This window comes from Micromonospora sp. NPDC007230 (genome assembly GCF_042869115.1).
GTDB lineage: Bacteria > Actinomycetota > Actinomycetes > Mycobacteriales > Micromonosporaceae > Micromonospora.
Genome location: NZ_JBIAFE010000011.1, coordinates 169,901 through 264,893, shown reverse-complemented (window position 1 = coordinate 264,893; position 94,993 = coordinate 169,901). Strand labels below are relative to the sequence as shown.

The window sequence follows — 94,993 nt, the reverse complement described above, 5'->3', positions numbered from 1 at the left end:
TCAGCCCACGCCGAATCGGCGACATCGTCGCCGCCGCGCTACACCTGACCCACTTCGAGTACAAATACCTACCGGAAAGTCGCTGAGATCACTTCAGTCAGCCCGGTTTCACCAGCAGGGCACCTGACCCCCCGCGTGCGCGTCAAGCATCGGGTGGGACGCGACGGCATGACCGGTGCTACGTGTCGAGCAACTGTGTGCAGTAGGCGGCAGTCGCATCGTCGTGGGTCTTGCCACGGGGCCAGCGGGTGCCGTGTGGGTCGGAGTCTTCGGCGGCACGAACGCGGTGGATCAGCTCGGCTGGGCCGTGGTCGTGCAGGATCTCCAGGAGGCCGGCCCAGTCGGTGAGGTCGAAGCGGTCGGCAAGCCGGCTGGCTCCGTCGCTGAGCAGCGCTGCGGCTGTCACGTCCTTGATCAGGCGGGTTCCGATGATGGCCTCGTCAGCGGCGCGCGGGTCGGCGGCGGCGACCCAGAATCCCCCGGGCTTGTTGCGGTGAGCGCGGAGGGCCTGGACGTAGCCGCGGAGCGGCCGGTGCTCACACTCACCCAGGTCTTCAGGCTGGCCGAAATCGTGCCGCCCCGGTACCGCGCCCTGGTCCTAGTCACCACCTTCGGCTGCCTGCGCTGGGGTGAGGTCGCCGCGCTGCAACGGCAGGACATAGACACCGCAGCCGGCACTATCCGGGTACGGCAGGCGTACACCGAGCAGCGCGGGGTCGGCCTGGTGCTCGGCCCGCCGAAGTCTCGGGCTGGCCGGCGCATGGTCAGCCTGCCGCCGACTGTCGTCGAGGTCGTCCGCGACCACTTGGCTGCAGAGGTCGACGACAACCCGGAGGCGTTCGTGTTCACCACCGAGAGCGGGCGCCCGATCTGGCGGGGCAACCTGAACAAGCTCATCGGCTGGAAGGCCAACGTTGCGCGGATCGGGCAGCCGGACCTGCACTTCCATGACCTACGGCACACGGGCAACACGCTGGCGGCCCGTACCGGGGCGAGCACTCGGGACCTGATGGCCCGGATGGGACACGACTCGACGCAGGCCGCGCTGATCTACCAGCACGCCACGGCGGAAGCTGACCGGGCCATCGCCCAGGCGCTGCACGATGCGGTGCGCGCGGACCAGAAGAAGGCCAAGAAGACGACTGGCGGCGGCAAGGACAAGGGCGACAAGAAGTCCGGCGGCAAGAAAGGGCAAGAAGCGGTCGGCCGACCGGGACGAAGCCAACGGCGAGCAGGGCCAATGGCACGCTAATGGCACGCCGCATGATCCTCGGCCTTGGAGTATCGAAGGCCCTGACCGGGACTCGCGTCCTGATCAGGGCCTTCGCGCTGGAGCGGGTGACGGGAATCGAACCCGCACTGTCAGCTTGGGAAGCTGATGTTCTGCCATTGAACTACACCCGCAGGCGGCACCACTGTACCTGAGGTCACCGCCTCCGTGCACGCAGGTACCCCGTGGCGACCCTCACCCGCCACAAAACCGGCTGGAGGCGTTCTTGCCACGCCGACCCGTATCGGGCCTGCCGAAAATTTCACTGCGGCAACATACCGCCGTTCTCAAATCGATCGATCGGTTGTAACGTCTCCCCAACGTTTCAGCCACGGCGTGACACACCCCCTGTCACGCCGCCAGAAAGAGGTGGGCCCATGGGACTTCGTCCCAACTTGCTGACCCGGCGTACCGCCGGTGTCGCGTCGACGACGCTCGCGCTGCTGCTCAGCACCGCCGCGGTGGGCGTCGTCCCGGCCGCTTCGGCCTTCTCGGCCGCCCCGGCGGGCGGCTGCGTCGAGCCGGCCGACGTCCACTCGGACGCCCGGGTCAAGGCCGGCGCGCACGCCAAGCACGAGCCGAACGAGCTGACCGCCGCCCAGGTCCGTCAGCGCGAGGCGGACCTCGCCTCCGCCCTGGCGGAGCGGGCCCGGTTCCGGGCCGGCGCCGGGGCCGCCCCCCTGGCGACCGTGACCATTCCGGTCGTGGTGCACGTCATCCAGCGGGACAGCACCCGGGCCGGCGGCAACATCCCGGACTCGATGATCTCTCAGCAGATCAGCGTGCTCAACCAGGCCTACAGCGGCGCCACCGGCGGCGCCCCCACCGCCTTCAGTTTCCAGCTCCAGAAGATCAACCGGGTCACCAACCCGTCCTGGTACCCGATCGTCTCAGGCTCCTCGGCCGAGCGGTCGATGAAGACCACTCTGCGCGAGGGCGGCAAGAACACCCTGAACATGTATCTCGGTGAGCTGAGCGACAACCTGCTCGGCTGGGCCACCTTCCCGAAGCGGTCGCTGGACAAGATGGACGGCGTAGTCGTGCTGAACGAGTCGCTGCCGAGCGGCACTGCCACGAACTACAACCAGGGCGACACCGGCACCCACGAGATCGGCCACTGGCTGAACCTCTACCACACCTTCCAGGGCGGCTGCTCGGGCTCGGGCGACAGCGTCAGCGACACCCCGGCCGAGGCCTCGCCGGCATACCAGTGCCCGACCGGTCGGGACACCTGCACGGCGCCGGGCCTGGACCCGATCACCAACTTCATGGACTACACCTACGACTCGTGCATGTACCAGTTCACCTCCGGCCAGGCGAGCCGGATGCTGACCGCGTGGAACGCCTACCGCGCGGCGTAACCGCCGAGCACAGCGAACCGGTGCCGGCCTCGTCCTCGGACGGGGCCGGCACCGGTGTTCATACGGTCAGGCGGCCGGGCGGCGGGTGTCGAAGCCGTGGCGGCCGCGCCGCCCCTCGGGGACGGCCGGGGCACGCCGCGCGGCAGCGGTCGCCTGCGGGTCGAGCCAGACCCGCACCTGCGGCCGGCCCGCGCCGAGGTGGGCCGCCTGGTCGCGCCGGGTCAGCATCGCCACGTCGACGGTGAACTCGAACAGCCGCCAGTCGACGTGCGGCGCGGCCCGGCCGATCCCGGCCACTCGGGCCATGGTCGCCGGGTCGGTCACCGGGTGGGCCCGACCGGCGACGTACGCCTCGTCGTCGCTCTCCTCCGGCGGGAAGGAGTGCAGCGCGTAGCGGCCGTCGCGTTCGAGGTCGCGGCGCTTGGGCGAGTCGATGACGAAGCAGTAGAGCCCGTCGTCGGTGATGACCGGGGAGACCGGGTGGACCCGGGGGCCCCCGTCGGCGCGGACCGTGGCGAGGTAGCCGAAGCCCGGCCCGTACTGCTGCAGGAGAAGGCGGATCTCGTCGGCGAGTCGGGGCTCGTCGGCGGCGAATTCGGACCAGGAAGCCATGCGGACATTCTATCGAACACGTGTACGAAGATGTAGTCCGACACGCAGGTCGCCCGTACCGGTCGCTATGGTGTTCCGATGCTGCTCTCCGACCGCGACCTGGTCTCCGAGATCAAGGCGGGCGCACTCGCGCTGGAGCCCTTCGAGCCTACGCTGGTGCAGCCGTCCAGCATCGACGTACGCCTGGACCGGCTCTTCCGGGTCTTCAACAACCACCTCTACACGCACATCGACCCGTCCCAGCAGCAGGACGACCTGACCTCGATGGTGGAGGTACCCGAGGGCGAGCCGTTCGTGCTGCACCCGGGCGAGTTCGTGCTCGCCTCGACGCTCGAGGTGATCTCGCTGGGCGACCAGCTCGCCGGCCGGCTCGAGGGCAAGTCCAGCCTGGGCCGGCTCGGGCTGCTCACCCACTCCACCGCCGGCTTCATCGACCCGGGCTTCTCCGGGCACGTCACGCTGGAACTCTCCAACGTGGCCAACCTGCCGATCACGCTCTGGCCCGGCATGAAGATCGGCCAGCTCTGCATCTTCCGGCTCTCGTCGCCGGCCGAGCACCCGTACGGCTCGGCGGTCTACGGCTCGCGCTACCAGGGGCAGCGCGGGCCGACCCAGAGCCGGTCCTGGCAGAACTGGCGTACCTGGCCGACCCGCTGAGCACGACGCAGGGGCTCCCGCGACGCGGAAGCCCCTGCGTACCCGTCAGCCCGGGCGGCCGTAGCTGTTGATCTGGCCGTCGTCGACGCGTTTCATCGTGATCGGCTTGCCGGACTGGGAGGCGTGCACCACCCAGCCGCCGCCGACGTACATCCCGACGTGGTGCAGGTCGCTGTAGTAGAAGACCAGGTCACCGGGGCGTAGCTCGCCGCGGCTCACCCGCCGGGTGACGTCGTGCTGCTCGCGGGCGTTGTGCGGCAGGGAGACCCCGGCCTTGGCCCAGGCCGCCATGGTCAGGCCGGAGCAGTCGTAGTGGTCCGGGCCGGCGGCACCCCAGACGTAGATCTTGCCGATCTGGGCGCAGGCGAACTTGACCGCGACACCGGCCGGGCCGCCCGGGTAGCCGGCGGGGCAGGGCGCGGGACGCAGTGGTCCGCCGCCGCCGTTGCCGTACACCTTGAGCCGGAGCTTCTGGAGCCGGGCGATCTCGGCGTCGATCTGCTTCTTCTGGGCCGCGAGCTGAGCTTCGGTACGGGCCAGCTGGGCGACCATCGCGTCCAACGGCTTCTTCTTCGCGGCCAGCTCGTCGCGCAGCTCCATGACGGCCTGCACCTGCTCGTGCTGGTGGTGCGCGAAGCGGTCGAGCAGTTCGAGGCTGTTGACCACCTCGCTCGGCGACCGGCTGCCCAGCAGGGCGTTGACGGTGGAGAGGTTGTTGCCCTTGTACGCGTCGGCGGCCAGCCCGCTGACCTGCCCGAGGGCGGCGTCGACCTGGGCCTCGAGCGGGGCGATCTGCTTCGCCAGCGCGTCGGCCTGCTTGCGCCGGACGGCGAGCTTTCCGCGGGTGGAGTTGACCTGTTCGATGATCGGTTCGAGCTTGTTCCAGTCCTGGTCGATCTGGCGCTCGATCTCGGTGACCGACGGTTCGGCGTGGGCCGCCGTGGCGCCGCCGGTCAGGACGACGGCGGTGCCGACCAGGGCGGCGAGGGCAATGGTGAAGCGGGACCAGCGTGAACGCGGCGCAGCCGTCGACCGGTCGACCGACCGGTCCGACGGTGGCCGCGGGGCATGGTGTGCCACCGGGCTCCGTACTCCTTCTTCCTGACCGCCTACCGGGTTAGCTGACGGGTTCGGACGGGAAGGGAGCCGCCCTACCGCAGTGGCTGCGGATTCACCCCAGGTACCTGGGTCCCCGGCTCGCCTGGCGGCGACTCGGCGGTGTCGGACCGTCACCACCCGGGATGGACGGTGAACCTACCGGTCGACGACTGACCAGAGTAGGGACCGTCGTTATCAATCCGCAACCCGATCCGCCGTGACACTCCGTACGCAGATTCGGAAACCACCCGACGGTGAAGGTTTTTTACGCCCATCATCACCACCTGGAAAGGTATTGACCTGGGGCCATCTGCGGAGTGAGGGTGGGGACGCAGTCACCCCCATCCCTATCTGGAGGTTCGATGCACCTCTCAGCACTGCCACCGCGCAGACGGATACTGCTGGCCGCCGCCGTCGCGGCGGCCACCGCTCTCGCGACCAGCGGTCCCACCGCGGCGGCGCCCCTCACCGTCGCCGGCACCACCGACAGCCCGGACCGGCAGCAGCAGTACGCCGCCGCGGCGGCGGAGTACGGCGTGCCGCAGAGCGTCCTGCTCGGCGTCTCCTACCTGGAGTCCCGCTGGGACACCCACTCCGGCCGGCCCAGCACCAGCGGCGGCTACGGCCCGATGCACCTCACCGACGCGCAGCAGGTCGCCTCGACCCCGTCCAGCGCGCACGTGGACGAGAACGAGGACCCCCGCGGCGACGAGTCCCGTCCGCTCACCGTCGACCTGACCGCCGCCGCCGCGCCTTCCGGGGACACCCTGCCCGTGGCGTCGCTGCAGACCCTGGACACCGCCGCCGACCTCACCGGCGTGTCGAAGGAGACGCTGCGCGACGACGCGGCGGCCAACATCCGCGGCGGCGCGGCCCTGCTGGCGTCGTACCAGCAGAAACTGGGCGGGCCGGTCGGCGCCGGCAGCGACCCGGCGGCCTGGTACGGCGCGGTGGCCCGGTACTCCGGCGCGGACACCGAGGACGCGGCGGCGGCCTTCGCCGACGAGGTGTACGACCAGATCGGCCAGGGCGCCAGCCGGACCACCGACGACGGCCAGCGGGTGACCCTCGCCGCCGCCGCGGTGACGCCGGACCAGTCCGGGCTGCACAAGCTCGGCCTGCGCCGCGCCGAGCGGCCGGACGGCCTGGAGTGCCCGGTCCGCCTCGCCTGCGAGTGGATCCCCGCACCGTACGGGGAGTACACGATCCCCGAGACGACCATCGTGGACTACGGCAACTACGACATCGGCAACCGGCCGGCTCAGCAGAAGCTCGAATACATCATCATCCACGACACCGAGGGCTACTTCGGCCCGAGCGTACGGCTGGTCCAGGACGTGACCTACCTGGGCTGGCACTACACGCTGCGCTCGGTGGACGGCTACGTCGCCCAGCACATCAAGGCCAAGGACGTCGGCTGGCAGGCCGGCAACTGGTACGTCAACGCCAAGTCCATCGGCATCGAGCACGAGGGCTTCGCCGGCCACGGCACCTGGTACACCGAGGCCATGTACCGGGCCTCGGCAAAGCTGGTCCGGCACCTGGCGCTGCGGTTCCAGATCCCGCTGGACCGGCAGCACATCCTCGGCCACGACAACGTCCCCGGCATCACCGCCGGGAACGTCGCCGGGATGCACTGGGACCCGGGTCCGTACTGGGACTGGTCGCACTACTTCGACCTGATGAAGGCGCCGTTCCACTCGACCGGCACCCCGAGCACCGGCCTGGTCACCATCGACCCGGACTTCGCGACGAACAAGCCGGCCTTCTACGCCTGCAACCAGCAGCCGCCGGGCGTCCCGAAGCCGCCGCCGCCGGCCGAGCCGTGCCCGCTGCGCGGCTCCTCCTCGGTCATCCTGCGCACCGGCCCGAGCCCGACCGCGCCACTGGTCAACGACCTGGGGCTGCGCCCGAACGGCACCCCGAACACCATGCACATCAAGGATCACGGCGCCCGCGCCTCGGCCGGTCAGACGTACGCCCTCGCGGGCATTCAGGGCGACTGGACCGCGATCTGGTACCTCGGCCAGAAGGCCTGGTTCTACAACCCGGCCTCGGCGCCGACGGCGAAGTGGGCGAACGGCTTCGTGGTGACCCCGAAGCCGGGCAAGACCACCATCCCGGTGTACGGGCGGGCCTACCCCGAACGGGCCGCCTACCCGGCCACCATCCCGTACCAGGCCATCTCGCCGCTGCAGTACACCTTCCCGGCCGGTCAGCGGTACGCGGTCGGCGGCGTCCTGCCGGGCGAGTACTACCGGGCCGTCTCCTTCGACGGCTCCGCCCCGGATGACCGGACGGTGGTCCGCGGCGAGAACAAGTACGTCCAGGTGCAGTTCGGCCACCGGGTGATGTACGTGAACCTCGACGACGTGCAGATCACGCCGGCGTCGGTCGGCTCCCCCAGCTGACCCTCGGCGAAAACGAAGGCCCCCGGTCCACCCGGACCGGGGGCCTTCGTGCTGCTCGAGAGGGTCAGCTGACGCGGCGGAAGCCGGCGACCGGCATGTAGCTGATCTTGGTTACCTGGACCGGTTTGCCGGTCCGTGGCGCGTGCACCATCATGCCGTTGCCGAGATACAGGCCGACATGATGCAGGTCGCTGTAGAAGAAGACCAGGTCACCAGGGCGCGCGTCGCTGCGGGACACGGCCCGGCCCTCGTTCCACTGTGCTCCAGTGAAGTGGGTGAGGGAGATGCCCGCGGCCTTGTAGGCGTACTGGGTGAGGCCGGAGCAGTCGAAGGCGTTCGGGCCGGTGGCGCCCCACACGTACGGGTCGCCGACCTGGGCACAGGCGGTCTTGATCGCGGTCCGCGCGGCGCTGCTCACCACGCCGTCGATGGCCGGGCAGCCCGCCGGACGGATCGAGGTCACCGGCAGCATCGCGGTCAGCCGCTTGATCTCGCTGTCGATCTTCTTCTTCTTCGCCGCCAGCTCGTTGCTCTGCTTAGTCTGAGTGGCGATCAGCTCGTCCAGCTTCCGCTTCTGCCGGTTGTACTTGTCCCGGACGGCGAGCACGCTGGCGACCTGCTTCTTCTGCTCAGCGGCCAGGTGATCGAGGATGACGAGCTGCTCACCGAGGGTGCCCGGCTTGGTACTCGTCAGCAGGGCGCCGATCTCCTGCGAGGGCCCGCGCATGTAGTAGCGGGCCGCCATGTCGCCAACCTGGTTCATCGCCAGGTCCGACTGCAGCTGCAGCGGCACCATCTTCTTCTCGAGGTCGTCCGACTTCTTCTTGTTGACCTTGAGCTGGGCACGGACCTTGTTGTAGTTCTCGATGGTGGGCTCGAGCTGTTCCCACTGCTTGTCGATCTGCGCGTCGATCTCATCCACGGACGGCGCCGCGTGCGCCGGAGCCGCCAGCAGCCCGGCACCGACCGCGACGGCCGCGACCAGGGTGAGGAGACGGCGTACGACCCGGCGCGCTCCGACCGGTGGGGCGGGTGGCTGGCTCGGGGCGTGACGATGAGGGGGCATGGTTGCCACCGGCACGGACTCCTTTGCAACCGACCGCCGGGCGCCTCGCGAGAGGGGAAGTCGAGGCAGACGACCACAGCGGTCGGTGCCCCACATTAGGGAAGGCGACGGGGTGGAATCAAGGCGGCGTATCGCTATATCACGTATGCGCAACCGCTTGCACACAAACGGTGTTCAATCACTTCCCAACGATTGCCGTCAACACATCGTCGAGCGTCACCACACCCAGAGGTCGACGTCCGTCACTCACCAGGACCATGTGCCGCCGCTCGCGCCGCATCGAGAGCAACAGGTCGGCCAGCGTACGGTCGGGTGGCACCACCGCCAACGGCCGGTAGACCTCGGCGGGCACCGGCGCGCGGCGACTCGCGCCCGCGTACCCGAGCACGTCCTTCACGTGGACGAAGCCGAGCACCCGCCGGGTGGACCGTTGCACCACCGGGAACCGGGACCGGCCGGTACGGGTCGCCAGCACCTCCAGCGAGGCCGGTGACACGTCCTCGGCCACCGTGGTCACCGTCGACCAGGGTTGCAGCGCGTCCGCCGCGGTACGGCTGTGCAGGGCCAGCGCGCCGGTGATCCGGGCATGCTCCTCGGCGTCCAGCAGCCCCTCGGTCCGCGCCTGGGAGACCAGCCCGGCCAGTTCCTCCGCCGTGAACACGGTCTTCACGGCGTCCGTCGCCTCGACCCGCCACCACCGCAGCACCTGCCGGGCCGACCACTTCATGGCCAGCAGCAGCGGCTTGGTGGCCAGGCAGAACGCCAGCATCGCCGGGCCGAGCCAGAGCGCCGACGGCTCCGGACCGGCCAGGGTGATGTTCTTCGGCACCATCTCGCCGACCACGGTGTGCAGGTAGACCACCACGCCCAGGGCGATCACGAAGGCCACCGGGTGCACCCCGGAGGCGGGCAGCCCGAGCGCCTCGAACGGCGCCTCCAGCAGGTGGGCCAGCGCCGGCTCGGCGATCGCGCCGAGGCCGAGCGAGCAAACCGTGATGCCGAGCTGCGCTCCGGCGATCATCAGCGGGATCTGGTTCATCGCGGCGAGCGCCCACCGCGCGCGTTTCGAGGTCGCCGCGAGCGGCTCGATCACCGTACGGCGGGAGGCGATCAGCGCGAACTCGCTACCCACGAAGAAGGCGTTGCCGAACAGCAGCAGGACGGCGACGGCCAGCTCACTCATCGTCGTCCGGCTCCTCGGGGCGGACCACCCGGACCTGCTCGATCCGGTGCCGCTCGACCTCGACCACGGTGAACTCGTACCCGCCCGCCTCGACGGTCTCCCCGGGTACGGGGATGTGCCCGAGGCGGGCCATCAGGAAGCCGGCGAGGGTCTCGTACGGGCCCTCCGGCAGCCGGAACCCGGTCTGCTCGGCCAACTCGTCCGCGCGCAGCACGCCGTCCACCAGGACGGTCCGCTCCCCACCCGGCACGGTCAGCTCCACCGGCCCGAGCTCGTCCACCGCGTCCGGGTCGAACTCGTCGGCGATCTCCCCGACCAGCTCCTCGACCAGGTCCTCCACGGTCACCACACCGTCGGTGCCGCCGTACTCGTCGACCACGATGGCCAGGTCGGCGCCGGCCGACTTGAGGGCGGCGAGCACGCCGTCCAGGTCGAGGCTCTCCGGCACGTACACCGGTTCGCGGGCGACCGCGGCGACGGTCGTCCTCGTCCGCTGCGCCAGCGGTACGCCGAGCGCGTCCGGCACCCCGGCGACGCCGGTGACGAGGTCCAGCGTCTCCTCGTAGACGGGGAATCGGGTCCGGCCGGTCTCCCGGGACAGGTCCAGCAGCTCGGCGACGGTCGCGGTGGCCCGCAGCGCGATCACGTCCACCCGGGGCGTCATCGCCTCCGCGGCCCGCTTGTCGCCGAAGCGGATGGTGCGGCGCAGCAGCATCGCGGTGTCGGGCGGGAGTGCACCGGCCCGGGCCGAGATCGCGGCGAGCAGGCCCAGTTCCTCCGGCGACCGGGCGCTGGCCAGCTCCTCCTGCGGCTCCACCCCGAGCCGGCGGACCAGCCGGTTCGCCGAGTCGTTCAGCAACCGGATCAGCCAGCCGAAGGTCCGGGAGAAGGTCCGCATCGGCCCGGCGGTGGCGAGCGCGGCTGGCATCGGCCGGGCCAGCGCCAGGTTCTTCGGCACCAGCTCGCCGAAGAGCATCGAGATCAGCGTGGCCAGCGCGAGGGCGAGCAGCGTGCTGAACCGCTCCGCCCCGTTGAACGGGCGCAGCAGCGGGGCGAAGAGCCGGGCCAGGGCGGGTTCGGCCAGGTAGCCGGTGAGCAGCGCGGTGATGGTGATGCCGAGCTGCGCGCCGGAGAGCTGGAAGGAGAGCTCGCGCAGCGCCCGGCGTACCGTGGCGGCCCGGCCGTCGCCTTCGCCGGCCCGCCGGTCGATCTCCGCGCGGTCCACCGTGACCAGGGCGAACTCGGCCGCGACGAAGAACGCGTTGCCGGCGGTCAGCAGGACGAAGCCGACCAGGGGCAACAGCGTGGTGACCAACAGGGCATCGATGATCGGCTCACCTCGGCGCGATTCTTCCACGGCCCCGCCCGCGGCACGAGTGGGCGCGAGCCCGGGGTGGCCGGGCAGCTCTCCGACCGGGTGTTGGCCGGGCTGGTCGAGGCCGGCGTGCTCCGACGCGAGTCAGACCGGGTGCTCGGGCTCTTCCCGCGTACCCGCTATCCCTCGCCCACCGGCGGCGAGCCGGTGCCGGAGACGGAGGCCCGGCGGCGGATGCATGCCGCAGTCGTGTCCGACGGGCCGGTCGACGCGCGGACCGGCGCGCTGATCGCGCTGAGCCGGTCGGTCGGGCTGGACCGCAAACTCTTCCCGGACCTGCCGAAGGACCGGGTCAAGGCCCGGCTGGCCGAGATCACGGCCGGCGACTGGGCGTCCGCGGCGACCCGGAAGGCGATCGAGGAGACCCAGGCGGCGGTCCTCACGGCCATCACGACCGCCGTCATCGTCACCACCGCCGCCACCTAGACACGACGGCGGTGGCACCACCGGGGGCCACCGCCGTCGAGTGCCGGGCCGTCCCGGCGTACGCCTCAGCCGGCGACCGGCTCGGCTTCCTTGTCGCCCCGGGTGCCCTCCGGCTTGACCGAGCGGAGCAGCACGCTGGCGACGTCGATCACCTCGACCTGCTCCCCGGCGCCCTTGCCGTTGACCCCGTCGTTGAGCATCGTCGAGCAGAACGGGCAGCCGACCGCGATGGTCCTCGCCCCGGTGGACATGGCCTCCTCGACCCGGTCCACGTTGATCCGCTTGCCGATCTTCTCCTCCATCCACATCCGGGCACCGCCGGCACCGCAGCAGAAGGAGCGCTCGCTGTTCCGCGGCATCTCGATCAGGCCGCTGTCGCGGCCCGCACCGGAAGCGCCGGCTGCGCCACCCTGGCCGCCGCCGAGGGCAGCGCCCAACACCTCGCGCGGCGGGGTGAAGACCCGGTTGTGCCGGCCCAGGTAGCAGGGGTCGTGGTAGGTGAGGCCGCCATCCACGGGCTGCACCGGGGTGAGCTTGCCGGTGGCGACCAGGTGGGCCAGGAGCTGGGTGTGGTGAACCACCTCGAACTCGCCGCCGAGCTGGCCGTACTCGTTGCCCAGGGTGTTGAAGCAGTGCGGGCAGGTGGCGACGATCTTGCGCTTGCTCCGCTCCCGGCCCTCGAACGCCTCGTTCAGCGTCTCGACGTTCTGCTGGGCGAGCATCTGGAAGACGAACTCGTTGCCGATCCGGCGCGCCGGGTCACCGGTGCAGGTCTCGCCCTCACCGAGGATGGCGAAGGAGACGCCGGCCTCGTGCAGCAGCGTGGCGACCGCGCGGGTGGTCTTCTTGGCCCGGTCCTCGAACGCGCCGGCACAGCCGACCCAGAACAGGTACTCGAAGTCCTCGACCTCGCCGACCCGGGGCACCTCGAAGCCGAGGCCCTTGGTCCAGTCCTCCCGGGTGTTCTGCGGGGCGCCCCACGGGTTGCCCTTGTTCTCCAGGTTGCGGAGCATGACGCCGGCCTCGGACGGGAAGCTCGACTCGATCAGCACCTGGTAGCGGCGCATGTCGACGATGTGGTCGACGTGCTCGATGTCCACCGGGCACTGCTCGACGCAGGCGCCGCAGGTGGTGCAGGACCAGAGCACGTCCGGATCGATGACGCCACCGTCGGCGGCGGTGCCGATCAGCGGCCGGTCGGCCTCGGCCAGGGCCAGCACGTCGACGTTCGCCAGTTGCTCCTGGGTGGCCTTCTCCTCACCGGCCAGGTCCTTTCCGCCGCCGGCCAGCAGGTACGGCGCCTTGGCGTACGCGTGGTCGCGCAGGCTCAGCACCAGCAGCTTCGGCGACAGCGGCTTGCCGGTGTTCCACGCCGGGCACTGCGACTGGCAGCGGCCGCACTCGGTGCAGGTGCTGAAGTCCAGCAGGCCCTTCCAGGTGAACTGCTCGACCTGGGCGACGCCGAACTGGTCCTTCTCCGGGTCGGCCTCCTCGAAGTCGAGCGGCTTGCCGTCGCTCGTCATCGGCCGCAGCGGGCCGAGGCCGGAGCCGGCCGGCTTCTCCGGGTCGCGCTTGAAGAAGATGTTGGGGAACGCCAGGAAGCGGTGCCAGGCGACGCCCATGGTGACGTTCAGCGAGATCACGATGAGCCAGGTCATCGAGATGACGATCTTGACGAGCGCGGCGATGCTCACGCCGGCCGTCCAAGCCGGGAGCGCCGCGCCGACCGCGTGGCTGAGCGGGGTGGCCCAGACCGGGAACTCGAAGTGGTCGGTGGCGACCTTGAAGCCCCGGATCACGAAGCCGAAGATCAGGACCAGCAGGACGACCCACTCCACGAAGTAGCCCTGCCACATGGTGGAGCCGGTGAACCGGGACCGGTTGCCGGGCCGGTTCGGCCGGTTGCGCAGCCGGATCGCCATCAGCACCAGGATGCCGAGCAGGCCGAAGATGCCGATCAGCTCGGTGACCAGCCCGAAGATCGTCCAGTGCCCGATGATCGGCAGGCCGCCGCCGGGCGTGACCACCTCGAAGTACGCCTCGAGCACCAGCAGCGACAGCACGATGAACCCGACCATCACGAACCAGTGCGCCGCGCCCACCACGCTCCACTTGAGCATGCGGGTGTGACCGGCGGTCTCCACCAGCATCTTCGTCGTGCGGGCGCCCTTGTCGGCGAACCGCTCCGGGGCCGGTTGCCCGAGCCGGATGACGGCCACCATCTGCATGACCGCGCGCACCGCAAGCCCCACCGCCACGGCGGTGACGGCGGCCGCGAGGATCGTGGTGACGATCTGGACGCTGCCCATCGAGTTGGCCTCCCGGTCTGCTGCCTGTCGAGCGGCTCGGCAACCGCGCGGGGCTCAGGACTGGGTCGGCGTTGTGCCGCTCCCATCACCCGGACCCGACCGGTCGATGACCTCGCTCCGCTCGGTCATGCAGTGCAGCCTACGCGCAAGGTTACCCAGCAGTAACGTGAGTCATCTCGCATCCGGCCACGCCGCCCTGCCGACACCTTAGGGGGACCGGGCGCCGCCCGCCGGTCAGGGGCGTCGCGGCGTGACGTAGCCCGATGGAGCGGGTGGTGGAACCGGTCAGCGGCGGCCGCCCGGGGCAGGACTGGGCCGACGGCCCGCCCCGGTACGACGGCTTCAGGTCGCTGTGCGGCGTCAGACGCGCCGAGCTGAAGGGTCGCGGGGGGCGGGCCGGACGTCGACCGGTCAGCGCCAGCGGGAGAGCAGGATCAGCGAGGCGACCATCGCGCCGAAGCCCACCGCGAGGTTCCAGTAACCCCACGTAGCGACCGGGTACGCCTGCTCGGAGAGGTAGTACACGACCAGCCAGCCGATGCCGACGACGATCAGCGTCACGGCCGTGATCGGCAGCCAGATGGGGCTCGGCTTGCGCGTCGCAGCCGTTGCCGTGGGACGAACGTCCGTCGGCGGGGTGTACACCTTCTTCTTGCGGACCTGAGACTTGGGCACGACGCTCTCCAGAGGGGGGTACGACCTCGTCCGGCCTGACAACCGGGCGCGGGGGCGACGGTCCATGGCCAATAATGGTTCGACAGCTAGCGTAGTCCCGACGGACCGTCCAGGCCACGAATGGGGTCAGGCCAGTGCGCGGAGTGACCGAAAAGGCGGGACTTTTCGGGTCGAACACACCGGTCCGGGTCGACGCGGACCGGAACGAGACGACGGGAAAGGGAACGCCCGGTGGAGTACACGTCCGGCGCCGCCTCCTGGCAGAAGGTCCTCCGGCGGGCGGTCGCCGGCCTGCTGCCCCGACGGCCGCGGCAGCGCCGCCCGGGCTGGTCGATCGGCGTACCCCTGATCGCCGCCGCGGCGGGGCTGCTGTTCACCACGACCGCGACCACCGCCGGCGGCACGGCGCTGCGGGAGGACCGCCGCCCCCAGCTCACCCAGTTGATCGAGGATCGGCGGGAAGAGGTTGCGGCGAGCGAGAAGCAGGCCGCCGCGCTACGCGCCGAGGTCGAGGAGCAGACCGCCACGCTGGCCGACACCGACGGCCCGATCAAGGCCCAGCGCGACCGGGCCGCCGCCAGCCGGCAGGCCGCCGGGTTCACCGCGCTCACCGGCACCGGGGTCACCATCGAGCTGGACGACGCGCCCCGGCGGGCCGACCAGGCCCTGCCCAAAGGTGCCAGCAATGACGACCTGGTCGTCCACCAGGGCGATGTCCAGGCGGTCGTGAACGCGCTCTGGGCGGGTGGAGCCGAGGCGATGTCAATCATGGACGTCCGCGTCCTCAGCACCAGCGCGGTACGCTGCGTCGGTAACACCCTGCTACTGCACGGCCGGGTGTACTCCCCTCCGTTCAAGATCGTGGCAATCGGCGACCCCGCCGCTCTCCAGCGCGCGCTCGCCGCCTCCGAGGGAGTCCGGTTGTTCAGGGAAGCGGTCGACCACTACCAGCTCGGGTACAAGGAGACCGCCTCCACGGTCACCGTGCCGGCGTTCGAGGACTCGACCGCGCTCCAGTCCGCGAAGGTGCTGCAGTGAGGCCAGAGGACGCGCGGGAGCGCCACGACGACCGCGAGGGGCCGACCGCGTTCATCCCGAAGGTCGACCGGCCCGCACCGCCCCCGGCCCGACCCGCGCTCGACCTGCCCTGGCCGGAGGCGGAGGCGCCCGATGCGTCGGGCGGCCGGCCGGCCGCCCGGTTCCCGTCCCCGCCCCCGCCCTGGACCGGTGACCCACAGGCCCGCCCGCCGGCGCCCGCCGCCGGCCCGGAGCGCCGCCACCACGACCCCCGCCAGCCGGCCTCGGGCAGCTGGGCGGACACCCAGCCGGCCGGCGGCCCCGCCGAGCAGGCCAGCCGCTGGCCGGCGGACCCGGCCACCGCGGGCCCACGCACCAACACAGCCGACGACCGGTTCGACCGCCGGCCGGCGCCGCCGGACCCGTGGGGCACCGCGCCGGGCCGCTGGAGTGGCGACGACCCCACCGCCCGGCCAGGGCTCAGCACCCACACGCCCGGCCGCCGGGCCGCCGACGAGCCGAGCGCACGCCGGCCGGAGGGCCGCCCCGCCGCGCCTGGAGCCCCCGGGCCCGGCCACCGCGCGCCCGATGGCCCCGGCACCCGTCGAGCGGACGGCCCCACCGCCGCGCCCGGCCACCGCGCCTCCGACGGCCCCGACACCCGCCGGGCAGAGGGCCCCACCGGCGCGTCCGGGCTCCCTACGCACGTACCGGGCCACCGCGCCCCCGACGAGCCAGTCGCCCGCGGGTTCGACACCGCGGCGGTACGACCGGCCGCGCCGGGCGACGGGCCGACCGCGTTCATCCCCCCGGTCGGCGACCGACCCGCGCGCCGCTCCGCCGGGCACCCGTACGAGGGCCATGGCGTTCCGCCGGCCGGACGGCCCGGTCGAGACCCGGCCGGCGCCGCCCTTCGGGGCGGGTCATCGGCCGCCGGCGTACCCCGGGCGGCGGGTCCGACCGGGAGCGGCCCGGGTGGACCGGCCGGCGACGCGGCGGACCCGGCCGCGACCGCCCTGATCCCCGCTGTCCAGAACCGGCCGGCCCGGAACCCGGCCCTGGACTCGACCGCGCTGATGGGTGCGGTGCCCCCCGTCCAGGACTCCGGCGACGAGCCCGACACCCCCGCCGCGCCGCCCACGCCCCGTCGGGGCGAGCGGGTGGTGCAGCTACGCCCCGAGCAGACCGGCGAGGGCTACAAGAGCGTCTACTCGGAGCTGACCCGGCCCACCGTCGGTTCCCGCCTGCGTACCGTCGTGCGGGGCACCGGGGAACTGCTGATCACCTTCGGCCTGGTGGTGCTGCTCTTCGCCGGGTACGAGATCTGGGGCAAGACGGTGATCGTCGACGCCCACCAGAACGACCTGAACAGCCAGCTCGCCCAGGAGTGGGGGCCGACCGGGGACCCGACGGTCAGCCCGAGCGCGCCCGCCGCGAAGCCCACGCCACCGGCGGAGGGCAAGCCGGTCGCCGGGCTCTACATCCCGAAGTTCGACAAGCACTGGGTGGTGGTCGAGGGGGTCAGCCCGGCCGACATCCGGTACGCCCCCGGCCACTATCCGAAGAGCGCCATGCCGGGCCAGGTGGGCAACTTCTCCGTGGCCGGGCACCGCATCCGGGCCACCTTCTGGCGGCTGGACGAGCTCCGCACCGGTGACAACATCGTGGTGGAGTCCAAGACCGACTGGTTCGTCTACAAGGTCTACGAGCAGCGCATCGTCCGGCCGAACCAGGTCGAGGTGGTGGCCCCGGTGCCCGGCAAACCGGGCGCGAAGCCGACCGAAAAGTTGCTCACCCTGACCACCTGCAACCCCAAGTTCGACAACTACCAGCGGCTGATCATCCATGCCCGGCTGGACCGCGTGCAGGCGAAGTCGGCGGGCCGCCCGGCCGAGCTGGAAGGTTGACGATGTACGGGTGGATCTGGCGCAAACTCCCCTTCGGGCTGGCGGGCAAGCTGGCCGGCTCGGTGCTGCTCACCGCGGCGGCGGTCGCCCTGCTCTGGTTCGTGGTCTTCCCGTGGGCGGAGCCCCTGCTCCCCTTCGACGACGTGCAGGTCACCCAGGAGTCCGGCGTACCGGGTGAGGATTCGGGCGGCGAGCTCAACGACCCGGGGGTGACCCCGAGCCACGAGGAGATCCCGTACAGCACGGAGACGAACAACGCCCCGCCCACCACCCCGAACAGGTGACCCCGATGCACGTCCTGGTGATCGACAACTACGACTCGTTCGTCTTCAATCTGGTGCAGTACCTCGGCCAGCTCGGCGTGGACTGCGAAGTCCGGCGCAACGACGAGATCGACGTCGCCGAGGTGGGCCGGGTGGGCGCGGCCGGCGTGCTGCTTTCGCCCGGCCCGGGGAGCCCGGACCGGGCCGGCATCTGCCTCGACGTCATCAAGGAGTACGCCGGTGAGCTGCCCCTCTTCGGGGTCTGCCTCGGCCACCAGGCCATCGGTGAGGCGTTCGGCGCGACCGTGACCCGGGCGCCGGAGCTGCTGCACGGCAAGACCTCCGAGGTGAGCCATCACGGGGTCGGGGTGCTCGCCGGCCTGCCCGACCCGTTCACCGCCACCCGCTACCACTCCCTCGCCGTGCTGCCCGAGACCCTGCCGGAGGAGCTGGAGGTCACCGGCTGGACCGGCTCCGGCGTGGTCATGGCGATGCGGCACCGGACCCTGCCGATCGAGGGGGTCCAGTTCCACCCCGAGTCGGTGCTGACCGAGGGCGGGCACCTCATGCTGGCGAACTGGCTGGCCGCGTGCGGCTACCCGGAGGCGCTGGAGCGGGCTCCGGAACTCGCCGCCGAGGTGGACGCCCGCCGCCGGGCCGCTTTCGCCGCCGCCTGACCGTCAGCTCCCCGGCCCGGGTGCCGCCGCCCGGCTTGATCCACTCCGCTTACGCGACATCGCGGTGTCGCATGCACTCGGACGCCGCCATGTCGGCGACATTGAGTCGATCATGATGGGCCAGGGCCCGACCGAATCCGAGGCCCCGACGCACGTCGGGGCCCCGATTCGTCACTGCCTGGTGTCGCGCGCCGTCGGCGGGGTCGGGAAGGGGAACCCACCGCCGCCCCCGGTCGGCGAGCCGCTGGGGTCCGGCGTCGCGGTCGCCGAGTCGGACGGCTCCGGCTCGGGGATGTCGACATCGATGGTAACCGTGCTGCCCTTGGGGAGCTTCGTGCCCGATTTCGGGTTCTGTCGGCTCACCTTGCCGGCCTGGTCCGGCGGCACCAGATCGCCATCCCGGGTGCGTACCTCGTAGCCGGCGTCCTTCAGGCGCTTGATGGCCTGTTCCTTGGTGTAGCCACGGACATCCGGCACCTCGTTGACGTTCCCCTTGGAGACCTGCACCTTGACGGTGGAGCCCACCGGCACGCTGGTGCCCTCCTTGGGATCGACGTTTACGACGATGCCCTTGGGCAGGCCGCTGTCGACGTTCTCGGAGTCGACTTTGAGTTCAAGTTTCTTGAGCTGCTGCTCAACATTGGCGAACTGGGAGTTCTCCAACCCGGCCGGGATGGTGACCGTCTCCGGGCCGCCGCAGATCTGGAGTGTCACGACGTCACTCTTGGCCGCCTCGGCGCCCGCGCCCGGGCTCTGGCCGGCCACAGTGCCCTTCTCGCAGGAGTTGTTCTTCACCGCGTCGCCGATCACCGGGCGGAGCCCCGCCTGCTCGACCTGAGCGAACGCGATCTCCTGGCTCTTGCCCTGCAGGTCCGGGACCCGGACCGTGTCGGCGCCGGCCTGGCTGAGCCAGAGGGCGGCGGCCAGGGCGATCACCGCGAGTACGCCGAGCGCGGCGAAGGTGGCGATCACCCAGGCGGAGCTCTTGCGCTTGCGCGGGTCGCCGACCCGGGCCGGGACCTGCTGCCGGGTCTGCGGCCCCATCACCTGCGTCTGGTAGCCCCCCGCCCCGGCCGGGGCCATCGGGGCGGTCTCGTCGGCGGGCATGACCGGGGTGGCCAGCACCGGCCGGCCGGCGGCGGCACGGAGCAGGTCCGCCCGCATCTCGCCGGCGCTCTGGTAGCGGTTGAGCGGGTTCTTGGACAGCGCCTTGAGCACGATGGCGTCGACTGCGGGGTTGACGTCCGGGTTGATGCTGCTCGGCGTCGGCGGGGTCTCCCGCACGTGCTGGTACGCGACGCTGACCGGGCTGTCCCCGACGAACGGCGGGTGCCCGCAGAGCAACTCGAACAGCACGCAGCCGGCCGCGTAGACGTCGGAGCGCGCGTCGACCGCCTCACCGCGGGCCTGCTCCGGGGAGAGGTACTGCGCGGTGCCGATGACGGCGCTGGTCTGCGTCATCGTGGTGGCCCCGCTGGCCAGCGCCCGGGCGATGCCGAAGTCCATCACCTTGACCTGGCCGGTCTGGGTGAGCATGACGTTGCCGGGCTTGATGTCCCGGTGGATGATCCCGTGGCGGTGGCTGAACTCCAGCGCCGCGCACATGTCGGCGCAGATCTCCAGCGCCCGCCGCGGCTGCAGCCGGCCCTCGGCGCCCAGCACCTCCTTGAGGGTCCGCCCGTTGACGAACTCCATCACGATGAAGGGCAGCGTCTCGCCGGTCGGCGCGGTCTCCTCGCCGGTGTCGTACACGGCCACGATGGCCGGGTGGTTGAGCGAGGCGGCGTTCTGCGCCTCACGCCGGAACCGCATCTGGAAAGTGGCGTCCCGAGCCAGGTCCGCCCGGAGCATCTTGATCGCGACATCCCGACCGAGCCGGAGATCGCGACCGCGGTGCACCTCCGCCATGCCGCCGTAGCCGAGCAGCTCGCCGACCTGGTACCTGCCACCGAGCAGGCGGGCCTGCGCTGTCATCGCGTCTCTCGTCCTTCGCTCGTCGTCGTGTCGCCGCCAGCCGGCTGGAGCCGTACCTCACGACGGTACGACGTCCGGACCAGATCGTCCCCTCCGTGGGCCCGCACCGCGCCGGAGGTCACGCTCACCGGGGCAAGCCCGCCGGGATCCCCGGCCAACGTGCCCTTCTTGTACTTGTACGAAATCACGCCCGAGCAGAGCACGACCAGTATGGCCACCACGATCGCGATCACCCACCGCCCGGATCGGGACCTGCGGGGAGCCGGAGCGGCCGGCGGGCTGGCGTACCCGAGGGGGTTGGGCTGTCGGGGCGGCGGAACGGTCGCCGCGCCGCGTGGGGCCAGCGGCGGGCGGGGCTGCGGGGCGGGCGGCGCCACCGCGGCCGGCCGGGCGGCGACCGGCGGGCGGCCGGCCACCGTGGGCGGGTGGGGCTGCGGTCGCGGCGCGGCCGGGACCTGCGCCCGGGCCGCCGGCGCCGCCGACGAGGCGGGTACGGCGGAGACGGGCCCCGGACGTCCGCCGGCGCGTGCCTGCTGCGACAGGGCGAGCTTGGCCTGCCGGGCCACGCTGGCCAGGGCTGCGGCGCTGGGCCAGCGGGCCGAGGGGTCCTTTGCCAAGGCCCGCTCGACGATGGCGCGGACCTGGGGCGGGATGTCGGCGGGGAGCGGCCGGGGAGCCTCTCGGACGTGCTTCATGGCGATTTCGAGGGGATTGTCCCCCTCGAACGGCCGCCGGCCGGCGAGACACTGGTACGCGACCACGCCGAGCGCGTACACGTCGGAGGCGGGGGTGGCGACGGCGCCGGTGGCCTGCTCCGGGGAAATGTACGAGGCCGTGCCGAGCACCGAGCCGGCGGCGGTGAGCTGGCCGACCAGGTCGGAACGGGCGATCCCGAAGTCGGTGAGCACCAGCGTGCCGTTCGGCCGGACCAGCAGGTTGCCCGGCTTCACGTCGCGGTGCACGATGCCCTTCTCGTGGGCCGCGTGGAGCGCGTCGGCGGCCTGCGCCAGCAGGGCCATCGTCCGGGCGGGGGTGAGCCGCCCGACCCGGCTGAGCGTGGAGGAGAGCGCGTCGCCCTCGACGTACTCCATGACCAGGAAGGCGATCTGCTGGTCGCTGCCGAAGTCGTAGACGTCCACCACACCGGGGTGGTTGATGGTGGCCATGGTCCGCGCCTCGCCGCGGAACCGCTCGGCGAAGCCGGGCTCGTCCAGCAGGGCGGGGAGCAGGCTCTTCACGGCGACCGTACGACCCAGCACCTGGTCGGTGCCGCGCCAGACGTCGCCCATGCCACCGCTGGCGATCCGCTCGTCGAGGCGGTAGCGGTTGCCGAGCTGCACCCCTGGGCTGAGCATGTCAGCGGCCTCCGGAGCCGGCGATGGCCGCCTCCATGATCTGGCCGGCGATCCGGGCCGCCTCGGCGCTGCCGCCCTTGCCGGCCCGCTCCAGCTCCACACAGACGGCGGAGATCGGGGTGCCGTTCTTGTCCAGCGCGAAGCCGATGAACCAGCCGTGGTCGGGCGTGTCCGGGCCGGACTGGGCGGTACCGGTCTTGCCGCCGACCGTGTAGCCCTTGATGGCGGCGTTCTCGCCGGTGCCCTTCTTGACGACGCTGACCATCATGTCCTGCAGATCGGCAGCCACCTGGCCGCTCACCGGCCGGCGCAGCTCACGCGGCTTGGCGGTGTAGTAGCTGGTGGTGCGGTCCGGGGCGAGCAGCTGCTTGACCAGATACGGCCGCATCTGGCTGCCGCCGTTGGCGACCGAGGCGGCGATCAGCGCGCCCTGCAGCGGCGTCATCCGCACGTTGTTCTGCCCGATCGAGGACTGGGCCAGCGCGGCCGGGTCGGTGCCCCCGTCCGGGTTCTGCATGTCACCGGTCCGGCTGGCCGCCACCGGCAGGCCGCCCTCGTTGAGCTGCCCGACGGTGAGGTCGTCCTGCTCGAAGCCGAACTGGCGGGCCTTCTCCTTGACCTTGTCGGCCCCGAGCTTCACGCCGAGTTGGGCGAAGCCGGTGTTGCAGGAGTAGGTGACGGCGTCCTTGAGGGTCACCGGGGTGCCGGTCGGCCCGGGGCAGATGGACGCGGCGGCGTTCTTGATCGGCGAGCCTGAGGTCGGCGGGGTGTAGCTCGACCCGGCCGGGATCTCGGTCTGCGGGCCGATGCCACTCTCCAGGGCCGCCGCGGCCATCACGATCTTGAAGGTGGAGCCGGGGGGCAGGGTTTCGGACAGGGCCCGGTTGGCCAGCGGGCGGTCCGGATCCTTGTTGAGCTTGTTGTACGCCGCCTGGGCCGCCTCGGTGTCGTGGCTGACCAGCGGGTTCGGGTCGAAGCTCGGCATGGAGACCAGCGCCTGCACCGCCCCGGTACGCGGGTCGATCGCGATCGCCGCGCCCCGGGTGGCCCCGACCCGGTTGTTCTGCAGCTCCTTGAAGGCCGTCGCCTGTGCCCCCTTGGAGAGGGTCAGCAGCACGTTGCCGCCACCGGTCTTGTTCCCGGTGAACATGTCCTTCACCCGGTCGCCGATGAGCTGGTCGCTGGTGCCGGCGAGGAAATCGTTCTCGAGCTGCTCAATGCCGACGTCGCCGAGGTTGACCGGCTTGTAGCCGAGCACGTGCGCGTACATCTCGCCGTCCGGGTAGCTGCGCTGGAACTTCAGCTTCCCGCCGGTCTCCTTGCTGAGGGCGTACGCGGTGCCGCCGACCTCGATGTTGCCGCGCTTACGCTCGTACTCGGCGACCTGGACCCGACCGTTGTAGTCGCTGTTGCGGTATTCGTCGGCCTTGTAGGCCTGAATCCAGTTCAGGTTCGCGAAGAGCAGCCCGAAAAGGATCATCACGACCACGCCGACGCGGCGCAGGGGTGCGTTCACGGCCGGATCACCTCCGTGGGAGCACCGTGCAGCTGCTCGGGCGGGCCGCCGGACGGTCGCACCGCCGGGCCACCGGGCGCCACCGGTCGGCGAGCGCCGTCGGAGACCCGGAGCAGGACCGCGATGAGCAGCCAGTTCGCCATCAGCGACGAGCCACCGGCGGAGAGGAACGGGGTGGTCTGACCGGTCAGCGGGATGAGCTTGCTGATCCCGCCGACGATGACGAAGACCTGCAGGCCCAGGGTGAAGGCCAGGCCGCCGGCGAGCAGCTTGCCGAACGAGTCCCGCACCGCGAGGGCGGCCCGCAGCCCCCGCTCGACGATCAGCAGGTAGACCACGAGCAGCGCGGAGAGGCCGAAGAGCCCGATCTCCTCGCCGATGCCGGCGAAGATGAAGTCCGTCTGCACCTCGGGCAGCAGGGTCGGCTGGCCACCGCCCGGTCCGGCGCCGAAGAGGCCGCCGGTGCCGAGCGTGAGCAGACCCTGGACGAGCTGATAACCCTTGTCGTACGGGTCACCGAACGGGTCCAGCCAGATCTCCGCCCGGAGGTAGAAGTTGGCGAACGGACCGCCCACCGTGCCGCCCAGCAGGTAGGCCAGGTAGGCGCCGCCGAAGAACAGGATCAGACCGATGAGCAGCCAACTGACCCGTTCGGTGGCGATGTAGAGCGTCACCACGAACATGCCGAAGTAGAGCAGCGAGGTGCCCAGGTCCTTCTCGAAGACCAGGACCAGCAGGCTGATGATCCAGACCACCAGGACCGGCCCGAGGTCCCGCCCGCGCGGGAAGTCGATGCCGAGCACGCGCCGGCTGGCCAGCGACAGCACCTCCCGCTTGCGGACCAGGTAGTAGGCGAAGAAGGCGAGCAGGGCGAGCTTGGCGAACTCACCCGGCTGGATCGAGAACCCGCCGATCCGGATCCACAGCTTGGCGTTGTTGATCTCGGAGAACCGGGCCGGCAGCACCGCCGGGATCATCACCAGCACGATGCCGGCCAGCCCCAGGGTGTACGCGTACCGGGAGAGCGACCGGTGGTCCCGCATGATCGCCAGCAGGGCGGCGGCGAGGATCACCGCGGCGAGCGTCCAGGCAAGCTGCCGGCCGCCCGTACCGGCGAAGATGGCGAGGTGCTCCCGGTCGGCCGGGGCGGCCTGGGCCAGGTCGTAACGGCGCAGGAAGCCCACGCCGATGCCGTTGAGCAGGGCGACCGCCGGCAGCAACGCCGGGTCGGCGAAGGGCGCCAGCCAGCGGATGATCAGGTGCAGGCCGAGGAAGACCAGCCCCAGCGCGGCGGCCGGGATCCAGAAGTCCGGGGTGACCGTGTCCAGCACGGTCGCCTCGACCGTCGCCGAGTATGCCGCCACCAGCACCATGGCGAGCAGGAGCAGGGACAGCTCGGCGTTACGCCGGGACCGGGCCAGGCGCACACCAGGCTGCTCGCCCGTCGAGACGGGCGAGGTTGCCGGTACGGCGGCTGCGGTCACGGATGAGTCCTCGGGCTCGAGCCGACGGTCACTCCGGCGACCGGCAGCCTGCCGGGTCGACCGGCGGGACCGTGTCGGAGGGAGCGACGTCGGGCGTGGTGGTGGGCGCGGTCGGGGCGGTGGCCGGCGCGCTGGCGGTGGCGCTGACGGCCGGAGCCAGCGGGCTGGCCGTCCCGGTCGGGACAGCGGTCGGGGAGACGGTCGGCGTCGGGCTGGCCGCGGCCGCCGTCGGGCTGGGCGGGCAGGTCGGCTTGAGGTTCGGGTTGGCCGGGTCGTCGCTGGTCAACTCGGCCAGCCGGCGCTCGGCGTCCGGCTCGCTCTTCGCCTGGATGCCCTGCTTCACCTGCTCCTGCGCGGCCAGGGTGAGGTCGTCCAGCTTGGCCGGGCTGGTGGCGTGCACGCTCGACAGGTCGAGCCCGGCGATCTGGCCCGGCACCCCGCGGAAGACCGCGAGCTTGCCGTCCTCGGTGGCGCCGACGTAGTACTGGCGCTGGGTGTAGCTCCACCCGCCGAAGAGGCCACCGCCGAGGATGACCAGCAGCGCCAGCAGCATCGCCGCGGTACGCACCGGGCGGTACCGACGGCGTTCCGGCTCGTCCTCGCGGTCCACCGGATCCTCCGGCACGGCCGGCCGCGGCGCGGACAGGGCCGAGGCGCGGGCCGCCGGGGTGGACCCGTCCGCGGAGGTCGCCATGCCCCGGTCCCGGGCGGCGGCGCCGCCGACGATCGGGGATGCCTCGACGATGTCCTGGTCGGTGGCGTCGGCGATGATCACCGTGATGTTGTCCGGGCCGCCGCCGCGCAGGGCGAGCTGCACCAGGCGCTCGACGCACTGCTGCGGATCGGCGTACTCCCGCATCGTGTCGGCGATGGTGTCCGCGCTGACCACGCCGGACAGTCCGTCGGAGCAGATCAGGTAGCGGTCGCCGGGGAGCACCTGGCGGACGCTGTACTCCGGGTCGATGTCGCGGCCGTCCAGCGCCCGGGTGAGCAGCGACCGCTGGGGGTGGCTGCTCGCCTCCTCCGCGCTGATCCGGCCCTCGTCGACGAGCATCTGGACGTACGTGTCGTCCTTGGTGATCTGCGCGAACTCGCCGTTCCGCAGGAGATAGGCCCGCGAGTCGCCGATGTGGACCATGCCGAGCTTGCTGCCCGAGAAGAGGGTGGCGGTGAGCGTGGTGCCCATCCCCTCCAGCTGCGGGTTGGCGTCCACGGTGTCGCGGAGCTGTTGGTTGGCGGTGCCCACGGCGGAACGCAGCGCGTCGACGAGGGCGTCCCCGGGGACGTCCTCGTCGAGCGGCGCCATGGCACCGATGACGATGTTGCTGGCGACGTCACCGGCGGCCATGCCGCCCATGCCGTCGGCGACGGCGAGCAGCCGCGGCCCGGCGTAGACGGAGTCCTGGTTTCCGTCTCGGATCAGACCGCGGTCGCTGTGGGCCGCATAGCGCAGGGTCAAAGTCATGGCCGTAATTCGAGGGAGGTGCGGCCGATCCGGATCGGCACGCCGAGGGGGACGGGGGTCGGTCCGGTGACCTTAGCGCGATCCAGGTAGGTGCCGTTAGTCGATCCGAGGTCCTCGACGAACCACTGCCCGTCGCGCGGCACCAGCCGGGCGTGTCGCGCCGACGCGTAGTCGTCGGTGATGACCAGTGTCGAATCCTCGGCCCGGCCGATGGTGATCTGCGACTCGCCGAGGGTGATCCGGGTGCCGGCCAGCTGGCCGGCGGTGACCACCAGCTGGTGCGCGGCTCTGCCCCGCTTCACCTTCGCCGGCCTCGCCGCCTGCCCGGTCGAGGCCCCGACCGCGCGTGGCGCGGCCACCAGCCGACCCGACCGGGCCCCCGCGAAGAGATCTCGGCGGATCACCCCGACCACCGTGAACACGAAGATCCACAGCAGGATGAGGAACCCGAACCGGGCGACGGTGATGACGAGTTCCGGCAAGGCGGATCAGCCGTCCACGCGGAAGGTCAGGGTGGTCGTGCCCAACTGGATCATGTCGCCCGGGTTGAGGGCGACCGCGGAGACGCGCTGGCCGTTGACCATCGTGCCGTTGGTGGAGCCGAGGTCGGTCAGCACGACCTGGCCGCCGTCGAAGTCGAGCCGGGCGTGCCGCCGCGAGATGCCGACGTCGGGCAGGCGCAGGTTGGCCTGGTCGCCGCGGCCGATCACGGTCGAGCCCATCTGGAGCGGGTACGTGCGGCCGTCACCGGAGACCAGCCGGACGTTGCGGCCGCCGCCGTGCCCCGGCGGCGGGCCGTAGCCGCCACCCTGGTCGTACGACGGGTAGGCCGGGCCGGCGTCGTAGCCGCCGGGCGCGGAGACCGGCGCGACGTCGCCGCCGGTGTAGACCTCCGCGGTGACCCGGAACATCCCGGTGTCCAGCCCTTCGCCACGCTCGACCTCGACGATCACGTCGCCGTAGACCGTCCAGGCCTGCTCGCCGATGAACTCCGCCTGCGACTGGGCCAGCTCCTGGGCCAGCGCGGCGGCGTACGGCGCCAGCCGACTGTGGTCGTACGGCGAGAGATCGATCACGTAGCGGTTGGGCACCAACGTGCGCCCACCGGCCAGGATCGCCTTGTGCGCCTCGGCCTCCCGCTGCATGGCGTTGAGGATCTCCACGGGGTGGACCACCCCTTTGAAGACCTTGGCGAAGGCCCCCTCGACCAGGCCTTCCAGACGCTTCTCGAAGCGTTGCAGCACGCTCACCGGCTCCTCCTCGGGTTCCGAGGCAATGATGGTATCCGGACACCGCCTCCGCAGCTCACACGCCGCTCGGCCGGCTGCCGGCGGCCCGTTCGTGGCCGGCCCTGCGGTCGTGCTACAGTTTCGTCCGCCACGAACGGTGATCGCTCGTGGCGATGACCGGGAACAGCGTAATATGTCTCGGCACCTGCCGCAGATGGTGGGACCGGGATGAGTTACGGTGTTCCAGGTCAAGGCCACGGGGAAGTGGCGGAATGGCAGACGCGCACGGTTCAGGTCCGTGTGCCCGAAAGGGCGTGGGGGTTCAACTCCCCCCTTCCCCACCATCACGAGGGCTCCGCACATAGCGGGGCCCTCGCGCCATATCGGGGCATGCCGGACGTCACGCTATGCTCCGATGGTTTCCTTGCCCCCTATCGATCAGGAGTGGCGTGTGACTGTCGCATTGGTGACCGGTTCCGGCGGTCTGATCGGCTCTGAGGCGGCCCGGCACTTCGCGGGCCTCGGTCTCGATGTGGTCGGTATCGACAACGACATGCGGCGGTACTTCTTCGGCGAGGACGGCTCGACATCCTGGAGCCTGGACCGGCTCGCCGCCGAACTGGGCAGCGCCTACACCCACTACGCCGTGGACATCCGGGACCGGGACGGCCTGGAGCAGGTCTTCAAGAAATACGGCTCGGACATCGGCGTCGTGATCCACAGCGCCGCGCAGCCGAGCCACGACTGGGCCGCCAAGGAGCCGTACACCGACTTCGACGTGAACGCCGGCGGCACCCTCAATGTGCTGGAGAACACCCGCCGGCACGCCATCGAGGCGCCCTTCATCCACTGCTCGACCAACAAGGTCTACGGCGACCGCCCGAACAGCCTGCCCCTGGTCGAGCTGGAGACCCGGTACGAACTTCCCGAGGACCACCCCTACCACCAGGGCATCACCGAGGACATGTCGATCGACGAGTCGCTGCACTCGGTCTTCGGCGCCTCCAAGGTCGCCGCCGACGTGATGGTCCAGGAGTACGGCCGGTACTTCGACATGAGGACCGCCTGCTTCCGGGGCGGCACGCTGACCGGCCCGGCCCACTCGGCGGCCGAGCTGCACGGCTTCCTGGCCTACCTGATGCGCTGCGTCATGGAGGGCCGGACGTACAACCTCTTCGGCTACAAGGGCAAGATGGTCCGGGACGCGATCCACTCCCGAGACGTGCTGACCGCCTTCGAGGCGTTCTTCCGCGAGCCACGGTCGGCCCAGGTCTACAACCTGGGTGGCGGCCGGCATTCGAACACCTCGCACATCGAGGCGTTCCGGATCGCCGAGGAGATCACCGGCCACGAGGCGAAGATCAACTATGTCGAACAGGCCCGCACCGGCGATCACCAGTGGTACGTCAGCAGCATGGCCCGGTTCGAGGAGCACTACCCGAACTGGAAGATCACCTACGACGTACCGATGATCCTCCGCGAGATCTACGACGCGAACGTCGACAAGTGGGTGCCGAAGGCATGACCACCGGCAGCACCAAGCGGAACGTGCTCGGCGTACTCGTCGACGCGACCGACTACGCCCGGGCGACCGAGGCGGTGGTCGCGGCGGCGCAGGAGCGTCGTCCGCTGGCGCTGACCGCGCTGGCCGTGCACGGCGTGATGACCGGGGTGCTCGACCCGGCGCACAACGCCCGGCTCAACGCGTTCGACGTGGTCACCCCGGACGGGCAGCCGGTCCGCTGGGCGCTCAACCTGCTGCACGGCGCCGGGCTCACCGACCGGGTCTACGGCCCGGAGCTCACCCTCCGGGTGCTCGCCCGGTTCGCCGACGAGGGACTGCCGGTCTACCTGTACGGCTCCACGGAGGCAACCCTGTCCCGGCTGGTCCCGGCCCTCGAGCGGAAGTTTCCGGCGCTGAAGATCGCCGGAGTCGAGCCGTCCAAGTTCCGGTCCCTACAGCCGGGCGAGGATGTCGAGATCGCCGACCGGATCAAGGCCAGCGGCGCCCGGCTGGTCCTGGTCGGGCTGGGCTGCCCGCGCCAGGAGGTCTTCACGTACGCCATGCGCCCGCTGCTGGACATGCCGCTGATGGCGGTCGGCGCGGCGTTCGACTACCACGCCGGCCTGCTGCGCAACCCGCCGCCGTGGATGCAGCGGGCCGGGCTGGAGTGGTTCTGGCGGCTCGGGCTGGAGCCGAAGCGGCTCTGGCGCCGGTACGTGATCCTCAACCCGGCCTACCTGGCCCGGCTGACCGCGCAGAAGACCGGCCTGTGGAAGGCGGCCCCGCCGGCACCGGCCACCCAGCGCCCCGCCGGCTTCGACGTCTGACGCCGGAATCGGTCCGCCGGCACCTCGAAGCAGGAGCCGGCAACGACGTCCGGCGGCCACCGCGAGGTGACCGCCGGACGCCGGTGGGAAGGTTGGCTCAGGAGACGTTGACCGCGGTGTCGTCGATCACGAAGGACGTCTGCAGGGAGATGTCCTCGCTGCCGGTGAACTTCAGCGTGACGGTCTGCCCGGCGTACGCGGCCAGGGAGAACGACTTCTGGCTGTACCCGGCGGCCTTGTTCAGGTTCGAGTAGGTCGCCAGGGTCGCCAGCACCGTGCCGGAGGAGTTGAGCACCTGCACCCGCAGCGTGTCGTACGCCGTGGTGGTGGTCGACTCGGCGCTGTCGATGTGCAGCCAGAAGGAGAAGTTGTACGACGAGCAGCCGGCCGGCAGGCTCACCGCCTGCGACAGCGTGTCGGTGTGGGTGGTGCCGTAACCGTCCAGCCAGGCGTTCCAGGTGCCGCCGTGGGTCGGCTGACCGCTGCCGCCGTACTGGCCGATGACACCCGACGAGGCCGCCCAGACCGTGTTACCCGACTCGAAACCGGGGTTACCCAGCTTCTGCCCGGCACCCGTGCAGCCGCCACCGCTGCCCACGGTGAGCGTGTAGGTCGCCGTCTTCGTGCCCGACGCGGCCGTACCGCTGATCGTCACCGGGTAGCTGCCGGCCGGGGTGCTGGTCGAGGTGGTGATGGTGAGGGTGGACGAGCCGCCGGAGGTCACCGTGGCCGGGTTGAACGAGGCGCTGGCGCCGGTCGGCAGGCCGCTCGCGGAGAGGCTGACCGACTGGGCCGAGCCGCTGGTGGTGGCGGTGCTGACGGTGGCCGTCACCGAGCCGCCCGGTGCGGTGGAGCCGGACGTCGGCGACACCGAGACGGAGAAGTCGTTGGTCGGCGTGCCGTTGACCACGTAGAGCAGCTTGTTGGGTGAGCCGGTCCCCGGGTTGGTCACCACGCCACTGGTGGCGTTGTTCACCAGGTAGTCGCGGACCTGCTGGGGCGTCCAGGACGGGTTGGCGCTGGCCACCAGCGCCGCCGCGCCGACCACGTGCGGGGTCGCCATCGACGTGCCGCTGATCGTGTTGCTGGCGGTGTCGCTGGTGTTCCAGGCGGAGGTGATCGACGAGCCTGGCGCGAAGATGTCCAGGCAGGTGCCGATGTTGGAGAACGACGAGCGGGCGTCGGTGTTGGTCGTCGAGCCGACCGTGATCGCCTCGGTGACCCGGGCCGGCGAGGTGTTGCAGGCGTTCGCACCGGTGTCGTTGCCGGCCGCCAGGCCGTAGGTGATGCCGGCGTTGACCGAGTTGCGCACCGCCGTGTCGAGGGTCGTGTCCACGCCGCCGCCGAGGCTCATGTTGGCCACCGCGGGCTTGACCGCGTTCTGAGTCACCCAGTTGACACCGGAGACGACCCCGGCGGTGGTGCCGCTGCCGGCGCAGTTGAGCACCTTGACCGCGATCAGCTGCACGCCCTTGGCCACCCCGTAGGACGAACCGCCGACGGTGCCCGCGACGTGGGTGCCGTGGCCGTTGCAGTCGGTGTTGTTGGTGTCGACGGTGTTGGTGCCCCAGCTGGCCCGGCCGCCGAAGTCGCTGTGCGTGGTCCGGATGCCGGTGTCGATGATGTACGCCCGGACGTTGGTGGCCGTGTTCGGGTAGGTGTAGGAGCTGTTCAGCGGCAGGTTCCGCTGGTCGATCCGGTCCAGGCCCCAGGACGGCGGGTTGGTCTGGGTGCCGGCGATCGAGATGACGTGGTTCTGTTCCACGTACGCGACCGCGGGATCGGCGGCGATCCGCGCGGCGGCCGGTGCACCGACCCGGATCTCGAAGCCGCGCAGCGCGGCCGTCCAGGTCCGCGCGACGGTGCCGCCGTGCCGGGCGGTCAGCCGCTGCGCGGTGTCGCCGACGCCCGTGGCGGCGACGGCGCTGTCCTTGAAAACGACGAGGTAGCTGTCGGCCACCGCGGTGGCACCGCCAGCGTTCCGGATCACTCCGCGGGATTCGGCGGCCAGTGCGGGCGTGGCCGCCGTGATCATTGCCAAGGCGGTTACGCCGACGAGTACGGACCTGTGTGGGAGACCCATCTCCCTACCTCCCTCCGACCGGCGCAGGTCGGCCCGCCGGGGACAGGCAGATCGACGTCGACCGATCGAGAAGAGGGTAGATCGAGGAGCCGGCAATGTGAAGATGTCGAATTCTCAATAACGCCGATGGGATGGCCCCTACGGGGCGAGGTACGGGGCCAACCGGGGTCGTGCCCCGATTCGATGCCGACCGAACTGGGCAAGGCTGAGAGACATGGACAACCATCTCGCCGTGCTGCTCCCCGTCGCCGCCGTCTGGCTGGCCGCCGGGGTCGTCGCGGACGGACTGCCCCGGCTGGACCGCGCCCGCGCCCTGCGCCGGCGTACCGGATGGTTGTCCGGGCTGACCCTGGCCGGCCTGGTGCTGACGGCGGCGGTGCTGGTCCTGGGCCTGCAGAGCGCCGGGACGACGCCGATCGACCGGGCCGCCGGCGGCCTCACCCTCGCCGCGGCCCCGGCGCTGGTCGTCGCGGTCTGCACGGTCCGGCGGGTACGGCGGCTACGGGCCGGCGCGGGTGCCTTCAGCGCCGCACCGGACACCCCGGCCCCGCACGGGCTGCGCGCCGCCGCGGCGCACCCGCTGATCGGGCTTCCGCTCCAGGTGACCGCGCTCGCCGTCGTCCCGGCCGTGGTCTCGGCGGCGGGCGTCGACCTGCTCGCGACCCCCGCCGTGGCCGGCCCGGCGATCACCGTCGGCGTGCTCGGCGTCCTCGCGATCGGGGTACGCCACGCGTTGCGGCACAACCGGCTCGCCGAGCGGGCGCAGCCGCCGGCCACGATGCCGGCAGCCCCGGTGTCAGCGCGAGCGGCTGGCCCCCTGCACGTATAGCAGTTCGAGGATCGCCCGGGTCGCCTCGAACCAGCGGTCCAGCCAGCCGGGCGGCGGCACGCTGCCCCGCGGGGGCAGTTCCATCAGCAGGCCGCGCAGCAGCGGGTGGTCCGCCAGGGACTCGGCCGGCTCCAACGGCCAGCCGGTCGGCGGGAACGACGGTTCGGTGAGCGGGTTCGGATCCAGCGACGGCAGGGAGAGCGGCGGGGAGCTCTGCTCCGGGGCGTCTCCTTCCCGGCCCCCGATCTCGGCGTCGGTGGAGACCACCTCGGTGAGGACGGTGTCCCGACGCGCCCCGCGGTACTTGCCACCGAACCGCTCCGGCTTGCCCGGGCCGTTGGTGAGGTTCTCTGAACCGATCGTCGTCATCCGTCTCGCCTGCCTCGTTCGGTTGCCGATCCGTGCGGTTCAACGAGGCGGAACGGAACTGGCGACGGGTGGCCGGAGCGGGCCGGCCGGGAACACGGAATGGTCCCGCCCGGCGACGCTGCCGGGCGGGACCATGCACGCGGTCCGGATCGCCGGATCAGTCCCGGACGAACACACCGTCCCTGGCGCCGGCGACGAAGGCGTGCCAGTCGCCCGGGGCGAAGACCAGGGCGGGGCCCGTCTTGTCCTTCGAGTCCCGGACGCCGATCGCCCCGGTCACGTACGCGACCTCCACGCAGTTGTCACAGTTCGGCCCGCTCTTGGAGCTCTTGAACCAGGTCGCCTGCGTCAGGTCCACGGGGAACTCCTTGGTCGCCATTTCCACAGTGGCTCCTCTGCCAGTTTTGCGATGTGTGCGATGGATTCCTCCGGGCGAATGGCTGCTGCTCGGATGTGATCGAAGATGAAGCTGTACTTCTGCAGTTCGTCGCTCTTCTCCAGGAAGAGCCCACCCGTGGCGTTCTCCGCGTACACGACATCGGGATCACTCGGTTCGGGGAAGCTGAGGATCGTGAAGGTCCCGTCCATGCCGGCGTGTGCGCCCGCCTCGAAGGGCAGGACCTGCAACGTCACGTTCGGCAGTTCGGCCACCTCCACCAGCCGGGCCAGCTGGCCACGCATCACCGCGTCGCCGCCGACCGGCCGGCTCAGCACCGCCTCATCGAGCACCACCCACAGATCGACCGGATCGTCCTGAGTCAGCAACGACTGACGACCGAGGCGGACACGGACACGTTGTGCGACCTCCTCGGCGGTGAAGTCGGGCCGGGCGGCCCGGATCATCGCCGAGGCGTACTCCTCGGTCTCCAGCAGGCCCGGCACGACCTGCTGCTCATACGCCCGGATCGAGCTGGCCGCCGCCTCCAGCCCCACGTACGCCCCGACCAGCACCGTGCTGTACGGGTGCCACCACCCCTTCTGCCGCGCCTCGCGAGCGATCTGCACCAGCTCGTCGCTCTCGGCGCCGACCACCCCGTAGATGCGGAGCATGTCCCGCACGTCGCGGGGGGTGGCCGTGGTGTGGCCGGTCTCGATCCGGGAGATCTTGGAGGCCGAGCACTCCAACTGCTCGGCGACCACCTCGATGGTGATGCCGGCGGCCTCCCGCTGGCGGCGGAGTTCCGCCCCCAGCCGTCGGCGCCGGATGGTCGGGCTGCGCCGCTCGCTCACGACGCCGCTCCGCGGCCCGCTGAACGGGGATGCTGACTGCTCGTGCTCACGCTGCCGCCTCGCTCCACCCTGCGGCGTCGCGACGCACCGCGCCGCCGAGCGTCACACTTCGCTCGATCCGCTCGCTCACCCGACCACCTCCGGTCGATCGCGCCCGGTGCGACACCCGCTTGGGCGCGGCCGTCGTACGGCGGGCGGTCGTTCGCGGCAGGGGGTGATGCCGGTCGTCGACCGGCCGCGACGGGCGAAACCGGCGTCCAGTGTGCCGTTTGGATGGCACGCGCTTCAAGCGTCCCGTTCACGTGTCCTGCTCGCGTATCGGCAAATCTCGACGTGCAACTTGCATGAAGCACGCCGCTGGTGCAGTCTGTCGATATGGCACGGGTTACTCACCGTCTTCGCATGATCTCCCGGCGTGGTGATCCCACGAGGGGTGGGACGGCGGGAGGGGAGCCGTCCCGCGCCTCGCGACCTGCCCCGGGATGAAGACCCCGCCGCTGCACGCCAGCTTGGCTGCGGCGGTGGGAGCGGTAACCGGGAGCAGCCGGGTGATGGTCGGGCGTCGGCCCGTGACCGCGGGTACGACCCGACCAACACCGACCACCTGATCAGCCGGCCCACGCGGCAGGACCCCGTCACCGGGCCGGACTTGTCCCCCAGATCAGCTTCCCCACCGGCTCCCCGCCGGCCAATCCTCCCAGGAGCCCATGTGCTTCCCCGCTCCGGTGACGTACTGCAGGTGACTCGCGCGGCGAGTGTCCAGTTCCTCCGACCGATCATGTTCCGGGTGATCCGAGTGCTCGACTGGCCGACCTACGACGGTTGGCTCTGGCTCGACGGCTACGAGTTGAACGCGGCGGGGGACGCGGTCAACCGGCGGTCGATCTTCGTACAGCAGGCGGGGCTGCGGCAGCTCCAGGCCGCGCCGGCGCCACGTCCCCACACCGTACGGACCCGACGGCCGGTCGTCCGGACTCCGGTCCGGGTCGGCTGACCTCCCGATTGCCGGGTCGCGGCAGCTACCGCCGCCATAGAATCGGTACGCCCACCCCGGCGAAGTCTCCACCCCGCGCGTCCCGGACCCTGAACCTGGGATGGTCATGGTCAATCTGCCCGCCGCGCGGCGGCACCACCGGTCCCGTATCGGCTACACCCTCGGACTCCTGACGCTTCTCGGCGCCGCGACCGTACTCGCGCTCGTGGTCCGCCACCCCGCCTTCTCCGCCACCGACCGGTTGGCCGAGCCGCAACCGGCTCCGGAGATCACGGTGGTCGGGGAGGGCAGCGCACCGCCCGCCGACCCGGAGGCGGAGTCGGGCTGGGCCGGTACGCCCCGGGCCGGCGCCTCGGGGGCCGGCGCCGGTGCACCGACCACCCCGGATCGGGCGGGGGACGGCGCCGGCGAGGGCGTACTGGCCGGCGCGGACGGCGTGCCGAACGCGAGGGACCTCAGCCGGTCGCTGTTCTACTCGGGGCTGCTGGGCCTCGGCATCTCACTGGCCGGCCTAGGCCTGATCTGCACCAGACGCCGGCAGTGGTGACGCTCAGGGAGTGGGGGTGGCCGTCGGGCCGGGTGTCGGGGTCGCGGTGGCCGTGGTCGGCGCCCCGGCCCTCGCCACCACGACCGTGACCTGATCGTCCGCGGAGACCAGCTCACCGGCGGCCGGGTCGGTCTCGATCACTGTGCCGGCGGGCCGGTCCGACGGCCGGCGCACCACGCGGTAGTCCACGTTCAGCCGGTCGAGGACCGCCCGGGCGGCGTCCTCCGGCAGCCCGACCAGCGGCGGCACCGGCACCCGGGTGGGAGCGGTGGTGGGCGGAGTGGTCGATGGCGACGTGCTCGGCGCGGTGGTGGTCGGTGCCGCGCTGGTCTCCGGCGCGCTGCTCGCGGTGGCCGAGGGTGCGGGAGGCGGCCCGGAGTTCCGCTCCGCCGCGGTGAGCGCCAGCCAGACACCCAACCCGATCAGCGCGATCAGCACCAGCGCCAGGATGCCGAGCAGGATCGGCATCCACCAGCGGCGCCCGGACTGCTCCTCGGCGTACCACTCCGTGCCGGGCTCGGGGTAGCCGGCGGGGCGTGGCGGGGGGACCCCGGCCCGGCCGGACCAGGCCGGCGCGGCGGCCACGGGCTCCTGCCAGGCGGTCGCGTCCGCGCCGCCACCGCTCCGATCCGGCGGCAGGGGCCGGGTGGCGTCGTCGTTCCCGGCGGGTGGCTCCTGGCGGTCGTCGCTCATCGGCACGTCCTTTCCCCACCGGGACGGGCGCCCTGGCCCTCGATCGTCCACGGTAACGGTCGGCCGCACCATCGGCCGGGATCAGCGCGGCGAGCCGGCCGTCACGGTGCCGGGGGCGGGGTGACGGTGGGCCCCGCCGACGGGTCGTCGCCACAGGTGAGGGCGACCTGGTCGTTCCACCGGGCCGAGCTGCCGGCGGCCGGGTCCTGGGCGGTGACCGGGCCCCGGCGACCGGTGCGGTACCGCGGATACAGTCCCGCCGCGACCAGGTCGTTCGCCGCGTCGCCGCAGTCCTGGGCGATCAGGTCGGGCACGGGCACCGCCGGCGGCGGACCGGCGACCCAGAGGGTGACGGTGACGCCGCGCCGGACCGGCGTACCGGGCGCGGGGTTGGTGCGCTCGACGTTGCGGCCGGAGCCGTTGCCGAAGACCAACCGCCAGCCGAGCTTCCGGTCGTGCAGTTCCCGCCGGGCCTGCACGAAGTCGGTGCCCACCAGATCGGGGACGGTCAGCCCGGCCGGGGTGGTGGTGCGGGTGCCGGTCGGGCTCCGCTCGGGCTTGCTGGGCGTGGCCCTGGTCGGCGTACGGTCGCTCGGCGCGGGTGCGCTGGTGCCGGCCGTGACCGGTGGAGTGGGCGGATCGGCGTCCCCGGCGAGGATCCATCCGCCGCTCGCCCCGATCACCGCCAGCAGGACCACCGCCAGGCCACCACCGAGGAACAACCTCGTCCGGTCCGGTCCGGGGTCGCCGGCCAACCCGGGTTGCCGGCCCGGGTACCCGTCGTCCGTCATCGCCTCCACCGCCTCAATCAACGGGCGACCGTATCCGGCGCCGCCAAGCCCGCCCGCGGCAGATCGAGCTCCGTCAAGACTCGCCGCGTCGACCTTGGGACGCTACGCTCCCCGACATGGCCAGACGGGGCTGGGGAGGATCGACCGCCACCGCGCTCGGCGTCGCCGCCGGTACGGGGGCGGCTCAGCTGGGCTTCGGCTACGGGCTCGGCATCATCAACTGGGCGCCGGCCGCGACCGGCCGGGTCGAGGCGGCCTGGGTCGCGAGCCTCGCCTGGGCCACCTGGAGCTCCGCCACCTCGGTGATCGCCGGGGCGGTCTGCGCCCACCGGCTGCGCGGAACGGCCGACGAGGAGCCGGACGGGACGCCGCGGAAGTTCGGCCTGGCCCTCGCCGCCGCGGTCGGCGCGCTGATCATCGTGCTGCTGGTCGCCGTACCGGCCCGGGCGGCCCGGGTGCCGGACACCTCGTCGCCGCAGGCCGTCGCCGCCGGGTACGCCCTCGCCGGGCTGCTGCTCGGCCTGCTGCTCGCGACCTGGGCGCTGCACACCCGGGCCGCTGCCGCCAACCTCGTCGCCACCACGAGCTGGCTCTGGCTGCTCGCCGTGGTGTCGGTGCTGGACGGGGTGCTGTCCGGCCGCGGCCTGGGCACCGCCCAGCTCGGCATCTGGCAGATCAGCGCGGACAGCGAACGCTTCTGGATCCGGGACTACTTCTACTGGCCCGGTGCCCTGCTCGCGCTGGGCTCCGCCCTGGTGATCGGCGCGCTGGCGGCCCGGCGTACCGCCCGGGTGGCGGAGCAGCGGGTCGGCGCGGCAGCCTCCGGGGCGGCCGGACCGCTCCTCGTGGCGCTGGCGTACCTGCTGGCCGTGCCGAGGCTCGCGGCGATCGCCGCCGAGCAGATGTCCGCCCACCTGATCGCCCCGTACGCCGTGATCGCGGGAGTCGGGGGTTCGGCCCTGGTGGCCGCGCTGGCCCAGCGGGCCGACCGCCGGGCCGCCGCGCGCACCGCGGCGATCCTGCCCCGGCAGCGCACCGGTGAGCCGGACGACCTCGCCCCGCCGGCCGTCGAGGCACGCCCGGCCGTCGAGGAGGGCCCGGCCGTCCCGGTGGTCCACGCCGACGTGACGGGCTCCGCCGAGGCGACGCCCGGGGACGGGCAGCCGGCCGGGCCACCGGACGGCACCTCGGCGCCGGCTCCCGGCGCGACCCGCCGTGGCCGGGCGGTCCCGCCGCAGCGGACGCCGCCGGCCGGAGGGAGCGAACCTGGGGCCACCCGCACGGACGCCGGGGACGGCCCCGCGACGGGCGAGGTCACGAGCGGCAGCGCGGAGGGCGGCTCGCCGACCGCCGGGGCCAAGTCCCGCCGCCGCAGCCGCTGATTCTCACCGCGACCTGCTGGCTGGCCCGGCGGACGTCGCCGCCGGCCGGGCCGGGCACCGGCCCCACGGTCGGCAGACCCGGGATACCGGGCCGGCCGGGCCCACGCCGGGGGATGGTCAGTCGACCGGCCAGGTGTGCACGGGCTCGTTGCTGCGCTGGAGTTCGGCGTAGCGCTGGAGCATGTGGCGCAGCGCCGCCTCCCGGTCCATGCCCCGGTGCCGCTCGGCCGCCCACACCGTCTCCGTCTGCCAGGCGGCACCGTTACGCCCGGTACGGCAGCGCTGCTCGATCACGCCGAGGAGGCGGTCGCGCTCGACCGGGGCGACGCCGAACCGGTCCAGGCCCTGCGCCGCCTTGGGTAGCAGGACATCGAGCACGAGCTTGGTCACCGGCACCTCGCCGAGCCGGGGCCAGTGCAGGACGGCGTCCATCCCCCGCCGCGCGGCGGCGTGGAAGTTCTCCTCGGCCGAGCTGAAGGTCAGCTGGCTCCAGATGGGACGGTCGGCCTCGGCGAGGCTGCGGGCGAGTCCGAAGTAGAAGGCGGCGTTGGCGAGCATGTCCACCACGGTCGGCCCGGCCGGGAGTACGCGGTTCTCCACCCGGAGGTGGGGGCGGCCGTCCATGATGTCGTAGACCGGCCGGTTCCACCGGTAGACCGTGCCGTTGTGCAGCCGCAGCTCGCCCAGTTTGGGCACCCCGCCGGCGTGCAGCACCTCGACCGGGTCCTCGCTCTCGCAGATGGGCAGCAGCGGCGGGAAGTAGCGGACGTTCTCCTCGAACAAGTCGAAGATCGACGTGATCCAGCGTTCCCCGAACCACACCCGGGGGCGTACGCCCTGGGCCTTGAGCTCGTCGGGCCGGGTGTCGGTGGCCTGCTGGAAGAGGGCGATCCGGGTCTCCGCCCAGAGCTGCCGACCGTAGAGGAACGGCGAGTTCGCGCCGACCGCGGTCTGCGGGCCCGCGATGGCCTGGGACGCGTTCCAGTAGTCGGCGAAGCTGTCCGGCGCGACCTGGAGGTGGAACTGGAGGCTGGTGCAGGCCGCTTCGGGGGCGATCGAGTCGTTGTGCGTCTGCAGCCGCTCGACACCGCGGATGTCCAGCTCGAAGTCCTCGCCCCGCGCGCCCACGATCTGGTCGTTGAGCGCCCGGTAGCGCTCGTCGGTGGAGAGGTTGTCGGCGATCAGGTGCCGCTCGGTGAGCGTGGGCAGGATGCCGACCAGCACTATCTTGGCGTCCGACCGGCTGGCCCGCTCGTCGGCGCGGGCCAGGCTGTTGCGCAGGTCCCGCTCGTAGTCGCCGAAGCCGGTGCCCTCGATGAGCCGCGGCGGGGCGTTCAGCTCGAGGTTGAACTGGCCCAGCTCGGTCTGGAAGAGCGGGTCGGCGATGTCCGCGAGGATCTTCTCGTTGCGCATCGCCGGCTCGGCGGCGGAGTCGACCAGGTTGAGCTCGATCTCCAGCCCGGTCATCGGCCGGTCGGCGTCGAAGCCGAAGTCGTCCAGCATCAGCGCGAAGACGTCCAGGCACCGCCGGACCTTCTGCCGGTAGCGGACCCGGTCCTCCCGGGAGAAGGCGCCCTGCTCGACGTCTCTGCCCATCTGTCCTCCCGGCGCGAGGCGCAACGGAACCGTATCGTCCCGAAACGCATTGTGAACCATTCACGTTAAGTGCGCCCCGGCTGACGGAGCCAGCGGCGGGGCCCAGGTCGAGACTCCTACCCAGGTCACACCCCGCCGCATCGGCGGCAACCTGTGAACGGGACGTGACAAATCGCACCTCTTCGGCCGACGACGAACGGGCCCGTGCCGTCGGGTGACGACACGGGCCCGTGGGGTCGTACGGGGAGATCAGGCCTGGCGGATGGCCTCGCCCTCGATCTCGATCTTGATCTTCTTGCCGACCAGCACGCCGCCGGTCTCCAGGGCGACGTTCCAGGTGAGGCCGAAGTCCTCGCGGTCGATCTCGGTGCTGGCGGAGAAGCCGAAGATGTCCTGGCCGAACGGGCTGCGGCCGACACCCTCGAACTCGACCTCCAGCTCCACCGGGCGGGTGACGTCGCGGATGGTCAGCTCGCCGGAGAGCACGAACTCGTTGCCGTTCCGCGACTTCACGCCGGTGCTGCGGAACTCCAGGGTCGGGAACTTCTCGACATCGAGGAAGTCGCCGCTGCGCAGGTGCCCGTCCCGGTCGGCCTGCGTGGTGTCGATGCTGGCCGACTGGATGGTGGCGGTCACCGCCGACTGCATCGGGTCCTCGGCCACGGTGATCGTGGCGGTCGCGTCGCCGAACTCACCGCGTACCTTGCTCACCATCATGTGGCGGGCGACGAAGCCGACCCGCTTGTGAGCCGCGTCCAGCAGGTAGGTGCCGGCAGCCGGGATGGTGAAACCCTCCCAGTCGCGGGTAACCGCTTCGGTGCTGCTGGTCATGGTGCTGTCCTCCAGGGAGATTGTTGAGTAGTCCAACGACTGACTAAGCAACTATAGGCACGACAACATTCCCTATGTCAAGTACTGCTAGGATGGTGGCGTGGACCAGAACGTGTTCGACGATCCCCGGATCACCGCCGTCGGCCTCCTCGTCGAGGCGCACGCCGGGCTGTCGGCCCGGTTCGCCGCCCAGTTCGAGGAGCACGGCCTCTCCCCGGTCGAGTTCGAGGTGCTCACCCGACTCGCCCGCTCACCCGGCAACCAGCTCCGGATGACCGACCTCGCGGCCCAGACCTCCCTGTCCACCAGCGGCGTGACCCGGGTGGTCGACCGGATGGAGCGCGACGGCCTGATCCGCCGCCGGGCCTGCCCCTCCGACCGGCGCAGCTCGTACGCGGTGGTCACCGCCGCCGGCCTGGCCCGGCTGGACGAGACCTTGCCCGGGCACCTGCAGATCATCGAGCAGTGGTTCACCGGCCAGCTCGAACCGGTGAAGCTGGAGGCCCTCCTGGACGGGCTGCGCCGGGTGCGCGACGCGGTCCACCCGGGGGCGACCGCTGGGAGCAGCGAGCCCGCACCCGCTCCGGCCGGCTGCTGAGCCGGCCCGGACGATCACCGGCAGAAAGACCGGCAGAACCGACTAAGCGGCCGCACATACCCCTCAATCGGCCACAAATCACCCACGCGTCGCGGATAGGGTTCCACTGCAGCGGGGGAGCACCGGGGGGTGCCGGCGCGAGCGGATGAGCGAGGGGCAACACCAGGGGGCTACTTCGCTCGCGCCACCCCCGCGCCCTCCCGTGCGAGCAACCCGGCGGCGCAACCCCAGCGGTCGATCGACTTCCTCAGCTTGTCGGACTGGGTCGATCGTCGGTCAGCGCCGGCGGGTGCCGAGGTCCCGGCCGGCCACCAACGCGTACAGCAGGTCCTCTTCCCGGGGCAGCAGGCTGATCCCGTTGGCTCGGCGAGCCTGGTCGAGCCGGTCCAGCACAGTCATGTCGGCCGTGCTCGCCGCCAGTCCCACCAGTGCCTCGATCACGTCCCGCCGGTGCGGGCCGGGAGCGGCCGCCTCGGCCGCCGCGGCGAACCATTCCGCCGCCAGCTCACGGTCACCCCGGTGCAGCGCGAGCTGGCCCTCGATCAGCGCGCAGACCGCGTCCTCCGGCCGGGTGGGCTCCGCCGCGACACCGGCCCGGTCCGGGTGCCCGGCGCCGGACGGCCGCCGCTGCGCCGGCACCGGAACCGCGGGCCGCAGTTCGGCGAGCACCTCCAACGCCTCGTCTCCGCGTCCCGCCTGGGCGAGCGCCAACCCGACCGTGCCGAGCACTCGGCGGCGCCGCCCCGGGTCGCCCAGCTCGGTCAGCGCCGCCGCCACCCGCCGCCCCTGCTCCACGGCGTCGGCGTACCGGCCCTCCAGGCGGGACACCTCGGCGAGGTTGGCCCGGGCCAGCAGCCGCAGCCGCTGCTCACCGGACTGCGCGGCCAGCCGGTCCACGGTAGCCAGCCGGCGGCGCGCCCCGGCCAGGTCGCCCACGCGTACGTCGTGCCAGGTCAGGCACGTCTGGGCGAATGCTGTCTCGCGTACCCGGCCGTGCCGGGTGGCCAGCTCCAGCACCGCCTCGGCCTGCTCCCGGGCCTCGTCGTGTGCCCCCGCCGCCGGCAACAGCATGCCGAGCACCAAGCGGCTCCACAGCTCCCCGGTCACCTCCCCGGCCTCGCGAAAGGCGGCCAACGCGGTCCGTGCCGCCGGCACCTCTTCCGCGCCCGCGCCGTGCTCGGCGGCCAGCCGGGCCGAGCCGATCAGCGCCCAGGCCCGCAGCACCGGGTCGGCGTCGGCGGTACGCGGGTCGTCCAGCAGCCGGCGCAGCCATCGCCGCCCGGAGACGTCCCGCCCGCGCAGCCGCCACCACCACGGCAGGGCCGCTGCCAGTCGCAGCGCGGTCACCGGATCGTCGTCGGCGGCGTGCGTCAGGGCGACGGTGATGTCGCCGGTCGCCTCGTCCAGCAGGTGCACGGCGGCGGAGTGCTCCACGCCGAGCAGGTCCGGTGCGTTGCGGACCACCAGCCCGGTGACGACGAGCGCGTGCCGGTGCCGGATCCGGGCCAGCTCGCCCTCGGCCGCGGCCTGCTCGGCGGCGAAGTCGCGTACCGCGTCCAGCAGGCGGAACCGGAACGGGCCGGTGCCCCGGACGCTGAGCAGGCCGAGTTCGAGCAGCCGGTCCAGCAGCGGGACGGCGTCCGCCCGCGGCCCGCCGTCGGCCAGCAGGTCCTCGGCCAGCTCCACCGACCACCGGTTGCAGAAGGCGGAGAGCCGGCGCAGCGCCGCGCGGTCGGCCGACGCGAGCAGGTGGTAGCTGGTCGCCACCGCCTCGCGCAGGGTCACCGTGCCGGTGGCGCGGTCGACCGGCGCCCAGCCGGCGGGACCGCTGGTGGCGAGGTCGAGAACGCGGTCGCCGTACCGGTCGAGCAGCTCGGTGACGTCGAGGATCCGGCCGCGCGCGGCCATCAGCTCGATGGCGAGCGGGAGACCGCCGAGCCGCCGGACCAGCGCGGCGAGCGCCGGCAGCTCGGCCGGAGTGGGCGGTTCGCGGCGCACCTGGGCGAGCCGGGCGCGGAACAGCGCCGCCGCCGGCCAGCGGGCCAGCGCCGCCGGGTCCGCCGGCAGCACCCCGGCCGGCGGGACGTCGAGCGGCGCGACCGGCCGGACCAGCTCGCCCGGGAGGCCGACCGGACGCCGGCCGGTCACCAGCACCCGCAGCCCGGGTGCCGCGGCGACCATCGTCCGCAGCGCCTCGGCCACCGGCCCGGGTGCCCGTTCGACCGCGTCCACGAGCAGCAGCGCCGGCCGGCCGGCGAGCCGCCCGGGGAGGTCCGCCAGCCGGTTCACGCCGAGCACCGCGACCGAGGCGGCGAGCACATCGGTCGCCTCGGAGCCCTCGCCGACCAGCACACCGGCCACGCCGGCCGGGTGGTCGGCGGCCACGGCGTACGCGACGGTGAGGGCGAGCGCGGTCTTGCCGACGCCGGCCAGGCCGACCAGGCTCACCACCGGATGGTCGGCGGCGAGCAGGGCGGCCACCTCGACGACGTCCCGGTCCCGGCCGATCAGCGGCACCGGCTGCGGCAGCGCGACCGGCGTACCGCCTCCGGTGATGCCGGAGCCGGTGAGCGGGAGGTGCCGTGCGGCCGGACGCGGCGCGGCGGACGGGGCCGGCCGGGCCGCGGCGAGGAACGCCTGCCGGCGGGTGCCGGTCAGGCCGAGCGCGCCGGCGAGCAGGTCGACGGTGGTGCGCTGGGGCCGCGCGGACCGGCCCCGCTCCAGATCACGGACCGTCCGCACTCCGACGCCGGCCCGCGTGGCCAGCTCGGCCTGGGTGAGGCCGGCGGCGAGCCGGTGCCCGCGCAGCAGATCGGACAGGCCGGTACGACCACCCGTGCTCGGCGAGCGATCATGATCCGGAGTCATGGGGACGAAGACTACGGACGGGGTACGACCGGCCACACCAGATCGTCGCCCAACCGACCGTCGGGCGCCGATATCCGACAGCCGGCCGAGCGCGCAGCGTCACCGCAAAGCGTGGTCATTCGAGGCGGAATGACCACGCGTCCGCGGAGCGTGCGAAGCCAGCGAGCCGGGGCGAGCTCGCCGTCAGATGCCCAGGTCGCGGGCGATGACCATGCGCTGCACCTCGCTGGTGCCCTCGCCGATCTCCAGGATCTTGGCGTCCCGCCAGAAGCGGGCCACCGGATACTCGTTCATGAAGCCGTAGCCGCCATGGATCTGGGTGGCCTCGCGGGCGTTGTCCACCGCGATGGTGCTGGCGTGCAGCTTGGCGATCGCGGCCTGGCGCTTGAACGGCTCACCGGCGAGCATCCGGGCGGCCGCGTCGTAGTACGCCAGCCGGGCGGTGTGCGCCTTCAGCTCCATGTCCGCGATCTTGAACTGGATCGCCTGGTAGTTGCCGATCGGCTGGCCGAAGGCGTGGCGCTCCTTCGCGTACTTGATCGACTCGTCGACGCAGCCCTGGGCGAGGCCGACGGCCAGCGCGGCGATGGCGATCCGGCCCTCGTCGAGGGTACGCAGGAACTGGGCGAAGCCCCGACCGCGCTGGCCGAGCAGGTTGGCTGCCGGGACCCGGCAGTCGTCGAAGGTCAGTTCATGGGTGTCCGAGGCGGTCCAGCCGACCTTGGAGTAGCCGGGGGCGACGGTGAAGCCGGGCGTACCCGACGGGACGATGATGCTGGACAGCTCCTTCGAGCCGTCCGGCTTCGTCCCGGTGACCGCGGTGACCGTGACCAGCGAGGTGATGTCGGTGCCCGAGTTGGTGATGAACGCCTTCGAGCCGTTGATCACCCACTCGTCGCCGTCCAGCACCGCCCGCGTCTGGGTGCCGCCGGCGTCCGATCCGGTGCCCGGCTCGGTCAACCCGAAGCCGGCGAGCGCCTCGCCGCTGAGCAGCTTCGGCAGCCACTGCGCCTTCTGCTCGTCCGTACCGAACCGGTAGATCGGCATCGCGCCGAGGGAGACCGCCGCCTCCAGGGTGATCGCCACGCTGGAGTCGACCCGGGCCAGCTCCTCCAGGGCCAGGCAGAGCGCGAAGTAGTCGCCGCCCATGCCGCCGTGCTCCTCGGGGAACGGCAGGCCGAACAGGCCCATCTTGCCCATCTGCCGAACGATCTCGTACGGGAAGGTGTGCTGCTCGTAGTGCTCCGCGATGGCCGGCGCCACCACCTCGCGGGCGAAGTCCCGCACGCTCTCCCGCAGCGCCTCTTGTTCCTCGCTGAGCCGGAAGTCCATCTGATCCTCCTGTGTGGATGGGCCGCCGGGCGCTCGTGACGCCGGGACGGGTCGTGCGGGGCCACGTGCGGAGGTGACCGCACACGGCGCGGGTGTCAGACCGGGGTGACGCCGTGGCGGCGCTTCGAGAAGTGCCGGTCCTTGCCGTGCGCGGCGGCGAACCGGCGGACCAGCTCGGCGCGCAACTCGTGCGGCTCGACGATGGCGTCCACGACCAGCTCGCTGGCGAGCCGGACGATGTCGATGTCCCGCTCGTACTCCTCGCGCTTCGCGCTGACGAAGGCGGCCCGCTCGGCCTCGTCCTCGATCGCGGCGATCTTGTTGGCGTAGACCGCGTTGACCGCGGCCTCCGCGCCCATCACCGCGATCTTGGCGGTGGGCAGCGCGATCGTCGCGTCCGGCTCGAAGCCGGGGCCGGCCATCGCGTAGAGCCCGGCGCCGTACGCCTTCCGGACGACCACGCAGATCTTGGGTACGGTCGCCTCGCTGATCGCGGTGATCATCTTGGCGCCGTGCCGGATGATGCCCTGCTTCTCCACGGCGCTGCCGACCATGAACCCGGGCACGTCGGAGAGGAACAGCAGCGGCACGTTGAACGCGTCGCAGAGCTGCACGAACCGGGTCGCCTTGTCGGCCGAGTCGACGAAGAGCACGCCGCCCTTGAACATCGAGTTGTTGCCGACCACGCCGACGACCTCGCCGTTCAGCCGGCCGAAGCCGATGGTCAGTTCCTTGGCCCAGAGCGCCTGGATCTCGAAGAAGCTGCCCTCGTCGAGCAGGCCCTTGACGTACCGGCGCATGTCGAACGCCTGCCGCTCGCTGGCCGGGACCAGCGCGGCCAGGTCGGCCTTCTCGGACGCTTCCACGGCGGGCGCCGTGGGCGGCTGCTGCGTCCAGTTGGCCGGCAGGTAGGACAGGTAGCGGCGGACCACGTCGAGCGCCTCGGCCTCGGTCTTGCAGAGGAAGTGCCCGACGCCGGACTCGGCGCAGTGCACCTTCGCCCCGCCCATCGCCTCCAGCGTGGTCTTCTCGCCGGTGACCATCTCGACCATCCGGTCGGAGCCGAGGTACATGCTGGCGTTGCCGTCCACCATGGCCACCACGTCACAGAACGCCGGGATGTACGCCCCGCCCGCCGCGCTCGGCCCGAAGAGGGCGCAGACCTGCGGGATTGAGCCGGAGGCGCGGACCTGGTTCCAGAAGATCTTCCCGGCGCCGCGCCGGCCGGGGAAGAGCTCGACCTGGTCGGTGATCCGGGCCCCGGCCGAGTCGACCAGATACACCATCGGCACGCCGGTGGAGTACGCCCGCTCGATGATCCGGATGATCTTCTCGACGGTACGCGCTCCCCAGCTGCCGGCCTTGACCGTGGAGTCGTTCGCCATCAGGCAGACCGGGCGGCCGTCGATGGTGGCGGTGCCGGTGACGACGCCGTCGGCGGGCAGCCCCTCCGCCAGCGCGTTGGCGTAGAGGCCGTCCTCGACGAATGAGCCCTCGTCGACCAGGAGCGCAACCCGCTCCCGGGCGAAGAGCTTGCCCTTGGCGGCGTTCGCCGCGTGGTACTTGTCCGCACCGCCGGCCTTGGCGCGCTTGCGCAGCTGCTCCAGAGCCTCACCGTCGAGCGTCACGCCGACTCCCTCGCCACCCGCGCCTCGTGAGCGCGCCCACCGACCTGAACGATCGTTAGGGTAGCGCACGCCGACCAGCTCCGGCGACCCAGCCCACACCAGCCACCCGCCCCGCCAGCAGCCGGCCGACCGCACCGCGCCGACGTGGTTGATCAAGGAGTTTGCGTCTGTCCGGCCGCCCGGATCCAGACGCAAACTCCTTGATCAACGCGTTGCTCAGGCGGGGAGGGGGGTCAGGCGGGTGCGGGGACCGGCGCGGAGGACGCCGGAGGGGAGCTTCTTGCCGACCAGTTCCTCGGCCAGCTCGGCGGCCTCGATCAGCGCGGCCAGGTCGATCCCGGTGTCGATGCCCATGTCGTGCAGCATGTGCACGGCCTCCTCGGTGGCCAGGTTGCCGCTGGCCCCCGGGGCGTACGGGCAGCCGCCGAGGCCGCCCACGCTGGCGTCGAACTCGGTGACGCCCAACTCCATCGCGGTCAGCAGGTTCGCCAGCGCGGTGCCCCGGGTGTTGTGGAAGTGCAGCAGCACGGGGATGTGGGCGTTGCGGTCACGTACCGCGGTGACCAGCTCGCGGACCCGCCGGGGCGTACCCATGCCGGTGGTATCGCCGAAGGCCACCCGGTCGGCGCCGTCGCGGACGACGCGGTCGACGATGCCGGCGACCCGCTGGGGGTCGACGTCCCCCTCGTACGGGCAGCCGAAGCTGGTCGCGATGATCACCTCGGCCCGGGCGCCCGCGCCGTGCAGCAGGTCGATCAGCTCGGCGATGTCGTCGAGGGACTCCGCCGTGGAGCGGTTGACGTTGCGCCGGTTGTGCGTGTCGCTGGCCGAGACCACCACCTCGATCTCGGTGAAGCCGGCGGCCAGGGCCCGCTGGGCGCCCCGCGTGTTCGGCACCAGAGCGGAGTAGCGCACCCCGTCGACCTTGGTGGCCCGCTGCCACACCTCGTCGGCGTCGGCCATCTGTGGGATCGCCCTGGGGTGCACGAAGGAGACGGCCTCGATCCGTTGCACTCCGGTACGCGACAGCGCGTCGAGCAGCCGCACCTTGGCGTCGGTGGGGATGGGCTCCTCGTTCTGGAGTCCGTCCCGGGGCCCGACCTCCCGGATGGAGACGAAGTCCGGCAGTTCCGCCATAAGGGGTCACCTCACTGTGACGGTCTTACGTGATGGGTGCCCTCCAGCATGTCACCCCAGCCGCCAGCCGGGGTTGATCAAGGAGTTTGCGGCAAAATCCCCGCCCGGGCTGACGCAAACTCCTTGGTCAACGAGAAGCGCCGGGGTCAGCGCATGCGGGAGACGATGCCGGTGTCGTAGTCGCCGGAGAGGAACTCCGGGTTCTCCAGCAGCTCGGCGAAGAAGGGGAGGTTGTTCTTCGGGCCGGCGATCTCGAACTGGGCCACCGCCGCCCTGGCCCGCGCGACGGCCTCCTCGCGCGTCGCCCCGCTGACGATCAGCTTGGCCATCAGGCTGTCGTAGAACGGGGTGACGGTGTTGCCGGCGACGTAGCCGGAGTCGACCCGGACACCCTCGCCGGCCGGCTCGTTCCAGGTAGTGATCGCGCCCGGGCCGGGAAGGAAGCGCTTCGGGTCCTCCGCGTTGATCCGCAGCTCGATGGCGTGCCCGCGCGGCGCGAGCGCGTCCGGGTCGAAGGTCGGGGCCAGGCCGGCGGCCACCCGCAACTGCTCCTCGACCAGGTCGACGCCGTAGACGTACTCGGTCACCGGGTGCTCGACCTGCAGCCGCGTGTTCATCTCCAGGAAGAAAAATTCTTCGGAGCCGTCACCATCGAAGTCCCGCTGGCGCGGGACCAACAGGCACTCGACCGTGCCGGCGTTGCGGTAGCCGACCGCCTCGCCGGCCCGCACGGCGGCGGCCAGGAACCGCTCGCGCAACTCGGCGGAGACCGCCGGGGACGGGGACTCCTCGACCAGCTTCTGGTTGCGCCGCTGCACCGAGCACTCGCGCTCGCCGAGGGCCACCACCCGGCCGTCGGCCAGGCCGAGGATCTGCACCTCGACGTGGCGTACCCGGGGGAAGTAGCGCTCGATCAGCACCGAGCCGTCCCCGAACATCCGCTCGGCGAACGAGCGGACCTTGTCGTACTCCGTGCGCAGCGCGGCCTCGTCGGTGGCCACGCCCATGCCCATGCCACCGCCGCCGGCTGCGGCCTTGACCATCACCGGGTAGCCGATCTCGGCGGCGGCGGCCACCGCCGCGGCCAGGTCGGCCGCCGGGTCGGTGGTGCCGGGCGCGACCGGCACCCCGGCCGCCGCCATCAGGTTCCGCGCATTGATCTTGTCGCCCATCGCGGTGATCGCGTCCGCGCCGGGTCCGACCCAGATCAGGCCGCTGGCCTCGACGGTACGGGCGAAGTCCGCGTTCTCGGAGAGGAAGCCGTAGCCGGGGTGGATCGCCTGGGCACCGGTCGACTTGGCGGCGGCGAGGATCGCCTCGACGTTCCGGTAGCTCTGCGCCGGATTGGCCGGGCCGACGCAGACCGCCTCGTCCGCCTCGGTCACGAACGGCAGGCCGGCGTCCGCCTCCGAGTGCACCGCGATCGCGCGGATCCCGAGCCGCTTGGCGGTACGGATGATCCGGCGGCCGATCTCGCCCCGATTGGCGACCAGCAGCGACTCAATCATGTTCTGCAAGGAAGGGCCCCTTCTTAACGCCTCGTGCATAGCCGGGGCCTCTTCTTAACACGCGTTAAGCCCAACGCGGCGTGTCAGGCGGGGTCGGTGGGGGCCAGGAGGGCGGCGAGGGTGGCGCCGCGCAGCAACTCGGCGCGGCGGCGGCGGTCCACCTCGCCGGCGAGGAACGGGGTGGAGTTCATCAGACCGAAGGCGGCGTGGGCGAGCACCCGCGCCTCACCGTCCGGCAGCCCCGGGTGCAGCGTGGTGAGCACGGTCACCCACTCCTCGACGTAGAGCCGCTGCAGCCGGCGGATCCGTCGGCGCGGCTCGTCGGGGAGTCGATCCAGTTCGTGCAGGTGCAGGGCGATCACCGCCGGGTTGGCCAGCGCGAAGTCCACGTGGAAGTCGATCAACGATTCCAGGGTCCCGCGCGGGTCGTCCGGGTGATGGGCGGCCCGCTCCCGGCCACCGGCGAGCAGCCCCTCGCTGACCGGGATCAGCGCGGCGGCGAGCATCGCCTCCTTGCCGGCGAAGTGGTGGTAGAGGGCCGGACCGGTGACCCCCGCAGCGGCGCCGATGTCGTCCATCGACACACCGTGATAGCCGCGGGAGGCGAAGAGGCCCACCGCGATCTCCAGGATCTCGTCCCGCCGGGACCGGCGTCGGCCCGCACCCGTCGCGCCGTTCGCCGCGCCCCGCGCCTGCTGTTCCACCGCCACCGGGCCAGCCTAGACCTCGGGGGCGGCGAGGTGGAGGCTCGGTTACCCGTCGGTTGCCTCACGTTTGCTTGACCCTCGACCCGCTTCAGGCCACAGGCTCCGGCGACATGACCGCTTCCGCCCTCGGCCGCGACTACCGGCTGCTCTGGTCCGCCGCCGTCTCCTCCCGGTTCGGCGACGCCCTGCGTACGCCGGCGCTGGCCCTGCTGGCCGCCACGCTCACCCGCGATCCCCGGGCCGTCGCCGCGGTGACCGTCGCCGCCCAACTCCCGCCGCTGCTCCTCGGCCTGCTCGGCGGCGCGTACGCGGACCGGTGGGACCGCCGCCGGACGATGGCGGTGGTGGACGGGCTGCGGGCCGCCGTGGTGGCCGCCCTGGCCGGACTGGTCGCCACCGGCCGGGCCGGCGTGGCCGCGCTGGTGGTCGCCGCCTTCCTGCTCGCCGCCCTGGGCACGGTCTTCGACGCGGCCTCCTTCGCGCTGCTCCCGTCGGTGGTCCCGCCGGCCGCGCTGCCCACCGCCAACGGCCGCCTCCAGGCCGGCACCGCGCTCGCCGGTGGGTTCCTCGGCGCCCCGCTGGCCGGGGTCCTCTTCGCGATCTCGGCAGCTCTCCCGTTCACCCTCGACGCGGTCACCTTCGGCGCGGCCGCCCTCCTCGTCCTCGCCCTGCGCCGCGTCCCGCCGTCCGGCGAGCACCGGCACCGCCCGGAGCCGGAACGGGCGAGCGTGTGGCGGGAGGCCTGGGCGGGGATGCGCTGGCTGCGGCGGGACCCGGTGCTGTGGCGGGTGACCGTGGCGACGGCGGGGTCGAACCTCGCGATCAGCGGAGTCATGGCGGTACTGGTGCTGTACGCGCTGACCGTGCTGCGGGTGCCGCCGGCGGCGTACGGGCTGTTCGCGGCGGGGGCGGTGGTCGGTGGCCTGGTCGGGGCGCTCGGCGCCGGCCGGCTGGCGGCCCGGTTCGGCACCCTGCCCGCGCTGCGCGGGGTGCTGCTGGCGCAGACCCTGGCCCTGGCCGGGTTCGCGGTCGCCCGGCACCCGGTGCCCGGCGGGCTGGCCCTGGCCTGCTTCGCCGCCGGCACCACCGTCTGGAACAGCCTGTGGTCGGCGTACGGGCAGCGGCACGTGCCGGCCGGGCTGCTCGGCCGGGTCGGCGCGGCGCAGCGGACGGTCGGTCTGGTCACCGCGCCGGTCGGCGCGGCCGTCGCCGGGTTCGCCGGTCAGGTCTGCGGGGTGGCTCCGGTCGGCTGGGCGGCCGCAGGAGTGTTCGCCCTGGTCACCGTCGGTGCGTGGCGGACGCTGCGGGAGGGGGTTTCGCGCGCCGAGCGCCGGACGGAGCCGGTGCCGCGTCCCTAGGCTGGACCGGACAGCGACAGGAGGACGGGGTGACGCAACCCGACGATGCCCGTACGCGGGACCGGCAGCGGATGCTGGCCGGCGTGCTGCTCGCCGGGGGCGGCCTCGCCGACGCCGTCTCCGGGATCACCGACCTGGACGACGACCCGTACGTGGTGATCACCAAGGAAGGGCTCTACCACCTCGACCTGACCGGCTGGCTGTGGGCGCACCTGGTGACCGGGGTGCTCATGGTGCTGGGCGGGGTGCTGCTCTTCTCCGGCCGCCGCTGGTCGATCTGGTTCGCCGCGGTGGTGGCGGTGGTGGGCATCGCCCTGCACGTGCTCCTGCTGCCCTTCCGGCCGATCTGGGCGCTGATGGTGATCGGGCTGGCGGTGGCGGCCCTCGTGCTGCTCAGGCGATGCCGGCGGCAGACGCCCAGCGAACCGGTCAGCTCGGCTGGCAGATTTCCTCGCTGAAAGCCGGGTCGGGCACGTGCTTGGCCCGCCAGACCGGGTTGAGCGAGAGCGGCAGCGGCGGAGCGTGCCAGGCAGCGGCGGCGTTCTGGAGCTCGCTGTAGCCACGCTGCGGCCGGCTGACCGGCTCGCCTTCGAGGAAGTGGACCAGGCGCGTCTGGACGACCGGCGTGGCCAGCAGGCCACCGTGCAGGGCCGGCATCTGGAAGACCGGAACGCGGCTGTACTGGCCGGGAGGCGCCTCGATCGCCGTGGTGGTCGGCAGGAACGCCACGATGCGTACGCCGGGCATCGGGCACATCAGGCCGTTGCGGTAGAAGGGGGCGTTGTCCAGCACCGACCGGATGAACGGCTCCTCCGGCCCGCTGCCCGTGTGGGCGAACGAGTCGAGGACGCCGAAGACGAACCGCAGCTCCCACCCGGCGGCGAGGCCCCAGCCGCTTGACGCCCCGGCGGGCGGGTAGTAGGAACGGCCGGCATTGATCAGCGGGCTGAACATGGCCAGCGTGTCCACGGCCGGGTGCGGCCGGACGGCCAGGTAGGTCCGGGCCACCAGAGCCCCCTCGCTCTGCCCCACCAGCGCCACCGGCCGTCCGGTCCGCCGGTGCAGCAGGTCCACCTGGGTGGCGAGCAGCCCCATGCTGGACTCGATCGACCGGTAGGTGTCCCGGGCGGAGTACGGCAGCGGACGGCCCTGCGGGTCCAGGCCCCGATAGGAGAACTGCTGCACGTTCGGGTCGACGGCCGGCTGCCCGCCGGACGTGCTGCCGTGGCCGTCGAGGAAGATCACCGCGTGCCGGACGCCGGCCGGCAGGGACCGGTCGAGCACCATGGCGCGGCCCTTCGGCGACGTCCCGGGCACGAGTTGCAACACGGGCTGCACCACCACCGGCACGGCGAAGACGAGCAGCACGGCCAGCGGCGCCACCGGCACCCGCGCCCACTTCACCGGGCGGCGCGGTAGCAGGGCGGCCCGCACCGTGCGCTGCCAGAGCAGCCCGTTGATCATCCCGGCGACCGCCGCCACCGGTGCCGACCACCCGGTCGGCGCCGCCCAGACCAGCGCCCCACTCATGGTGAGCACCACGAAGTTGAGCAGGGACCAGCCGACCAACTCGATCGAGGGCAGCCCACGCCACCAGGCGCCGCGCACGGCGGCGCGCTGCAGGAAGGGCGCGAGCAGGAACAGCGGCAGCAACGAGGCGAACAACAGCCAGGAGAGCGCGACCACCGAGGCGGCGATCGACAGGGCCGCCCAGGGCGATACCACCACGGTGATCACCACGGTGAGCACGAGGTTCCGCCGGACCAGCCAACCCAGGCCCGGCCAGGGCACCTGCCGGGGCCAGGCCAGCGCGACCAGCCCGGTGGTGAGCGAGGCCCGGAACACGATGAGCCCGGCGAGTCCGACGGCGAAGGTCAGCCACGAGTCGTGGTAGACGAACAGCCATCGCAGGTCGTGGTATGTGTCGTACGGCCAGACCGCGGTGACCTGCGGCGCCAGCCCGTCGGCGGCGCGGAACCCCGAGGCGTCGAGGATGACACCCTCGACGGCCGGCGGCACGGCGGCCAGCACGAGCAGCGCGACGAACCGCTTGTCCAGTCGGCCCACGCCCCCTCCTTGGCGATCCGACGGCTGCTTAGCAGCCTGCCCCGCCGCGCGCGGGCACGGCGGGGCAACGCCGGATTGCCGCCCGGAAGCGTCATCCCCGGGCCGGACGGGGCGGTCAGCCGGTGAGGCCGCCGGGCTGATCGCCCTTGACGACGGGGGCTCGGACCAGGTTGCCCCACTCGGTCCAGGACCCGTCGTAGTTGCGGACCTGCGGGTACCCGAGCAGGTGGTGCAGCACGAACCAGGTGTGGCTGGACCGCTCACCGATCCGGCAGTACGCGACCACGTCGTCGGCCGGGCTCAGCCCGAGCTGGTCGGCGTAGATGACGCGCAGTTCCTCGGCGGACTTGAAGGTGCCGTCGTCGTTCGCGGCGGATTTCCACGGCTTGTTCACCGCGCCGGGGATGTGCCCGCCGCGCAGCGCGCCCTCCTGCGGGTAGTCCGGCATGTGCAGCATCTCGCCGGTGTACTCGCCGGGCGAGCGGACGTCGACCAGCGGCCGGCCGGCGGCGATGTGCGCCATCACCTGCTCCCGGTACGCCCGGATCGGTGCGTCGTTCCGCTCCGGCACCGGATAGTCGGCGCGCGGCCGGGTGACCTTCTCCCGGGTCAGCTCGCGCCCCTCGGCGATCCACTTCTGCCGGCCGCCGTCGAGCAGCCGGACGTCCGGGTGGCCGAAGAGGGAGAACACCCAGAGGGCGTACGCGGCCCACCAGTTGAAGTTGTCGCCGTAGAAGATCACCGTGTCGTTCCGACCGATGCCCTTGGCGGCGCACAGCTCGGCGAAGCTCTTCGCGTCCAGGTAGTCCCGGGTCACCTGGTCGTTCAGCTCGGTGTGCCAGTCGACCTTGACGGCGCCCGGGAGGTGTCCCGTGTCGTAGAGGAGCACGTCCTCGTCGGACTCGACCACCACGAGGCCCTCGTCGCCCAGGTGCTCGGCCAGCCATTCCGTGGTGACCAGGCGCTGCGGGTCGGCGTACGACTGGAAGCGGGGATTCGGATCGCTCGGCACAGGCATGAGCCCCAAGGTACGCCCGATCGTCCGGGCACGACCGGCCATCGCGCATCGGGTACGACGGATGTGGCGGGTCGCACGACAGCGCGCACCGATGGTCAGGCGCGGCGATGCACGATGCGCCCGGCAACCACTGTGGCCAGGCAGGAGCCGCTGTCGGCGAACACGGCGAGATCGGCCCGACCGCCGGGGGCCAGCGCCGGCGGCCGGACGGCGTCGAGCACCGCGACGTCGTTGCGGGCGGCGGCGGCCCGCAGGCCCGGCTCGGCCACGTGCGCGGCGAGCACCGCGGCGGCGCCGCGGCGGAACAGGGCGTGCACCCGCTCGCGCGGGGTGGGGGCGGGCGGCAGCGGCCCGTCGTGCACCAGCGCCGGCCCGAGGGTCCCGGCCCACCGCCGCACCCGCACCCCGGGGTACGCCTCCGTCAGCTCGGCCAGCGGCGCGACCGCCTCGACCCGATCGCCGGACACCAGGACCGCGTGATCCGGCCGGGGCTCGTCGTCCAGGGTCAGCCGCAGCAGCGGCGCGGCGTGGATCGTCCGCACCGGTCAGTCGGGAATCGGCCCGAGCACGGGCCGCTTGGCGGTGACGAAGTCGCCGGAGGAGCGGCCGGTCAACCGGCGCTTGATCCACGGCGCCAGGTGTTGGCCGGCCCAGCGCAGGTCGGCGGCGCGGGCGGCGAGCCACGGGGTCGGCGCGGGGTGCGGCGGCACCAGCAGCCACTCCTCGTCGCAGCCCACCCCGAGGGCGGCGAGGACCTGCCCGGCGACCCGCCGGTGCCCGGCCGCCGACAGGTGCAGCCGGTCGGTGCTCCACAGCATCGGGTTCAGGTAGGTGTCGTCGGCGTACAGGTCGACCAGGATGGCGCCGTGCCGCTCGGCGACCTCGCCGACCACCCGGTTGAGCAGGTCCACCCGGGGCGCCACGAGCCGCTGCCCGGGGAGCCGGGCCATCACGTCGGCGAACCGGAACAGGACCACGTCGGCGCCGCTGCCCCGCAGCTCGCCGATCACGGCGTCGAAGCGGGGGACGAAGGACTCCGCGTCGAAGGACCGGCGCAGCACGTCGTTGCCGCCGGCCGCGAAGCTGATCAGGTCGGGCTGCATGGCCAGGGCGGCCGGCACCTGCTCGGCGACGATGTTCGGGAACAGGCGGCCCCGGATGGCCAGGTTGGCGTACCCGAAGTCCGGGCCGGCCTCGGCGGCGAGCCGGGTGGCGACGAGGTCCGCCCAGCCCCGGTACGTCCCGTCCGGATAAGCGTCGTCCATGCCCTCGGTGAAGCTGTCACCCACCGCCACGAAGCTGCGCCAGCGCACCTGTTGTCCCCCCGGCTACCGGAATTCCCATCGGTGTCGGCCATTCTGGCACCGGAGATGGTCGACGGGTGCTCCGGCCACGTGCGGACGTGGTGCTGCCCACGCTGCCGGTGAGTGCCACGGGGCAGAGAACCGGACGCTCGGGCGGAAATAATGGCGCGACCCCAGTCGGGGACGGCCCCTGAGTGGGCGGCGACCCGACGCGTCGGACACGAGCGAGGACGCACGCCATGACCGAGGGACCGCCTGCCGTTCCCCCGCCGGGACAGCCCGGACCGTACGCCCCACCGCCCGCCGGGCCACCCGCCCACCCGGCTCCGCCCGGCACACCCGGGCCGTACGGGCAGCTGCCCTACCCGCCACCGGGTGGGTACGCTCCGCCGCCGACACCACCGGCCCGGCGGTCCCGGCGCGGCCTGTGGATCGGGCTCGGCACGGGGGTGCTGGTCCTGGCCCTGTGCGCCACGGTCGGGGTGGTCGGGCTGGTGTCGTATCTCGACGAGCGGACCGACAGCTCTGCCGCGCTCGACGACACCAACCCGATCCGGCAGGCGAAGATCGAGTCCTTGCTGGCCGAGCACACCAGGGCGCTCACCAAGCGGGACGAGAAGGCGTTCGTCGCGCCGTTCGACCCGGCCGACAAGGACCTGATCGCCGCGCAGACCAGCCTCTACCGCAACCTCAGCAAGCTGCCGCTGGCCGACGTCCGCTTCGCGTACCTCCACAAGGGCGAGTTCCGACCGGTGGGCGGCGGGCACGAGGTCGACGTGACGGTGGCGTTCGTGCACCGGTTCGACGGCTTCGACCTCGGCCCGGTCGAGGAGTGGTACCAGTGGACGATCGCCCAGGCCGGCCAGGACGCGCCGCTGAAGGTCATCCGGGCCGGGGGCGTTCCGGAGGAGCGCAGGCGGGACGCGGTCACCCACTACCCGGCCCCCTGGGACAAGTGGCGGGACATCCACGTCGAGCGGACGCGGCACACGCTGCTGATCGTCGACGCGTCGCTGCGGGCGGAGGCGCAACGGTACGCCCCGATCGCCGAGCAGGCCGCGGCGGACGACCTGGCCGCCTGGCGGGCCGGCGGGGTGACCGGCGAGACGCCGCCGGGCTTCGTCATCTCCCTGGTCAAGGGGCGGTCCGAGTTGGGATCCCTCTATCGGACCACGAAGGAGGCCCCCACCGAGTCCGGGGTCGCGATCCCGGTGCCGCCGGAGGGTGTGCTCGACGGCGACGAGAACGACCCCGTCGTCGGGGCTACCCGGGTGGTGGTCGACGTCCGCGACGAATACCACTTCACGAGGGGAACCCGCGAGCGGCAGCTGAACCTGTTCCGGCATGAGATCGGGCACGCCCTGGTCGGCCGGCTCACCGGCCGCGCCCCCGGATCGTCGCTCGTGGGCGAGCGGGAGCGGTGGGTGGTCGAGGGGTTCGCGGAATACCTGGGCCATGGCCGGAAGCCCTGGCTGACCAGCGAGCGCACGGCCAGCTCGCGGGCGGTGATCCGCCAGACCGGCTACCCGTCCTCGCTGCCGGGAGGCCCGGCGTGGGACCTGAAGGGCCGGGTCGAGTACCACTACTGGTTGGGCCACTCGGCCATGGGCTACCTCGTCGAGCGGTACGGGGAGCAGAAGATGTTCCAGCTCGTGGCCGAGCACTACCGCGGCAGGCCGATCGACGCGGTGACCCGGGACGTCCTCGGCGTGTCGTCCGAGCAGTTCGAGAAGGGGTGGGCCGCCTACCTCAAGGCCGAGGTGCGCTGAACGGCGAGCGGGCCGCCCTGGTGGGGGCGGCCCGCTGTCCGGTCGGAGGTGCTCACGGTCGGGCCGTCAGTCGGGCCGCTTCCGGCTACCGCTACTCGTAGCAGTCCTGCCGGGCAAACTGCAGGGTGATGGATTGCACCTTGCCGTTCTGGACCACGATCCGATACCTCGCGTCCGGGTTGCCGGGCACCGGGACGAGCCCACGGCCCTCGTCGTGAGGAGGGGTCCCGTCAATCCCCCGCCAGCTCGGGTACGCCTGACGAACGCTCGCACGGGAGGAGCCGACGCCGATACCCTCGGCCGTCTTGACGCCCGTCGGCGCCTCGATCGTGGCGACGCCCAGGCGCGTTGACCACAAGACCACGGCCCCGTCGCCCGTCACCTCGGCACGGGCGGGACACGCCGGAAAGGCCTGCTGGTCGAGATTCCCGAAGTTGCTGATCATCCCCGTGGCCACCGCCTCCTTCTTCGACATGCCCAGCTTGAGGGCGCCGAGGCCGTCGGGTCCGAGCACCAAGGTCGGCCGGTCGGAGGGCGCCACGGAATTGGACGGCGTCGCCGTTGGGGAGCTGCCGGCGCTCGGGCTCGGAGCAGGCTCGCCTGACGGCGATGCGGGCACCGTCACCGACGGGGTGTCGGCGGGCACAGGGGCCAGGCCATCGTTGCGCGGCACCAGCGCGAAGGCGGTGCCGGTGGCGGCGCAAAGCATCACCACGGCGGCCGCCGAGGTGGCGATGGCCCGCTGGAGGCCGAGCCGGCGCGAGGTACGCAGGGCGCGGTCCCGCAGATCGACCGGGCTGACCTCCTCGGCCAGGCCGGCCAGGTCGAGTCGAAGGCGGTCGTGGTTCATCGGGCACTCCCTTCCAGGACGTACAGCTCGGCGAGTTCCGGGGCGACGGCGCGCAACTTGGCCAGGGCCTTCGAGGTCTGGCTCTTGACGGTGCCGACGGTGACGCCGAGCAGGTCGGCGGCCTCGGCCTCGGTGCGGTCCTCGAAGAACCGCAGGACCAGCACGGCCCGCTGCTTGGCGGAGAGCTTCGCCAGCGCGGCCCGGAGGGTGAGCCGGAGGGTGGCCTGGTGGGCGTGGTCGGGGGCCGAATCGCCTCCGCGCGGCTCGGGCAGGTCGCCCGGCATCGACTCGGCCACCCGGCGCCGCCGCCACCAGGAAACCTGCAGGTGGTACATGGTCTTGCGGGTGTACGCCTCGGCGTTGCCGCTGTCATGCAGCCGGCTCCACGAGCGGTGGGTGCGGGCCAGGGCGGACTGGACGAGGTCTTCCGCCAGGTGCTGGTCCCCGGTCAGCAGGTACGCCGACCGCAGTAGTGCGGGGGTGCGGGTTCGCACGAACGAGTCGAACTCACTCAGGAGAGGGTCCACACGAGCCGATCCTTGGGGTGAGGCGTTGCACCATCGTGACGCCTCCCCAGACGCCACTTTGAACAGGCACGGTTGCCATCGCGGGTGAAGAAACCTTGGCGTGGTGGCCGGAGCGCCTGGCGTGATCGGGAAGACGACGTTGCCCCGAAAGGTGGAGGTGCCGGGCGAAAGGCCAACAAATTTCCGCCGAGCTCCCACTCTTATAAAGCGCCTGAATGCGGCCGGACGCCGAGCAGCCGGAGGAGTGCACGCCCCATGAGTCAGGAAACCAGGACCGAGCAGGCTGGACGCACTGGTGGCAACCAGTCAGCCCGCCAGAACAAGCTCACCAACGAAGACGGCAAGATCATGATTGCCGAGAACGTCGTACAGAAGGTCGCCGGGATGGCGTGCCGGGAGGTGGCCGGCGTCCATGCCATGGGCAACGCCGGCACCCGCGCGTTCACGGCCATCCGGGAGCGCATTCCGGGCAGCAGCGGGCCGAACGTGTCCCAGGGGGTCGGCGTCGAGGTCGGCGAGACCGAGGCCGCGGTCGACCTCGACGTCATCGTCGAGTACGGGGTCAGCATCGCCGATCTGGGCCGGAACATCCAGCGCAACGTGAAGACGGCCGTCGAGCGGATGACCGGCCTGAACGTCGTCGAGGTCAACATCAGCGTCGACGACGTGCACCTGCCCGAGGCCGATGGCCAACGGCAGGGTCAACAGCAGCAGCCGCGGGTGTCATGACCGCCACGCCTGACCGGCGTGACGCGATGGTCGACGGCGTCGACGTGGATGCCGTGGCGGCCGCGGCCTGCTCCTGCCCGGATGTGGTTGGCCTTACCGCGGGTTGGGTGGGGGGCCGGGCCACCTACCTGCCCGGTCGTCGGGTCGAGGGGGTGGCCGTCGACGCCGACGCCGTGGTGGTCCAGGTCCGGAGCCGGTGGGGGGTCACCGCCGGAACGCTGGCCCGCCAGGTCCGGGCGGCGGTGGCACCGCTGTCGGCCGGTCGTCGGGTCGACGTGGTTGTCGCAGATCTGGAGGACCCGCCGGCCGAGGCGGACGGGAGCCGCGGTGGGGGTACGAACCTCGTCGGTCCGTGACCTGTACACACCGGTGAGGATCCGCCTGCCCGCCTGTCGCGCCCGTGCGATCCGCCGGACGGCGCTCATCGCTTCACAGTCGATACAGCATGATTTGAGGAGACGACCGCATGACCAAGTTGACAGGGTCCGTCGTCGGCCTGGCGTTGGGTTTCGCCCTGGCATTCGGCAGCTTCGGTCAGATGCTGATCGTCGCGCTGTTCGCGGCGATCGGCTACGGGGTGTCGAAGTTCTTCGCCGGCGAGGTCGACCTCGGCGCGTACGTCCAGGGCCGGCGGACCAGCCGGTGACCGCGGTGACCGACGCCCCGGCCGGCGGGTCGGCACCGGCACACGGTGATCTGGGCTGGCTGCACATCCACGACCGGGTGGTGGAGAAGATCGCCGCGCAGGCGGCACGGGAGGTCGCCGAGGCGGGCAGCGCGCGGCCGCGCGTGCTCGGGCGGTCCCTGCCCGGCGTGGGTCGCTTCGGCATCCGCCGTGCCGACCAGGGCGCTGCCCCGACGGCGTCCGCGGCCATCGAGGGATCGGTGACCCGCATCGAGTTGTCCATCAGCGTCCGCTGGCCGGCATCCATCCCGGAGGTCACCGCCCGGGTCCGCGACCGCGTCCGGGCCCGCGTGTCGGACCTGACCGGGCTGCGGGTCCAGGAGGTGGGGATCACCGTCACCGACCTGGTCACCGACCGGACCCCCGCCAGCCGGGTGCACTGAATCGGGGCCCCGGTGAGAATCACCAACCGTCTGCTCGCGTTCCTGTTGAGCCTGGCGCTGACCCTCGGCGCCGTACTCGTGTTGATCGAGATCGTCGCCTACGCGGTCGGGGCGAAGGCGATTGTGCTGAACTGGCCCGGCCTCTACCGCTGGGCGTCCGGCACCACCTGGGGCAGCGGGATCGTACGGCTGGTCGGTGTGGGCCTCGCCGTCATCGGGCTGCTGCTGCTCGCCGCGCAGCTCAAACCCCGCCGGCCCCACCGGCTGCGCCTGCAGCCCATCGATCCCGCCACCGACGCCGCCATCACCCGGCGCGGCCTGGCCCGGACGCTGCGGGACGCGGCCATCGAGGTGGAGGGCGTCCACGACGCCCACGTCACGGTCGGCCGGCACCTCGTGCGCGTTCACGCCGAGGTGCTCGACGGGGCGGCACCCACCGGGGACTACCTGAACGGCGCGGTGGCCTCGGCCGCCCAGCACCGCCTCGACGCCCTGCGCCTGGACCCGGCACCGACCCTGTCCGTGCGGATCAGCAAGGAGGAGCTGCAGTGATTCGCGCCGATCGCCTCAACCGGATCGTGCTCACCCTGCTCGCGTTGGTGCTGCTCGCCGCCGGTGTCGCGATCCTCCTCGCCGGTGCCGACGTGTACGGCCGGGGCTTCAGCCGGCGGCACCTGCTCGACAACCCGGCCACGCGCTTCGTCGGTGCCCACGGCGGCTGGTTCTGGCCGGTGGCGGGCGTGGCAGCCGCGATCGTCGCGTTGCTCGGCCTGCGCTGGCTCGCCGCCGTCGTCACCACCGAACCCAGCCAGCGGCGCATCAACATCAGCACCAATGGCGACAGCGGACGGACGGTCCTCGACTCCGGTGCGCTCGCCGACGCCGTGAAAGCGGAGGTCGAGGACTGCCCGGGCGTGGACGAGGTCGACACCAGGCTCTCGGGGAGCCCGTACACTCCCCGCCTCGCGCTGACCGTCACGGCCGATCCCGACGCCGACATCGCCGCGCTGCGCGAGCGGCTCGAAGCCCTCGTGCTGCCCCGCATCCGCTACGCCCTCGGCAGACCCGACCTGCCCGTCACCCTCGATCTCACCCAACGCACCCGCCGACGCACTCGAGTGGGCCTCGCATGACCTGAGAGCCGGTGGGCCGCGCCTAAGAGTTTGGCGACGCGGGTGGCTCGACCAGCGGTCTCCGGTACGGACCCCAGGCGACGAACCGCTCGAAGAGTTCGCGTGGGGTCGGGCCGTCCTGCGGGTTGAGCCGGAACAGGTCGTGGGTGGCCTCGTGATAGAGCCCGGACAGGTAGATGGCCAGGTCCACGGGGTGGTCGTCGTACTCGGCGCGGAGCAGCAGGCGGGCCTGGGCGCAGGGCCACGGCTGCCCGCAGGCCCGGCACAACCACAGTGGGCGGATCGGCAGGTGCGGCGGATGGCCGGGCGGGTAGGCGCGAGGCCGATCGGGGTACGGCCCAAGGCGCGGCACCGGAAGCATGCGGTCCCGCCATTTGCCGGTCACCAGTGACCACCGTTGGCCCGCCACTCCTGGGCCCGGGTCAGCCGGCCGGGGCTGCCCGGCCGCATGGTCGGGATGACCCGGGTCGGCTCGCGCATCCAGTCCGGCAGGTTGGCGCCTTTCACCCGGCGGGGCAGCGCCGGCAGGGGCACGGTGTCTCGGCACCGGAACCAGCGGAGCGGGTTGGGCATTCCGACCTCCTCTTTCGGTACGGGGCGGGGCCGCCCCGGCATCGGGGGGATCCAAGGGCGGCCCCGCAGCGGGCCGGACGGGAGACGGCTCGCCGCGTGACAGTCTGCTGAGGACGGCACTACGCTCGGAAGCCGTCGAGGCCGGTCCGGGCAGGGTCAGGTCGGCTGTCGCGAATGGACGGAAGCACCGCAGAGGTCGCCGGGAAATCGTGGAGGACGCGTGGAGAGTGCACCGACCGCAGAGCTGATCCGGGCACAACTCCGGCGGCTGCGGTTGAAGGCCGAGCTGAGCCAGGAGGAGTTCGGGAAGCTTGTGCACTTCTCGGGTTCGCAGGTGTCCGCCGTCGAGCTGGGGCAACGGCCGCTCGACCGGTTCTTCCTCAAGCGCGCTGACGAGGTGCTGGACACCGGCGGCCTGTTGCTGGCGCTGCTCAAAATGGCCGAACGGGACGGACAACCGAGCTGGCTACGGCCCTGGCTCGACGCCGAGCGCGATGCCCAGCAGCTCTGGTGTTACCACCCGACACTCATTCCCGGTCTGCTGCAGACGGAGAACTACGCACGCGTGGTGATCCGGGCCGACGACATGCTGAGCGACGACGAGGTGGAGCGGCGGGTGGCTGTCCGCCTCGATCGGCAGGCCGTGCTCAGCCGGCCGCAGCCGCCCAAGCTCGTGGCGGTGATCGAGGAGGCCGCGCTCCGCCGAGCCGACGAGAGCTTCCGGGGGCTGATGACGCAGCAGATCGCCCACCTGATCCAGTGCACCGAGCGGCCGCACATCAGCGTGCACCTCATCCCGTCGGACGTCAGCACGCACGTGGGACTCGCCGGCCCGTTCACCCTGGCGCGGGGTGACGACGGCGGATGGGTCGCGCACCTGGAAAACCAGCTCGGCGGCACGACGGTCGACAAGGACGAGGACGTGGCTATCGTGGTCGGGAGATGGGAGAGCGTCCGCAGCGAGGCGCTGCCTCGCCGGCAGTCGATCGAGCTGATGAAGGAAGTGATGACGTCATGGAGCTGATCGGCGCTACCTGGCGCAAGGCCAGCCGCAGCGGCAACGGTGAGTGCGTCGAGGTGGCCGACAACGTGCCCGGCGTCGTCGGCGTACGCGACAGCAAGGACCCTGCCGGCCCGGTCCTCGCCTTCGACCCCCGGACCTGGCACGCCTTCGTCGAACACGTCAAGCGCTCCTGATCCGACAACGACTCTCCACTCCGCCAACGAGACTTGACGACGCAGACGATCAAGGCCGGGCGACTCCGGACCGGGCGACCGCGGTAGCGCTTGAATCGTCTACGCCATCAAGTTCGTAGTGTCTGACCAGCGGTGGCTGTCCCGGCCGGAGAATGGCGGCCAGGGCCAGGCGGGCCCGGCACAAGTCCACCGGCTTCGTCAGCGCGTGGCCGTGATCAGCACGCTGTGTTTGCGTACCCGAAAACTGCCCTCGGCGTTGATGCGGGCCTGGATGAGGTCGCGGGCGGCGGACCGCTGCTCCGCAGGGAGCGGCTCCCCGGCCATGCTGTCCAGATAGGCGAGGATGGGCTCGGCGGTGGGAATGTCAAGGTCGCACGGGTAACGCTCGACGGTGATGTCGGTGAACCCGTCGGCCAGGTACCCCGGTGCGGTCTCGGCGGTGATGTCGTTCTGCGCGGCGCCGAGCGCCAGCTCGGGGCGGCCGATGGCCGGGCCGATGGCGTTGAGTTCGTCGAGGTGGTCGCTGCCGTTGACGGCGACGGCAAGCCAGCCGCCGGCGCGCAGCACCCGGGCGAACTCGCGCAGCGCGGCGGCCGGGTCGTCCAGGTGGTAGAGCATGTGGTTGGCGATCACGGTGTCGAAGCTCCCCTCGGGGAACGGCAGGTCGGCGGCGTCGCACTGCTGGACGTGGGCGCCCGGAACGCTCCGCAAGTGCTCACACATCGCGGGCGAGAAGTCGGCCAGGGTCAGCCGGAGCCCCCGGCCGAGGTGGTCGACGTGGGTCCACAGCTTGCCGGTGCCGGCACCGACTTCGAGCACGTCGCCCGCCAACGGTAGCCGTTCCTCGAGCCAGTCGAACCAGCTCTGCGGGTTGGTGCCGTAGGCGTGCAGCGCGATCCGGGCGGTGAGATTGCCGCTCGTCGTCGCGTACTGGTTGATGGCATGGACTGACGGAGTCACAGGCATGGGCCGGATCGTAGGCGTCATCCGTGCCGGCATGGGGTCACCCCCGGCGAGGCGACATGATGTGCCGGTGAGTGAACGGCAGGACGCAGGGACGGCGGCGGAGGATCGCGCCGGGGATCACGCCGGCTTGCCGGCGGACCAGCGGATCGAGGCGGTCGCGCGGCTGTGGGAAGCACACCTGCGGGCACCGTTTCCGCCCCGGCTACGCGGCCTGGACATCGCCGGCGTCGAGGTGATCCTGCTCGACGCCGACATCGCCGGCTGCGTCAGCGTCTGGCTCGACAACAACGGCCAGCTCGACGATTGGCGGCGCACAGCCGTGGCGTCCTGCCTACGCCAACTCGATCTCGTCCAGCCACTGCTCGCCGGCCAGGAGGCCGAGTACTACCGCCGGCTCCGTGACCTGGCCGAACTCATCGCCTGACCCACTCCAGATACGCGATGTCGCGGTATTCCGGTCGGTCGGATACCGCCACAACGGCGACCCGGAGTCGATCAAGCAACGCGTCCGGAATAGGATCGCCGGTTCGGCCGGCCCGCCGTACGCTGCGGCAATGCTGCTGCGCATGTCGACCTTGCTGCTCCGGACCCTGCGCGAGGACCCGGCCGACGCCGAGGTGCCGAGCCACCGCCTCCTGCTCCGCGCCGGCTACGTGCGCCGCGCCGCCCCGGGCGGGTACACCTGGCTGCCGCTGGGCAAGCTGGTGCTGGACCGGGTCACCGAGATCGTCCGGGCGGAGATGGCGGCGATCGGCGACCAGGAGGTGCACTTCCCGGCGCTGCTGCCGGCCGAGCCCTACCGGACCAGCGGAAGGTGGACAGAGTACGGCGACGACATCTTCACCCTCGCCGACCGGAAGGGCGCCGAGCACCTGCTCGCCCCGACCCACGAGGAGATGGCCGCGCTGCTGGTGAAGGACCTCTTCACCTCGTACCGCGATTTGCCGGTGACGCTGTTCCAGATCCAGACGAAGTTCCGGGACGAGGCCCGGCCCCGGGCGGGGCTGCTGCGCGGGCGCGAGTTCCTGATGAAGGACGCGTACTCGTTCGACCTGGACGAAGCCGGGCTGCAGAAAGCCTACGAGCGGCATCGGGCTGCCTACGAGAAAATCTTCAACCGACTCGGGCTGGACTTCACGGTCGTGCACGCGATGTCCGAGGCGATGGGCGGCTCGGCGTCGGAGGAGTTCCTGGCCGCTACCCCGGTCGGGGAGGACACCTTCGTCGGCTGCACCGCCTGCGACAACGCGGCCAACACGGAGGCGGTTGCGACCCGCGCGCCGGCCGCCGGTGATCCCGATGCGCACCCGGTGATGGAGGTGCACGACACCCCGGAGACGCCGACCATCGCCGCGCTGGTCGAGCTGGCCAACGCCCGGGCCCTCGGCGGCCGGACGGACTGGACCGCCGCCGACACGTTGAAGAACGTGGTGCTGACCGTCCGCCGGCCGGGCGCCGAGCAGGCTGAGCTGCTGGTGATCGGGCTGCCCGGGGACCGCGAGGTGGATCTCAAGCGGGTGGCGGCGGTGCTCGCCCCGGCCACGGTGGCGGTCTTCGAGGACTGGGCGGACCATCCCGAGCTGGTCCGCGGCTACCTCGGGCCGCAGATCCTCGCCAAGCACGGCGTCCGCTACCTGGTCGATCCCCGCGTGGTCGCCGGCACCGCCTGGCTGACCGGGGCGAACGAGCCGGGCCGGCACGCGGTGGACGTGGTGTGCGGGCGCGACTTCGTCCCGGACGGCACGATCGAGGCCGCCGAGGTGCGGCCCGGTGACCCCTGCCCGGCCTGCGTGACCGGCGAGCTGACCATGCGGCGGGGCATCGAGGTGGGGCACATCTTCCAGCTCGGCCGCCGCTACACCGACGCCTTCGCCGTCGACGTGCTCGGCCCGGAGGGCAAGCCGGTCCGGCCCACCATGGGCTGCTACGGCATCGGTGTCTCGCGGGCGGTCGCGGCGGTCGCCGAGCAGCACCACGACGAGCGGGGGCTGGTCTGGCCGGCGGCGATCGCGCCGTGCGACGTACACCTGGTGGCGGCGGGGAAGGGGCCGCAGCTCGACGCGGCGCTGGACCTCGGCGGGCGGCTCTCCGCCGCCGGCCTGCGGGTGCTGGTCGACGACCGCACGCACGTCTCGGCCGGGGTCAAGTTCACCGACGCCGAGCTGGTCGGCATCCCGCGCGCCGTGGTGGTCGGCCGCCGGCTCGCCGACGGGTACGTCGAGCTGCGCGACCGGTCCTCCGGCGAGCGGATGGAACTGCCGGTGGACGGTCTGGTCGAGCGCCTGCTCGACGAGGTGCCCGGGACGCGCCGCGACCGGGTGTAGCGGACGCGCCACCGGGTACCGCTCCCGGATCGAGTGTTTCGGAGGCTCTCATGTATCGGGTCAGCGACGTGATGACCAAGCAGGTGGTCTACCTGCCGGCCGAGACCATGCTGGACGAGGCGGCCAGAGTGATGAAGGAGTCGGACATCGGCGATGTGGTCGTCACCGACGGGGCGACCCTCGCCGGCATGCTGACCGACCGCGACATCGTGGTCCGGGCGGTCGCCGAGCGGGCCAACCCGGCGACCACCACCATCGGGTCGGTCATCACCCGCGAGGTGGTGATGATCGAGCAGCACGCCACGGCGGCCGAGGCGGCCGCCCTGATGCGGGAGCGCAACATCCGGCGGGTGCTGGTCTGCGACAGCGACCGGAAGCTGGTCGGCATCGTCAGCCTCGGCGACCTGGCCATGCAGCTCGACCCGAACTCCGCCCTCAGCGACATCAGCGAGGCCGCCCCGAACATGTGAGCGGAGGGGCCCGTTGACGCCTCCGGTAGTGGAGAAGCCCTCTCCACCCCTCCCGACGGCGGCGACCCGGCCGGCGTACGGCCGGCGGTAGCCTGGCGGAATGCCCGAGATGCCGAGCAAGCTGGCCGAGATCGTCGACGAGTTCGCCGCCGCGCCCCGCGACGTGGTGCTGGAGATGCTCCTCGAGTATGCCGACGTCATCCCGCCGCTGCCGGAGGGCATGGACCGGGAGGGCATGGAGCAGGTGCCCGAGTGCCAGACGCCGTTCTTCCTGCGGGCCCAGGTCCAGCCGGACGACACGGTGATCACCTGGTTCGACTGCCCGCCCGAGGCACCGACCACCCGCGCGTTCGCCGGCATCCTGGCCGAGGGGCTGGCCGGGGCGACCGCCGACGAGGTGCTGGCCGTGCCGGACGACCTCTACCAGCGGATGGGGCTGGCCCAGGCGATCAGCCCGCTGCGGGTACGCGGCGGCACGGCGGTCCTGGCCCGGCTCAAGCGTCAGGTCCGGGAACAGAATTCCTGATCGACGGGTTGTTCCCGGGCATGGAGATCGAGATCTACGCCGACGTCGTGTGCCCGTGGTGCTGGATCGGCAAGCGCCGGCTGGAGCAGGCGCTGGCGTCGTACGACGGTGAGGTGACCGTCCGATTCCGGCCGTTCCAGCTCGACCCGACGCCGGTGACCGAGCCGAAGCCGCTGGTCGAGGCACTGGCCGCGAAGTTCGGCGGCCGGGAGCGGGCCGAGGGGATGTTCACCCACGTGACCCAGGTCGCCGCCGGCGTGGGGCTCGACCTGCACTTCGACCGCGCGGTGCACGCCAACACCTTCGAGGCGCACCGGTTGATCCGGTTCGCCACCGAGCGGGGCCGCGCCGCCGAGCTGGTCGAGGCCCTCTACCAGGCGCACTTCACCGACGGGGTGGACGTGGGCTCGACCGACGCGCTGGTCAAGGTCGCCGCCGGGGTGGGCCTGGACGAGGCCGAGACCCGGGACTACCTGGAGTCGAACCTGGGCCGGCGCGAGGTGGCCACCGACCTGACCGAGGCGCGCCAGCTCGGGGTCTCCAGCGTGCCGACCTTCGTGCTGGCCGGGAAGTATGCCGTCACCGGCGCCCAGGAGCCGGAGACCCTGCTCGCCGCCCTGCGCGAGGTCGAGCAGCGCGAGTCGAGTGAGTGACCCTCATCGATCTTGTTCCACGTGGAACAAGATCGATGATGTTGAATACCTAAGCCGGTCTGGCCAGGTCCTCCACCACCGCCGCCCCGGGCAGCACGCCGAGTGCCGGCCCGGGCAGCGCGATCTTGCTGTGCCGTACGCCGGATCCGATGATCACGTGCGGCATCGCGACCACCCGCGAGTCGACCAGGATCGGCCACTCCTCCGGCAGGCCGATCGGGGTGATCCCGCCGTACTCCATCCCGGTCAACTCGACCGCGTCGGCCATCGGCGCGAAGCTCGCCTTGCGGACGTCGAGCATCCGGCGGACCACGCCGTTCACGTCGGCCCGAGTGGTGGCCAGCACCACGCAGGCCGCGTACCGGGTCTCGCCACCCCGCTTGCCGGCGACCACCACACAGTTCGCCGACTCCTCGAGCCCCACCTCGTACGCGGCGCAGAACGCGGCCATGTCGGCCAGCTCCGCGTCGATCGGGGCGACCAGCACGTCATCGACGTCCACCGACGCCTCACCCGGCCACCGCTCGACCGCGGCGGCGACCGGCGGTGCCAGCAGGTCCAGCCGGGTACGGGCCGGCTCTGTCTTCAGCGTCCCCATCACGGCTGCGATCCTCGCATCCGTGGCGGGGTTCCCGCTCACTGACCTGCCGCCGTGCCCGCCTGTCGGGAGACGCCCGCCGGTCGGGAAACCGGTCCGACGCGCCGGTACCGGCCGGCCCGGGACCAGCGTCAGTTGTTGGAGAGGAAGGCGTTCTCGCGGGCGAAATCGCGGTCCTGGGCGGAAGCGAGATGCGCCCGCTGCAGCACCTCGGGCCGATGCGCCTCGACGTCCTCCATGCCGTGCCGGACACCCAGCCGGACCACGCCATAGAGGAAGACGAAACCGAACACGTACAGGATCACCGTGGTGACGAAGACCAGCATGCGGCCACGGTAAGGCGAACGTGAGCGGCCGAAGGTTTCATCTTCGACCGGTTCCCCCATACGTGTCAGCGAGGTGATCGGCCCAGGTCCGGGTGCCGGTCGGGGTGGCGGTGGTGGTGAGCCCGCCGGAGCGCAGGGCCCGGCCCAGCCGCCCCGGGATCCGTATCCGCAGCAGCGGGCGGTGGGAGCGGCGGGCCGCCCGCCACGTGCGGACCGCCTCGTCGAAGCGGAGCACCTGCGGGCCGCCGTACTCCTCGACCGCGTACGACGGGCCGGCGGCCAGCATCCCTGCGAGCCGGGCCGCCACGTCGGCCGGGTCGACCGGCTGGGCCAGCACCGCCGGGTCCCCGATCACCGGGCCGAGCCGGCCGGCAGCGCACAGCAACTCCTCCAGGAACTCCGGGAACTGGGTCGCCCGCAGGATGCTCCACGGCACCGGCCCGGCCGTCACCACCTGCTCGGCGGCGAGCTTGTGCCGGTAGTAGCCGAACGGCACCCGGTCGACGCCCACAATCGAGACGAACACGAGATGCCCAACGCCGGCCTGACCAACCGCCTCCACCAGCCGCCTGGTGCCGAGCACGTCGACCTCGTGGGTACGCCGGGCCGGCGAGGACGCCAGGTGCAGCACCGCCTCCACACCGGCGACCGCCGCCGACAGCCCCTCGCCGGTGGCGAGATCGGCCGCCACCCACTCCACGGTGGAGTCCTCACGCGGATGCCGGCTCACCGCCCGCACGGCGAACCCGTCGCCCCGCAGGTGCGGCAGCACCGCCCGCCCGAGCCGCCCGCTCGCCCCGGTGACCAGCACCCGCATCGCCCGCTCCTCTCCCGGCACACCCCCACGCAGGCCGACGGCGCGCGCGTACCGCTCAACGGACGGGACGGCCGCGCGGTTCGTGACAGCCGAGCGCCCACCTCCGCCGGCTCGGCCGGCTGCGGCGGGCCCTCGGTGCGCTGCTGGCCCGGCGGGTCAGGCCGCCGGACGTACCACCACCCGGGCGGCGATCAGCACACCGAGCAGCCCGCAGCCGGCCGCCACGGCCAGGGTGGCGGCGTAGCTCGCCGGACCGGGGGCCGGGCCCGCGGCCAGCACCGCGCCGGTCAGCGCCAGCACGGTGGCCGCGGCGAGTGAGTCGCCCAGTTGCAGGGCGGAACTGTTGCGCCCCTGCTCGCCGGGGGCGGAGAGCTCCAGGGTGAGCACCGACAGGGACGGGTAGAGCAGGCCCATGCCGAGTCCGGCGACGGCCCAGCCGAGCACCGCGACCGCCACCGGCACCCCCGGCAGGACGGCCGACGCGACGGTGGCCGTACCGAGGGCGACGCAACCCAGCCCGGTCCGGGGCAGGGTGGCGGCCGAGCGCGGCGCGGCGATCCGGCCCTGCAGCCACGAGCCCACCGACCAGGAGAGCGCGCCGACGGTCAGCACCAGGCCCGCCGCGGTCGGTGAGAAGCCGCGTTCCCGGGACAGCATCAGCGGGATGACCACCTCCGCGCCGGCGAACGCCGCCGAGGCGAGCCCACGCAGGCCGATCACCGTCGGCAGGCCCCGCCCGGCGCGCAGGAAGCCGGCCGGCAGCAGGCGCGGGGCGCAGACCAGCAGGCCGGCCAGCGCCACCGCCACCAGCGCCCCGCCGAGCACGCCGCGCTGCTGCCCCCCGTGATGCAGCAGCGCGGCGCTCGCCCCCGCCCCGCAGGCCCAGCCGATCCGGGCCAGGGCCCCGGCCGGCGGCCGGACCGGGACCCGAGCGCCGAGCGCCCGCAGCCCGGGCTGGATCAGCAGCACCGCCGGCACCGCGACGGCCGGCACCGCGAGGAAGACCCAGCGCCAGCCCAGGTGCTCGACGATCAGGCCGGCCAGCGCCGGGCCGACCAGCGACGGCACGACCCAGGCCGCGGCGAACGCGGCGAAGACCCGCCGCCGCAGCTCCTCCGGGTACGCCTGCCCGACGATCACGTAGAGCGCCACCGACAGCAGACCCGAGCCGAAGCCCTGCACCACCCGGCCGACGACGAGCAACCCCATGGTCGGGGCGGCCCCCGCGACGACCAGCCCCGCCACGAACCAGGCCACCCCGTGCCACATCGGGGCGCGCGGCCCACGCGCGTCGCACCAGATCCCCGAGACCACCATCGCCACCACACCGGAGGCGAACGGGCCGCCGAAGGCCAGCGCGTACAGGGTGAGCCCGTCGAGGCTGCGGGCGACGGTGGGCATCGCGGTGCCGACCGCCAGGGCCTCGAACGCCAGCAGCGACACCAGGGCGACGCTGCCCACGGTCATCGCCCGCAATCGCGGGGAGTACAGGTGCGCGGGTGGGGCCGCCGGCGCGGCGGTGGCGGTCACCGGCGGCCCGGCGTACGTGCGGTCGACATGGGATCAAGCCTGCGACCTCAACCCGGATTGAGGTCAACGGTGACACCGGTCTCGTCAGGCCGACTCCAGCGCCTCGCCGACACCCTTCGCCACCCCGGACAGGTGCTGGTCGGCCAGCAGGTGCCCGGCGGTGATAACCAGGGCGATCGGCCACTCGATCACCTGGAGCGCGGCGAGCACGCCCAGCCCCGCGTAGTAGGCGAGCTTGTCGGGCGGCGGCACCGCCACCTCGCCCAGCACCGGAATCTCCACCCGCCGGTTGTACTTCCTGACCATCTCGCACGCCCCGCCGAGATGACGCGTCACTGCGCTCATTCCGCCTCCCCGGATCCGACGACCACATCGATGTCCGACCAGGCATTCCACCGGCGACCCGGTCCATGCCCCACGCAGCCGGGAAACTTCCCTCGCTCAGGGGGCATAACGGACGCGACGCCGGGAAGTCGGGGCCGCCGGGGACGAGGGGTACGGGAGGCGAGATGGCGTACGGCTGGCGCGGCGGCGGGAGCACCGGGGAGCGCGGCCGGCGGCTCGGCCGTACGCCTCGATGACCTCGCTGGGCCGGTACGCCGGCCTCCTGCTAGCGCCGGACGCCGTCGCGCGGGTCGCCCGTACCGTCGTCGGGGCCGTGCCGGACGCAGCCCGGACGGTCGGGTCGGCCCTGCCGCAAGCGGTGCCGGGAGCGGCCCGGGCAGGCGGAGCCGCCGTGCCGCGCGGCGTCGCCGAGGCGGCGGGCAAGGTGGGCCACGGAGCCGCCCGGCTGGCCCAGCTGGCCGGACTGAGCAAGCGTCGGGTCTGGACCCGGGACGGCCGGCACCACATCGAGGTGCACGGCGTGTGCCAGGACGGCGCGAACAAGCTGGCCCGGCAGGTCGAGGAGGCGCTGGAGCGGCTGCCCGGGGTGGCCTGGGCCCGGGTCAACGCGCCCTCCGGCCGGGTGGTGGTGGCGGTCGAGGAGCCGAAGCCGAGGCTGCGCGACCTGATCGCCACGGTGGCGCATACCGAGCGGGTCTGCCCGTACGAGCCGGACCCGGAGATCCCCCCGCCGCACCCGGCCGAGGAGGGCCCACGTACGCCCCGGACCTTGGGCGGTCTGGTCTCGGACGCGCTCGGCCTGACCATCTCCGCGGCCACCCGGATCCTGCCGTTCACCCCGGTCCCCGGCGAGGTGGCCGGCTTCCTCGCCGCGATCGACCTGCACCCGAAACTGCACGCCCTGGCCGACCGGGGGCTGCGCGCCGACCCCCGCGCCGACGTGCTGTTCCCGCTCGCCGAGGCGGTGGTGCAGGGCCTCACCGGCGGCTGGACCGGGATAGTGCTGGACGGCGCGCAACGGGTGGTGCAGTGGGGCGAGGCGCGGGCCCAGCTCTCCGCCTGGACCAAGGCCGAACCGAGGCTGACCGGCGACCCGGAGCGGGCGGTGGCCCGGGTGCCCAAGGGTGAGCGCCCCCGTCCGATCCCCGAGGGCCCGGCCGAACGGTACGTGAAGCGGGTGCTCGCCGCGGGTGCGGCGGCCGGCGCGGCGGCGGTGCCCGTGGTGGGCCCGAAGCGGGCCGCCTCGCTGGCCCTGTCCGCGCTGCCCAAGGCGCCGAACAACGGACGCGAGGGGTACGCGGCCCAGCTCGGCCGGATGCTGGCCCGGCGCGGCGTGATCGCCATGGACCGCAGCGTGCTGCGCAAGCTGGACGGCATCGACACGGTGGTCTTGGACAGCGCGATCCTCGGCTCGGACCGGGGCGTGCTCGCCGACCTGGCGCCGCTGGCGGGGGCCGACACCGGGCAGGTGGCCGCCCGGGCGTTCGCCCTCTTCGACCCGGAGTCCCCGGACGCCGTACAGGAGGCCGACGGCTGGCGGCTCGGGCCGCTGGACCGGATCGACGCTCGCGACCCCGGGGACACCCCGGACCGACGCCGGCTCACCGAGCACGGCGGGCTGCTGCTCGGCCTCGCGGACGGCGACACGCTCGCCGCCGTGCTCCGAGTGGATCCGGAACCCGCGCCCGGGGTCGACGCCCTGCCCACCGCCGCCCGCCAGGCGGGCCTGCGCCTCGTGGTGGCCGCGGACGACGACGAGCGGTACGGCTTCGCCGACGCCGTGGTGCCCGGCGGCGACCAGCTCGTCGACTCGGTACGCGCCCTCCAACGAGACGGTGCGGTGGTCATGCTCATCTCCGGTGACCGCGCCGCACTCAGTGCCGCCGACTGCTCCCTCGGCGTCTCCGCCCCGGAAGCTCTCCCGCCCTGGGGCGCCCACCTGCTGGTCGGCGACGATCTGCGGATCCCCGCACTGTTGATCGACGCGGCCGGGGTGGCCCGCCGGATGACCGGGCAGAACATCCGGATCTCGATGGCCGGCAGCGGGCTCGGGGCGCTGGGCGCGCTCACCGCCGACCCGACGCTGCTGCCGGGCCGGACCCTCGCCGCGGTGAACGCCGCCGGCGCGCTCGCCTTCGGGCACGGCGTGTGGCGGGCCCGCCGGCTGCCGGACCGGACCCGCACGCCGGTGCCCGCGCTGACCGCCTGGCACCTGATGCCGGTGGAGACCGTCCTCGACCAGTTGGGCACCCGCCCGGCCGGGTTGGCCAGTGCGGAGGCGGGCCGCCGGCGGCGGGCTGTCGCCGGGGACCACGCGGGCCCGGCCGGTCTGCTGAAGGTGTTCGTGGACGAGCTGGCGAACCCGCTCACCCCGGTGCTCGCCGCCGGGGCGGTGCTCTCCGCCGCGTTCGGCTCGCTGGTCGACGCGGCCCTGGTCGGCGGGGTGGTCGGCGGCTCGGCGCTGATCGGCGCGGTGCACCAGCGCAACACCGAGCGGTCCCTGGCCGACCTGCTGTCCCGCACCGCGGTGACCGCGCGGGTGTTCCGCGACGGCGTCGAGCAGGTGGTGCCGGCAGAGGAGCTGGTGGCAGGGGACGTGGTCGCGATCGGCCCCGGCGACGCGGTCCCGGCGGACTGCCGGGTGCTCAGCTCGGACGGGCTGGAAGCCGACGAGTCATCCCTGACCGGCGAGTCGCTGCCGGTGAGCAAGACCGCCGAACCGGTGGTGGCGGCGGCCGTCGCCGAGCGGCGCTCCATGCTGTACGAAGGCACTACCGTCGCGGCCGGCCGGGGCACCGCCGTGGTGGTGGCGACCGGCGAGGAGACCGAGGCCGGGCGCAGTCTCGCCCTGGCCCGGGAGGCCCCGCCGCCCAGCGGGGTGGAGGCGCGGCTCGGGAAGCTGACCAGTGCCGCCGTACCGCTGGCGGCCGGCTCGGCGATCGCGGTGGCCGGGGCGGGACTGCTCCGGGGCGTACCCCTGGCGGAGACGGCGGCGACCGCCGCGAACCTGGCCGTCGCCTCGGTGCCGGAGGGACTGCCGTTCCTGGTCAGCGCCGCGCAGCTGGCAGCAGCCCGGCGGCTGGCCGAGCACGGCGCGCTGGTCCGCAACCCGCGGACCATCGAGGCGCTGGGCCGGGTGGACGTGCTCTGCTTCGACAAGACCGGCACCCTCACCGAGGGGAAGCTGCTGCTCGCCGGGGTGGGTGACGGCACCGGCGACCGGTACGCGCCACCGGACCGGCTGGACGAGCCGCTGCGACTGACCCTGGCCGCGGCGCTGCGGGCCACTCCGGCGGCGGCCGACCCGGACGAGCTGCCCCAGCAGACCGACCGGGCGGTACGCCGGGGTGCGGACACCGCCGACGTGGTCGAGCGGACCGGCGCGGCGGACTGGACGGCCGTGGGCGGGTTGCCGTTCGAGCCGTCCCGCGGCTACCACGCCACCATCGGCCGGACCCCGGACGGCCTGCTGCTCAGCGTCAAGGGGGCACCCGAGTCGGTGGTGCCGCGCTGCGCGGCGCGGCGGACCGCCGGGGGTGACCAGCCGCTGGACGAGGCGGGCCGGAACGCGCTGCACGCGATGCTCGCCGAGCGGGCCGCGGCCGGAAACCGCATCCTCGCCGTCGCCGAGTGCCCGGTGGGCAGCGAGTCGGTGACCGACGAGCACGTCGAGGGGTTGGTCTTCGTCGGCTTCCTGGCGCTCGCCGACGGGGTGCGGGAGAGCGCGAAGCCCGCGGTCCGGCGGATCCGGCAGGCCGGCGTGCACACCATCATGATCACCGGCGACCACCCGGCGACCGCCGAGGCGATCGCCGCGACCATCAGCCCCGCCGACGGCGGTCAGCGGGTGGTCACCGCGACCGACCTGGACCGGCTCGACGACGAGGCGCTGGCCGAGCGGCTCATGGCGACCGACGTGGTGGCCCGCTGCACCCCGGCGCACAAGGTCCGAATCATCCAGGCGCTTCAGCGCCGCGGCCGGACCGTGGCGATGACCGGGGACGGCGCCAACGACGCTCCGGCGATCCGGCTGGCCGACGTGGGCATCGCGCTGGGCCAGCGCGGCACCCCGGCGGCTCGCGCCGCCGCCGACCTGGTGGTCACCGACGACCGGCTGGAAACGATCATCTCCACCCTGGTGGAGGGGCGGGCGATGTGGTCGTCGGTCCGCCACGCGCTGAGCATCCTGGTCGGCGGCAACCTCGGCGAGATCGCGTTCAGCGTGCTGACCGCCGCCGCCACCGGCCGGTCCGCGCTGACCGGACGACAACTGCTGCTGGTCAACCTGCTCACCGACCTGGCGCCCGCGCTGGCCATCGCGGTCCGCCCGCCGGCCGCCCACGGTGCCGACCACCTGCTGCGGGAAGGGCCGGACACCTCACTCGGCGCGACGATGACCCGGGAGATCGGGCTGCGGGCGAGCGCCACCACGCTGGGCGCGACCGCCGGCTGGAGCCTGGCCCGGTGGACCGGCAGCCAACGCACGGCCGGCACCGTCGCGCTGGCCTCGCTCGTGGGCACGCAACTCGGCCAGACCGTGCTGGCCGGCGGCACCAGCCCCACCGTGCTGGCGTCCACCGCCGCCTCCATCGGCGTCCTGGTCGCGGTGGTGCAGACGCCCGGGGTCAGCCAGTTCTTCGGCTGCACCCCGCTCGGCCCGGTGAGCTGGACGATCGCCGCCGGCTCCGCGCTCGGCGCGACCTTCGCCAACGGCGCGCTCACCCGGCTGGTCGACCGCCTCCCGCAGCACGGCAGTCATGCCCGGTAATGCCATCGACCGTCGTCGCCGACGGTCACTAGAGTGCCGCCATGTCCTCGCCCCGCCTCGAGAAGATCACGCCGGACAACGTCCTGGCCGCCTGCGCCATCGCGATCCGACCCGACCAGGAGGGCCTGGTCGCGCCGGTCGCCCGATCGCTCGCCGAGGCGTACGCCCAGCCGGCGGTCGCCTGGCCACGGCTGATCATCGACGGCGACCGTCCGATGGGCTTCCTGATGGGCTTCCTCGACGTGCCGTGGCGTCCCGACGACGATCCGACCGACGTCCGCTCGGGGCTCTGGCGGCTCAACATCGCCGCCGATGAGCAGGGCAAGGGGTACGGGCGGTTCGCCGTCCAGGCGCTGGCGGAGGAACTCCGCCAGCGCGGCTGCACCAGGCTGACCGTCACCTGGGTGCCGGGCGACCACGGCCCGGAGCGCTTCTACCGGCAGCTGGGCTTCCGGTTGACCGGTGAGACGAGCGGCGACCAGGTGGTCGGCGAGCTGGACCTGTGACGGTCAGTGCCAGGTGGCGGCGGCGCGCCGCAACCGGTCGTTGATCGCCCGCCCCACGCCGACCTCGGGGACCGGCTCGGCGACGATCTCGGTCACCCCGGCCGCGTCGAGCCGGTGCAGTGCGTCGAAGAGCCGCGCGGCCGCCGCGGTCAGCTCACCCTCGGGCGACAGCACCTCCACCGCCGCCCACCCGGCGGCCGTCGGGCGTTCCCGGAAGGCCAGGAAACCCCGCCGGCCGCCGTCCCCCGGCGCCGACTCCGCCGTCCCCAACCGCAACGGGGTACGCGGGGCGTAGTGCGCGGCCAGCGTCCCGGGTGCCACCGGCTGCCCCGAACTGCCCGGCCGTATCTCGACCGGCCCAACCGCCTCGACCAGCGCCTCGACCGGCAGCGCACCCAGCCGAAGCACCACCGGGCGCTCGCCGCGGGCGTCCACGATCGTCGACTCGATCCCGCACCGGGTGGGCCCGCCGTCCAGCACCACGTCCACCGCGTCGCCCAGCCCGGCCACCACGTGCTCGGCCCGGGTCGGGCTGAGCTGCCCGAACCGGTTGGCGCTGGGCGCGGCCACCGGCACCCCGGCGGCAGCGATCAGCGCGCGGGCGGACGGCTCGTCCGGCACCCGGACCGCCATGGTGTCCAGGCCTGAGGTGACAATCGACGGGATCGCCGCCGGCCGGTCCACGATCAGGGTGAGCGGGCCGGGCCAGAAGCGCTCGACCAGCGCGGCGACCGCCGGTGGCACCGCACCGACCAGGCCGGCCAGGTCGGCGGCGTCGGCCAGGTGGCTGATCAGCGGGTCGAAGCTGGGCCGGGCCTTCGCCTCGAAGATGCGGGCGGCCGCCCGGGCGTCGAGCGCGTTCGCGCCCAGCCCGTAGACCGTCTCGGTGGGAAAGGCGACCAGCCCACCGGCTCGCAGGACGGAGGCGGCCTCGGCGATGCCGCTGTCGGCCGGCAGGACGCGCGGGGATCCGGTGCTCACGCCCCGACGCTAGCCTGCCGCCGGAGGCGGGTCGCGCCGGGTCGACCGAGCCGTTGCCGTCGGCCCCGAAACCGGGTTGTCCGGCTCGGCGGAACCACCCAGGATGTTCGCCATGGCCCGGGTGAAGATGCACGCCGACGAGGTGGAGACCGACCTCGCCCTCGTCCGCCGGCTGGTCGCTGGGCAGTTCCCGCATTGGGCCGACCTGGCGATCCGGCTGGTCCCCTCGTACGGGACGGACCACGACATCTACCGGCTCGGCGCGGATCTGGTGGTCCGGCTGCCCCGGATCGGCTGGGCCACCGAGCAGGCGGCGCGGGAGGCCGAGTGGCTGCCCCGGCTGGCCCCGCACCTCCCGCTCGCCCTGCCGGTGCCACTCGTGCGGGGACGCCCCGCCGAGGGCTACCCGTTCGACTGGTCGGTGTACGAGTGGCTGCCCGGCGAGAACGCCAACGGCACCCTCGCCGACCTGGACCAGGCGGCGGTCGACCTCGCCGCGTTCATCACCGCGCTGCGGGGAATCGACACCACCGGCGCGTACCCCCGGAAGCCCGGCAGCCGGGGCAGCGACCTGGCCGATTTCGACGACGGCGTACGCCGGTCGGTGGCGCAGCTCGGCGACCGCGTCGACGGCGCCGCGACGCTGCGCGCCTGGCAGGAGTCGCTGGACGCCCCGACGTGGGACGGGCCGGGCGTATGGGTGCACGGGGACCTGCTGCCCGGCAACCTGCTGGTCGTGGCCGGCCGCCTCTCCGCCGTCATCGACTTCGGCGGGCTCAACGTCGGCGACCCGGCCTGCGACCTGCAACCGGCCTGGAACGTCTTCGCCGGTCGCAGCCGGGAACGGTTCCGCACCGAACTGGACGTGGACGACGCCTCCTGGCTGCGCGGCCGCGGCTGGGCCCTGCTCCAGGCGGCGAACGCGTTGCCGTACTACTGGGACACCAACCCGGGGATCGTCCGTCAGGCGTCGCGCGCGCTGGCCGAGGTCCTCGCCGACGCCACCCGCTGACCGGATCCCCTCGGTCACTCACCTGGTCACCGCCGCCCGGTGACAGGTTCTCGCCGCCTCCTCGCTGCCCTAGCGGTGCCGAATCCTCGACGCACAGCCCACGTCGTCGTTGTGTGGCGAGATGGGCCTAGCATTCACCGTAGGCACCTGCTAATTTTTGTTGGCATGTGCAGGGTTACGTTATGAGCAGCCCGGTCCCCACCGGCGATGATCTGGTGCGGGTGATGGCCACGTTGGCCAACCCACACAGGTTGCGGGTTGTCGCGGCACTGGCCCGTGGACGGAACTACGTAAGCCAGCTGGCCCGGGAGCTGGGCATCAGCCGAGCACTGCTGCAGGTGCATCTGCGCAAGCTGGAGAAAGCCGGCCTGGTGTCGGCACACCTTGAGCTGTCGGAAGACGGGAAGGCAATGAAGTTCTACGAGGTCAACCAGTTCGATCTCCGGCTGACACCGGACCTTGTCGAGGCCGCCGCGCAAACGCTGAGCCTTCCGCAACCAAACGATACCGATGAGGAAAAGGAAGCACGGGCATGAATGCGAACGACTGGGTGGAAGTGGTCGGGGCCATCGGCCTCTTCGCCCTGGTCATCACCGTGGTCACCGTGGTCATCGTGCAGGTGGCGACCACGCTGCGGGCGAGGGCCACGCTAAGCCGGGAGACCGAATACAAGACGCTCGCCCAGACGGTGGCCCAGGCTCAGGAAAACACCGAACGCCACCTCGCCGAGCTCGGCCAACGCCTGGCGGCGATGGAGTCCCGGATGGCATCCCTCGAACGGCTTCTCAAAGAGGTCGAGTAGCGGTTCCGATCGAGTAGGGCTGCCAGGCTCCCGGGCCCGAGCCCTGGGCCGTCGAGCGCCAACTCGACGGCCCAGGAAGAAGAAGCATCACCTCGCCCACCGGGCGAGTTCTCAGCGCAACGCTCCCTCAGTGAAAGGACAGCATTTCATGCTGTGGAAAGGCAACCTGCCCCGACGAGATGCGCCAACGCGGACCGGCACCTGGGGGACGGCACTCGCGACGGTCGGCATGGTGGTGATCGGCATGGTGGCAGCCGCCGCGCCCCCCTCCGCCGCGAGCGCAACGACAGCCCAGACAGCAGCCATCGACTGGCGGCCGTGTGCCCGGGACGCCGCCGCCCAGTGTGGCACCGTATCTGTGCCGATCGACTGGAACCACCCGAACGGACCAAAGTTGGACCTGGCGCTGGCCCGCCGTACCGCGAAGGATCCGGCCACCCGGGTGGGAACCCTCATCTTCGGCCCCGGTGGGCCCGGAGACTCCGGCGTGAGCCGCGTGGTAAACGGCATCAGCCGATTCAGCCCCGAGATCCAGCGCCGTTTCGACATCGTCAGTTTCGACCCACGCGGGGTCGGCGCCAGCAGTCCGGTCCGCTGTTCTACTGCTCTGCTCAACGAGCGGCCCGCGCCGGTACTGAAGAGCCAGGCCGACTTCAACGCCACCGTGGCGTACAACCAGCGACTGTGGGCGGACTGCCGGGCGAAGACTGGACCAGTCTTCGACCATGTCGACACGCTCAGTATGGTCCGGGATCTGGACGCCATCCGGGCCGCGCTGGGTGAGGCGAAGCTGAGCTTCCACGGCAGCTCATACGGCACGCTGCTCGGCGAGCGGTACGTCGAACTCTTCCCACACCGGGTCAGGGCGACGGTGCTGGAGAGCGTCGTGGACCACAGCCTCGGCACCCGCGCCTTCCTGAACACCCAGACCGCCGCAGCACAGGACTCGTTCGACGCGTTCGTGTCGTGGTGCGACCGCACCGAGCGCTGCGCCCTGCACGGGCAGGACGTTCACGCGATCTGGGCCGACCTGCTCGACCGCTCCTCTCGAGGAGAGGTGCCGGACCCGAAGAACCCCTCAGCCACGCTGACCCCGTACGCCCTGAGCGGCTTTCTCGCACCGCGGGCGCTCTACGAACCCGACTTCGCCGGACTGGCCGAGACCATCAGCAGGCTGAGCACCGCGCAGTCGGGCCAGGCGGCTCCCGCGAAGGCCGCCGCCTCGACCACACCCGAGGCGCAGACCAGCGCGAACCCGTTGGCGATCTTCTGCCAGGACTGGAGCCTGCCGATCCGGAACTACCAGGAATACGCCGTACGCATCAAGGAGATGGCCCGAATCGGGACCGACCTGCGGTATCCGCAGGCGCTGGCGGTGGTCGAGTCGTGCCTCGGCACGCCCACGGTCGACAACCCACAGCGCCGGCTGCGGCTCCGTACGGACCAGCCGCTCCTACTGATCAACTCTTTGTACGACCCTGCCACCGGGTACAACTGGGCCACGAACGTGGCCCGGCAGCTCGGCCGGCACGGAGTGCTTCTCACCTACGAGGGCGCTGGTCACGGCATCTACAACGCCACGGAGTGCACGAGGGGGACGGTCGACCGTTACCTGATCGACCTGGCCGTGCCCGCCCCGGGCACCAGCTGCCCAGCTACCGAGCCCGTGCCGACCGCCGCCGGATAGTCGACGGATGACAACTCTGTTGCCGGGGCTTCTCGCCCCGGCAACAGATCACGGGAAGAGCTGTCTGGGCACTTCACGATCCGGATGACGGCACCTACGGGGACGTCCTGCCTGCGGGCTCGTCAGGCCACCTCGGCCATCGATCGCGTACTGAGCGAGGAGGGAACGGCGTGACCGCCCGTCCGCAACCTCAAAGCCAGCCGACCCCGGAAGCTGGCCATGCCGTGCGGCGGACAACGCAGAGCACGACTCCTGTGAGAGCCGGTCGCGATGTCGCGTGCCCGCCTGGCACTGATGGGGCGGCTTCTACCCGGGCGTACGGCGACATCCGCCGGCTGCGCTGCACGGCTCCGGTCCGGGGGCGGTGCGGAACCGCCCCCGGACCGGTCACCGGCAGGTCCAGCGCACCGGCCGGACCTGGTCGTCGGACTCGAGCTTCCCGCCGAGCACCCGACCGTCGTCGCTGAAACTGGTCACCCCGCCCTGCCGCTCGCCGCGCCAGCCGTCCGGCACGGGCAGTTTCACCGACCTCGTGTCGGTGATCACGCCGGGGACGTCATCGGAGACCCAACCGGCCATCCAGCCCCGACCGTTGCCGGTCCCGGACCAGAGGGTGCCCTTCAGTACGTCCGCCTGCCCGGTCCGCAGGTCTATCCGCACCGGGTACCTGGTTATGCCGTTCCGGGGAACCACCTTGGTGTCACGTTCGGCGGTGCCGGTCACCCAGCCACCGGCCAACGACAGGGGCAGGAACCGGTCGGCCTTCCCGCCGGGCACCCGCGGCAACGGCAGCACCTCCGGCCGGGCGGCGCCTGGACGCCACACAACCGCGCGGGTGGGCTTGTCCGGATGCCCGTCGGACATCGCGGCCAGGATGGTGCCGTCCTCGTCGATGCCGATGGCCGCGCCCTCCCATTGCGGGCCGGGCAGTGGCAGGTCGACCGGCCGGCTCTGGTACGAGTCCCAGACCACCGGCAGTTGCTTGAACCCCGGCTCCCAGGCGTGCCCCAGACTGCGGTAGCCGACGATCCGGCCAGCGTCGTTGACGGCCGTCGCGCCCTCGGACGTTCCCCCGGGCAGGCGGATGACCTCGCCGTCGCGCACCGCCCACGCCTGCAACTCGTTGCCGGCCCCTAACGACGAACCCACAGCAAGGCCTGCCCGGTTCACATCCGTCAACTCCTGCATCGAGCCCGGCAGCTGGACCTCCCGGACCCGGTCCCCGTCCCAGATCAGCAGGCCGAGATCCATGCGGCCCTGCCCCTGCGGGGCCCGACGGCCCACCAGCCACCGGCCGTCCGGGTCACTGCCGGTGACCGCGGCCCGTGGATCGCCCGGCACGGGTAGCAGTGTGGCGGTGCAAATCCCCTGCCACGGGCCGGTCGGCCGCGGTTCCGGCAACGGCATCGACGGGCTGGGGCTCGCGGCCGGCGCAGGCGCCGCCCGTCCGTCCCCGTCCAGCGCCGCCGGCAGCGCGGCCATCGCCAGCACACCCAGCGCGGCCGCCCCGGCCGCCGCCACCCGGCGGTTGCGTCGCCGCCGGCGGGCCTCCCGGATCGCCCCCGGCAGGTCGATCCGGGACGGGCCGGCCGGCTCGTCGTCCAGCCACCGCAGCCGGTCGGCGACGTGTTCGTCATCGGTCCTCATGCCCACCGCTCCTTTCCGGTCCGGCCGGCCATCTCGCGGTCCCCGAGCAGCCGTCGCATCGCCGCCAGGCCGTGCGAGGTCTGGCTCTTCACCGTGCCGGGCGAGCAGCCCAACGTCCGGGCCACCTCCTCCACCGGCAGGTCGTGCAGGAAACGCAGCACCAGCACCGCTCGCTGGCGGGGCGGCACCTTGGCCAGGGCGTCGCGCAGCACGGTCTGCTCCTCGACGCTCCGGTCCTCGGTGGACCGCACGTCGGGTGGCCCGCCGAACAGGTGCACCCGCCACCAGCCGCGCCGCCGGGTGTCCAGGAAGTGCCGGACCAGCACCGTACGGACGTACGCGTCGAGATGCTCGACCTCAGCGATCCGCGCCCAACGCAGGTAGAGCCGCGTGGCGGTCTCCTGCACCAGGTCGTCGGCCAGGTCGCGGTCGCCGCATAGTCCGTACGCGAGCCGCCGCAGCGCCGGCAGGCGCGCCGTGACGTACTCGACGTATTCCTGGTCCGATGCGTCCGGCATCCGGCCACCTCCCTGGGGTTCGCTGTTCCAGACGGCACCGCGCCGGAAACGGTTGTACGCGATCGTGGAACAGGGCCCGAGGATGGCCGGATGGAGATCCCTGAGAGCGTTCGGTGGACCGGCCAGATCCCGGCGGGCCGGGCCTGGCGGGCGGTGCTGCCCGACCGGCTGGCGGAGTGCGTCGCGCAGTGGGACCTGGGGGTAATGGGACCCCCGTTCGAGTACGCGTTCGCCTCGCTGGCCGTGCCGGTCGAGCTGCCGGACGGTACCCCGGCCGTGCTGAAGCAGTGCCCGGACGACGACAGGACCGCAGGTTCTGGACGAAGGCGTGGCCGGCAATCACGACCTGCGCGGTCCGGTCAGTTCGCAAGGTCCAACGGATGCTCCGGCACAAGACGCTGCGGATCACCCTGGAGACATACGTCCACTGGTGGCCGAAGCGGGACCGGCCACGCGGCATCGTGGGAGCGTCCTACGGTCGGCGCTCTCGATCCAAGATCAAGCCTGATCCGTACTGAGGTTGAACTAGTCGATCAAGCCGGTTGAAAACCGCAGGTAAGGAGGTGAATGGTGGAGCCCAGGGGACTTGAACCCCTAACCCCTGCCTTGCAAAGGCAGTGCTCTGCCAGTTGAGCTAGGGCCCCGAGGCGGGCGGAGTCGCCCGGTGCTGGCAGTCGGAGGGAACGCTCAGCGCAGGTCAGGCGCGGTGGTCGCCTCGTGCCACAGAGCGCGCTCGTCGTTCGCGGCCTTCACCTTCTTGGCCACCACGGCGGCCACCCCGACCACGCCGACCAGGATCAGGAGCTTCTTGAACATGGGCCGACCCCTCGCGCTCGACTATCGTCGGACGATGTGCGGTGGGGCTAGCTGGAATCGAACCAGCGACCTCAGAGTTATCAGCTCTGCGCTCTAACCGACTGAGCTATAGCCCCGCGTAGCGACGAGCAAGGTTAACCCATCGCCGCCTCCGGCCCCAAATCGGGGGCCGGTGCGCCACGCCAATGAAGAACCTACCCGGATAGGCGACGCCGGGGCGACCGCATTACGCGGTGCCCCGGCGTCGTCGGAGTCAGTCCCGCTCGGCGAGCGTCAGCTCGATCCCGCCGACCAGGTCGGCGCAGACGTTGTAGACGAACGCGCCCAGCGTGGCGAGCGCGGTGAAGAGCACGACGTTGACCAGGCCGATCAGCGCGGAGCTCAGGATCACGCCCTTGGCGGTGATCTGGAAGCCGCCTGAGCTGCCCGAGCCGCCACCTGCGTTGACCAGGTCGGTCAGGCTGTCGTTGACGCTCTTGAACACGCCCATCGCGTCCAGGGCCAGGTAGAGCACCGAGGTGGCGACGACCACCACGATGAAGAGCACCACCGAGACCGCGAACGCGAACTTCATCACGGACCAGGGGTCGATCCGCTTGAGGTTCAGCCGGGCCCGGCGCGGTCCGCGCGACGCGGCCGAACTGACCGAGGTACGCGCAGCGCGTACCGCCTCACCCACGCGCGCGGCTCCGACGGCGGCCGCACCGCTGATAGCCGGCGGCAGGCCACCACCGTTGGCGGGGCGGCCGGCGGCGCCGGCGCGGGCGCCGTCCGGCGACGGCTTGGGCGCGGTGCCGAGACCGGCGCCCACCGTCGGCGGGGTGCCGGGAGTCCCGGGCGACGGCCGGCCCGTACCCGGTGTCTTGATCGCCTGGGTGGTGCCGGGCTTCGCCGCGGTGACCGACGACCCGGCCGGGCCGTCGGTGGAGGTCGGGGCGTCGACCGGGGCCTTCTCGGCCTTCTCGCTCGTCCCCGAGTCCTCCCCGGGCTTGTCCGGCGGCGGTGCCATGCCGGGGGCCCGGGTGAACTTCGGGGCAGGCGCGTCGGCGGGGACCGTGGCCCGGCCCACGGCCGCCCGGCCCGACGCTGGTGTACCGCCCTGCGCGGCCTCCTCGTCGACCGGGTTGGCCGAGGCCCCCGTGTTCCCCGACTTCGCCTGTGTCTCCGTCATCAACTAGTCCTGTTCGTCAGGCTCGTCGGCATTGCGAGCAATTGCCACGATAGTCACGCCGTCCGGGAGGTCCATCAGCTTGACCCCCATTGTGTTCCGGTCACGCGTACGGCGTACAGGCTTCACCGGAGTCCGGATGACGCCCCCGTTGCTGGTGATAGCGAAGAGTTCGTCGTCCGGGCTGATCACCGCAGCTCCGACCAGACCGCCACGTCGCTCGGTGATCTTCGCAGTCAGCACGCCCTTACCTCCCCGGCCCTGGACCGGGTATTCCTCGATCGGGGTACGTTTCGCGTATCCGCCGTTCGTCGCGACCAGCACGTCCATGTCCATACCCTCGCGGACGACCTCCATGGCCAGCAGTTCGTCCTCCTCGCTGAACCGCATGCCGATGACACCGGAGGTCGCCCGGCCCATCGGGCGCAGCGCCTCGTCCGTGGCGTTGAAGCGGATGGCCTGCGCGTTCTTGGAGACCAGCAGCAGGTCGTCCGTCGAACTCACCAGGGCAGCACCGACCAGCTCGTCCTCATCGCGCAGGTTGATCGCGATGATGCCGCCTGACCGGGGGGAGTCGAACTCCTCGAGCCGCGTCTTCTTCACCAGGCCGTTCTTCGTGGCCAGTACCAGGTAGGGCGCCACCTGGTAGTTCGGAATTTCGATGATCTGCGCGATCTGCTCGTCCGCTTGGAACGCGAGCAGGTTGGCCACGTGCTGGCCCTTGGCCACCCTACTGGCTTCGGGAAGCTCGTAGGCCTTGGCCCGGTAGACCCGACCCTTGTTGGTGAAGAACAGGATCCAGTCGTGCGTAGAGCATACGAAGAAGTGGCTGACGATGTCGTCCTGACGGAGGGTGGCGCCGCTGACGCCCTTCCCGCCCCGCCGCTGCGAGCGGTACAGGTCGACCTTGGTGCGCTTGGCGTACCCGGTGCGGGTGATGGTGGCGACCACGTCCTCGCGGGCGATGAGGTCCTCCATCGAGACCTCGCCGTCGAACGGCACGATCTTGGTGCGCCGGTCGTCGCCCCACTTCGCGACGATCTCGCCCAGCTCCTCGGAGACGATCCTCCGCTGCCGCTCCGGCTTGGCCAGGATGTCCTTGAGGTCGGCGATCTCCAGCTCGAGCTTGGCCAGGTCGTCGAGGATCCGCTGCCGCTCCAGGGCGGCCAGCCGGCGCAGCTGCATGTCCAGGATCGCGGTCGCCTGGACCTCGTCGATCTCCAGCAGCCGGATCAGGCCCTGGCGGGCGTCCTCGACCGTGGGCGAGCGCCGGATCAGGGCGATCACCTCGTCCAGCGCGTCGAGAGCCTTGGCCAGACCGCGCAGGATGTGCGCCCGCTCCTCCGCCTTGCGCAGCCGGAACGCGGTCCGCCGGCGGATGACCTCGATCTGGTGCTCGACGTAGTAGCGGATGAACTGGGCCAGGTTGAGCGTGCGCGGCACGCCGTCGACGAGCGCCAGCATGTTGGCGCCGAAGGTCTCCTGGAGCTGGGTGTGCTTGTAGAGGTTGTTCAGCACCACCTTGGCGACCGCGTCGCGCTTGAGCACCAGGACGATCCGCATGCCGGTACGCCCGGAGGACTCGTCGCGGATGTCGGCGATGCCGCCGAGCTTGCCCTCCTTGATCAGCTCGGCGATCCGCTCGGCGAGGTTGTCCGGGTTGACCTGGTACGGCAGCTCGCTGACCACCAGCGCCGGGCGGCCCCGCTTGTCCTCCTCGACCTCGACCACGGCCCGCATCCGGATCGAGCCGCGCCCGGTCCGGTACGCGTCCTGGATGCCGGCCTGGCCGACGATCAGACCGTAGGTCGGGAAATCCGGGCCATTGACGATCTCCAGCAGCGCCTCGAGCGTGGTGGGCTCGTCGGCCTCCGGGTGCTCCAGGCACCACTGCACCGCCGCGCCGATCTCCCGCAGGTTGTGCGGCGGGATCTTGGTGGCCATGCCGACCGCGATGCCCTCGGAGCCGTTGATCAGCAGGTTGGGAATGCGGGACGGCAGGATCGTGGGCTCCTTGGCCCGGCCGTCGTAGTTGTCCTGCAGGTCGACGGTGTCCTCGTCGATGTCCCGCAGCATCTCCATGGCCAGCGGGTCGAGCTTGCACTCGGTGTACCGCATGGCCGCGGCCGGGTCGTTGCCAGGCGAGCCGAAGTTGCCGTTGCCGTCGACCAGCGGGTAGCGCAGCGACCAGGGCTGCGCCATCCGGACCAGCGCGTCGTAGATGGCCGAGTCACCGTGCGGGTGGAACTGGCCCATCACGTCGCCGACGACCCGGGAGCACTTCACGTAGCCGCGGTCCGGCCGGTAGCCGGAGTCGAACATGGCGTAGAGGATCTTGCGGTGAACCGGCTTGAGCCCGTCCCGGACGTCCGGCAGGGCCCGCCCGACGATGACGCTCATCGCGTAGTCGAGGTACGAGCGCTGCATCTCGACCTCGAGGCCGACCGGCTCGATCCGGTCGTGCGCGACGACCGCGGCCAGTGTCTCCGGGGTCTCCGGCTCGTTCGGGGTGGACTCGGGAGTATCGGTCACTGTTAACCCTTATCAGACTCAGAGTCGTGTTCGTGCTGTGGATAACGGCTGTGGAAACCGGCCAGACTGTGGATAACTCTGTGGACCGCCGGGGCCGGCCGGTGGATCTCCGGCCGGCCCGGCTGGGTCCGTCAGATGTCCAGGAACCGCACGTCCTTGGCGTTGCGCTGGATGAACGAACGGCGTGCCTCGACGTCCTCACCCATCAGAACGCTGAACAGCTCGTCGGCGGTTGCGGCGTCGTCGAGCGTCACCTGGCGCAAGGTACGGGTGGCCGGGTTCATCGTGGTCTCCCACAGCTCGGGGTAGTTCATCTCGCCGAGACCCTTGAACCGCTGGATGTCGTCCGGCTTGGCGTTGGGCTTCTTCTGCTGGCGCAGCGCGATCAGCCCGTCCCGCTCCCGGTCCGAGTACGCGTACTGGGCGTCGTCGCCCTTCTTGTTCCACTTGATCTTGTAGAGCGGCGGGGCGGCCAGGTAGACGTGCCCCAGCTCGACCAGCGGCCGCATGAACCGGAACAGCAGCGTGAGCAGCAACGTCTGGATGTGCTGGCCGTCCACGTCCGCGTCGGCCATCAGCACGATCTTGTGATAGCGCAGCTTCTCGATGTCGAAGTCGTCGTGGATGCCGGTGCCCAGCGCGGTGATCAGCGCCTGGACCTCGTTGTTCTTCAGCACCCGGTCGATCCGGGCCTTCTCCACGTTGAGGATCTTGCCGCGGATCGGCAGGATCGCCTGGGTACGCGGGTCGCGGCCCTGCTTGGCGGAGCCGCCCGCCGAGTCACCCTCGACGATGAAGACCTCGGACTCGCGCGGGTCGGTGGACTGGCAGTCGGCCAGCTTGCCCGGCATCGAGCCGGACTCCAGGAGCGACTTGCGCCGGGCCAGCTTCCGCGCCTGCTGTGCGGCGATCCGGGCGCGGGCCGCCTGGGACGCCTTGGTGATGATGATCTTCGCCTCGGCCGGGTTCCGGTCGAACCAGTCGACCAGCGACTCGTTGCAGACCCGCTGCACGAAGCTCTTCACCGGGGTGTTGCCCAGCTTGGTCTTGGTCTGGCCCTCGAACTGCGGGTTGGTCAGCTTGACCGAGATGATCGCGGCCAGCCCCTCGCGGATGTCCTCGCCGGAGAGCCGCTCGTCGCCCTTGAGCAGCTTCTTGTCCGCGCCATACCGGTTGACGACGCTGGTCAACGCAGCCCGGAAGCCCTCCTCGTGGGTGCCACCCTCGTGCGTGTTGATGTTGTTGGCGAAGGTGTAGACCGACTCGCCGTACGACTCGTTCCACTGCATGGCGATCTCGACCGACATGCCCTCCTCCTCGGCGCCGAACTCGACCACCGTCTTGTGGATCGGGGTCTTCGACGCGTTGAGGTGCCGGACGAAGTCGGCGATACCGCCCTCGTATTGGAAGGTCACCTCGCGCGGCTTGCCCTCCTCGGTCTCCTCGACCCGCTCGTCGAGCAGGTGGATGGTGAGGCCACGGGTGAGGAAGGCCATCTCCTGCAGGCGCCGGTAGATGGTCTGGAAGTCGAAGTCGACGGTCTCGAAGACGTCCGGGTCGGGCCAGAAGGAGACCGCCGAGCCGGTGCGGTCGGTCGGCTCACCCTTCTCCAGCGAGGTCGGCTTGGAGTGGTGGTACTGCTGCCGCCAGACGAAGCCGTCCTTGTGGATCTCCACCGCCATCTTCGTGGAGAGGGCGTTCACCACGGACACGCCGACGCCGTGCAGACCACCGGAGACCGCGTACGCCTTGCCGTCGAACTTGCCGCCCGCGTGCAGCACGGTCAGCGCGACCTCGACACCCGGCTTCTTCAGCTTCGGGTGGAGGTCGACCGGGAAGCCACGCCCGTTGTCGGTGACCCGTACGCCGCCGTCGGCCAGCAGCACCACGTCGATGGTGTCGCAGTATCCGGCCAGCGCCTCGTCCACCGCGTTGTCGACGACCTCCCACACGAGGTGGTGCAGACCGCGTTCGCCGGTGGACCCGATGTACATACCGGGCCGCTTCCGGACCGCCTCCAGCCCCTCGAGAACGGTGATCGACTCGGCGCCGTACTTCTTGTTGTCCTCCGCTGCCACCCTCGGCCACTTTCTCGCACCGACCACGCCAGGGCGCGGGGCGCGGGTTCGGCGGACAGCACGCGACGTCGGCGCACGTACCGGTCCCCGGATCTCCAGGTCACGGATCGCGTGCGCCGGGCGCCGCGGTCGCCCGCGGATCGCGATCGGCTCGACCCGATCCGGGACAATGATCAAGGGCCCTGGGGCCCCTGTCCGTCGCTCCGTGTCGGGTTTTTCGTCTCGCCGTCAATCTTACTCTGCGCGCACGACTAAACCGCCACTCGGCACCCCTGCGCGGCGGCTGAGAACTCCGTAGCCGGCCGAATCGCGCCGTCCGCGACTCCCCCTACACACCAACGACGGCTTCCGGTCGCGGCGGGGCTTCAGGCCGGCCTTCATTCAATCAAGGGCACCGGAGGCCGGATCATGGCCGCCAGTCGAGCTGAAGCGTCGCTGAGCCCCGATCCAGGGTGCCATCCCATCGGTACCGGCACGTAACCGACCGGGGGTCGCGGCGGGCCCCGCCGTGCCGTACCTTTGCGGCGCCGCCGCAGCGGTCTTGATCTTTGGCGGACGGAACCGGGACGATCGACCCGATCGGTCCGACAACGCACTTGGTAAGAGGTGACGCCAGATGGGGCTGGACAACGTCGCGGTGCACTGGCCGCGGACCGGCCGCTTCTACGACCCGGTCGCGCCGGCCGAGTTCGTCGACTTCGGCGAGATCGTGGACCTGCCACAGATCTCCGCCCCCACCGCGGCGCTCGCCGAGTTGATCGCCAAAACAGGCACGGTACGCGCGACCGCGTACACCGAGCTGGTCGACCTGATCCTCGGCCTGGAAAATGTGCTCTACGCCACGGAGAACGCGGCCGAGGATGAGGACCCGGTGATCGACCCGGACGGCTGCTCCTGGATCGCCGACGGGGTGGAGAAGTTCGTCGCCCGGCACCGGCCGATCGGCGAGGCGGTGACCTTCGAGTCGGTGAGCGAGGTGCTCCGGTCGCTGCTGGGCGACGGCCGCCTGGCCGAGCAGCAGCTGCGCTGGCTGGACAGCCGGCTCGACCGGTTGCGCGACGAGAACGGCGACCCGCCGCAGTGGAGCTTCACCTGCGCCGAGCTGGGCGTGCTCGCGGCCTTCTACCGGCGCTGCGCCGACCGCGGGTTCGCCGTCTACGCCGACGCCTGACCGGCGCCTCCTGGCCGCTGCCCCGCCCGGGGCCCCGCCCGCCTCGCTTGATCAACACCAGATCGGCGAGGTGGCGGGGTCGGCCGCGCTCGGAAGCCGCCACCTCGGCGAGGTGGCGGTCGACCCCGGCCGGGCAAAGCCGGACGGTCAGCCGTACGTGTCGCGGGGTCCGCGGCCGCGGACCCGGCGCGGGCCGCGCGACCAGGACGGCGCGGCCGGGCCGTGGATGTGCAGTTTGCGGACCACGTTGTGGCCGACCTCGCGGGCGATCTGCTGAAGCAGTGAGCCGGCGAGCAGCCGGAGCTGGGTCGCCCACGCCGTGGAGCGGGCCTCCACGGTCAGCTCACCGTCCTCGAGCTTGACCGGCCGGCTGTGCTGCGCCACCTCCGGCCCGACCACGCGTTCCCAGGCGCCGAAGACCGTCGCCTCGGCCGCCGGCTGCTGCCAGCCGCGCGCCTTGACAAGCTTGTCCAGCACCGCACCGAGCGGCTGCGGATCGCGCGGATCCGGTCCGGGACCGGAGTAGCCGCGCAGCCGCCGCTCCCCGTCCCCGCGTACCGCGCTGCGCCGGCGGGTGCCGGCAGCCGCCTGCCGGCGGGCCTTCGCCGCGTCCAGCACCGCCCGGGCCAGCTCCGGCCCGGAAGCCCCGGCCGGCAGATCGCCCGCAGCGCCCGACTCGGCACCACCGGCGCCGTCCGCACCGCGGCCGTCCTCGGGGGTACGCCCGCCGCGTCCCGGCCCCAGCCGGGCCGGCGGGAGCTGAACCTCATCCGACACGGCGCACCGTCCCCTCGCCCACCGCGTACCGGGTGCCGCGCAGGGCTGCCGGCACGTCCTCGTCGACCGCGCAGGTCACCAGGAGCTGGCTGGCAGCGCCGACCAGCTCGGCCAGCCGCTCCCGGCGGCCGGCGTCCAGCTCGGCGAAGACATCGTCCAGCACCAGCACCGGCTCGATGCCGTCGGCGCGCAGCAGGTCGTACCCGGCAAGGCGCAGGGCCAGCGCGTAGGACCAGGACTCGCCGTGGCTGGCGTACCCCTTGGCGGGCAGCGGGCCGAGGGTGAGAGCCAGGTCGTCGCGGTGCGGGCCGACCAGCGTGGTGCCGCGTTCGATCTCCGCCGACCGGTTCTCGGTCAGCGCGGCGCGCAGCGCGTCCGCCAGCACCGTACGGTCGGTGGTCGGCTCGGTCAGCTCCACCGACGGCCGGTAGGCGATCCCCGCCGCGCCCTTGCCCGCGGCCACCGCGTCGTAGGCCTTTGCCACGTGCGGGGCGAGCGCGGCGACCAGTTCCAGCCGGGCGGCCAGCAGCTCGGCCCCGTGCTGCGCCAGGTGGGTGTCCCAGACGGCGAGGGTGGAGAGGTCCCCACCCCGCGACCCGCCCGTCTTGCGGGCCAGGTACGCGGTCCGCAGCAGGGCGTTGCGCTGCTTGACCACCCGCTCGTAGTCGGCGCGCACCCCGGCGTACCGGGGCTGCCGGGTGACCAGCAGGTCGTCGAGGTAGCGGCGGCGCTCGGCCGGGTCGCCGCGGACCAGCTCCAGGTCCTCCGGGGCGAACAGCACCAGCCGCAGCGCGCCCAGCACGTCCCGGGCGCGCCGGGCCGGGGACCGGCCCAACCGGGCCCGGTTGGCCTTGCCGGGGACGATCTCCAGCTCGACCAGGAGCTCCCGGCCCTCGTGCACCACCGCGCAGCGGATCACCGCCGAGGCGGCGCCCATCCGGACCAACGGGGCGTCCGTGGCGACCCGGTGCGAGTCCAGGGTCGCCACGTAGCCGAGCGCCTCGACCAGATTGGTCTTGCCGACCCCGTTGGGGCCGATCAGCACGTTCGGGCCCGGCTCCAGGTCGACGCCGACCCGCTCGTACGAGCGGAAGTCGACCAGTTCGAGCCGGCGGACGTACACAGGCGGTGGATACCGGTCAGCTGGCGCGACGGACGACGGCGTGCCCGCCGAACTGCTGGCGCAGCGCGGCGACCGCCTTCATGGCGGGCGAGTCATCCTGGCGGGACGCGAACCGGGCGAACAGGGAGGCGGCGATGACGTTCAGCGGCACGGCCAGCCGGACCGCCTCGTCCACCGTCCAGCGGCCCTCGCCGGTGTCCTCGGTGTAGCCGCTCAGCTCGGCCAGCTCCGGATCCTCGTCCAGCGCCCGGTCGAGCAGGTCGAGCAGCCAGGAGCGGACCACCGTGCCCTCGCGCCAGGACTTGAAGACGCCCGGCACGTTGGTCACCAGTTCCGACTTGGCCAGCAGCTCGTAGCCCTCGGCGTACGCGTGCATCAGGCCGTACTCGATGCCGTTGTGCACCATCTTGGCGTAGTGGCCGGCGCCGACCGGGCCGGCGTGCACGAAGCCGAACTCACCCGCCGGCTTGAGCGC

92 protein-coding genes, 4 tRNA genes and 1 riboswitch (1 of these 97 only partly in view) are annotated in these 94,993 nt (G+C 72.2%); of the genes, 40 read left to right on the top strand and 56 right to left on the bottom strand.

Annotation, left to right across the window (positions count from 1 at the left end):
• Window positions 1–178: 178 nt before the first annotated feature.
• A complete protein-coding gene (locus ACFYML_RS18380; protein WP_387421721.1) occupies window positions 179–406 on the bottom strand; it encodes a hypothetical protein in 228 nt (75 codons plus the stop codon).
• A 126-nt stretch (window positions 407–532) separates the two neighbouring features.
• On the opposite strand from ACFYML_RS18380, the gene ACFYML_RS18375 reads away from it, so the two are divergent.
• Window positions 533–1,252 carry a tyrosine-type recombinase/integrase gene (locus ACFYML_RS18375; protein ID WP_387421720.1) on the top strand — a complete coding sequence of 240 codons (720 nt, stop codon included), beginning with the start codon at window positions 533–535 and terminating at the stop codon, window positions 1,250–1,252.
• A 78-nt stretch (window positions 1,253–1,330) separates the two neighbouring features.
• Here the strand turns inward: ACFYML_RS18375 and ACFYML_RS18370 are convergent.
• A tRNA-Gly gene (locus ACFYML_RS18370) sits at window positions 1,331–1,404 on the bottom strand.
• A 243-nt stretch (window positions 1,405–1,647) separates the two neighbouring features.
• Between ACFYML_RS18370 and ACFYML_RS18365 the strand changes: the two genes are divergently transcribed.
• Window positions 1,648–2,631 (top strand): zinc metalloprotease, encoded by a 984-nt coding sequence (locus ACFYML_RS18365; protein ID WP_387421719.1) that lies wholly within the window; start codon window positions 1,648–1,650, stop codon window positions 2,629–2,631.
• A gap of 66 nt (window positions 2,632–2,697) precedes the next feature.
• On the opposite strand, the gene ACFYML_RS18360 is transcribed toward ACFYML_RS18365, so the two are convergent.
• Window positions 2,698–3,243 carry a pyridoxamine 5'-phosphate oxidase family protein gene (locus ACFYML_RS18360; RefSeq protein WP_387421718.1) on the bottom strand — a complete coding sequence of 182 codons (546 nt, stop codon included), beginning with the start codon at window positions 3,241–3,243 and terminating at the stop codon, window positions 2,698–2,700.
• A gap of 78 nt (window positions 3,244–3,321) precedes the next feature.
• On the opposite strand from ACFYML_RS18360, the gene dcd reads away from it, so the two are divergent.
• Window positions 3,322–3,900, top strand: a complete 579-nt coding sequence (gene dcd / locus ACFYML_RS18355; RefSeq protein WP_387421717.1) for a dCTP deaminase — start codon at window positions 3,322–3,324, stop codon at window positions 3,898–3,900.
• A 45-nt stretch (window positions 3,901–3,945) separates the two neighbouring features.
• On the opposite strand, the gene ACFYML_RS18350 is transcribed toward dcd, so the two are convergent.
• Window positions 3,946–4,980, bottom strand: a complete 1,035-nt coding sequence (locus tag ACFYML_RS18350; RefSeq protein ID WP_387421716.1) for an NlpC/P60 family protein — start codon at window positions 4,978–4,980, stop codon at window positions 3,946–3,948.
• Between the two features lie 12 nt (window positions 4,981–4,992).
• A riboswitch (cyclic di-AMP (ydaO/yuaA leader) is annotated at window positions 4,993–5,128 on the bottom strand.
• 232 nt (window positions 5,129–5,360) lie between these two features.
• On the opposite strand from ACFYML_RS18350, the gene ACFYML_RS18345 reads away from it, so the two are divergent.
• Complete coding sequence (locus tag ACFYML_RS18345) at window positions 5,361–7,409, top strand: N-acetylmuramoyl-L-alanine amidase (RefSeq protein WP_387421715.1); 2,049 nt, start codon at window positions 5,361–5,363, stop codon at window positions 7,407–7,409.
• Window positions 7,410–7,473: 64 nt separating this feature from the next.
• Here the strand turns inward: ACFYML_RS18345 and ACFYML_RS18340 are convergent, their stop codons facing one another.
• The 3 genes from ACFYML_RS18340 to ACFYML_RS18330 all read right to left on the bottom strand — a co-directional run bounded on the left by ACFYML_RS18340 (window position 7,474) and on the right by ACFYML_RS18330 (window position 10,958).
• A complete protein-coding gene (locus ACFYML_RS18340) occupies window positions 7,474–8,475 on the bottom strand; it encodes a C40 family peptidase (protein WP_387421714.1) in 1,002 nt (333 codons plus the stop codon).
• A gap of 178 nt (window positions 8,476–8,653) precedes the next feature.
• Window positions 8,654–9,658 (bottom strand): hemolysin family protein, encoded by a 1,005-nt coding sequence (locus tag ACFYML_RS18335; RefSeq protein WP_387421713.1) that lies wholly within the window; start codon window positions 9,656–9,658, stop codon window positions 8,654–8,656.
• Window positions 9,651–10,958: a hemolysin family protein gene (locus ACFYML_RS18330; RefSeq protein ID WP_387421733.1), complete on the bottom strand. Its 1,308-nt coding sequence runs from the start codon at window positions 10,956–10,958 to the stop codon at window positions 9,651–9,653. The genes ACFYML_RS18335 and ACFYML_RS18330 overlap by 8 nt, the downstream gene beginning before the upstream one ends.
• 93 nt (window positions 10,959–11,051) lie before the next feature.
• Here ACFYML_RS18330 and ACFYML_RS18325 point away from each other — a divergent pair, with 93 nt between their 5' ends.
• Window positions 11,052–11,459 (top strand): GPP34 family phosphoprotein, encoded by a 408-nt coding sequence (locus ACFYML_RS18325; RefSeq protein ID WP_387421712.1) that lies wholly within the window; start codon window positions 11,052–11,054, stop codon window positions 11,457–11,459.
• A gap of 65 nt (window positions 11,460–11,524) precedes the next feature.
• Here ACFYML_RS18325 and ACFYML_RS18320 read toward each other — a convergent pair whose 3' ends face one another.
• Complete coding sequence (locus ACFYML_RS18320; protein WP_387421711.1) at window positions 11,525–13,768, bottom strand: heterodisulfide reductase-related iron-sulfur binding cluster; 2,244 nt, start codon at window positions 13,766–13,768, stop codon at window positions 11,525–11,527.
• Window positions 13,769–14,179: 411 nt separating this feature from the next.
• Window positions 14,180–14,443 carry a cell division protein CrgA gene (locus ACFYML_RS18315; RefSeq protein ID WP_387421710.1) on the bottom strand — a complete coding sequence of 88 codons (264 nt, stop codon included), beginning with the start codon at window positions 14,441–14,443 and terminating at the stop codon, window positions 14,180–14,182.
• A 231-nt stretch (window positions 14,444–14,674) separates the two neighbouring features.
• On the opposite strand from ACFYML_RS18315, the gene ACFYML_RS18310 reads away from it, so the two are divergent.
• From ACFYML_RS18310 to ACFYML_RS18295, 4 genes are read left to right on the top strand one after another with little or no spacing between them, the layout of a single operon-like run.
• Window positions 14,675–15,481: a DUF881 domain-containing protein gene (locus tag ACFYML_RS18310; RefSeq protein ID WP_387421709.1), complete on the top strand. Its 807-nt coding sequence runs from the start codon at window positions 14,675–14,677 to the stop codon at window positions 15,479–15,481.
• Window positions 15,478–17,367, top strand: a complete 1,890-nt coding sequence (locus ACFYML_RS18305; protein WP_387421708.1) for a class E sortase — start codon at window positions 15,478–15,480, stop codon at window positions 17,365–17,367. The genes ACFYML_RS18310 and ACFYML_RS18305 overlap by 4 nt, the downstream gene beginning before the upstream one ends.
• Before the next feature lie 2 nt (window positions 17,368–17,369).
• The gene (locus ACFYML_RS18300) at window positions 17,370–17,651 is read left to right on the top strand and encodes a hypothetical protein (protein WP_387421707.1); all 282 of its coding nucleotides are present in this window, start codon (window positions 17,370–17,372) and stop codon (window positions 17,649–17,651) included.
• 5 nt (window positions 17,652–17,656) lie between these two features.
• The gene (locus ACFYML_RS18295) at window positions 17,657–18,307 is read left to right on the top strand and encodes an aminodeoxychorismate/anthranilate synthase component II (protein WP_387421706.1); all 651 of its coding nucleotides are present in this window, start codon (window positions 17,657–17,659) and stop codon (window positions 18,305–18,307) included.
• 171 nt (window positions 18,308–18,478) lie between these two features.
• Here the strand turns inward: ACFYML_RS18295 and pknB are convergent, their stop codons facing one another.
• From pknB to ACFYML_RS18260, 7 genes are all read right to left on the bottom strand, one after another.
• Complete coding sequence (pknB, locus tag ACFYML_RS18290; protein WP_387421705.1) at window positions 18,479–20,281, bottom strand: Stk1 family PASTA domain-containing Ser/Thr kinase; 1,803 nt, start codon at window positions 20,279–20,281, stop codon at window positions 18,479–18,481.
• A complete protein-coding gene (locus ACFYML_RS18285) occupies window positions 20,278–21,636 on the bottom strand; it encodes a serine/threonine-protein kinase (protein WP_387421704.1) in 1,359 nt (452 codons plus the stop codon). The genes pknB and ACFYML_RS18285 overlap by 4 nt, the downstream gene beginning before the upstream one ends.
• Window position 21,637: 1 nt before the next feature.
• Window positions 21,638–23,152: a peptidoglycan D,D-transpeptidase FtsI family protein gene (locus ACFYML_RS18280; RefSeq protein ID WP_387421703.1), complete on the bottom strand. Its 1,515-nt coding sequence runs from the start codon at window positions 23,150–23,152 to the stop codon at window positions 21,638–21,640.
• Complete coding sequence (locus tag ACFYML_RS18275; RefSeq protein ID WP_387421732.1) at window positions 23,149–24,579, bottom strand: FtsW/RodA/SpoVE family cell cycle protein; 1,431 nt, start codon at window positions 24,577–24,579, stop codon at window positions 23,149–23,151. Before ACFYML_RS18275 ends, ACFYML_RS18280 begins: the two co-directional genes overlap by 4 nt.
• 85 nt (window positions 24,580–24,664) lie before the next feature.
• Window positions 24,665–26,101: a protein phosphatase 2C domain-containing protein gene (locus ACFYML_RS18270; protein WP_387421702.1), complete on the bottom strand. Its 1,437-nt coding sequence runs from the start codon at window positions 26,099–26,101 to the stop codon at window positions 24,665–24,667.
• Window positions 26,098–26,583 (bottom strand): FHA domain-containing protein, encoded by a 486-nt coding sequence (locus ACFYML_RS18265; RefSeq protein ID WP_357434490.1) that lies wholly within the window; start codon window positions 26,581–26,583, stop codon window positions 26,098–26,100. Before ACFYML_RS18265 ends, ACFYML_RS18270 begins: the two co-directional genes overlap by 4 nt.
• Before the next feature lie 6 nt (window positions 26,584–26,589).
• Window positions 26,590–27,351, bottom strand: coding sequence for a DUF3662 and FHA domain-containing protein (locus ACFYML_RS18260; RefSeq protein WP_073836910.1), 762 nt, complete (start codon window positions 27,349–27,351; stop codon window positions 26,590–26,592).
• A 237-nt stretch (window positions 27,352–27,588) separates the two neighbouring features.
• Between ACFYML_RS18260 and ACFYML_RS18255 the strand changes: the two genes are divergently transcribed.
• The 3 genes from ACFYML_RS18255 (at window position 27,589) to ACFYML_RS18245 (ending at window position 29,661) form a co-directional block, all read left to right on the top strand.
• A tRNA-Leu gene (locus tag ACFYML_RS18255) sits at window positions 27,589–27,674 on the top strand.
• Between the two features lie 107 nt (window positions 27,675–27,781).
• On the top strand, window positions 27,782–28,855 hold the full coding sequence (locus ACFYML_RS18250) for an NAD-dependent epimerase/dehydratase family protein (protein WP_073836911.1): 1,074 nt from the start codon (window positions 27,782–27,784) through the stop codon (window positions 28,853–28,855).
• Complete coding sequence (locus ACFYML_RS18245) at window positions 28,852–29,661, top strand: WecB/TagA/CpsF family glycosyltransferase (RefSeq protein WP_357434489.1); 810 nt, start codon at window positions 28,852–28,854, stop codon at window positions 29,659–29,661. Before ACFYML_RS18250 ends, ACFYML_RS18245 begins: the two co-directional genes overlap by 4 nt.
• Before the next feature lie 97 nt (window positions 29,662–29,758).
• On the opposite strand, the gene ACFYML_RS18240 is transcribed toward ACFYML_RS18245, so the two are convergent.
• Window positions 29,759–31,744 carry a S8 family serine peptidase gene (locus tag ACFYML_RS18240; protein WP_387421701.1) on the bottom strand — a complete coding sequence of 662 codons (1,986 nt, stop codon included), beginning with the start codon at window positions 31,742–31,744 and terminating at the stop codon, window positions 29,759–29,761.
• 214 nt (window positions 31,745–31,958) lie between these two features.
• Between ACFYML_RS18240 and ACFYML_RS18235 the strand changes: the two genes are divergently transcribed.
• Window positions 31,959–32,573, top strand: coding sequence for a hypothetical protein (locus ACFYML_RS18235; protein WP_387421700.1), 615 nt, complete (start codon window positions 31,959–31,961; stop codon window positions 32,571–32,573).
• Here ACFYML_RS18235 and ACFYML_RS18230 read toward each other — a convergent pair.
• From ACFYML_RS18230 to ACFYML_RS18220, 3 genes are all read right to left on the bottom strand, one after another.
• Window positions 32,541–32,942: a hypothetical protein gene (locus ACFYML_RS18230; protein WP_387271108.1), complete on the bottom strand. Its 402-nt coding sequence runs from the start codon at window positions 32,940–32,942 to the stop codon at window positions 32,541–32,543. The two genes, ACFYML_RS18235 and ACFYML_RS18230, sit on opposite strands and share 33 nt — an antisense overlap.
• Before the next feature lie 157 nt (window positions 32,943–33,099).
• A complete protein-coding gene (locus ACFYML_RS18225) occupies window positions 33,100–33,321 on the bottom strand; it encodes a DUF397 domain-containing protein (protein ID WP_357434485.1) in 222 nt (73 codons plus the stop codon).
• Window positions 33,291–34,172, bottom strand: coding sequence for a helix-turn-helix domain-containing protein (locus ACFYML_RS18220; RefSeq protein ID WP_387421699.1), 882 nt, complete (start codon window positions 34,170–34,172; stop codon window positions 33,291–33,293). The genes ACFYML_RS18225 and ACFYML_RS18220 overlap by 31 nt, the downstream gene beginning before the upstream one ends.
• A gap of 709 nt (window positions 34,173–34,881) precedes the next feature.
• Here ACFYML_RS18220 and ACFYML_RS18215 point away from each other — a divergent pair.
• The gene (locus tag ACFYML_RS18215) at window positions 34,882–35,166 is read left to right on the top strand and encodes a hypothetical protein (RefSeq protein ID WP_387421698.1); all 285 of its coding nucleotides are present in this window, start codon (window positions 34,882–34,884) and stop codon (window positions 35,164–35,166) included.
• 100 nt (window positions 35,167–35,266) lie between these two features.
• Window positions 35,267–35,713, top strand: a complete 447-nt coding sequence (locus ACFYML_RS18210) for a hypothetical protein (protein ID WP_387421697.1) — start codon at window positions 35,267–35,269, stop codon at window positions 35,711–35,713.
• A gap of 3 nt (window positions 35,714–35,716) precedes the next feature.
• Here the strand turns inward: ACFYML_RS18210 and ACFYML_RS18205 are convergent, their stop codons facing one another.
• Window positions 35,717–36,406 (bottom strand): PASTA domain-containing protein, encoded by a 690-nt coding sequence (locus ACFYML_RS18205; protein ID WP_387421696.1) that lies wholly within the window; start codon window positions 36,404–36,406, stop codon window positions 35,717–35,719.
• A gap of 101 nt (window positions 36,407–36,507) precedes the next feature.
• On the bottom strand, window positions 36,508–37,218 hold the full coding sequence (locus ACFYML_RS18200; protein ID WP_387421695.1) for a PASTA domain-containing protein: 711 nt from the start codon (window positions 37,216–37,218) through the stop codon (window positions 36,508–36,510).
• Window positions 37,219–37,313: 95 nt separating this feature from the next.
• Here ACFYML_RS18200 and ACFYML_RS18195 point away from each other — a divergent pair, with 95 nt between their 5' ends.
• Window positions 37,314–38,579: a hypothetical protein gene (locus tag ACFYML_RS18195; RefSeq protein WP_387421694.1), complete on the top strand. Its 1,266-nt coding sequence runs from the start codon at window positions 37,314–37,316 to the stop codon at window positions 38,577–38,579.
• A 117-nt stretch (window positions 38,580–38,696) separates the two neighbouring features.
• Here the strand turns inward: ACFYML_RS18195 and ACFYML_RS18190 are convergent, their stop codons facing one another.
• Together ACFYML_RS18190 and ACFYML_RS18185 are read right to left on the bottom strand one after the other, a co-directional pair.
• Window positions 38,697–40,175, bottom strand: coding sequence for a glutamate--cysteine ligase (locus ACFYML_RS18190; RefSeq protein WP_357434479.1), 1,479 nt, complete (start codon window positions 40,173–40,175; stop codon window positions 38,697–38,699).
• Between the two features lie 249 nt (window positions 40,176–40,424).
• A complete protein-coding gene (locus ACFYML_RS18185) occupies window positions 40,425–41,006 on the bottom strand; it encodes a YceI family protein (protein ID WP_387421693.1) in 582 nt (193 codons plus the stop codon).
• A 100-nt stretch (window positions 41,007–41,106) separates the two neighbouring features.
• Between ACFYML_RS18185 and ACFYML_RS18180 the strand changes: the two genes are divergently transcribed.
• Window positions 41,107–41,604, top strand: coding sequence for a MarR family winged helix-turn-helix transcriptional regulator (locus ACFYML_RS18180; RefSeq protein WP_387421692.1), 498 nt, complete (start codon window positions 41,107–41,109; stop codon window positions 41,602–41,604).
• A gap of 276 nt (window positions 41,605–41,880) precedes the next feature.
• Here the strand turns inward: ACFYML_RS18180 and ACFYML_RS18175 are convergent, their stop codons facing one another.
• The 6 genes from ACFYML_RS18175 to ACFYML_RS18150 form a co-directional block, all read right to left on the bottom strand.
• Complete coding sequence (locus tag ACFYML_RS18175) at window positions 41,881–44,472, bottom strand: ATP-binding protein (RefSeq protein WP_387421691.1); 2,592 nt, start codon at window positions 44,470–44,472, stop codon at window positions 41,881–41,883.
• 183 nt (window positions 44,473–44,655) lie between these two features.
• The gene (locus ACFYML_RS18170) at window positions 44,656–45,804 is read right to left on the bottom strand and encodes an acyl-CoA dehydrogenase family protein (protein WP_387421690.1); all 1,149 of its coding nucleotides are present in this window, start codon (window positions 45,802–45,804) and stop codon (window positions 44,656–44,658) included.
• Window positions 45,805–45,899: 95 nt separating this feature from the next.
• Window positions 45,900–47,432: an acyl-CoA carboxylase subunit beta gene (locus tag ACFYML_RS18165; protein ID WP_387421689.1), complete on the bottom strand. Its 1,533-nt coding sequence runs from the start codon at window positions 47,430–47,432 to the stop codon at window positions 45,900–45,902.
• Window positions 47,433–47,648: 216 nt separating this feature from the next.
• The gene (locus tag ACFYML_RS18160) at window positions 47,649–48,569 is read right to left on the bottom strand and encodes a hydroxymethylglutaryl-CoA lyase (RefSeq protein WP_387421688.1); all 921 of its coding nucleotides are present in this window, start codon (window positions 48,567–48,569) and stop codon (window positions 47,649–47,651) included.
• 146 nt (window positions 48,570–48,715) lie between these two features.
• Complete coding sequence (locus ACFYML_RS18155; protein ID WP_387421731.1) at window positions 48,716–50,077, bottom strand: acetyl/propionyl/methylcrotonyl-CoA carboxylase subunit alpha; 1,362 nt, start codon at window positions 50,075–50,077, stop codon at window positions 48,716–48,718.
• 83 nt (window positions 50,078–50,160) lie between these two features.
• Complete coding sequence (locus ACFYML_RS18150; RefSeq protein WP_387421686.1) at window positions 50,161–50,787, bottom strand: TetR/AcrR family transcriptional regulator; 627 nt, start codon at window positions 50,785–50,787, stop codon at window positions 50,161–50,163.
• Between the two features lie 107 nt (window positions 50,788–50,894).
• Here ACFYML_RS18150 and ACFYML_RS18145 point away from each other — a divergent pair, with 107 nt between their 5' ends.
• Window positions 50,895–52,142, top strand: a complete 1,248-nt coding sequence (locus tag ACFYML_RS18145) for an MFS transporter (protein ID WP_387421685.1) — start codon at window positions 50,895–50,897, stop codon at window positions 52,140–52,142.
• A 29-nt stretch (window positions 52,143–52,171) separates the two neighbouring features.
• A complete protein-coding gene (locus tag ACFYML_RS18140) occupies window positions 52,172–52,600 on the top strand; it encodes a hypothetical protein (protein ID WP_387421684.1) in 429 nt (142 codons plus the stop codon).
• Here ACFYML_RS18140 and ACFYML_RS18135 read toward each other — a convergent pair.
• The 4 genes from ACFYML_RS18135 to ACFYML_RS18120 form a co-directional block, all read right to left on the bottom strand.
• Window positions 52,572–54,209 carry a hypothetical protein gene (locus ACFYML_RS18135; RefSeq protein WP_387421683.1) on the bottom strand — a complete coding sequence of 546 codons (1,638 nt, stop codon included), beginning with the start codon at window positions 54,207–54,209 and terminating at the stop codon, window positions 52,572–52,574. The genes ACFYML_RS18140 and ACFYML_RS18135 overlap by 29 nt on opposite strands.
• Window positions 54,210–54,324: 115 nt before the next feature.
• Complete coding sequence (locus ACFYML_RS18130) at window positions 54,325–55,227, bottom strand: sulfurtransferase (RefSeq protein WP_357434467.1); 903 nt, start codon at window positions 55,225–55,227, stop codon at window positions 54,325–54,327.
• A gap of 95 nt (window positions 55,228–55,322) precedes the next feature.
• On the bottom strand, window positions 55,323–55,769 hold the full coding sequence (locus tag ACFYML_RS18125) for a hypothetical protein (RefSeq protein WP_387421682.1): 447 nt from the start codon (window positions 55,767–55,769) through the stop codon (window positions 55,323–55,325).
• 3 nt (window positions 55,770–55,772) lie between these two features.
• On the bottom strand, window positions 55,773–56,540 hold the full coding sequence (locus ACFYML_RS18120; protein WP_387421681.1) for an SGNH/GDSL hydrolase family protein: 768 nt from the start codon (window positions 56,538–56,540) through the stop codon (window positions 55,773–55,775).
• 230 nt (window positions 56,541–56,770) lie between these two features.
• On the opposite strand from ACFYML_RS18120, the gene ACFYML_RS18115 reads away from it, so the two are divergent.
• Entirely contained in the window at window positions 56,771–58,300 is a 1,530-nt protein-coding gene (locus tag ACFYML_RS18115; protein ID WP_387421680.1) for a hypothetical protein, read from the top strand.
• 91 nt (window positions 58,301–58,391) lie between these two features.
• Here the strand turns inward: ACFYML_RS18115 and ACFYML_RS18110 are convergent, their stop codons facing one another.
• Window positions 58,392–59,150: a hypothetical protein gene (locus tag ACFYML_RS18110; protein WP_387421679.1), complete on the bottom strand. Its 759-nt coding sequence runs from the start codon at window positions 59,148–59,150 to the stop codon at window positions 58,392–58,394.
• The gene (locus ACFYML_RS18105; RefSeq protein WP_387421678.1) at window positions 59,147–59,677 is read right to left on the bottom strand and encodes a SigE family RNA polymerase sigma factor; all 531 of its coding nucleotides are present in this window, start codon (window positions 59,675–59,677) and stop codon (window positions 59,147–59,149) included. Before ACFYML_RS18105 ends, ACFYML_RS18110 begins: the two co-directional genes overlap by 4 nt.
• Before the next feature lie 255 nt (window positions 59,678–59,932).
• On the opposite strand from ACFYML_RS18105, the gene ACFYML_RS18100 reads away from it, so the two are divergent.
• The 6 genes from ACFYML_RS18100 to amaP all read left to right on the top strand — a co-directional run bounded on the left by ACFYML_RS18100 (window position 59,933) and on the right by amaP (window position 62,607).
• Window positions 59,933–60,406 (top strand): Asp23/Gls24 family envelope stress response protein, encoded by a 474-nt coding sequence (locus ACFYML_RS18100; RefSeq protein ID WP_387421677.1) that lies wholly within the window; start codon window positions 59,933–59,935, stop codon window positions 60,404–60,406.
• Window positions 60,403–60,762 (top strand): hypothetical protein, encoded by a 360-nt coding sequence (locus ACFYML_RS18095; protein ID WP_387421676.1) that lies wholly within the window; start codon window positions 60,403–60,405, stop codon window positions 60,760–60,762. The genes ACFYML_RS18100 and ACFYML_RS18095 overlap by 4 nt, the downstream gene beginning before the upstream one ends.
• 110 nt (window positions 60,763–60,872) lie before the next feature.
• On the top strand, window positions 60,873–61,052 hold the full coding sequence (locus ACFYML_RS18090) for a hypothetical protein (RefSeq protein WP_357434458.1): 180 nt from the start codon (window positions 60,873–60,875) through the stop codon (window positions 61,050–61,052).
• Window positions 61,049–61,474, top strand: a complete 426-nt coding sequence (locus tag ACFYML_RS18085; protein WP_387421675.1) for an Asp23/Gls24 family envelope stress response protein — start codon at window positions 61,049–61,051, stop codon at window positions 61,472–61,474. Before ACFYML_RS18090 ends, ACFYML_RS18085 begins: the two co-directional genes overlap by 4 nt.
• Window positions 61,475–61,486: 12 nt before the next feature.
• Complete coding sequence (locus ACFYML_RS18080) at window positions 61,487–62,026, top strand: DUF6286 domain-containing protein (RefSeq protein ID WP_387421673.1); 540 nt, start codon at window positions 61,487–61,489, stop codon at window positions 62,024–62,026.
• Complete coding sequence (gene amaP, locus ACFYML_RS18075) at window positions 62,023–62,607, top strand: alkaline shock response membrane anchor protein AmaP (RefSeq protein WP_387421672.1); 585 nt, start codon at window positions 62,023–62,025, stop codon at window positions 62,605–62,607. The genes ACFYML_RS18080 and amaP overlap by 4 nt, the downstream gene beginning before the upstream one ends.
• Before the next feature lie 22 nt (window positions 62,608–62,629).
• Here the strand turns inward: amaP and ACFYML_RS18070 are convergent, their stop codons facing one another.
• Entirely contained in the window at window positions 62,630–62,968 is a 339-nt protein-coding gene (locus tag ACFYML_RS18070; RefSeq protein ID WP_387421730.1) for a hypothetical protein, read from the bottom strand.
• Between the two features lie 20 nt (window positions 62,969–62,988).
• A complete protein-coding gene (locus ACFYML_RS18065) occupies window positions 62,989–63,180 on the bottom strand; it encodes a hypothetical protein (RefSeq protein ID WP_387421671.1) in 192 nt (63 codons plus the stop codon).
• A gap of 220 nt (window positions 63,181–63,400) precedes the next feature.
• Here ACFYML_RS18065 and ACFYML_RS18060 point away from each other — a divergent pair, with 220 nt between their 5' ends.
• Both ACFYML_RS18060 and ACFYML_RS18055 read left to right on the top strand, forming a co-directional pair.
• A complete protein-coding gene (locus tag ACFYML_RS18060; protein WP_387421670.1) occupies window positions 63,401–64,204 on the top strand; it encodes a helix-turn-helix domain-containing protein in 804 nt (267 codons plus the stop codon).
• On the top strand, window positions 64,195–64,377 hold the full coding sequence (locus ACFYML_RS18055) for a DUF397 domain-containing protein (protein WP_387421669.1): 183 nt from the start codon (window positions 64,195–64,197) through the stop codon (window positions 64,375–64,377). The genes ACFYML_RS18060 and ACFYML_RS18055 overlap by 10 nt, the downstream gene beginning before the upstream one ends.
• A gap of 198 nt (window positions 64,378–64,575) precedes the next feature.
• Here the strand turns inward: ACFYML_RS18055 and ACFYML_RS18050 are convergent, their stop codons facing one another.
• The gene (locus tag ACFYML_RS18050; RefSeq protein ID WP_387421668.1) at window positions 64,576–65,343 is read right to left on the bottom strand and encodes a methyltransferase domain-containing protein; all 768 of its coding nucleotides are present in this window, start codon (window positions 65,341–65,343) and stop codon (window positions 64,576–64,578) included.
• Window positions 65,344–65,410: 67 nt separating this feature from the next.
• Here ACFYML_RS18050 and ACFYML_RS18045 point away from each other — a divergent pair, with 67 nt between their 5' ends.
• The 5 genes from ACFYML_RS18045 (at window position 65,411) to ACFYML_RS18025 (ending at window position 69,316) form a co-directional block, all read left to right on the top strand.
• On the top strand, window positions 65,411–65,767 hold the full coding sequence (locus ACFYML_RS18045; protein WP_387421667.1) for a hypothetical protein: 357 nt from the start codon (window positions 65,411–65,413) through the stop codon (window positions 65,765–65,767).
• Window positions 65,768–65,897: 130 nt separating this feature from the next.
• Window positions 65,898–67,667: a proline--tRNA ligase gene (locus tag ACFYML_RS18040; RefSeq protein ID WP_387421666.1), complete on the top strand. Its 1,770-nt coding sequence runs from the start codon at window positions 65,898–65,900 to the stop codon at window positions 67,665–67,667.
• A 50-nt stretch (window positions 67,668–67,717) separates the two neighbouring features.
• On the top strand, window positions 67,718–68,137 hold the full coding sequence (locus ACFYML_RS18035) for a CBS domain-containing protein (protein WP_387421665.1): 420 nt from the start codon (window positions 67,718–67,720) through the stop codon (window positions 68,135–68,137).
• Between the two features lie 100 nt (window positions 68,138–68,237).
• Window positions 68,238–68,663: a SufE family protein gene (locus ACFYML_RS18030; protein ID WP_387421664.1), complete on the top strand. Its 426-nt coding sequence runs from the start codon at window positions 68,238–68,240 to the stop codon at window positions 68,661–68,663.
• A 20-nt stretch (window positions 68,664–68,683) separates the two neighbouring features.
• The gene (locus ACFYML_RS18025) at window positions 68,684–69,316 is read left to right on the top strand and encodes a DsbA family protein (protein WP_387421663.1); all 633 of its coding nucleotides are present in this window, start codon (window positions 68,684–68,686) and stop codon (window positions 69,314–69,316) included.
• A 49-nt stretch (window positions 69,317–69,365) separates the two neighbouring features.
• Here the strand turns inward: ACFYML_RS18025 and ACFYML_RS18020 are convergent, their stop codons facing one another.
• From ACFYML_RS18020 to ACFYML_RS18000, 5 genes are all read right to left on the bottom strand, one after another.
• On the bottom strand, window positions 69,366–69,914 hold the full coding sequence (locus ACFYML_RS18020) for a YbaK/EbsC family protein (RefSeq protein ID WP_387421729.1): 549 nt from the start codon (window positions 69,912–69,914) through the stop codon (window positions 69,366–69,368).
• Window positions 69,915–70,045: 131 nt separating this feature from the next.
• Window positions 70,046–70,240: a hypothetical protein gene (locus ACFYML_RS18015; RefSeq protein ID WP_073836945.1), complete on the bottom strand. Its 195-nt coding sequence runs from the start codon at window positions 70,238–70,240 to the stop codon at window positions 70,046–70,048.
• Window positions 70,241–70,277: 37 nt separating this feature from the next.
• The gene (locus ACFYML_RS18010) at window positions 70,278–71,057 is read right to left on the bottom strand and encodes an SDR family oxidoreductase (protein ID WP_387421662.1); all 780 of its coding nucleotides are present in this window, start codon (window positions 71,055–71,057) and stop codon (window positions 70,278–70,280) included.
• 156 nt (window positions 71,058–71,213) lie between these two features.
• Window positions 71,214–72,587 (bottom strand): MFS transporter, encoded by a 1,374-nt coding sequence (locus ACFYML_RS18005; RefSeq protein ID WP_387421661.1) that lies wholly within the window; start codon window positions 72,585–72,587, stop codon window positions 71,214–71,216.
• Window positions 72,588–72,671: 84 nt separating this feature from the next.
• A complete protein-coding gene (locus ACFYML_RS18000) occupies window positions 72,672–72,932 on the bottom strand; it encodes a hypothetical protein (RefSeq protein WP_073836948.1) in 261 nt (86 codons plus the stop codon).
• Between the two features lie 232 nt (window positions 72,933–73,164).
• Between ACFYML_RS18000 and ACFYML_RS17995 the strand changes: the two genes are divergently transcribed.
• Window positions 73,165–77,700 (top strand): HAD-IC family P-type ATPase, encoded by a 4,536-nt coding sequence (locus tag ACFYML_RS17995; protein ID WP_387421660.1) that lies wholly within the window; start codon window positions 73,165–73,167, stop codon window positions 77,698–77,700.
• 41 nt (window positions 77,701–77,741) lie between these two features.
• Window positions 77,742–78,206 (top strand): GNAT family N-acetyltransferase, encoded by a 465-nt coding sequence (locus ACFYML_RS17990; protein WP_387421659.1) that lies wholly within the window; start codon window positions 77,742–77,744, stop codon window positions 78,204–78,206.
• Between the two features lie 3 nt (window positions 78,207–78,209).
• Here the strand turns inward: ACFYML_RS17990 and ACFYML_RS17985 are convergent, their stop codons facing one another.
• Entirely contained in the window at window positions 78,210–79,163 is a 954-nt protein-coding gene (locus ACFYML_RS17985; RefSeq protein WP_387421728.1) for an L-threonylcarbamoyladenylate synthase, read from the bottom strand.
• A gap of 136 nt (window positions 79,164–79,299) precedes the next feature.
• Here ACFYML_RS17985 and ACFYML_RS17980 point away from each other — a divergent pair, with 136 nt between their 5' ends.
• From ACFYML_RS17980 to ACFYML_RS17965, 4 genes are all read left to right on the top strand, one after another.
• Window positions 79,300–80,199, top strand: a complete 900-nt coding sequence (locus ACFYML_RS17980) for an aminoglycoside phosphotransferase family protein (protein WP_387421658.1) — start codon at window positions 79,300–79,302, stop codon at window positions 80,197–80,199.
• A 182-nt stretch (window positions 80,200–80,381) separates the two neighbouring features.
• Window positions 80,382–80,735: an ArsR/SmtB family transcription factor gene (locus ACFYML_RS17975; protein WP_387421657.1), complete on the top strand. Its 354-nt coding sequence runs from the start codon at window positions 80,382–80,384 to the stop codon at window positions 80,733–80,735.
• Window positions 80,732–81,001 (top strand): hypothetical protein, encoded by a 270-nt coding sequence (locus tag ACFYML_RS17970; protein ID WP_387421656.1) that lies wholly within the window; start codon window positions 80,732–80,734, stop codon window positions 80,999–81,001. Before ACFYML_RS17975 ends, ACFYML_RS17970 begins: the two co-directional genes overlap by 4 nt.
• 487 nt (window positions 81,002–81,488) lie before the next feature.
• Entirely contained in the window at window positions 81,489–82,688 is a 1,200-nt protein-coding gene (locus ACFYML_RS17965) for an alpha/beta hydrolase (RefSeq protein ID WP_387421655.1), read from the top strand.
• A gap of 387 nt (window positions 82,689–83,075) precedes the next feature.
• On the opposite strand, the gene ACFYML_RS17960 is transcribed toward ACFYML_RS17965, so the two are convergent.
• The 8 genes from ACFYML_RS17960 to gyrB all read right to left on the bottom strand — a co-directional run bounded on the left by ACFYML_RS17960 (window position 83,076) and on the right by gyrB (window position 91,447).
• Window positions 83,076–84,335 carry a hypothetical protein gene (locus tag ACFYML_RS17960; protein ID WP_387421654.1) on the bottom strand — a complete coding sequence of 420 codons (1,260 nt, stop codon included), beginning with the start codon at window positions 84,333–84,335 and terminating at the stop codon, window positions 83,076–83,078.
• Window positions 84,332–84,853: a SigE family RNA polymerase sigma factor gene (locus ACFYML_RS17955; RefSeq protein ID WP_387421653.1), complete on the bottom strand. Its 522-nt coding sequence runs from the start codon at window positions 84,851–84,853 to the stop codon at window positions 84,332–84,334. Before ACFYML_RS17955 ends, ACFYML_RS17960 begins: the two co-directional genes overlap by 4 nt.
• 568 nt (window positions 84,854–85,421) lie before the next feature.
• A tRNA-Ala gene (locus ACFYML_RS17950) sits at window positions 85,422–85,497 on the bottom strand.
• 43 nt (window positions 85,498–85,540) lie between these two features.
• A complete protein-coding gene (locus tag ACFYML_RS17945) occupies window positions 85,541–85,669 on the bottom strand; it encodes a DLW-39 family protein (protein WP_241825427.1) in 129 nt (42 codons plus the stop codon).
• A 42-nt stretch (window positions 85,670–85,711) separates the two neighbouring features.
• Window positions 85,712–85,785: transfer RNA gene (locus ACFYML_RS17940), tRNA-Ile, on the bottom strand.
• A gap of 137 nt (window positions 85,786–85,922) precedes the next feature.
• Window positions 85,923–86,840: a DUF3566 domain-containing protein gene (locus ACFYML_RS17935; protein ID WP_387421652.1), complete on the bottom strand. Its 918-nt coding sequence runs from the start codon at window positions 86,838–86,840 to the stop codon at window positions 85,923–85,925.
• Window positions 86,841–86,843: 3 nt separating this feature from the next.
• The gene (gene gyrA / locus ACFYML_RS17930) at window positions 86,844–89,369 is read right to left on the bottom strand and encodes a DNA gyrase subunit A (protein ID WP_387421651.1); all 2,526 of its coding nucleotides are present in this window, start codon (window positions 89,367–89,369) and stop codon (window positions 86,844–86,846) included.
• Window positions 89,370–89,500: 131 nt separating this feature from the next.
• Window positions 89,501–91,447, bottom strand: a complete 1,947-nt coding sequence (gene gyrB / locus ACFYML_RS17925) for a DNA topoisomerase (ATP-hydrolyzing) subunit B (RefSeq protein WP_387421650.1) — start codon at window positions 91,445–91,447, stop codon at window positions 89,501–89,503.
• A gap of 616 nt (window positions 91,448–92,063) precedes the next feature.
• Here gyrB and ACFYML_RS17920 point away from each other — a divergent pair.
• Window positions 92,064–92,618, top strand: a complete 555-nt coding sequence (locus tag ACFYML_RS17920; protein ID WP_387421649.1) for a hypothetical protein — start codon at window positions 92,064–92,066, stop codon at window positions 92,616–92,618.
• Window positions 92,619–92,765: 147 nt separating this feature from the next.
• Here the strand turns inward: ACFYML_RS17920 and ACFYML_RS17915 are convergent, their stop codons facing one another.
• The 3 genes in view from ACFYML_RS17915 to gnd are tightly spaced (at most 22 nt apart) and all read right to left on the bottom strand, a layout consistent with a single transcriptional unit that may run on beyond the window.
• Window positions 92,766–93,362 carry a DUF721 domain-containing protein gene (locus ACFYML_RS17915; RefSeq protein ID WP_387421727.1) on the bottom strand — a complete coding sequence of 199 codons (597 nt, stop codon included), beginning with the start codon at window positions 93,360–93,362 and terminating at the stop codon, window positions 92,766–92,768.
• 22 nt (window positions 93,363–93,384) lie between these two features.
• Window positions 93,385–94,518 (bottom strand): DNA replication/repair protein RecF, encoded by a 1,134-nt coding sequence (gene recF, locus ACFYML_RS17910; RefSeq protein WP_387421648.1) that lies wholly within the window; start codon window positions 94,516–94,518, stop codon window positions 93,385–93,387.
• Between the two features lie 16 nt (window positions 94,519–94,534).
• Window positions 94,535–94,993 carry the 3' portion of a phosphogluconate dehydrogenase (NAD(+)-dependent, decarboxylating) gene (gnd, locus tag ACFYML_RS17905; protein WP_357434428.1) on the bottom strand. 420 nt of this gene lie beyond the right edge of the window, so 459 of the gene's 879 nt are visible here — the last part of the coding sequence; its start codon lies beyond the right edge, outside the window — the gene reads right to left on this strand; its stop codon occupies window positions 94,535–94,537.

What these genes read in the sequence shown, in the direction of transcription:
- ACFYML_RS18365 (WP_387421719.1), top strand. Translation starts at nt 1,648, where the DNA reads ATGGGACTTCGTCCCAACTTGCTGACCCGGCGTACCGCCGGTGTCGCG.
- ACFYML_RS18360 (WP_387421718.1), bottom strand. Translation starts at nt 3,243, where the DNA reads ATGGCTTCCTGGTCCGAATTCGCCGCCGACGAGCCCCGACTCGCCGAC.
- dcd (WP_387421717.1), top strand. Translation starts at nt 3,322, where the DNA reads ATGCTGCTCTCCGACCGCGACCTGGTCTCCGAGATCAAGGCGGGCGCA.
- ACFYML_RS18345 (WP_387421715.1), top strand. Translation starts at nt 5,361, where the DNA reads ATGCACCTCTCAGCACTGCCACCGCGCAGACGGATACTGCTGGCCGCC.
- ACFYML_RS18340 (WP_387421714.1), bottom strand. Translation starts at nt 8,475, where the DNA reads ATGCCCCCTCATCGTCACGCCCCGAGCCAGCCACCCGCCCCACCGGTC.
- ACFYML_RS18335 (WP_387421713.1), bottom strand. Translation starts at nt 9,658, where the DNA reads ATGAGTGAGCTGGCCGTCGCCGTCCTGCTGCTGTTCGGCAACGCCTTC.
- ACFYML_RS18320 (WP_387421711.1), bottom strand. Translation starts at nt 13,768, where the DNA reads ATGGGCAGCGTCCAGATCGTCACCACGATCCTCGCGGCCGCCGTCACC.
- ACFYML_RS18300 (WP_387421707.1), top strand. Translation starts at nt 17,370, where the DNA reads ATGTACGGGTGGATCTGGCGCAAACTCCCCTTCGGGCTGGCGGGCAAG.
- ACFYML_RS18295 (WP_387421706.1), top strand. Translation starts at nt 17,657, where the DNA reads ATGCACGTCCTGGTGATCGACAACTACGACTCGTTCGTCTTCAATCTG.
- pknB (WP_387421705.1), bottom strand. Translation starts at nt 20,281, where the DNA reads ATGACAGCGCAGGCCCGCCTGCTCGGTGGCAGGTACCAGGTCGGCGAG.
- ACFYML_RS18285 (WP_387421704.1), bottom strand. Translation starts at nt 21,636, where the DNA reads ATGCTCAGCCCAGGGGTGCAGCTCGGCAACCGCTACCGCCTCGACGAG.
- ACFYML_RS18270 (WP_387421702.1), bottom strand. Translation starts at nt 26,101, where the DNA reads ATGACTTTGACCCTGCGCTATGCGGCCCACAGCGACCGCGGTCTGATC.
- ACFYML_RS18245 (WP_357434489.1), top strand. Translation starts at nt 28,852, where the DNA reads ATGACCACCGGCAGCACCAAGCGGAACGTGCTCGGCGTACTCGTCGAC.
- ACFYML_RS18240 (WP_387421701.1), bottom strand. Translation starts at nt 31,744, where the DNA reads ATGGGTCTCCCACACAGGTCCGTACTCGTCGGCGTAACCGCCTTGGCA.
- ACFYML_RS18235 (WP_387421700.1), top strand. Translation starts at nt 31,959, where the DNA reads ATGGACAACCATCTCGCCGTGCTGCTCCCCGTCGCCGCCGTCTGGCTG.
- ACFYML_RS18230 (WP_387271108.1), bottom strand. Translation starts at nt 32,942, where the DNA reads ATGACGACGATCGGTTCAGAGAACCTCACCAACGGCCCGGGCAAGCCG.
- ACFYML_RS18225 (WP_357434485.1), bottom strand. Translation starts at nt 33,321, where the DNA reads ATGGCGACCAAGGAGTTCCCCGTGGACCTGACGCAGGCGACCTGGTTC.
- ACFYML_RS18210 (WP_387421697.1), top strand. Translation starts at nt 35,267, where the DNA reads ATGGTCATGGTCAATCTGCCCGCCGCGCGGCGGCACCACCGGTCCCGT.
- ACFYML_RS18205 (WP_387421696.1), bottom strand. Translation starts at nt 36,406, where the DNA reads ATGAGCGACGACCGCCAGGAGCCACCCGCCGGGAACGACGACGCCACC.
- ACFYML_RS18195 (WP_387421694.1), top strand. Translation starts at nt 37,314, where the DNA reads ATGGCCAGACGGGGCTGGGGAGGATCGACCGCCACCGCGCTCGGCGTC.
- ACFYML_RS18190 (WP_357434479.1), bottom strand. Translation starts at nt 40,175, where the DNA reads ATGGGCAGAGACGTCGAGCAGGGCGCCTTCTCCCGGGAGGACCGGGTC.
- ACFYML_RS18185 (WP_387421693.1), bottom strand. Translation starts at nt 41,006, where the DNA reads ATGACCAGCAGCACCGAAGCGGTTACCCGCGACTGGGAGGGTTTCACC.
- ACFYML_RS18175 (WP_387421691.1), bottom strand. Translation starts at nt 44,472, where the DNA reads ATGACTCCGGATCATGATCGCTCGCCGAGCACGGGTGGTCGTACCGGC.
- ACFYML_RS18170 (WP_387421690.1), bottom strand. Translation starts at nt 45,804, where the DNA reads ATGGACTTCCGGCTCAGCGAGGAACAAGAGGCGCTGCGGGAGAGCGTG.
- ACFYML_RS18160 (WP_387421688.1), bottom strand. Translation starts at nt 48,569, where the DNA reads ATGGCGGAACTGCCGGACTTCGTCTCCATCCGGGAGGTCGGGCCCCGG.
- ACFYML_RS18155 (WP_387421731.1), bottom strand. Translation starts at nt 50,077, where the DNA reads ATGATTGAGTCGCTGCTGGTCGCCAATCGGGGCGAGATCGGCCGCCGG.
- ACFYML_RS18145 (WP_387421685.1), top strand. Translation starts at nt 50,895, where the DNA reads ATGACCGCTTCCGCCCTCGGCCGCGACTACCGGCTGCTCTGGTCCGCC.
- ACFYML_RS18130 (WP_357434467.1), bottom strand. Translation starts at nt 55,227, where the DNA reads ATGCCTGTGCCGAGCGATCCGAATCCCCGCTTCCAGTCGTACGCCGAC.
- ACFYML_RS18115 (WP_387421680.1), top strand. Translation starts at nt 56,771, where the DNA reads ATGACCGAGGGACCGCCTGCCGTTCCCCCGCCGGGACAGCCCGGACCG.
- ACFYML_RS18110 (WP_387421679.1), bottom strand. Translation starts at nt 59,150, where the DNA reads ATGAACCACGACCGCCTTCGACTCGACCTGGCCGGCCTGGCCGAGGAG.
- ACFYML_RS18100 (WP_387421677.1), top strand. Translation starts at nt 59,933, where the DNA reads ATGAGTCAGGAAACCAGGACCGAGCAGGCTGGACGCACTGGTGGCAAC.
- ACFYML_RS18095 (WP_387421676.1), top strand. Translation starts at nt 60,403, where the DNA reads ATGACCGCCACGCCTGACCGGCGTGACGCGATGGTCGACGGCGTCGAC.
- ACFYML_RS18090 (WP_357434458.1), top strand. Translation starts at nt 60,873, where the DNA reads ATGACCAAGTTGACAGGGTCCGTCGTCGGCCTGGCGTTGGGTTTCGCC.
- ACFYML_RS18070 (WP_387421730.1), bottom strand. Translation starts at nt 62,968, where the DNA reads ATGCTTCCGGTGCCGCGCCTTGGGCCGTACCCCGATCGGCCTCGCGCC.
- ACFYML_RS18065 (WP_387421671.1), bottom strand. Translation starts at nt 63,180, where the DNA reads ATGCCCAACCCGCTCCGCTGGTTCCGGTGCCGAGACACCGTGCCCCTG.
- ACFYML_RS18055 (WP_387421669.1), top strand. Translation starts at nt 64,195, where the DNA reads ATGGAGCTGATCGGCGCTACCTGGCGCAAGGCCAGCCGCAGCGGCAAC.
- ACFYML_RS18050 (WP_387421668.1), bottom strand. Translation starts at nt 65,343, where the DNA reads ATGCCTGTGACTCCGTCAGTCCATGCCATCAACCAGTACGCGACGACG.
- ACFYML_RS18040 (WP_387421666.1), top strand. Translation starts at nt 65,898, where the DNA reads ATGCTGCTGCGCATGTCGACCTTGCTGCTCCGGACCCTGCGCGAGGAC.
- ACFYML_RS18035 (WP_387421665.1), top strand. Translation starts at nt 67,718, where the DNA reads ATGTATCGGGTCAGCGACGTGATGACCAAGCAGGTGGTCTACCTGCCG.
- ACFYML_RS18030 (WP_387421664.1), top strand. Translation starts at nt 68,238, where the DNA reads ATGCCCGAGATGCCGAGCAAGCTGGCCGAGATCGTCGACGAGTTCGCC.
- ACFYML_RS18025 (WP_387421663.1), top strand. Translation starts at nt 68,684, where the DNA reads ATGGAGATCGAGATCTACGCCGACGTCGTGTGCCCGTGGTGCTGGATC.
- ACFYML_RS18020 (WP_387421729.1), bottom strand. Translation starts at nt 69,914, where the DNA reads ATGGGGACGCTGAAGACAGAGCCGGCCCGTACCCGGCTGGACCTGCTG.
- ACFYML_RS18015 (WP_073836945.1), bottom strand. Translation starts at nt 70,240, where the DNA reads ATGCTGGTCTTCGTCACCACGGTGATCCTGTACGTGTTCGGTTTCGTC.
- ACFYML_RS18010 (WP_387421662.1), bottom strand. Translation starts at nt 71,057, where the DNA reads ATGCGGGTGCTGGTCACCGGGGCGAGCGGGCGGCTCGGGCGGGCGGTG.
- ACFYML_RS18000 (WP_073836948.1), bottom strand. Translation starts at nt 72,932, where the DNA reads ATGAGCGCAGTGACGCGTCATCTCGGCGGGGCGTGCGAGATGGTCAGG.
- ACFYML_RS17995 (WP_387421660.1), top strand. Translation starts at nt 73,165, where the DNA reads ATGACCTCGCTGGGCCGGTACGCCGGCCTCCTGCTAGCGCCGGACGCC.
- ACFYML_RS17990 (WP_387421659.1), top strand. Translation starts at nt 77,742, where the DNA reads ATGTCCTCGCCCCGCCTCGAGAAGATCACGCCGGACAACGTCCTGGCC.
- ACFYML_RS17980 (WP_387421658.1), top strand. Translation starts at nt 79,300, where the DNA reads ATGGCCCGGGTGAAGATGCACGCCGACGAGGTGGAGACCGACCTCGCC.
- ACFYML_RS17975 (WP_387421657.1), top strand. Translation starts at nt 80,382, where the DNA reads ATGAGCAGCCCGGTCCCCACCGGCGATGATCTGGTGCGGGTGATGGCC.
- ACFYML_RS17970 (WP_387421656.1), top strand. Translation starts at nt 80,732, where the DNA reads ATGAATGCGAACGACTGGGTGGAAGTGGTCGGGGCCATCGGCCTCTTC.
- ACFYML_RS17960 (WP_387421654.1), bottom strand. Translation starts at nt 84,335, where the DNA reads ATGAGGACCGATGACGAACACGTCGCCGACCGGCTGCGGTGGCTGGAC.
- ACFYML_RS17955 (WP_387421653.1), bottom strand. Translation starts at nt 84,853, where the DNA reads ATGCCGGACGCATCGGACCAGGAATACGTCGAGTACGTCACGGCGCGC.
- ACFYML_RS17945 (WP_241825427.1), bottom strand. Translation starts at nt 85,669, where the DNA reads ATGTTCAAGAAGCTCCTGATCCTGGTCGGCGTGGTCGGGGTGGCCGCC.
- ACFYML_RS17935 (WP_387421652.1), bottom strand. Translation starts at nt 86,840, where the DNA reads ATGACGGAGACACAGGCGAAGTCGGGGAACACGGGGGCCTCGGCCAAC.
- ACFYML_RS17920 (WP_387421649.1), top strand. Translation starts at nt 92,064, where the DNA reads ATGGGGCTGGACAACGTCGCGGTGCACTGGCCGCGGACCGGCCGCTTC.